The organism is Gimesia algae (genome assembly GCF_007746795.1).
Taxonomy (GTDB): domain Bacteria; phylum Planctomycetota; class Planctomycetia; order Planctomycetales; family Planctomycetaceae; genus Gimesia; species Gimesia algae.
On record NZ_CP036343.1, the window covers coordinates 6,502,713 to 6,618,055 of the forward strand.

A 115,343-nucleotide genomic window follows, 5' to 3' on the forward strand; every position below is an offset into this window, starting at 1 on the left:
TGTCCAAAACTGTTTCCTGCCATATCCTGATTGTAGCGGGACTTCGGGGAAATTCATCCTTCCCGGCTGTCTTCAGAGTATGAATTCAGCGAGAAGGTAGGAATTGTTCCGAATATTCCCGCTTCAAACCTGCAGGAATCGGGGAGGCCCGCTAAAATACCCGGTCTAAACAGGGCTCCCAAATCCAACTCCTGTTTAAATGTATCGAACCAGCAGACTCGGCTTTTGACCAGAACAGAAAGATAGTTGACCGTGTCGACACAGCCACCCCAGCAATTTCAGACGCCTCCCGTTTCAGGCTGTATGATTCTGAGCCTTATGATTTTCATGGGCTGCATGCTGCCTCTGATCTTTGTCGATCTGGCTGAGACGGCCCTGCGAAATCTGCACCTCAGCCCACAGGCTGCTATCCTGGTTCTATTTGGGATGATCTTCGGCTCTCTGATTAACTTCCCCATCGCGAGGTATCCCCTCAATCGGGAAGTCAATGTTCCCGTATTTGAATCCCTGGCTGGAATGCAGTTGATGCCGAAAATGCAGCGTTTGCGACAGGAAGCAATTATTGCCGTAAATCTGGGTGGCTGCGTAATTCCGGTTTTACTGGCGATCTGGCTCTCTCGATTTATCATCGGGGGTGGCATCACTCCCATCCTGGTGACATGTGTCGGAATCTGCCTGAATACGGTGGTCTGTTATCGCACCTCACGGCTGGTTCCTGGAATGGGTATTGCGATGCCGGTCTTTATTCCGCCTCTGGTGTCGGTGATCGCAACGATCCTTGGCTTTGGGATCATCGGACCACTGACCGGCAATGCGGGCATGGATTATGAGGCATTGTATGCACCGATTGCTTTTGTGATCGGAATTTCCGGCCCGCTGATTGGAGCCGACCTGTTTCACTGGAATGACTTCAAAAAACTGGATTCCCCGTCGATCAGCATCGGTGGTGCGGGAACCTGGGATGGAATTGTGCTCTCGGGCATGATCGCAGCACTCATTGTTTGAGTGTGTCTGTTTTCAACAGGCTTTCCACCAAGGGGATCACATCCCGTTTGTAAGTGTATCCTTCCTTACCATACTCGCGACGTTCATTATCAAAGCGTTTTGCCAGTTTACCCTGCCGATCATAGACGTAGGTAGCAGGCATTGAGGCCAGATCCAGGGTGGGAAACAATTCTTCCGCAGGGACATTACTGATGATATTCGTCATTGAGGCCTTTTGTTCTGCGAGAAACTTTTCGACAGGCTTTCTATAATATTCGGGTGGATAATTCTTGCCCCCGAAGTAATCACAATTGAAGGAAACACAAAGCACTTCTTTCGGGTACAGTTTCTGTAAAGCGACAAGCTCCGGAAATTCACGCAGGCAGGGAGGACAGGATGTTGACCAGAGATCAACGACGACAATTTTCCCCTGATTGTCGGCAACCAGCTGCTCAACAAATCGCCAGTCAGCAATTTTCAGCGAGAGATTCTCAACAGAACCTGTGTTCACAGTGCCCGCCCCTTTTTGATCCAGCGTCTCAGGCTGGCAGCCCGAATGCAGAATGAAAAGTGTCGCAGTAATCAGCGCGTGCAGGATTCGCTTTTTTTGAAAAAAGATTGTGAATGTTTGTCGTAAATTAAACTTCATTCTCTTGGTACTCTGCCATAGAAAGCTTTACACTCTAGTCTATTCTCTTAGTTTACTATACCGTCTTGGAAACGAATAGATTAGAACAAACGACGTAACATTGAAGCAGGATTGTCTCTAAATACATCAATTGAATTCGATTTCCCAAAATTCGATTACCCAAAATGTGGTGAACGTTTCAGAACATCCGCGTCCATTTCTGAAGGAAAGTAGAACCTGTTGGTCTGGTGGCATTATCTATTACTGGCAGGCGTTGGCTGTATCGCTGGCATCCTGAATGTTCTGGCAGGCGGTGGTTCACTCATCCTGATGCCCGTCATGGTGTTTCTGGATATACCCGGTGCCGTCACCAATGGAACGGTCCGTATCGCTATTTTGGGTCAGAACCTGACTGCGATCGCTGGTTTTAAACAAAAGGGATTCTCCGATTACCGCCTTAGCCTGACCCTGGCACTGTGCGCGCTGCCGGGCACTGTCATTGGAGCTTTTTTAGGCACAAAACTCAGCAATGCCTGGTTTAATCGCGTTCTGGCAATTGTCATGCTGGGAGTTCTGGTGACAATGATTTTTGGTAATCGAAAAAAGAAAAAGCCGAAACAGAACGAGGAAGAAAACTCGACCGGTTCTGAGGGCCTTGAGAATCTTTCCGAAGGCACCGTTTCTGAAAAACCTGTGCCAGTCACCGCATATCTGCTTATGGTTCTGGCAGGCTTTTATGGCGGGTTTATTCAGGCGGGTGTCGGCTTTATCCTGATTGCAATTATCCATAATGTGATGAATATCGATTTATTACGAACGAACATGCATAAGGTGTTTATCGTAGCCCTTTATACGGTAGCAGCAATCGGAATCTTTGCATGGCAGGGTCAGGTTCTGTGGGGCACCGGACTGATTCTGATGATCGGGATGTCAGTGGGGGGGTGGATCGGATCTAACCTGGCAGTCAGAAAAGGGGATGCCTTCATCCGCATAGTTTTATATATTGCTCTTGTCTGCATGTCGATCAAGCTACTATTCATGTAACAGCAATCGTTCATTTGTAGATGATCCTCTTTTTCAGATCATAAAACGTAACGAATGACCATGAAACGGGTACTTATGTTGTGGCAACTGAAACAAACGCTAGTTTTTCTGTCCCTGCTGATCCTGGCGGGAGCGGTTTCTCTGACGAACAGCAAAGCAGAAGAAACTGAAAACAAAACCACATTTGAAGCCAAACGCTCATTTGAATATCTGAATAGAATCTGTCGCCTCAAGTCACGAATCAGTGGCTCTCCCGGCATGGCGGCTCAGCAGAAACTCATCCTGGACCATTTCAAGGAACTGAAAGCAAAAGTCCAGTTCCAGTCCTTTGATGCACCGCACCCCATTACCGGAAATCCGGTGCGGATGAACAACATGATAGTCAGCTGGAATCCAGAAGCCAAAAAACGCATCCTGCTGGCCTGCCACTATGACACCAGGCCATTTCCAGACCGCGATCGAAATCAACCACAGGGCTTATTCATCGGGGCAAACGATGGAGGAAGCGGTGTCGCCTTTCTGATGGAACTGGGAAATGTGATGTCGACACTGAAAGTCAGTCATGGCTACGGAGTCGATTTCGTATTCTTTGATGGTGAAGAGTTGGTCTACCGTCAGAATGACCCTTATTTTCTGGGTTCGAAATATTTTGCCCAGCAGTACAAAAATGAACCGCCTGAATTCGAATATGTATACGGGGTTCTGCTGGATATGATTGCCGACAGAAACATGGGAATCTACATGGAAAAAAACAGCCTGAAGTATGCACCTCAGTTAACGCGCAGCATCTGGGAAGCAGCCAGGAAAACCGGGGTGCGGGAGTTTATTCCTCAGGCCAAGTATGAAATCCGGGATGACCATCTCCCTCTGAATGAAATCGCCGGAATCCCCACATGCGATATTATCGATTTTGATTACCCGGTCTGGCATACGACGCGCGATATTCCCCGCTACTGTTCAGGAGCCAGTCTGGCAAAAGTAGGGACCGTACTTATCTACTGGCTGCAGAATCTACCTGAATGATCGAACCATTCCCATCTATCCGTTGCCTGATTCAGTAATTAACACCCACTTCGAAATGGAATCAAAGGCATGATTGATTCACTGCTCTTACATCGTGTGCAGTTCGCATTTACGGTCTCATTTCATTATCTGTTTCCCCAGTTAACCATGGGGCTGGCCCTCTTGATTTTCATCCTCAAATGTATGGGATTAAGAGGACATACCTGGGCCGATGCTGCAGCCAGATTCTGGTTAAAAATCTTTGGCCTCACATTTTTGATGGGTGTTGTCACAGGCATTCCACTGGAGTTTCAATTTGGGACCAACTGGGCACAGCTAGTAAAAATGACAGGTTCGATCCTGGGACAAACTCTGGCAATGGAAGGGATCTTTGCTTTTTTCCTCGAATCAACGTTTCTTTATCTCCTCATTTTTGGAGAAAAGAAAATGGGGAAACGTACGCATTGCCTGGTTTCCTTCCTGTTACTGGCAGGCACATGGCTCAGTGGCTATTTCATCATTTGCACGAACGCATTCATGCAACATCCGGTAGGTTACCGAATCGGAGAGGATGGCGTGTATCAGTTGACTAGTATCTGGGCATTACTCAGCAATCCCTGGGCGCTCAAACAATATCTGCATACGATGACAGGCGCCGTCATTACCGGCTGTTTCACGATGGCATCGATTGCCGCCTTTCATCTGCTGAAACAGCAGCATCAGGACATCTCCCGCCGCTATCTGTCTGTTGCGGTCCTGGTCGGTTTTCCCGCCAGTATGATCGCAGCCATGCCTACCGGTGACTGGGAAGCCAAACAGGTGCAGCAGCATCAGCCTGTCAAATTCGCAGCGATGGAAGGTCACTTTCATACAGAGGATGGGGCCGGCCTGATTATTCTCGGCCAACCCAACCTCCAGGAAATGAAAATTGATAACCCAATCATCATTCCCAAAGCACTCTCCTTTCTGACCCACGCCAGCTGGGATGCACGGGTGAAAGGGTTAACCGAATACGATCGTGATCTCTGGCCTGACAACATTGAACTGTTGTATTTTTCCTATCACATCATGGCGGGTCTGGGTACGCTGTTTATCGCGCTGATGGGGGTCAGTCTGCTGCTCGTGTGGAAAGGAAAACTACACACCAACCGCTTCATCCTCTGGCTGCTGATGCTTTCCCTGCCCTTCCCATTTATTGCGAATACCGCCGGCTGGTTTACAACAGAAATCGGGCGTCAACCCTGGTTGATTTATGGTTTGATGAAGACGGCTGATGGCGCATCGAAAAATATTTCACAGGGGAATGTCATGTTTACTCTGCTTGGATTTATGGGACTTTATCTGTTGCTGTCCGTTTTATATTTCTTTCTGGCAACACGCATCATCGGCCAGGGACCTGAACTCATCAATCCACCAGAAACCAAAGCCGAGGGAGCATAATAATATGGAAACCGTCTGGTTGGTCCTGCTGGTTTTGATGATTGCGACTTACATTGTCCTCGATGGTTTTGATCTGGGGGTAGGAGTCCTGCATTTGCTGATTGCCCGCGATCGCGCGGAGCAGAAACAGATTCTGCAGTCGATCGCTCCTGTCTGGGATGGGAATGAAGTCTGGCTGATTGCCGCTGGTGGCACGATGATGATGGCATTTCCCGGATTTCTCAGCGCCATGTTCAGCGGATTTTATCTGCCTTTAACCATGGTTGTCTGGCTGCTGATTTTCAGGGCGATCAGTATCGAGTTACCCCATTATCTCTCAGATTCCCTCTGGATTCATTTCTGGAATCTGATGCTGTTCATTTCCAGTGGACTAATGATCATAATCCTGGGGGCGGCCATGGCCAATATTTATCGAGGCGTCCCACTGGATGCGAATGGCACTTTCTTTGAACCCTTATGGACGAATTTTCGCATCGGACCGCAGACGGGTATTCTAGACTGGTACACAATCCTGAGTGGTGTGACCTCTGCGATGTTCCTCCTCCACCACGGTGCGCTCTGGCTGACGGCAAAAACGGACGGAAGAGTCCAGGAACAATCGCGTCAGGCAGCTGTGTGGCTCTGGCTCGGTTCGATCGGCCTGACCATTATCGTTTTTATTGCCAGCTGGTTGGTACAACCCCTCGCCCGAGTCAGTTTTTCAGACAGTTCCTGGAAAATCATCCTGCCATTGACGGCGGCCCTTTCGCTGATTGCATCGGGTTATCTCCGCTGGAAAAATAAAAACATGCTGGCATTTCTGAGTTCGGGACTGTTTATTTACCTCGTAATTTTCACAGGTGCCGCCGCCATCTATCCAAATATCCTGCCTGGCTTAAACCCCGACTATCATCTGACGATCTACAATACTTCGCCTGGACCGGAAAAACTAACGACGACGTTGTACTGGTGGGTTCCCGGTATTCTGCTGGTAGGCGTTTATTTCACCATTCTGTTTCGGTCCCTGCCTGCCGTAATTTCTGCTAACTCAGATGAAGAACATTAGACTGTGTCCCGTTTTACTATAGCGTCTCCAGGTCTATTTGAACCGAGTGTATTAGATTGAGAGGTGTTATGGTTAAATGTGATGCGCTCTCGGGCCGGCGTCTGTTGAGTGTTGAGAAAAAGCACCATACCCGACCATTCATATCTGTATCCCCCAATATGAAGGATTTCTGGAAATGTAAAGAAACCGCTCTGTTCCTGCCTCTTATTCCGTCTGCAAAATAAATTCCATCACACACGTTTCATCTGAAACTGAATTTGTTAGACTGAAAATGAGAGGACTCGAAGTTTGAAATGTTAACATTTCAACAGACAAAGGGATTCCCCCCACCATCACTCAAGGACGCAGTAATAGTGACAGATACGATCCCAGGCATAATCGTTGGTACACTTCTTGTGCTATTTGGAGCAGGGCTGATCCAATTGCATCGTACCTCCTGGTTCCATCGACAGCATGACGATGAACTGGCGGACGATGATTACCAGTTTTTCTCTAAACAGTACCGGCGACGGATGCAAACCTCGAGCCTGCTGATTGTAATCGGCTTTCTGATTGTGATCGGTGATTCACCCTATATGCCCTGGAAAACCTCTCCCGGATTATTCGCAGCGTATTGGGGAGGGATCCTGCTGATCGCATTCTGGGTGATCCTGAGTGCGATCAGTGATATGAGTGCCTCCCGCATTCGATCAACACACCTGATTTCACGCGTTCACAATCAACAGCGACTGCTGGAAAAAGAACTTTTGGAACTGCGTAAGAACCATCAGAAGTCAGTGGACGAGGATTCGTCGTCCGACCAGGAGAATTGATGCCTCTTAAAGACAGGGAGTTCAGGAGGCCACACGTGCTTTCTGCACCAGTGATTCAGAGGGTAATCTCTCGTATCCGAACATCTCGAATGCTTTCTGCCAGCGTTCGTAGATTTTTTTCTCCTGTGCGGCATCCATTTCGTATTTGTTTTTCTTGTAGGATTTCTGATCCTTCAAATACGGCTGCATATTCTCTTCAAGCCCTTCAAAGCCGGAGAGATTCAGACGTTCGTAAACTTTTCTGAGCTCGCCTACCGGATCTTCTTCCAGGTCTTCAAACCGGACTTCATGCAACTGGCCTTCGGGTACAGTTTGTCGATCACGCTCATAAACATTCAGGTGATTGACATAAATATTCGACATGTCCTCTTCCAGCTTCTCCATGTCCACTGGAGCAAAACCGTTATCACCAAACATTGTTTTCCGCAGGTGCAATGTCGAATTATAAACTTTATAGGGATCCCGATAAATATAAACAAACCGCGCATCGGGGAACATTTCCAGCAGGAACGGTATCCGGAAAGTATGTGTTGGTGACTTCAACAGAATATGTTTGTTGGCACCGGCTTTAAAAGTCAGCTTCTTCATGAAATACAGAAACGTCTTTTTCCAGATTGACGTTTCCCGGGGAGTCAACTGATCCAGTTCATAAAAACGGTCATAGACTTCCGGCTGATCGCTGAAACTGATCGCCAGGTAAGGTGACATTAAATGCAGCAGCAAGAGTGAAGTCTCATCTTCCTGAGGCAGATCCCAGGTGACCGGCATATTATCCATGGGTCGCTGCTTGGGAAGTAAATGTTTCACGATGTGTTTCAGAACTGGCTCAGTCAATAGAAAATGGGAGGGAAACAGCATCGCTCCCATATTCGGATAAATGAACTGATCGTCCTTAGACATCAGATTATGTAGCAATGTCGTCCCACTGCGCCAGTGGCCGATGATAAATACCGGTGGTTCCAGCGGCGTCTTATTGACTTTGCGGCTGTAGATCAGATTTTCCAGCATCGCAAAAAAAGAATTGGATATACTCACAACGGCCGAAGAGACCAGTCGCCCCAATCCTGACCAGCGAACCTTGGGACCCATTCTCATCAGTTTGATAAAATTTGTGAATCCGATTCCAGACCAGACACAAAAAGGGCCTTGAGTCGATCCACTCTTCTTTTCCTGAGGTTTGGTCATCTGGGGAGACTGTCCTGCTTTTATCAACACACTACATAGCCCGGCTGGCAAACGAATGCCCGTTTCAGCATGGTTGATTCGTTCAACACTGCTGGAAGGTCAAGATTATACTCGATTTGTCTGAGATTGTCTTCGGGCAGGCAGAGTAGAATAGCGGCTATGGGTTTGTTTTTCTACCACAATATCCAAATTTGAACTGATCCGAATCACCGGACCTATCATGAATTTATTTCGGCATCCCGTGTAGTCAGACTTCGATGAACTCTTTCTGGTTCAACTGGATTACTAAATAGAATGAGCCTGACACCGCAAAAGACACGCATTCTTACCCCGTTTAAATTAACTGTTTACCCCCAGTTACACAATTGACATCCGAAAAATTGTTTTATTCCAGGATTACACTCATTCGAGATAGTGGAACATTGTATCCATGACTCAATCTGGAGATCGGGGGAGTTTATCTCTAATCCAGCAAACGACATATCTGCAGAAAATCAGACTTTAAAGATGAGTAAAGCTTTTGATATAAAGGAAATGCCTGATTGTAGACATTTTTGTCTTTTGAATTGACGCTGGCACTTTCCTGAACCCGAATCGTCGCTGAACAGGCTTCTACAACATCTTTGTAGGCACCAGTCCCAGCAGCAGCGAGTAACGCAACTCCGTACGCTGGGCCCTCTTCGGCGTTGATGGTCACGACTTTTTGTCCGTAAATATCCGCCTGAATCTGGCGCCAGAACGGACTCCGGGCACCACCGCCGGACAGCCGGATCTCTCTTACAGGAATATTCAGCTCTTTAATAATCTCCAGGGAATCGCGCATGGCGTAAGTTGCACCTTCGATCACCGCCCGGCTCAAATGGGATCGCCCGTGCCTTAAACTCAGGCCAATCCAGGCCGCTCGTGCATAAGGATCTGCATGCGGTGTTCGCTCTCCCGTCAGATAAGGCAGGAAGAACAATCCTTCGCTACCTGCGGGCGCTTCTGCTGCCTGGGCGGTAATCAGTTGATAGGGATCTACTTTCTGCTTCTTAGCGACAGCGACCTGTTGTTCACAGAGTTGATCGCGATACCACTGCAGGCTCCCCCCGGCGGATAATACCACTCCCATCACATGCCATTTATCACGCACGGCATGGCAGAATGTATGTACGCGGCCCTCGGGGTCGATCTGCACTTCATCACTGTGCGCGAAGACCACACCACTGGTACCCATGGTGGCAGAGATCACACCTCTTTTCACAATCCCGTTTCCGATTGCTCCCGCTGCCTGATCGCCGCCTCCCCCCACGACCGCTACCCCGGCAGTCAGTCCCAGCAGACGCGCCGACTCTGCAGTTACATGCCCGCTGACATCCTCTGATTCATAAACTTCCGGCAATAACGATTCGTCCAGTTCCAGTTTACTCAACAAAGAACGGCTCCACTTTCGCTGCTTGACATTTAGCAATAATGTACCAGAAGCATCGCTGACTTCGGTGGCGAATTCCCCGGTCAGGCGAAAACGAATGTAGTCCTTCGGTAAAAGCACCTGAACAGTTTTGCCAAAATTCTTGGGTTCATGATTTCGCAACCAGAGAATTTTGGGAGCCGTAAAACCGGTCAATGCTGGGTTAGCTACCATACCGATCAGTTTTTTTCGACCACCGGCCCGTTGCTCAATCTCGGCACACTCCGCGGCTGTCCTTTGATCGTTCCAGAGTAAAGCGGGGCGAATGACTTCGTGCTTTTTATTGAGAAACACACTGCCATGCATCTGCCCGCTCAATCCAATGCCTTTGACATCGGCTGGTTTGATGTTGCCCGTTTTCAAGACTTTGCGAACACTCTTGATCGTTGCCTGCCACCAGTCTTCCGGATCCTGTTCTGACCAGCCGGGATGCGGGCTATACAAGGGATACTCAACAGTAGCAGAAGATAGAATCGTTCCATCTTCCTGCATTGCCAGCGTTTTGGTTCCACTGGTCCCGACATCAACTCCCAGAAAAACTGCCATGCCTCAGGTCCTTCTCTCAAAGTCAGTTACTCAATTGCAGCAAACAGAAACCAGACAGGAATTCAGACCTGATACTTACTCAGGGCAGACACAACCAATCGGCTGGATTTCAGAGAGTTTACGCACCCAGATGTTTCGAAACTGAGTATCATTTCTATGAAACTGGAGTTGAATCGGCAGCTTTTCTTCGTGAACCGTATAGAAAGGTGGCTGATGATAGTAAGTTGCCCCCTGTAATTCGGTATGGTTCTGGACGACCACTCCATTTTGAATGACTGTTACATATGCAGGCTTTACCAGCTGTCCGTATTCGTTAAAACGAGGCGCGGTAAAAATGATATCATAGGTCTGCCATTCACCCGGTTTACGGCAGGCATTCACCAGGGGGGGATACTGCTTGTAGATGGAACCTGCCTGGCCATCGAAGTACGTTTTATTTTCGTAAGAGTCCAAAATCTGAACTTCATACTTTCCCATCAGAAAGACACCACTGTTGCCACGTCCCTGACCTTTCCCTTCCACCTTCTTAGGAGTCGCCCATTCGATATGCAGCTGGCAGTCTCCGAATGACTGTTTGGTTTCGATATCTTTTTTAGTAGTAATCGCATACCCGTCTTTGATTTTCCACTGATCGCCGTCTTTCCATTTGTCCAGATTCTTTCCGTCAAACAGGACGATTGCATCGGAAGGGGGCTGATGGGGAGGTGTCTGTACGACTTCGGGTTCTTTCCAGATCAAACCGTTTTTATATTCTTCAACCAGATTCCCATAGGTGTGATAAGCAGTTCCCAGAAATACCGTGATCACCAGAACCCGAAATGCTTTATGTAAACCTGTCACATCGTTCTCCCGTTTTATAATTATGCTCGAATTTAAATAAGAATTGAGAAAGTTGATTTAACAGCAACCCCACTGAAGAATCAATAATCGAGGCTGGCGCCCCCTTCGGCTTCAATGGCCTGTCCTGTCAGAAAACTGGAATCTTCGGTGGCGAGAAATAGCGCCAGTTTCCCCATTTCTTCGATCGTCCCCATACGTTTGAAGACCTGCAGATCGGCAACCGTTTTCAGTGCATTCTCAGCATCTGGTAAAGTCGCTGCCCAGTCACGCATGAGTGGAGTGTCGATATTGCTCGGCAGGATCGCATTCACGCGCACTCCAGCTTCTCCCAGTTCAATCGCCAGTGACTTGGTAAAACTGACCTGCGCCCCTTTAGTCGAGCAGTAGGCAGTCGAATGATGCTGTCCTAGAACAGCCGTCATTGATGACATGTTTATGATTGTCCCTTTGGTTTTTCGCAGATGGGGCAGGGCATATTTAGCGCCGGCAAACGTACTCAGGAAATTGACTCGCATCAACTGTTCCATTTCCTCAATACTGGTTTCTTCCAGAGACATCGCAGGGGGATGCACGCCGGCATTATTGATGATGCAGTCCAGTCTACCGAACTGTTCCACTACCAGGTCGATCGCCGAGCGAATCTGTTCATGCTCGCCAACATCACATTGTACGAACATTGCTTTGCCCGGGCCTGTTTCATTGAGTTTACGTGCCAGATCCTGTCCGGCATGTAACCCTCGTGCGAGAATCGCTACCTGGCCCCCCTCTGCACAAAATACACGTGAGCAGCCTTCACCGATGCCTTTGCTACCGCCGGTGACAATCACGACTCGATCTTGAAATCTCATATTTCCCTCTACCGAATTGTCTTGCAGGATCAAACCTGGAACAGATTGCAGAAACGTTCCTGGTCGTCATTTACGGTAACAATTAACGGGAGGGAATTCCAATCCAACGCAGTTTTGAATTGAGGGTGTACGACTAAATAAATGAGCTTTATTTTTTCTGTATTCTGATTGTAACGATATTAGAATGATGCCTGTTCAGAACCAATACGTAAGATTTCAGGTAACTCTGCCAGATTCAAATTACCACCACTGAGGACGGCAACCACTTTCTTACCTGCAAATCGCGCTGGATTTTTCAAGACTGCCGCCAGTGCTGCCGCACCGGCACCTTCTGCCAGATTGTGGGTCTGTTTTAAAATGTGATAGGCGGCAATCCGCATCTCATTTTCACTGACCAAGAGAAAATCATCCAGGACAGACTGCATTATTTCCTGCGTGAATTCCGCGCCGGCACGAGTCGCGACTCCTTCTGCCCAGGTCGATGCGGTCGGTGTCGTTATTGCAGTTCCCCCTTTCCAGGAGAGTTGATTCGCGGGTGCATTTTCAGCCTGTACACCGATGATCTCTGTCTGAGGGCGCATGGACCGGGCCACAATTCCCGTGCCACAGACGCCGCTCCCCATACCGACAGGGACCAGAATCACATCCGGATTGGGAAGCGTATCGAATATTTCCAGCCCCTGTGTTCCGACGCCGGCAATCAGCTTTGGTTCATTGGCAGAATGAACATAGCGCCGCTTACCGTCTACCAGTTGCTCTTCGAGATACTGCTTGGCTTCATTGAAATCTTCCCCCGCTTCAATGATCTCTGCGCCCAGCAAACGTATTGCTTCGACTTTATCCGGATTATTATTTCGAGGAACGACGATCGTACACTTCACTCCATATTTCCGCGCCGCAAATGCCAGTGACTGCCCATGGTTACCTGTTGAGCAGCCCATGATTCCCGCCCGCCGTTCTTCATCTGAAAGTGTACTTACCAGATAGATGCCACCACGCACTTTAAATGCGCCCACAGGTTGATGATTCTCATGCTTCAAAAAAAGCTTCGCGCCAGTCAGCCGACTCAATCCCGGCCATTCAATGAGCGGTGTCGGGGGTAAAATACTGTGAACGCAAGACAGGGCATGCTGGATATCTTGATAAGTCGGGGCTTGCATGGTAATTACCTGAAATTGAAGTTTGAATAGAAGAACGATTCACGAAAACAGTGACACATTCCTGCCTTTGAAGTTCGTTAGCTGAGGCGACATTGTCAAGTTTAGAAATACCCGATTTCAAGTTCTACCCGGATCGAGTCTTCTTGCATCTGCTCTATACGCCTGCTATGATTTTAACTGAGACTGCTGTTGCTGAAGCGAAAATCAGCCAGCATTGATGAGCCTGCCTGCTGAACTTTGGGAGTTCAGCTACCGTTAACACCAAGCGTTACGGACCGGTATCACCAAACAGTTTTCAACGCGTTTGATGTGCCAGGAATTCCGGGTAGAAACAGTTCCCCGGCACTTCTCACGTGTCCTCAACTGAGGGCGACTTTCCATGCCTTGGGTAATACTGCAATCACTGCGAATCTGCTGCTTTGCCATTTTGTATCTGGTCATTCCACTCGAAGCGGTTGCAGGGGCAGTCGATTTTAATCGTGACATCAGACCGATACTCTCCCGAAACTGTTTTCACTGTCACGGCCCAGATGCCACTCATCGCGAAGCAGACTTGCGACTTGACATGGAACAGGGACTGAAATCAACAACAGATGAAACAGCGCTGATTTACCCTGGTCAACCGAATCATAGTCCCCTGTTCGAGCGAGTTTCCAGCAAAGATCCCGACCTGGTTATGCCTCCGGCTGACTCCGGAAAATCGTTGAAACCAGTTGAAATCAAACTGATCAGCCAATGGATTGCTGAAGGTGCTCCCTGGTCTCAACACTGGTCATACGCAAAACCACAAACTGTAAAAACTCCGACCGTCAAAGTTCAGAGTTGGCCCGTCAACTGGATCGATAATTTTGTCCTGTCACGACTGGAATCAGAAAACCTGAAGCCGGCCGAGGAAGCAGATAAAATCACGCTCATCCGCCGACTGAGTTTCGATTTGACAGGACTGCCTCCCACCGCAGTCGAAGTAAAACGCTTTGTCGATGATACTAATCCCGATGCCTATGAAAAACTCGTGGATCGACTGCTGGCCTCTCCCCACTATGGAGAGCGGATGGCGATATACTGGCTGGATCTGGTCCGCTTTGCCGATACGGTCGGTTACCACGGAGATCAGGACCACAACATCTCTCCCTACCGGGATTACGTGATAGAAGCCTTCAATCAAAACCTGCCCTATGATCAGTTTGTCAGGGAACAACTGGCGGGTGATTTATTACCGGAAGCAACTCTGCAGCAGAAAATCGCGACCGGTTACAATCGCGTACTACAGACTTCGCATGAAGGGGGCGTCCAACGCAAGGAATATCTGGCAATCTATGCCGCCGACCGGATCCGCAATTTTTCGGGTGTTTTCATGGGTGCCACGATGGGCTGTTGCCAGTGCCACGATCACAAATACGATCCTTATACCATCAAAGACTTCTATTCGATGGTCGCATTCTTTGCTGATATCGATGAAGACCAACACTTAATCCGGGGCTCGAATCTTATTCCCACTGTTCGGAAACCGGAAATCTTTCTTTACACTGACCAGGAAAAGAAGCAGATTGCTCAACTTGATTCGAGTATTAAAACAGTGGAAGTGTCATTGAAATCGACAGAACAAAAGCAGGAAAAACAGCAACTCAAACAGGAACTGGAGAAGCTGAAAAAGTCGCGTGCGGCCATTGATCGCGGTGCGTTAAAAACGATGATCACCGTTTCAATTAAGCCCCGGGAAATACGAGTTCTCCCTCGGGGCAACTGGCTGGACGAAACAGGTCCGGTGGTACAGCCGGCGATCCCGGAATTCCTGGGAACACTCGAAAGCGATCAGGAACGACTGAGTCGACTGGATCTGGCAAACTGGCTCTCCGACAAGCAAGGCTACGGGCCTCTGATGGCGCGTGTCATGGCGAACCGCTTCTGGTATCTCTTTTTTGGTCGTGGAATTGCTCCTGTCCTGGATGATTTTGGCGGGCAGGGTGGCCCCCCGCATTATCCCGAACTGCTCGATCAGCTGGCAATCAAATTGATCGATGACCAGTGGGATATGAAGCAGATGGTCAAGTTTCTTGTGATGAGTCGTGCATATCGTCAGTCCTCGATTGAATCGACCGAACAACGGGCGGCAGACCCCTTTAATCACTGGCTCAATCGACAGACACGATTTCGGCTGCCTGCGGAAATGATTCGCGATAATGCACTCGCCGTAAGCGGGTTACTGGTGAAAGAGATTGGCGGGCCCAGCGTCAAACCTTATCAACCCGCAGGCTACTACCGTCATCTGAATTTTCCTAAACGGAAATACGTCGCAGATACAGATGAAAATCAATGGAGGCGCGGGCTGTATGTGCATTGGCAGCGGCAATTCCTGCATCCCATGCTCCAGGCATTTGATGCCCCGAGTCGTGAAGAGTGTACGGCTCAACGTCCCCGTTCCAATACACCGATTGCGGCGATGACATTACTCAACGACCCGACTTTTGTAGAAGCATCTCGCAAATTCGCTGAAGATGTAATCCGTAACGGCGGAACATCGGATTCTGAAAAAATTTCCTATGCCTTCTCAAATGCAACCTCTCGCCAACCAGAGAAAATGGAGGTGGATGTTTTACTGACGTTATTGAATTCCAATCGAGCAATATTTTCCGCGAAACCCAAGTCCGCTGATTTATTGACTCATACTGGACTGGCTAAGACAAACTCAAAACTGGATGCGACTGAATTGGCAGCCTGGACTGAAATCACACGGGCACTGTTAAATCTGAATGAAGTTGTGACGAGGAACTGAGAATATGCTGAACTGGAATCAAATTCAAACCGGTTTGAATCGTCGTACATTCCTGAATAATACCGGCGTCGGACTGGGAGCCGCTGCGCTGGGAAGCCTGCTGAATGGTGAGAATCTGTCCGCAGCAAAAAAACAAACCGCGGCGGGCGGTCTCCCGGGATTGCCGCATATTGCCCCCAAAGCAAAACGGGTTATTTTTCTCTGTATGGCCGGTGGCCCCACACATCTGGAAACCTTCGACTATAAACCCAAACTGGCGGAAATGGATGGAAAACCGTTCCCTGTAAGTTTTACCCAAGGTCAGCCAATCGCACAGTTGCAGGGAAAAGAACTGAAATGCCAGGGCCCATTAACCAAATTTCGTAAGTATGGACGCAATGGCCAGGAGATCAGTGATTTCCTTCCCTGGACGGCTAAGATCGCTGATGAGATCTGCATTATCCGCTCGATGGTGACCGAGCAGATCAATCATGACCCGGCCCACACCTTTTTGAATACGGGAACGGTAATCAGCGGTCGCCCCTCAATGGGTTCCTGGATCACCTACGGGCTGGGTAGCGAAACGGAAGAACTTCCAGGTTTCGTGGTGCTCACCAGTGTTGGTGGGCGGAATCCTCAGCCGATTGCATCGCGACAATGGGGCACCGGGTTCCTCCCCAGTCGCTATCAGGGCGTCCAGTTCAACTCGACCGGTGATCCCGTTAATTACCTCAAAAATCCGGCAGGCATCAGCAATAGCCAACAGAAGCAACTCATTGAAACCGTCCAGAAACTCGATCAGATTCGCAATGAACGTGTCACCAATCCGGAAATCGATACCCGAATCGCCGCCTATGAAATGGCGTTCAAGATGCAGACGTCGGTTCCCGAACTGATGGATCTTTCCGGGGAAACCAGGCAGACATTGGAAATGTATGGTGCTGAACCCGGTTCAGGCAGCTATGCGAATAACTGCCTGCTGGCACGGCGGTTGGCGGAACGGGGTTCGCGATTTATTCACCTCTATCATCGTGGCTGGGACCATCACGGAGACCTGGTTCGCTACATGAATACCTGTTGTGGATTAACCGATAAACCTACCTGGGCGTTAATTAATGACCTCAAACAACGGGGAATGCTTGATGAAACCCTCGTGATCTGGGGAGGAGAGTTCGGCAGAACTCCCATGTTCCAGGGCAAAGGAGGCGCAGGCCGTGACCACCATATTAAAGGCTTTTCCATGTGGATGGCCGGGGGTGGAATAAAAGGGGGAATTACCTATGGCGAAACCGATGAACTGGGCTATAATTCAGTAGAGAACATTGTACACGTACGTGATTTGCACGCGACGATGCTGCATTTGCTGGGAATTAACCATCATCAATTCAGCGTCGAATTTCAAGGCCTGGATACCAGGCTCACGGGTGTCGAAGAAGCACACGTCATCGATCAAATACTAACGTAGCATGGCACTAGAAGTCCCTGAGAAGCGCCCCGATGACTTTCATCGGGGCGCTTTCTTTTCTGCTGTCACAGGAACTGGTTCAGGCGAAAGCAGTTACACTTTCAGGTCTTCAACAGACTGCTGCAGATCAGCCTGGTATTTCTGCCTGACTGGCTCGATGATTTCGGCGAGAAATGCATCCACCTGCTCGGGAGCCCGACCAATATATTTACGGGCATCGAGTGCACTGTTCAGATCGCAGTCCTTGAAGGCGGGATCTTTCTGCAGGCGTTCAATCAGATCATTCTTGCCTCCGTGTACTTTGACTTGTGTTCCCGCCGCCTGACTGTGCACGCGAATCAGCTCATGCAGTTCCTGTCGATCGCCGCCCGCTTCTACACCGGCCATCAGAAACTCTTCGGTCGCCATAAACGGCAGCTCTTCATTCAAGTGTTTCTCAATGACTTTGGGATACACCACCATACCATCCACAATATTACGGTATAAAATCAGTACCGCATCAATAGCCAGAAATGACTGGGGCAAAGACAGACGACGGTTGGCACTATCATCGAGTGTCCGTTCCATCCATTGCGTTGCCGCTGTATCTTCTGCATTCGAAGTCAGGCTGATGGCAAACCGGGCCAGCGAACACATCCGCTCAGAGCGCATTGGATTACGTTTGTAAGCCATGGCCGAGGAACCGATCTGGTGTTTCTCAAACGGCTCTTCCAGTTCCTTACGGTTCTGAAGAAGGCGGACATCGTTTCCCGCTTTATGTGCCGACTGGCCAATACCACTCAAAGCTGACAGAACCTGCGCATCCACTTTTCGCGAGTAAGTCTGGCCGGTAACCGCATACCGCTCTGCAAAACCCATTTTCTCCGTGACACGTCGATCCAGTTCGTCGACTTTGGCATGATCGCCTTGAAACAGCTGCAGGAAAGTAGCCTGCGTTCCCGTTGTCCCTTTTACTCCGCGAAAACGAAGTTTTTCCAGTCGGTATTCGATTTCTTCGAGATCGAGAATCAGATCATAACACCAGAGGGTTGCCCGCTTTCCCACTGTCGTTGGCTGGGCGGGCTGCAGGTGGGTAAACCCCAGACAGGGTAAGTCATGATACTCCTGTGCAAAATTTGCCAGTTGATCAATGACCGAAACCAGTCGTTTGCGAACCTGTTCCAGGCTCTCGCGAATCATAATCAATTCGCTGTTATCAGTGACAAAACAGCTGGTTGCCCCAAGGTGAATAATTGCCTGGGCATCCGGACACCGTTCGCCATAAGTGTGGACGTGTGCCATCACATCATGACGACGTTTTTTTTCTTCTCTGGCAGCCACTTCAAAGTCAATGTCATCGACGGCTGCTCTTAATGATTCAACTTGAGCGGCTGTGACAGGCAGTCCCATTTCATGCTGCGATTCTGCCAGTGCCACCCACAGTCGCCGCCAGGTGGAATGCTTCTTCTGCGCAGACCAGATCTGGCTCATTTCCTGTGACGCATAACGACTAATCAACGGATTTTCATAAATAAGATGACTCAATTTCTTCTCTTTCTTCAGCACTACAGGTGAAATGCATTTCACCCAGATTCAATGACAGTACCTTTGATTGGAGGTACTAATTATCGGGAATGGGAACAACCTTCATGTTCTCAGCGACATGGATACCCATGGAAATCTGCTGGCCACTCCATTCCGAAATCACAATCCCGGCTTCTATATTTTTTTCTGTGACCCGTCCCACTGAGCCGATCTCCAGACCGGTGCGCGAGAGAAACCGCAAAAATTCCGGTTCCTGATCGGTGACCTGCACAATCCGCAGATTGACTCCGGTTGTACAAGCAGCCAGAGTCGTCAGATTGGGGTAGGCCCGCCGCATCTGACCGTCGATGGAAGGGATCGGATCACCGTGGGGGTCTGTCTCAGGAAATCCCAGGTACTCATCAATATGGTCTACCAGGAAATCGCTTACAGCGTGTTCCATATTTTCCGCTTCCGCGTGAATCTGGTCCCAGGTGAGTTTCAACGTCTGGAACAGAAACAATTCAATCAGTCGATGCCTTCGTAATACGCGTATGGCAGACTGTTTACCTGCATCAGTTAAACTGGCCCCTTCATACGGGCGATACTCTACCAGTTTAGACTGTTTCAGAGTTTTCAGCATACTGGTGACAGTGCCGGGAGCCACATTCATATACCGGGCTAATTCCCCCGTACTGATCCACTCTGAACCGGACTGCAAGCTGATCTGCAGAATCGCCTTCAGATAATTCTCGACGGTCAAACTAGTTACGTTCACGAGATTTCCTGCTTCTTCAGATAGACAACTCTGACCGGATCGGAGTTACCTCGAACACAAGGTGTATCGCCCCATATCAGGACAACACAATCAGCAAGCACATGCCTGCTTATCCTAGCAACATCGTAATTCACTTGGAATCAATACCACACTCGAAATCAACGGCATTTCGAGATAGCGAAGAGTTCCCTCCCCGTAGGGCGAGCTTACTCAAGTCATCATGAAATAAACACTTATTGATATTTATTTTATGATCATTGAATCATTCCTTTTTCCGAAAAACCGGCAGATTGAATCATGTTGAATGTTAGAATCTGCCGATTTTAATGATTATACGGTTTCCTCTCCTCCACTCACATTTTCTCTTTTCTATATATAATAGTCGTAAGGAAGGCCGGATGGATTGCTGGCGCCAGATTGGTATCAGATTGCTGATGGTGTTCCTGTTCACAGGAACATTTCAGGATGCTCGTGCGCAAACGGTTGTCCGCGAAATTGGCTTGACGCAAGAACAGTTCAGGCAAACGGCTGTTGTCGGGCTGCTGGGTGAATTCAATCGATGTGCCGCCTACGAACTTTCAAATCAGGAACTGCAACTCAATCAGATTGTCTCTGGCGCGGGCGGGTTGACCTCTGATTCCTCAGGCGTCATTCGCGTGATTCGAGGTGGTCGCAGCAGTCAGGATCTGTTCTTCAACACCGAAGTCGACTTTCCACTCATGCATGGCGATGTGCTGATTGCTCTAAAATCATCAGCGAACGCCATGAATGTCTCGTTCAGCACGCCGGCTCAGACTGCACAATTGCAGCAATCCTCTCACTCTGAATTAATTCAGATTGCCATCCTTAATCTGCTGGATCGTCCTGTTGTATTTGGGGTACGACCTGAAATGGCAGATCTGGCAGGCATCCTGAAATGCCTGCGACAACCTTTGGAGCAATACGCGAACCTGGCTGAGTCCATCAAAGTCATCCCCCCCTATCGCAGCCGGGGCGACTCCGATTTCAAGTCGAGAAAACTGACTTCCAGATTCTCCTCGGGAACCGTCATTGTCTTAAATTCTCCGCAGGTGCTGAACCTGTCTATGGTTCCCCCCTCCCTGCCAGCACCGCGTCGATTGCGGCCCTCACAAAATACAAATGCGAATCCCTTCTTAGAAACATCAGCCCCTGGAACTCTGGAAAAAAACGTTTCTCCAATGGGAGAATATACTCCCGAATTACAGAAGGTGACGCATCCGGAAGAAACCTCACTGCCAACTGAGGATTCTTCACTGAAAGTAGAAACAAATCCACTGCTGCTTAGAGGACCGATGCTGCAACAGACTGCCGCCAGTTTGGTTGAGGTTCCCAATCCGGGGAATTCTCATTCAGAGGATACAAATCCCGCCGCATCAAACGATACAACAGATGAGAAGACTCAACTGCTGGCTGACTCTTCTTCAGTTCCAGATTTAGACCTGAAAGCAGCTCCGGCACCTCCTGTGGAATCCATTGACAGTCGTTTCGATGAAGGCTTGTCAAAGTTTGAGGAGACAGACGAGTTATCTGAATCATCGTCATGGCCTCCAGGAACCGCTTATATTCTGCTTGCTGGAATTGCTGTTCTGCTCTGGAAATATCTGCACAAGAAACCACGTAATCAGCAGGTAAGTACTCGGCAGGAACAATCTGAACGCGATGAAAACGGCGCGATCATTACTCACTGGGAGAAGCTACCTCCGCTTCCGGAAAAATCTTTGCTGGAACAGATTCTCGAAAACCAGATTCCCGTGATTGATGAAACACCTCAAATACCAACTCAGGCATTCATTTATGGACGACATCAGTCACGTTCCCTGCGAGTCGACAAAGAAGAGCCGACTTTGAAAGGACCTCACTTCAACCAGAGGTCACGCCGTGATAAGAACACTCCGGATCAACAGGAATTTGCCAGCACGGGAACGGTCGTTGCTCCTGAGAAACCACCTGAAAATAAACGGAAGCCACCTGCTTTCCGCTTTGATCGCTCACATCAGGACTCCTCACAGTCTGGTATAGAAAAGCAGCCACCGACCGATACAACACGGCTGGGACATACCAGTCAGTCTGAGAAGAAAAAGCATTCCGGAATTCTTGACCGTGTGCTGCAGGCCGTACAGGGAGTATTACCTAAATGAGCAGCGCACTGCAGATCGACTCAACCTGTCTCAGGACTTTACAGAATGATTCGAGCCACAAACTGACACGACGTTCCATCGAAGCGTTGTATACGATCCTTGATGACAATAGTGAAAATCGGTCGATGCTGCTTAAAATTGGTGTCCCGTTTCTCAATTCCGAGGAAACACTGATTATCCCCGGTGGAAATGCCGCACAGATTTCACGTTTTTCAAATGTACCTCTCTATCCGCTGTTTACGAGTGGTGAGCTGGTATTAAACGATCCGGTCCACCGCCAGTTACTTTCTACGTTGATTCAGTCCATACTCCCCAAGGCAAGAACCAGTGGGGAATATTGTGCTTTCATTGGACCAGGCAATGATCCGCAGTCACCACTTAACAAGCTGACTTCTCAACTGATTGCACTGCAGGGATTCACTCCTTTTGCCACGACAATCACGCTGGCAGCGGGGCTGGCAGCGTTTCCTGCAGCAACTCACTTTTCCGGCTACGTGATCTACCTGGGACATTCGCATTCCGAAATAGGATTAGTCCACCAGAGTCGAGTCGTCGCCCGACATTCGGTACCATTTGGAAGTGAGTGGATGGACGAACAACTGGCACACACCTGGAAAATGTTCAAAATCGATTCTGAGGGGAAACAGCTGACTGACTCAAAACGGGCAAAAGAGAAACGCCTCAGTCCGCAAATCAGTCTGAGTCCTTATCTGTCACATCATTCTGTAGTCACATCCTGGTATGAATCACTGCTGGACAATCTGCTGGATGAATTTACGACTCAGCTGGAGGCACTTCAAACTTATATTGCCACACTGGAACTGTTACCTGTCGCCTGCCTGGGTGACCTCGCGCAGACTGCCGGCTTTAACGAACTGCTCAGACAGAATCTGGTGAATCACAAAATCCCGTTCAATCAAAACCAAATAAACCTGGTTCCGGATGAACAATCTACCATTTCCCGCGGCACACTTGTCGTCGCCGCAATGGAAGAGGAAGTCGCGACGCGGGCAGCTTAATTCTGCTGAACCAGTTCTGCGGTCAGTTGATCCACGAACCGCAGATAATCTACTTCAAGCGTCCGAATATTAGTCTTAAAGGCTTTCTTGAAGTCCTGCTCCCTGGCATCGGCAGAGTATTCCTCCAGGGGATCGCGTTCTGAGATCGATTTCAGATACCGGGCATAACGGGCAGGTTGAGTCTCCACCAGAAAAAACGTGAGTGCCCAGGCTTCCGCATAGGCATCCAGAGTCGAAGAACGAAACAGGGAATCCTCCCGGATAAAGGTTCGCAGTGACTCTTTCTCGCGGCGGGTACGTGAATAATTCACAAACCAGATCAGTCGACTCCGATTGACTCTGGAAAGCAAGCGGGTACTGCCTCCCGTGTGAGACCGCAGTTCATCTGACTCAAACGTGGTTGCCAGTCCCTCAACAACCCAGCGGGGATTCTCGCCAATCCGGGTATGCAGTCCGGTATTAAAGGCAACCTGATGGGTGGCTTCGTGAATCATTGTATCCCGTAAAGCTTCTGCCATGTTCTTACCGTTGGCGGAAACCCGCGCATAGCTCAACTGCGTTTCCCCCAGGCTCGGGTCAGAATCCTGAAGAGCGGTCGCAGCACTCTGATCGAAAAGAGCGGTTCGATTGGTATGCGGGTGATAGTACCCCAGTAAACCCTGGCCGGCACGCACACCTTCTTTTTTACAATAGTCGAAGAATTGTGCCTGGTCCGGAAAAATGACGGCGACCATCAAAAATTCTGGCGCCTTGATCTGATTACCACGTAAGGCAAAATAGTGTGAGAACGATTCATAGAGATCTTCAAAAACACCACCATACGCTTTGGCTTTGCCGCGCGGGGCACAGATCAGGTAATGTCGAGTCGAGATAATTTCGTATAACGGGCCGAACTCGTTCTGAAGTTGCAACTTCATTTTATTTAAGGGAAGCTTTTGAAATTCGGAGGCGACTCTTCGAAAAGACGTGACTTTCTTTAGAGAGACTTCCGACAACATCCCTGACTGATCCATCATCCAGCAGACATCAGCATTGTGTGCAATCGATTTACCCACGAACACCGTATCCTTGGTTTTCATCTCAATTAGTGTAGGTGGTTTTGCGCAGACCGACTCTGTTGTCAGCCAGAACAGACTGGCCCCCAGCAGGGAGAGTGGAATCAGACGCAGGCAGGTCAACATAGGGACGACCTCAATTCGTGTGGCGGGATCTCTGGTTATTGGAGAAGTTTGTCTCTATAGATAGTCTAACCGCCGTTTCAGAGTTGGGCTTCTGAAATCAGAAACGAAGTCCGATCCAGAGGTGGGGTAACAGGAAACACAGGGAAGATAACGGTTATAATCAATCGATTAATTAGTGAAGCGGAAACCTCGGGGTGTTTTTCTGTCACATTGGACAGCTACAATGTAAGCGAGAAGTATTTTTTTTCATGAATCCATTTTGAATCTGAACAGGATCTAATTGTGCCACGCCTGATGCTATACGCAGCAATCACGATACTGGTTCTGATGTGCGGTCATTTGAAAGTAGCTGGAGCTGAACCGAATCCCGTTCTTAAACAGGCAGAACTGAAACGTCAGGTGGAAACGCTGATCACTCAACTGGATGCCAACCAGCGATTGAAAAGAGAGCAGGCAGAGAACAAGCTGATCAGGTTGGGAAAGCCTGTACTCGCATTGCTACCTCCACCCGAACTTGTGCCGACCCCTTCGATACGGGAAGCGCTGGTACGTGTGAGACTCCAGATTGAAAAACAGGCAGCTCGAGATTCACTGCAGGCCTCACTGATTACTCTCAAAGGCAGTTACACCTTTAAAACAGTCCTGCAGCAAATTTCCAGTCAGTCCGGGAATCAGATCGATCTACAGAAACTAACTGCTGCCTTCCTGAATAAAAAAATCCAGGTTGAATTTGAAAAAACTCCCTTCTGGCAGGCCATTGATGAGCTGAGTCAAAAACTGTCCCTTGACTATCAGATCAATGGATCCAGCGACTCACTCCAGTTCCAGTTGAACTCTGAGGAGAGTTCAGCTGGTCCCACCAAGGATCAACGGGTCTATTACGATGGTTCATTCAGGATGACTGTTCTGAATCTCAGGAGCCGCCCTTTGAGAGGAAATTCGAGTAAAGATTTACTGGCTGTCAAATTTCATGTCGAGGTAGAGCCCCGCCTGCGACCTCTATTTCTCAGCTATGCGGCCAATGAGATTCATTGCAAAACCAGTCAATCAAAAAATCTCTCCCTATTTACCCCGCAGGCAAAACTGGAAATCCCCCTGGGAGAAGGGGGAAAGAACGTCAATTTCACGATGACCTGGATCCTCGACAGCGCGCAGAAGAATTCGCTGTTCGATATCCGGGGCGCTCTGCAAATGGAACTCGCGGCGGAAACACTGCCGATTTCGTTTGATACTCTAGATCAATCAGCGGGCGCCATTCGACGACGAGGAAATGTATCCGTTGAACTCGTCAATGTCGAGCAGAAAAAACGGCCCACCAGTCAGACACTCAATGTGAGGATCGCCCTGAGCTACGACTATGGTGGCCCTGCATTTGAATCTCACCGTACCTGGATCTATCACAACCGGGCATACCTGGAAAATCCAGCGGGCCAGAAGTTCTGGTTAAACGGTGCTTCGCATACAACGCTGGAAAGCGCGGGTAAAATTGGCGTTTCGTATCAGTTTACGGACCTGCCGCTGCAACAGAACAGATTTAGGTTCGTTTATCTCGCCCCCACATTGATTACCGCTGCCCCGATCAGGTTTCACTTCGAAAATCTCAAACTCCCGACGAACGCCGAGGAGAGTAAACCGTGATTTCAACGGTCTGATACTCAGGTCAGATTCCTTCTGCAAGCTGCTTTGCTTCAATCTGGACACGCTCCACCATCCCGAACAGTCCATTTTTGCGCTGAGAGCTCAGGTATTTATCCAACTGAAGCTGCGAAAAATACTGCCTGACATCTGTATTCAGAATTTCCTCTGGTGTTTTATCGTTATAGATTGCCAGCAGGACTGCAATCAATCCTTTGACAATCAGTGCGTCGCTGTCTGCATTGATATGCAGCACATTCTGGCCTTCTGTATTTTTCAGCTCAGTCGTCAGCCAGACCATACTCTGACATCCATGCACACGATTTGCTTCGGTCTTTTCAGACTCGGGCATGGCAGGAAGTTCAAATCCCAGATCGATCAGAAAGTCACAGCGTTCTTCCCAATCGTCAAGAAATTCAAACTCCTCTATCAATTCGTCAATGGTAATCATGTTCTGAGTTGTATCTGCTGTAGAGTTCTGTTTCGAGGACATATCAGTTTCAAATTTTATAGCAAATGATCGATTAGCAGAAGCCGGGCAGAATAAATACTGCGAAACCAGCTTTTATGTCTATTATAGTATTTCCAGGGGAGGTCTTGAAGGTTTTTCAATCAGAGTGCGGGCAATTTCAATCGAAGTATTTTCTGCAACCTTCAGTAGATACTGTTGGGATTCAAGCTCTTCTGTCAGCAATTCGGAAATATTGCCTGAATCAGATTTTTCACGAATTTCTGCATTCATGGGTATTTCACCTAAAAAGGGAATCTGCAGGTCTTTTCCCTTCTCCTGTGCTCCCCCGCGTCCAAAAATATCTCCCGACATATTTTCGACAATTCCCAGCACAGGAATTTTCACCTGCCGAAACATCTGGACGGCTTTGACAGCATCCAGTAAAGCCACCTTTTGAGGAGAACAGACTACTACGGCACCTGCCAGATCAATTAACTGAGACAGAGTGAGTGAGACATCTCCTGTGCCTGGTGGCATGTCAATAATCAGATAATCCAGTTCTCCCCACTCCGTATCCTGCAGGAATTGAGTAATCGCCTTATGCAGCATCGGCCCGCGCCAGATCACTGCCTGATCAGGTTCTACAAAGAATGCCATCGACATGACTTTGAGTCCCCTGGCTTCAACGGGAACAATGCGGGTTACTGCCTGCCCATCTTTATTATGAAACTCCTGAGCAACCGGCTTTTCACTGGTTCCCACCAGATGCGGAATACTGGGACCGTAGACGTCAGCATCAACCAGTCCGACCCGGGCCCCAAAATGTTGTAGTGCATAAGCCAGACTTGCTGCGACGGTGCTCTTGCCCACACCACCCTTGCCGGCGCCAACAGCAATGATATTTTTCACATTGAGCCCGATACGACCACCAGACTGCTTGCCGCGAATATTAACACTGTATTTGACGCTGACATCCTGACATTCAGGAAACGCCTGCTGGATCGTCGCTTGAATTAACTCCGACAGTTCTGACTCCTTCGGATACGAAGGAACCGGTAGTTCAACCTCAACTGAAACCCGGGACGAATCATCAGTTGTGACTGATTTCAAAAATCCGGACACAGACAGCGGTTTTTCAAATACGGGATCTACTACGGAAGAAAGACAACTCTTGAGATTCGCTTCATTCAATTCAGCATTCGCCATCAGCTTATTCTGCTTTCCTTGGATTTTATCTAGATCTGTTGAATGGATGGTCGGAACGCTTTGCTGCTCGTCTGATAATCTGACCCAACTCTCTGAAACGCCGACCGGGCTCGTATCAGGTTTTAAATGGATTGCTGATCAATCTGCAAGGGAGATGACTGCACTGGCCTCTGCAGATCAAAATGCCAGCGGCAGATCTTCGCAATTCGCTCTGGTTCCAGGCTTCCCAGCTGTAAATGAAAGACTCCCATTTCCCTCAAGGCCCATTCCAGATTCAACTTTGGTTCTTCTGAAAATATAATCACCGGAAAAGAACCACGAGATCCCATGAACCTTTGTAAAAACTGCAGGCAGACCTGCTTGCCAACACTTAAATCAAGAATGACCAGGAATTCTTCTGAATTTTCACGCAGGACGACCTGAAATAAATCGAGCTCAGCAGAAAACCCGCGAACCTGCCAGTCAACTTCACCTTCAAACTGCCATTGAAGCTCAGATACAATATGTGCCCGCTCCTCTAGAACAAACACTTTTTTCATTAATTCCCCATCGCATTGAACATAAGGTCAGATCAACTGCCGCAGTTATCCGCGGACTGCCAGTCTATGATATAATCGTATACGCCTCCGCTTTGATTACAACTCATATGCTGCCTCTGGATTCACTGGCTGAAGTATTTTTTCAGAATTCAATGAGCAGACTCTGAATCCTCGCAGACTCCAACAGGGAAAATATACAAATAAACACGCTCCTGTCGGCGAAATCGTGAATGAAACTCGACAACCCTCCACAGCACTTAAACCATGGCCGTCATAATCGATACAAGCGTATTTTCAGGACCCACTTTGAGTGGAGAGTGGACAATTTCGTGTTTCTCCAAGGACTCCCCGAGAAATCTGGCCGAAAAAATAAAACAGGTTTACCTTTTTAATTACGTGAGGCTTTGGACTCCCAGGTTGATCGGAAAACCTCATCTGAATCAACCATGATCGAGTACCTCACTACCGTCCACGAAGCGAATCCTTGGAGATTGCCTAAATGAAATTGTTAAGTTATGTTGCCGCTTTAGCGGTTGTTTGTTGTGCTGGTGTTAATGCTGAAGCTGCTGGCTTCCTGGGTAAAGGATGCTGTGCTCCTGCCCCTAAACCAACATGCTGTGCCCCAGCTCCTAAAACCTGCTGTGCTCCAGCTCCTAAGTGCTGTGCCCCAGCACCAAAGACTTGCTGTGCCCCAGCTCCTAAAACCTGCTGTGCTCCAGCTCCAAAGACCTGCTGTGCACCAGCTCCTCAGTCTTGCTGCAACTCATGTGATTCCTGCTGCGGTCACAAGAAGCTCTTCAGAGGATCTTTCCTGCGAGGATGTAAAGATCGTTGCGGTAAAATGTTCAACCGTTGCAAAGACCGTTGCTGCAAAGTAAAGGTTAAGTGCTGCAAAGTTAAGCGAAGCTGCTGTGCACCAGCACCAACCTGCTGTGCTCCAGCTCCTAAACCAACTTGCTGTGCTCCTTCTCCCAAGTCTTGCTGCAACTAGTCAGATTTGAGAGTTTCTGTAATCCCGGCACTACGGGATTGGCCTATCAGGTCCGAAGGGCAGCTTCAATAATCGTGAATGTCAAGTCCGAGGGATTTATTCCCTCGGACGGACTTCACCAGACAACTTGTTTTGAAGCTTAGTATTGAAGTTCAGAAATCTAAATGATCTGATCATTTGAGCGAACAACTGAGAATATTAAAAAATGGTGTCTCTCTTTTTGAGAAACATCATTTTTTTTATAGATAGTCCTTTCTGCGGGTTCACATCTTATCCTTCTACTTTAAATGTCGGTCGCAATTCTATAGACTCAGGAATCACCTGTTTTGAAATGATTCCTTCAACTCTCCAGCCAACATTAAAAATCAAATGAAAATCGAAGACCTCCTGAAACGTTTCCAATGGGAACAGATTCCCAATACCAATGGGCGGTTTACACTCAGTCAAGTAGAGCCTCCCAGGTCCATCACAGACCTGGTGGATTCCGCAGAGATTGAAATCAAACAGTATCCTTCCGCACATCATCAGGAACTGATCTTTGTCGTTGAACTCGAGGATGGTGGGCTGATCTCCTATCAGCGAAAAGATGCTTCATTTATCCATACTCTGAACTCGCAAAACATGTTCAAACGCAAGCAATGGGAACTCGGGATCATTTCTTACAGTCCTCGAGGAGTTCCTGACGACCCCAGCCAAGAGTCCTGATTTTCACAGTACCCCCGTCATTTCCCATGACACGCCGCATATGGACTGGCTGGGTTGATTTCGATAAAGAGATGATTTTTTAAAATATTTTGATGGCTTTTAAATAATTCTTGTCTAGGATGTTTGTGGGCAACCTCATTCTAAACCATTCTCATTTCGTTAATTAAGTCACTTAGTAAATACTTAGCGATGAGGAGTGCGGCGTGCCTAAAGCGATCTGGAATGAGGCGATTCTGGTAGATTCCGATGACACAGTAACAGTGGACGGAGACGTGTACTTTCCACTCGAATCTGTTAACAGTAATTTTCTTAAGAAGAGTTCTTCAACCTCGACCAGTCCTCAGAAAGGTAAAGCATTCTTCTACTATGTGGTGGTTGAGGATAAAGTCAATCGCGATGCCGCCTGGTACTATCTTGATCCGCAAATAGAGTATGGAGAGCTCAAAAACCGAATCGCCTTCTGGAAAGGTGTCGAACTCTACAAAGATTCCTGAAGGGACAGGCTGGTTTCTTTACGAACTATACCATCTGATCAGTTTCTTGTTGTCTTGAGAACGAGACAGATTTTTAACTCTGCTTCGAAAATGAGGTAACCCAAATACCGGTGAGTAGCCGTGATGATGATCGGCAATCGCCATCGCCTCATTCACGTCTTCCGGTTTCAAGTTGCTTCTATCTTCCCCCGCTGCAATCCAGCGTGCAATCCACAGGATCGCTGGAAACATTAACGCCAGATGATTAAATCCTTCCGCGAAGGGAATGTCATAGTAGGCAGCTCCCAGAAAATGCAGACCTTCGATTTTGACGCGATAATATCGGAAAAACAATTTCTCACTTTCCGCTGGTAAGCCACCAAAAGGCTGTTCTACCTGCGAAAATGCAACGGAATGAAACCGTTCCTGCAGACAGGGAATCTGCCCCTTTCCGATGGCAAATTTCAACGCAGATTGCAGTAATCCGATGCGTCGTCCCAGACCACGAGAGGATTCCGCATATGTATCTTTACGGGCATATTGGGCTGCCAGGAGACGAAACTGAATCCCTCCCAGTCGACTTGGTGCGATCGGATCCAACTCCAGATCGGCAGGTAATTCCTGCAGGGTTGCCTGAAAAATCAGTTCCAGAAACTCATCCAGTCGTTCACCCTGAATGGTCTCGAATCGAGAAGGTTCGATCAATTCCACAAAGCTGATCGCGCGCAGCAGACAAATTTGAAACGGTGTCTCTTTTGATTCAAAAAACTGATTTAATTTTGCAACGACTCTTAAAGTATCAGGCCAGCTCAGGGATTCCCGGGAATTCAACCGTGGCGCAGGAGGAGTCTTGCGACGTTTAGGGAGCACCTGATCTACAATCTTCCGAATGGCGGGCTCCTGCTGGTCAACCCGTTTACCCAGATTTGAAACGACAGAGGGGCAACTGAATCGCAGGCTGACAGCCACATCATTGCCCGCCGGATGAAATGCATACGGATAGACCTGACAAGCCAGAGGTTTGGCGGGTTCTCCGAACTTCGCGTGAATGCGACACAGCCCCTGCTCATTCAGAAAAACACAGGAACCATCCTCCTGGTGAGCCAGTCGATACCGCTTGCTCGTCGGCGACAGCCCCAGCTTTTCAAACACTGGCTTGCCCGCGGGGATCGATTTATCCAGATCCCAGCGCTGCTTTTCAATTCGTTCTTTTTCCTCAACTGTGATCTCGATCTCATGCTGTTTGCAGCAACCACCACAGTTATGGCAGTTCCAGTTCTGGATCACAGGCAGCTTCAAGCGGGGAGACGGCATACGTACTCTTTAGTCAGTGGCGGAATCTGTTCGGCGGAATCTGTTCAAATAATCTGTGGTTTATTGTAAAGATTACAAAAACCAAACGCAAAGTAAGCCGGGGAACTGATTTTCTTCCCAACTTTTCCAGAGGAAGAATCAGAATCGCAGTTTCGGTATAGACACATATTCAAGATTCCCTAAAATCCCGCTCGCTTACTGGAAACAAGAGCGTTTTTGTAGCTGTCTCCCCGCAGAGGCAATTCACTGCAATCCCCGCTGCAAGTGATACAGAAACTCCCGAATTCCTGTTTTCAGATAGCACCCCGTCCATAGATTTTTCCCTTATCTGCAGATGACCAGTCTCTTCCGGGAAAGTATTTGGAACTTTAAGGACCCTATCATGTCGACACGTTATTTTTTCAATATGAGCTGGTGCGCGCTTCTGAGCTGCGCTTTCACCGGATGCTATTCCCATCATCAGTATCCTTATGGTGGAACTTATCCTGGCCCTTATGGAGCTCCTGGTCCTTACGAAATGGCACCTGGAACCGTAATGCCCGGCAGCATGCCCCCTGGCAGTTATCCTGTGCAACCCGAACTCGGTCAGCCGGTTCCTCCACCACAGGGATCGCTCCCTTCTCCCAATTCACAAGCCTACAGTGACGCGTTTCCAGGAAATACGAATAACACCAACTACGATGGCGTCGATAACCAGTGGAAGCAGCCCGTGAACAGTAATCCCGGCGCAGCCACTCCCTTTGATGCAAATTCGACCGCTTCCGGACGAAATCTCAATCCCGGCAGCGGCATCAACAATAACCTTCCCGGTAACCAGACGGTCCCCAGCTATCAGGACCCCAACCAGATTCAACCCAATAATCAGCCATTAAATAACGAATTTCCCGGCAACAGTAACCCTGCTCCCAGCAACAACGCATTCCCGGGAGATTCAGGAGATACCTTCGAAAGTAATTCAACCCCGAAACCATCTGCAGGCACTTCAACTCAGATGAATGACCAGTTCGCCCCCAGCGGCGGCGATCAGTTTCAAAACAATCAACCCAGCCAGTTCGAACAACCTGATCAATTCCAGCAGCCCAAAGATGAATTTGAATCAAATCAAGGCTTCAGTGTTCCCAATCCCGTACAAAACCAGAACCCGGTTGAGCAGCAGAGTTTCGAGAGCAGCGACGATACTTTCGGCGCGAATCCCAAAAAATTCGAAGCCAATCCCATGCCCGCTGACGATACCTTTAATCAGAACTCCTTCGACAGCAGCCAGGAATTTCAACCTCCAACCAAACCATTTCCAGGTAACGACGGCGGCGATGATATCTTCGGACCAAATAACAGTTCGACGATGAAACCAGCAACTGGAAAAGTCAGTCATGCCGATCACCAGAGATCTGCTTCAGGACCTCAACTGGTCAGAGACGATTCCTTCATGCAGCCCGCTAAATTCCAACCTGCTTCATTTGATCTCCCCGCCGGCAGCAACCAGCAAGCTCCCTCCCCCTTTAATTATGATAAACAAAACTACCGCTGGTTACGGGGAATTATCGAATTTGATGAACAGGAAAAATCCTGGAACATCACCTACAATGCCACTCCCGAAAAATCCGATAAATTTGGCGGTAATATCGTACTCATCGATCAAGGTAAATTGAATCGCTTTACCAACGGCGATGTCGTACTCCTGGATGGCTCTATTGACGGCTCAAAACAGGACCGGATGGGAAAACCCTGTTATCGCATCTCAAAAGCACAACGACTCGTTCCCAAAAAATAAATCGGCGAAACTGACGAATCAGAATTCCCCTCCCGATGAAAAATATACAGCCCTGCTCACAGGGCTTTTTTTATTGGCTATGCGTGAAAACGCGTTTTTTTCTCTCTGCTGGTATTTTCACCTGTTAAAATCGCCAGTATCAAACCCGCTGATGGCAGACGAATCTGAAAATAATTCCGTAAAACACTTCCGGAGATTCAGTGAACTTGAAGTGTGAAACGCGCCAGTTCACGACAATAATTCGCCATAGTCTTGCCTGTTCCCCGTCTCAATTGACCTGCATTTCACCAATTTCGAGCAGCAAATTATTCGGGCAATCCTCAAGTATAACTGAACATCATCAGTTATAATCCACACATCCAAACTTCAGAATTGCCTCCCGCTGAATATCAGACCGAATGATTCCCGCTCAGATTGCTCACACAAGCATCACAGATTCTAACGCGCACCGCATTTAACCATAGCAGTTTGCAATCTATGGTCCTCGGTCCAAAGAGTCCTGGCGACGCCACAGTAAAACGGGGCACAGTCTAACGGAATGTCACCAGATCGTTTAGATGAACACGCAACAGTCTCAGTAAACACCCTCCGAACTTCACGAACGGATATCGTGTCTCAGACAGTAACAAAGCGTTGTTATGCCAAACGTTACTGCATTTCGCAGTATAACCGCTTTTACTCGCCTCCCTTTTCATTAGCTGAATTCGTGTTAAAATTCCTAATGAACAATCTCATTTATATTTTACAGTCTGAAGCAGGCAGCAATGGTCGCCAATCTCACATCCATTCGGGATGATTTCCCGATTCTGAATCAGAAGCTCCCCAACGGGCAGCCTCTCGTCTACCTCGACAGCGGCGCATCTGCACAGCGTCCCCGTTCTGTGATCAATAAAATCACGGAAGTCTATGAGCAGTATTATTCCAACGTGCACCGCGGCGTCCATCAGCTGGGCGACCGCGTCACTACCGAAATGGAAGCAGCCCGCACCCGGATCCAGTCTTTCATCGGTGCCGCAGCTCCTGAAGAAATCATTTTCACTTCAGGTACAACCATGTCGGTCAACCTGATCGCCCAGGCCTGGGGGCGCCATTTCCTTAAAGGCGGTGATGAGATCATCCTGAATGAAATGGAACACCATGCGAACTTCGTTCCCTGGCAGGCAATCGCCAGAGAACGCGGTGCCGTCCTCAAGTTCATCCAGCTGACACCCGATGGGCGCCTTGACCTCGATCACTATCAATGCCTGCTCTCCCCGAAAACAAAACTCGTAGCCGTCACAGGCATGTCGAACGTTTTAGGGACGATCAACCCCATCGCCGAAATGGCTCATAAGGCACATGAAGCCGGTGCACTGATTTTTGTCGACGGTGCACAAAGTGTTCCCCACCAACCGGTCGATGTCGTCAGTAGCGAGATCGACTTCCTCGCCTTTTCAGGCCACAAACTGTTTGGCCCCTCAGGTGTCGGTATCCTCTACGGCCGCAAATCACTTCTGGAAAATCTCCCCCCGTTCCTCTATGGTGGAAATATGATTTCGGAAGTGCATCTCGAGGAATCTCACTGGGCCAGTCTTCCCGCCCGCTTTGAAGCGGGAACTCCTGCGATCACCGATGCCATCGCCCTGGGAACCGCCGTTGAATATATTACAGAGCTGGGCTTTGACGCGATCCAGGAACAGGAGCACATCCTCGGCGAATACGCGCTGCAGCAACTGCGCGAAGTTCCCGGCTTGCAGATTTACGGGCCGCAGGAACTCATACAGCGGGGAACCATCTTCAGCTTTAACGTCGCAGGGGCGCATCCCGAAGACCTCGCCACGCTCCTGGACCGCAAGGGAATCGCTGTCCGGCACGGACATCACTGCACCATGCCCCTGCATCAGCATCTGGAGATTGCTGCCAGCGTGCGGGCCAGCCTGGCATTCTATAACACCACCGATGAAATTGACGCGCTGATCGATGCCCTCGACTTCGCCCGAAAGCGACTGCGCCTGACATAAGGATTTCAGACAGCAGGATTGCGGGCAGCTGATTTGAATCGTACGTCTACAAAAAAAGAAGCCGGCGTTTTTGCGCCGGCTTCTCTGAGTTTCTGAATGTCACCATTCTCTAGTCGAGACTAGATAGGTTTAACATTTTCTGCTCTTGGTCCTTTTTCGCCACGTCCTTCTGTGAAGGAGACGCGTTGCCCTTCGTAGAGCTGCTCAAATGACACACCTTCGAGGTTAGACGAGTGGAAGAACAAGTCTTTTCCACTTTCTGTGTCGATAAACCCAAATCCCTTTTGTGTCACTTTCTTAATTGTACCTTCAGCCATCTTCTTTTCCGATTCCTAAAAAATAAAAAATGCGGCGTCTCCCGAAACAACTGGTTCAGGTCGCTCAGCCGCAAGATTCGATTCTAACCGGCCCCGGTAATAAAACAAGCTGAGTGAACAATAATCTCCTGTTATGACACCATAGAGACAGCCAATTTTGAATAGAAATGCCTGTTTTCCAGCACTACAAGCCCAAAATAAATTTTTACAGTTTTACCGAAATCCTCAAATTTTCAGGAATTCCCGCCCGATTTTCGGGTAGCCACGTAAACTCTGCATCCCCCGCACTACAGGCGCTACCGACAGCCCACCTGAGCAGGCAGAATCAGCCCCTGATACCCCAATCACCTCAATCATTGCTCCAAGCTGATTCCGATAAACTCGGCCTACGCAGCAGTGATACTACTTGACAACTGTTCCAGATCGGCAGACGATAAGAGTAGTTTTCCGATTTCGAGTGTCACATCTTCATATCATAACCCAGAAAGCGAGTACTCATGATGGTTCCTCGCCCTGTTTCAGCCGTTTTTCGCACTCAGGCCGTCGGCCTGTTGACGCTGCTGTTAGCATTCACAATCACTATAAATCAGACAGCTGCCCAGAGACGCTCCACCCGTCTCCATGCCAATCCAGCCAATACCATTGAAGCTGCTGCCCTGGAATTTGCACTCAACGCGGAGGAAGTGACACAGTTGATCGGCAAAACAGCTGATATTACTGCTTCGAATGGGAAAGAAGAGCAGGGAGTTGAGATTACCCGCTTCCTGACAGGCCGCGACAAGAGCCAGATCAAATCCATCGAAGTCAAAGCTCCCAACGCAACTCGCAGCAAGCGACTGCTGGTCACGCGCCTGGATGAAATGAAGATTGACGACAAACTCTATCAGTTTCAATATCTCCCTTCCGTCAAAGCAGCCATGCTGGAAGATCTCAGCAAAAAAAATGCTGCGATCTCTGAAAAACTCAAAGCCTCCAACGAAGAGTTCTGGGAAGAGATCCCCGAAGAGGAACAACTGAAATATGTCAACGAATATAAAGAGTTTCTCGACAAAGTTGGCAAACACTACGCTTCCTTTAACATGAAATTATACGAAACCAGGTACTTCCTGTTTTATACCGACATGCCCGCCAATCAGGTTGCCCCCTACCTGGTTCAGCTCGACAAAATGAATGAACTGCTCGGCCAGTCATTCGGTTTCAAACCAGGTCATAACATCTGGCGCGGCAAAGCAGTCATCGTCGCCTTCATCGCCAAACAGGCGTTCCTGGAATTTGAACAGCAGTTTTACAACCGCACGGAAACCGGCAACGCGATCGGCCTCTGCCACTCGCATGGTGATGGAAAAGTCATTGTCTCCTGCTATCGCGGCAATGATCCCAACTTCTTCGGAGCCGTCCTCGTCCACGAAACCGCACACGGCTACATTCACCGCTATAAATCAACCGTCAACATCCCGACCTGGATCAACGAAGGTATCGCCGACTGGATCGCCATGATGGTCGTCCCCAGTTCCAGAGAAGTCCGCTTCCGCCAGGTGGAAGCAGCGAATCGCCTGAAACAGGTCCAGACGTTCGGCGGACAGTTCTTCAATAACGAGCGCCTCGACAGCTGGCAGTACGGCTCTGCCAGCGCGATCATTCAACTCATGCTCAAAGCCAGCCCGGAACAGTTCAAACTCTTCTTCAACGGCATCAAAGAAGGGCTCACCTGGCAGGACAGCCTGCAACGCGCCTACGGCTTAACCGTCGACCAACTCAGCCAGGCCTACGGCCGCACCATCGGCATCCCGGCTCTGACTCCGTAATCAAGTTTCCCAGGGAATTGTCATTTGGAAAACTGCCATGCTCCGTAGTTCCCGAAATCTGAGAAACGTCTTCATCATCTCCGGGCTTATTCTCTGTGTGGTCGCTTTCTGGTTCCTGAAGCCGAACAGCACCCGTCAACTACAGTCACGAATCGAAAACCTGGGTGGCACCACACGCCTGGATATTTATTGCGGCCACGAAGCAACCCCCATACCTCCCATGCTTTCTAATCTGGAACTGACATTTCGATTGAAAGAATTCTTCTTTCAGCCGTTTCATAAAATCATTTATGTACAACTCAGATTTTGTGAGATCGCTGACTCAGATCTGACGGTACTGGAAGAAATGAATCATGTCATCAGACTGGATCTGTCAGATTCCGATGCTTCAGATAAAACCATCGAATCGATCAGCCGCATGAGAAGCCTCAAGTACTTGGATATCAGTAATACCCAAATCACCCAGGCCGGAGTCGCACGACTGCTGCACCGCAATCCCTCTTTAACCATTGAAGGCTTCAATCCACGCGAGCAATATCTGTCCGAATCAATGGATCAGTTATTCAAAAAGATAGAAGAGGGAACACAGTCTGAGAATCCGAATCTGAAACCATTCGATAGCAAACTCGAACTCATCATTTGGTGAGTAGAACTCAACTTCGAAGAACCGTCTATGATTGCCCATAAAGAATTACCACTGAACGAAAAACCAAATATTGTTTCACAGTCAGGGTTGAGCGTTCGCACTTTGTGGCTGATTCTTTCCGTCAGTATTTTCTTACTGTTGATCCCGGAAGGTCTGCAACGCTGGCGTGCCATGAAACTGGCTGAAAAAGTAATCCAGCATGGGGGAGATATCAGAATTAAAAACAGCCTGCTGTCACACTTAGACTGGTGGAAGGTTTCACCCCAGACGCACGCTTTCTGGGGGAACATCTATAGTGTGTATACGCGTCCTTCCGGTAGCTTTCAGGTCGACGATGACTTTCTTCTGGAACTGGGAAATCTGCACTCCATTCAAAACCTCACATTAGGCAACCCCCACAATCCAACCATCATCACGGATCAGGGAGCTACATATTTAAAGCAACAGAAGCTGGGACACCTCGGTATTACAGGTGGATCCATTACAGACAAAGGCTTCAACGAACTGGCTGAGATGAATTCGCTACGAACCCTCGGACTGCATCACCTGGCAATCACAGGAAATCAACTCCCGCAGAACGCCTTCCCAAATCTGATAATGCTGGACTTGTCTGATACCAAGTTTACAAATCAGGGTTTGAAGAATCTGGCCCCCAATTCTAAACTGGTCTATTTGCATCTCGGCAACACGAATGTCAGCAGTGCAGGACTGCAGGAATTATCAAAGTTCCCGAATCTGCGTGCTCTTCGCCTGGGAAATCTGAAAATTAAAGCGGCAGCATTCGCCAAACTGGCGAATCTGAAGAGGCTCTATCAACTCGAACTGCAGGGAACCGCAGTCAATGATGCCGTAGCCCTGCAACTCTCCCAATTGGGTCAAATCACAGCACTGAGATTATACGAGTCCCAGGTAACAGACCAGGGTCTCCAGAATCTGGCAACAATGAAAAACCTGGAAACGTTGTTCCTGTCAGGAGCAAAGATCACCGATGCTGGCTTAAAAGTTCTGAGTCAACTTCCGAAACTGGATTATCTGGATCTGTCAGACACGCAAATCAGTGATGAGGGGCTGCGACAACTCAGCAAAATACCGGCACTCAGAATGCTTAACCTGTCAAACACCCGCGTCACCGATCAGGCAAAACAAATTCTCCTGCAGTTTCCAGCATTGGAATCCATTGAAGCATTCGATACCAGCATCTCCCCCGTCACCATCGAAGACATCCGCGATGCGGGGATTGACGTATCAAAATTTCATGCGGAAATAAGCCCATTATAGTCCATCACAAATGCTACAGGATACCCGCTCATGGAACCATCCGATCTGGATTCCCGTATCGTAACACTCAGAAACTACACAATCGTGGTGACCTTAGTCGGCCTGTTCCAGCTTTGTTTCATTCCAGCAGCCATTCACATTCAACCGTTGATGATGGAAGATGCCCTGCGGTTCGAACTGGAAGGCCTTGACTGCAAAACCGAAGCCATCCAGAGAATTGTGGCCTGGAAAGAACGCATTAAGGGCCCTGCGGTATTCATCCCCTTTCTGAACGGCCTGGTACTTCTCAGCATCTCTGCTGCGATTTTCTATCAAGTGTCCCAGATTAAAAGACAGCTGTAACGTTTCTCCCCGCTTTCCCGAAATCCGCATTCCCACATGATTTCGAATCACTTAAACTACGAACGTATTCGGTTTTCCTGATATTGCCACATCCCTTCAGAGAGTAATAATTCGATGTCGACCGCGGCTCCAAGTATTGATACCGAAGAAACGGATACCAAAAAAATTCGGGTCCTGGCAGCCGGCTTCATTGGCAATATTCTGGAATGGTATGACTTCGCCGTTTATGGATTTTTCGCACCCACCATCGGCAAGCTCTTCTTCCCGTCGGAAGATCCCCGGGTCTCACTGATTGCCGCCTTCGGTGCGTTCGCTGCCGGCTTTCTGATGCGACCAGTGGGCGCCGTGCTGTTCGGTCACATCGGCGATCGCATCGGTCGTAAGAAAGCGCTGACACTCTCCGTCATGATGATGGCGATTCCCACCATGCTCGTGGGCATCCTTCCCACACACGCTCAGATCGGTATGTACGCTGCCATCATGATGGTCCTGCTCCGTATGATTCAGGGCATTTCGGTCGGCGGAGAATATACCAGTTCGTTCGTCTTCCTCGTCGAGCACGCGCCTGCAGGACGGCGTGCCTTTTTTGGCTCATGGAGCATGATCGGTGCCACGTGTGGCATTCTGCTCGGCTCCGCCGTCGGTGCTTTGATTAATAGCTTTACGACCAGTGAACAACTGCTGGCATGGGGTTGGCGAATTCCGTTCCTGGCCGGCGTGCTGGTCGCCTTCGTCGGTTATTTCATCAGGCATGGCATCCCCGATCAGCCCATCGCTGAAGAACTGTCAGAACAGGAAGTCTATTCGCCTCTCAAACAGGCCTGGGGCAGCCATAAAACAGAACTGCTGCAGTCGGCTGGTCTGAATATGATGAACGCGGTCACCTTTTATACCGTCTTCATTTATCTTTCTACCTGGCTGGTAGAAGAAGTGGGCGAAACTCGCGCGGAAGCACTCGACATCAATACCATCAGCATGGCTGCTTTAACGGTGATGGTTCCGTTTGCAGCGATGCTCGCCGATAAATTGGGTCGCAAACCATTGCTGCTGATCGGCGCCGCCGGAGTGACGCTATTCTCTTATCCTCTGCTATGGCTGATGCACCACCATCATTACCAGATGATCCTCGCCGGACAGATCGGCTTTGCTGTTCTCGTCGCCTGTTTCGCCGGTGCCATCCCTGCGACGATTACCGAACTCTTCAAACGTGGCGTCCGCGTCAGCGCGGCCAGTGTGAGCTACAATATTCCCTTTGCCATCTTCGGAGGGACCGCCCCCATGGTCGCCGCCTGGCTCGTCCATTCGACCGGAAACCCGCTCTCCATCGCCTGGTACCTCTCCGGCATCGCCGCGATTTCCTTCTGTATCACCCTCACCATCAAAGAAACCCGCCACAATTCACTGGAGGAATGATCAATCCGATCACAGTACCGGTTCCCCGGTCTCTGCAGAGAATCTCATCTTCTGCCCCTTGTTGAGCAGCATGTTTTTACCCTGTTTTTCCTGCAACACAAATTTGTTCAACTGGCCTTCAAAATAATCTCTGCCCGCTTTGACGCATTCAAAGTGAGCGGCGATCGTCGCCGGATCCAGTGCGTAATCATAGAATGCGACTTCATCAATCACGCCACTAAATGGCTCGCGGCCTACGAATGATTCAAAATCGGAGGTAATCAGGTTACCAATCACTGCGGGGGTCGAACCACCGCTGATGATCATCGTGCCAACCGGAAATCGATGGCTCATTCGCAGCTTTCCATCAATATAAATAGCTTTCACTCCCGTCCAGCCATTATAAGTGGCAACGATATGATGTGGCTTGCCATCTCGCATTTCAGCCAAAGTGGGGCGTCCCTCTTTCCCGTCCAGGGGCATATCCAGTTCGCTGTAACCCATACCCGACAAAAACAGACCAAATGACAGACACGGACCTCCCTCCACTATAGGAATCTGAGAAATACCGGCTTTATTATCATTCTGAAAACTCAGTAACATCCGATAGCTGCCATCCTCTTTACGGAAGATTTCATCATAATCATAGGGTTTTTTAGCAGGTTGATGATCTGAAATCTGCCACTCAGAGATCACCATGGCTTCAATAGTCACCCCTGTCGAAACCGCATAATCACCGGTCCCCACCTCCTTGCCGCCCCCATTGCCCAGCAGCAGACTCGCATCAGGGTGATTGTTAAACCGTATTGCACCCCTGCCAATGATGCCTTCAACCCGCACTGCATTTTTACCGGCACGAATTGCTCCCATGCCTATCGCATCCTGTAATGACTCCGATTCTCTCTGATCGAAATTCCAGTAGAATCGAGGTAAACGTCCCCGGGGCTTCACTTCAACCTGACCATCCAGAACATGCACGTAAGTTTCAGACTCTTCGTTCACACTGACCTCGTATTCGGTTCCCCGATTGATCAGTTCCACACTGGGCGTTTCCAGTTTAAAAGGAGCTTTGCGATCAGAGCGATGTGTGAGCAACTTCCCGGAAAACAGTGTCCCCTGATCTTTGCCTTCCATACCGAACAGGGAGGGACTTGTCAGGGAAACATCGGCACCACCCGAAAAAGCAAAGTCCACGTTACCGGAAGTCACCTTAACAGTGCCCGGCTGGAAGTGATCTGTCATCACCGGATTCTTGCCCAGCAGTTCCCATTTCGCCTGAAGCGTCGACTGCACAACAGCGACTTCTGAGGGAGGTACGGCATTTTCATCAAAATAATATTGAGACCGATCCTGCACAACATCAGGCGCACCAGCCTTTTGAGGTGCACTCTGTAAGGAGAGAAACAGCCCGACCGCACACAGACAGACAAGCAGACTGAAGCCTGGTATAAGCAGAAACCGGGCAGGCACACGCCTTGGTTTCTGTGGAATCGTGGGAGCTTCTGCCTCAGCAGGCGGTAACTGTCCGGATTTTGCTGCACTCGCCAGCCCGATATGCAGAAACACGTAATTCAGATATTCGCGACGGTACTCGGGATGCTCCGTCAGCAACTGCTCCAGGGCTGCCAGCTCTACTTCAGTGATGATCCCCGAACATTGTGCGTCAGCCAGTTCCAGAATTTGCTCCGGCAGTATGGATTCAGATTTTTTCATGAAGTCATCTCACTGGAAAGACGGCGGTTGACACAATCAAATAATACTTTCCGGATTTTTTTGATTGTTTTGTAGATCGCATGAGAGGAACATTTCCAGCGGTCGGCGACTGTGGCCGCCGTCTCCCGATCTCCGTAATACGCGTCGATCAGATCACGTTCGCGCGGACTTAGCTTTTGCATACACTGGGTGAGCGCCAATTGACGCTGACTCTGTTCCTCCACCATACTCGAAACGTCCTCCGCCAGTTCCGTCACGAGGTTATCACTGAAGATCAGCCGTTTATTCTGATACTTCCGTCTGTATTTTCGCACCTGGTTGAATGCAATCCCGTTCGCCCAGTTCAGGAAACTGCGATCAGGATCATATCCCGAAAATTCTTTCCACAGTATCACACAGGTTTCCTGGAATATGTCTTCCGCAGCAGAGACATCCAGTACCATGGCGAGAATAAATCCATAGATTTTGCGGTCTTCCCGCGAGAACAGTCGAAAGAACTCTTCACTCATAACCGGATTGTCTAAATGCTTACTCATAACGAGGTAAAGTCTATCAGTCACAGAGAACGGAAGAAAACATTCAGGCGACAGAAATGCGCGCAGGAGCAGACCCGTGAAGCTGCCTTCTATAGTATGTGGCGCGCAGTCTGACCGATTGGTACTGGAAAATTATGAATTCCACATTTTTTTTTATAAAAAGCAGAAAGTTCTGGTACGAATCGGCCACTCAGCGCGCCATATACCTATTGAGGGCCTGCTGCGTTTTTACTGTTCTCCCTTCTGAAATGCAGTTCCGATGATTGTTATTTCCCTCATATCCAAGGAGTTCTGTTTTCTATTTCGATTTATTTTCATCTGATTCAACCCAAGGAGAACTTATGTTCGTCGCTCGCAAACATGACTATCGCATGCGTTCCGCGTTTACATTAATTGAATTGCTGGTCGTCATCGCCATTATAGCGATTTTGATCGCCCTGTTGCTGCCCGCAGTACAGCAGGCACGCGAAGCAGCCCGCCGCAGTACCTGTAAAAACAATTTAAAGCAACTGGGACTGGCGCTACATAATTATCACGAAACACATCGGCTGTTTCCCCCGGGAATGATATATCGAGTTGTAACGTCATCCTCACCATCAGGAAAACGAACTCCTTTCTGCCTGCATCTGCTGCCTTATATTGACAAGGCCAATGTATACAACCTGTACGATCATGACCAGAACTGGCATGCGACCGTGCATGATCCTCAACCAGCCGGCAACGGTGTGCGGCTGGTGCCGCTTCCTGTCTGGCAATGCCCTACCGATCGAGAAGCCATCTGGAATTCCAATCCGGATGGAAGTATTCGAGGAAACTATGGTGTCAACTGGGGGCAGGGCACATTTGGAACTCAAATCAAACCTGCGCCGTTCAAAAATGCATTCGGAGCTAAAATGCGGGATATCACCGATGGTTCCAGCAACACCCTGGCCATGCTGGAAATGCTGAAGCCAGCCACGGGTGCAGACGATTATCGAGCCTGGATCTGGAATGATGAACCGGAAAGTGTCGTCATGACACGCGTCGGTCCCAACAGTTCGGCTCCCGATCTGGTTACGCATTGTGTCTCAGAAGGACAGCGTCTCCCCTGCACTGGTTCCATCTCGGGAAATGATCGCAGCAATGCCTCACGCAGTCTGCATGTGGGGGGAGTTCATGCCTTGATGTGTGATGGTGCCGTCCGTTTCATTTCTGAAAATATTGATCTTAACACCTGGCAAAGTCTGAGCAGTATGAGTGGCGAAGAAGTGATCGGCGAATTTTAAACAATTCGCGCGGACTCACTTCCTGAACATCCATCATATATGACCTGCTTAAAGGAATCCAGGAGATTCCGAGAAGGGCTGACCAATGAAATTACAGACTTGTCTGATGTTGATATTATATAGTGCAGCTGTTATCGGGCTGGGAGGTTGTAACAACCAAAGCACATTCGAGCGAACCCAGGTGGAAGGCGTAGTGACTTTGAATGGCAACCCGGTGGAACAGGGGGTCATCACATTTATCCCTGCCGGCAAAGGGGCTTCTGCTGGAGCGAAAATTGAATCGGGAAAATTTGCCATTCCTAAGGAAACTGGCCCCAGCCCGGGAGAGTATAAAGTGGAAATTGATTCCAGTATTCCTACCGGCAAACAGATTCTGGATACCGATGGTGAAACAATGGTTACCGAATATGAAAACGGCATCCCTCCCCGCTTCAACAGGCAAACGGAACTGACAGTCACGCTCAAAGAGGGCAATAATCAACAGCTTTTCGATCTGGAAACCAAATAGAGAATCGCCTGCTCCACTCTGGCATCTCTCAATTTATCCCCTGGGACGCCCGACTCAGGTTAGTTTTTCCAATCAAACATACATTGAATGCCCCTATCGTTTATAATGAAAAAGTCAGAGCAGACACAGCTCACGTGTACGAGCTATTACTTCTCACTCCAGAGAGATAGAAAAAACAGATGATTGTTCTTCCTCCATTCTTTGTTTCCCGACTCTTTTGCCTGGCTCTCTTTCTGACAATTACTGTCTCAGCAACGCGCGCTGCACCTGATTTTAAAGAACAGGTCGCCCCGATCCTGCAGCAGCACTGCATTCGCTGTCATAACGACAGCACAAAGGATGGCGGTCTCTCGCTGGAAACTAAGCAGGGGGCACTGGCAGGCGGAGAAAATGGACGCATCCTGACCCCCGGCGTCGCGGAGGAAAGCCTACTCCTCGATTATGTCATCGGTCCCGAACCGGAAATGCCCAAAAAGGGGGAACCGCTCAACGAAACGGAAATTGGAATACTTCGCAACTGGATCAAAGCTGGTGCCGTCTGGCCTGCGGAGCATCGAATTCAGGAAGCCCAGCTCAATGACCATGACTGGTGGTCCTTTCGACCGTTATCACAACCGGCTCTGCCTGAGTTGCCCGACAAAGAACAAAAGCAGGTCCGCACCCCCGTCGACGCGTTCCTGCTGGCCCGTCTGCGTGAAAAGGGACTCACGTTTTCCCCACCCGCCGACCGCCGTACGCTGATCCGCCGTATCTATTTCGATCTGATCGGACTGCCTCCCACACCTGAAGAGATTGAACAGTTTGTCAATGATCCCGATCCTCGTGCCTATGAGTTACTCGTCGACCGACTGCTGGCTTCTCCCCGTTACGGGGAGCGCTGGGCGCGGCACTGGCTGGATGTGGTTCATTACGCGGACACACATGGCTACGACAAAGACAAACTCCGCGAGAATGCCTGGCCTTATCGCGATTATGTCATCCGTTCTCTGAATGAAGACAGACCTTATGCACAATTCATACAACAGCAATTGGCCGGTGATGTCCTCAGGCCCCACTCGCCTGACGGCGTACCTGCGACTGGATTCATTGTCGCAGGCCCTTTCGACTGGGTCGGCCAGATTGAAATCAACGAAAAACTGATCGAGAAAAAGATCACCCGCAATCTCGATCGCGACGACATGGTCGCCACCGTTATGAATAGCACGGTCAGTCTGACGGTCCAGTGCGCCCGCTGCCACAATCACAAGTTCGATCCAATTTCTCAGGAAGACTACTATGGCCTGCAGGCCGTCTTCGCCGGCATCGACCGGGCCGAGCGCAGCTATGACGGGGATCCCGAAACCGCCCGACGACGTAACAGTCTGCTGGCGGAACAGGCTCGCGCTCAGCAGCAACTTCAGGATCTCGACACACTGATCATAAAACGGGGTGGCACCGACCTGACGCGTCTCGAAGCAGAGCTCAAGCAGGCCATGAAAGCAAAGCAGGGGCAGGACGTTGAATATGGATATCACAGCCAGATTGATAAGTCAGATAAGACTCCCAAATGGGTGCAACTCAATTTCAAACAACCGTTGACCGTCGACAAAATCACTCTGATCCCCGCCTTCGACAACTACAACAACATCGGAGCCGGCTTCGGTTTTCCCCGACGCTTCAAACTGGAAATCTCGGAGACCAGTGACTTCAAGTCGCCAATCGTCATCGCCGATCATACACAACAGGATTTCCCCAACCCAAAATCCCGCCACATTGACATTGATCTCAAACCGCAGAAAATTCAATATCTGAGAATGACGGCGACCAAACTCGCCCCTCGCTCCAACGATTTCATCTTCGCTTTGGGGGAAATTCAGGTCCTCGCTCCGGGAGACCAGAATCTGGCCGGACAAGCACAGGTTACCTCGCTGGATTCCATTGAAATCACTCCGCGCTGGGCTCGCAAAAACCTGATCGATAACAAATATTATCAGAGCCTCGAATTCTATTCCGACCTGGCTAAACTGAAACAGAGACGGGATGACCTCCTGGCCAGCTTGTCGTCTGCGGAAGAAAAAAAGTCGCTACAAAACTGGTCCGGTAAAGTCAAATGGGCTCAGTCGCAGCTTGAGAAACTTCCCAAACCACAAAAAGTCTTTGCAGCGGCCACCGATTTCCCTGCGAAAGGAAATTTCCGACCGACGGCAGGCCAGCCGCGCCCCGTGTATCTCTTGAGCCGAGGCAATGAAAAAGCACCGATTCGGGAAGTCGCGGCTTCCGCCCCGAACCTGATCGACGGCCTCAACGGTGATTTGCATCTGGAAGATCCAGACAGCGAAGGGGCCCGCCGCCTGTCACTGGCGAACTGGATCATCAGCCCCCGCAACCCGCTCACCTGGCGCTCGATTGTGAATCGTGCCTGGCTCTATCATTTCGGTAAAGCGATCGTCGAGACGCCGAATGACTTTGGCAAAATGGGCGCCAAACCCACGCATCCCGAGCTGCTCGATTACCTGGCCAGCCGCTTCCGCGATGAAGGCCAGTCGCTCAAAGACCTCCATCGACTCATCGTCTTGAGCACCGCCTATCAACAGACATCGCGCAGCAATCCAAAAGGAGCCGAGATCGACGGCGATAACCGTCTGCTCTGGCGGATGAACCGTCGCAAACTGGAAGCAGAAGCCATCCGCGATTCCGTCCTGCAAATCAGCGGGAAGCTGAATCTCAATATGTATGGACCCGGTGATCGACTCTTTGTACTGGAGAAGCCGCAGCATTCCCCTCACTATCTCTATAAGAAATATGATCCAGCGAAAGCAGAAACGCATCGTCGCTCTATCTATCGCTTCATCGTTCGTTCGGTCCCCGATCCGTTTATGGAATCCCTGGATTGTGCGGACCCTTCACAGCTCACTCCTAAACGTATCGAAACCTTAACCGCACTCCAGGCTCTCTCTCTTTTGAATGACCAGTTTATGATCAGTATGTCCCTGTTTTTTGCAGAGAACATCGAGGCACAGTCAGCTGACTTGACGACGCAAATCAACCAGGCGTTTCAAACGGCGCTCGGTAGATCACCTGAGCCGGATGAACTGAAAATACTAAAGACCATCGGCGAGCAGCATGGACTGAAAAATGTCTGTCGTCTGGTTTTGAACAGCAACGAATTTATCTTTATCGATTAATCAAGCAGAAAGTGATCTTATGGATCGTCGAGAGTTTCTGATGTCAGCCGGCGGTGGCCTGGGGGGAATTGCCCTGGCTTCGCTGCTGCAAAACGATCAATTGCTGGCGCGCCCTCAGTCCAGCACTCAGACTCTGCATCACCCGCCAAAAGCAAAGCGGGTTGTCCAGCTTTATATGTCTGGTGCCGCCAGTCAGTGTGACACGTTCGACTTTAAACCCCAGTTGATCAAAGACAACGGCAACGACTGGGATCCCGGCGAACAGGTGCAACTCTTTCAGTCTTCACCAGGTAAAACCATGCAGGCTCCCTGGAAGTGGAAACAGTATGGTCAATCGGGGAAGTGGTTGAACGAATGCGTCGCACCCCTGGGAGACTGCGTGGACGATATGGCATTCATTCATAACATGGTCAGCAAGTCGAACGTGCACGGCCCGGCAACATTCATGCAGGCCACCGGATTCATTCTGCCCGGCTTTCCCGGCATGGGCGCCTGGATCAGTTACGGACTCGGCAGCATGACCGATAACCTGCCCACATTTGTCGTACTGCCCGACCCGCGTGGCTTTGCTCCTAACGGTGCTGCCAACTGGTCAGCTGGTTTTCTGCCCGCCAGTAATCAGGGGACAATGATCCGCCCGAATTCTAAAACTCCCATCTCCAATTTATTCCCCCCTGAGAATGACTTCATTTCCAGCCAGAGCGACCGTAACGTACTGGCTGCACTGAAACAGTTAAACAGGAAACATGAGCAGCAACGCGGCGGAGATTCGCGCCTGAATGCACGGATTCAATCCTATGAACTCGCCGCCAAAATGCAGTTACAGGCACCTGAAGTTCTCGACCTTTCAGGTGAAACGAAAAGTACGCTCCAGATGTACGGTCTGGATTCCGTCGATTTCGAAGTTCAGGAAGGCATCAGCGAAGCAGCAGAGATCGCGTATTTCGGCAGAAACTGTCTGGTCGCCCGCCGTATGCTGGAGCAGGGAGTCCGGTTCGTGCAGATCTGGTCCGGAGCAGACAATGGTCACCCCCGCCGCAACTGGGATTCGCACGAAGATATCAAACGCGATCACTGGCCTTTAGGGCGGGGCATGTCCATCGGAGCCGCCGCGTTAATTAAAGACCTCAAACAACGCGGCATGCTCGACGATACCATTATTCTCTGGACAACAGAATTTGGCAGAATGCCCTGCAGTCAAGGCAGTAAAGGTCGTGACCACAATCCGTTTGTCTTCAGCAACTGGCTGGCAGGGGGTGGTATCAAAGGGGGCACAACTTATGGTGAATCGGATCAATGGTCATTCAAACCCGCCGACCCTGCCAATCCCACGATGTGCTATGACGTGCACGCCACCATCCTGCATCAGTTGGGCATTGATCATGAAAAACTGACCTTTCGGCATAACGGCATTGATCGGCGTCTGACCGATGTTCACGGTCATGTGATCAAAGACATCCTTTCATAACAGGCCCGGGCAATCGCGATTGCTGCACTTCTCCCAGTCAACAAAAAACGAGTGACTGGTTCAGAACCAGCCACTCGCCTTTTACATTATTGACAGTGAAATAGGAGCTTCGAGATTATTCGAAGTTACCTTTCGTCAACTGAGCATCCAGCCAGGGACCGGAGAAGCACTCGGAAGGACGCAGTTCTACTGTACCATCTGTGTATCCTGATCCAGTACCGGAAGCTGGGAAACCAGGATTCAGGAAGCCATCTCCATTGAGGTCGACGATTGCTTTCACACTTCCATCAGCCATCAGGACGTTGCAAATCTTGTTTCGGCCACGACCGTGCCATGCAAACCAGTCACGTGAATCCTGTAACCACAGATTACCGTCAGCACCAGGAATACCAGTTCGGTTCGGGTCAGGTAGTTCAGCAGGTGTGGCGTTGACCACATTGGTACCAGCTGGCATCAGAGCGACTTTAGTTCCATCCCAAGTACCGGGACCATCATTGAATGACTCGGCCAGACGTTCGCCCTCATCGAGAAAACCGGGAATCGAGTCAGACAGAACAGCTTCGCCTACATCACCAGGAGCTCCACAACCCATGAAGGAAACAGCAGAAGAAGAAACGCGGGACGAATCCAGACGACGAATTGTCAATGGCCCCAGTGAACCACCAAACCCTTTCAGACCAGATGCAGTGACACCGGCATTAGTTTTTGCACCGGAACGTACCAGATACCAGCTGGATGCGTAGTTCGTTCCATATCCGTCTTCCAGCAGCTTGGCAACTTGAAGAAGTCGAGCTGCTGTTCCTTCAGTACCACTGGTCCAGGTGGCACAGATTCCTTCGCTTAAGCGAGCAACCGGTGCAGAGTCTTTGTTACTGGTGTTAGCAACACCAATCATGTCGTTCAGTTTTTCAGATCCCAGCAGAGTAGATGAGGGACACAGCATCTTCTGAGGAAGACCGGCACCACTGTTAACCATGTCGGCAACCCAGCCCCAGGTGTCAGGACATCCATCACGACGGAAGTCATAAGCACCAGTACAGTAACGACCACTGGGATCGGTGGAAGCAAAAGAGTGCATGGAAAGACCGAACTGACGCAAGTTGCTTTTGCACTGTGAAGACCGTGCAGATTCTCGCGCTGAGAAGACTGCTGGAATCAGCAGAGCGGCTAGTAAAGCGATGATCGAGATCACCACCAGAAGTTCAATCAGAGTAAAACCTGATCGTTTCGTGTTATGAGCACGTAATTTTTGCATTGTGTTTCCTGTTTTTTAAAAAGATGTTTGACAGTTACGCGAACAATGAAGGCTTAAAACATTTAAATTTGATTTTGAAAGAAACAGGCTATCCCCATCAGCTTGGCACTGAATGTATGAAACTAAACTGCTCCCCCCTCTTAATTCCTGTAGACTCACTCACTTCGAATTCGATTTGCAATTTGCATCTGAAAAACACTTTGCCGGCTGAATTTCTCAGATGGGCATACGGTATCGTGCTACTGTGAAGTTTTTTCTTCCCGTTAAGTTAAGAAGAGATGAATAATGCGTAGCAAAATTGATCAAAACGGGCCATTTGTTAACGTTTGATAAATATACAGTTAGGTTTCTGCAGGGAGCTTCATAAAAATGTGTTGTGTTTCAACCAGCTTCAGAGAGACAAAACTTGAATTTCCTTGATCAAAGTCCGTATAATTGCAGTTGAGATATCAGGAGTCTGGTTCAAAAGATCGGTTCCTAAGTCACCTGCTCAAAAAGTGTTAGAACCACAACGAGCTACCCCCACTTTGAGGAAAGTGGCGGACCGGTATTCACTCGTGTTTGATTTTGAGATTGAGAAATCATTCCGACACACAGAAAAACCGGGTTTGCAGCCTGCCTGACCTGACTTCATGTTTTGTCAAAGCCGCCTCGTTTTTTTCCTGTAACGGTTCTGATTTCTGATCTTTCTGTATAGACCGAAAGAGAAGCCAATGATCGCCCGAACGATCAGCCTGTTTGCAGTTTTCAATGTCGCTATCACATGCATTCTGTTTCAAAACGTGGATGCGGAAACGCCGTCTTCTGCTGATCAGAGTCTCGACTTTGCGACCGACATTCGTCCTTTACTTTCCGATGCCTGTTTCTCATGTCACGGCCCTGATCCGGAACATCGCGAAGCAGAACTCAGGCTCGATTTGAAAGAAGCAGTCTTTGCAAAGCACAATGGCCAGGCACTGATCGTACCGGGCAAACCCGCTGAGAGCCTGATCTATCAACGCATGACAGCCGCTGACGAAAGCGAACGCATGCCGCCCGTTGATACGGGAAAAATACTATCCAAATCTGACCTCGCAAAAATTCGAAAATGGATCGAAGACGGCGCTCCCTGGGCTTCGCACTGGGCTTTTCAAACACCAGTTAAACCAGCGCTTCCTGAAGTCAGGCAACCAGAATTGATTCAAAACCCGATTGATGCTTTCGTACTGGATAAACTGGAACAGCAACCACTGTCTTTCTCAGCACCCGCTGACCGAACGACGCTCCTGCGACGCTTGAGTCTGGACCTGATCGGCCTGCCCCCGCGCATCGAAGAGATTGATGCTTTCCTTGCAGACAAAAACTCTGATGCATACCAGAATCAGGTGGCACGTCTGCTTGCCTCACCCCATTACGGAGAACGCTGGGGAAGACTCTGGCTTGATGCGGCCCGCTATGCCGATTCCAACGGCTATGAAAAAGATGCGCCCCGCGAAGTCTGGCTCTATCGTGACTGGGTGATTGATGCCTTAAATCAGAATATGCCCTACGATCAGTTTGTTATAGAACAGATCGCCGGTGATCTGCTTCCGCAGGCAACACAAGATCAGAAAATTGCCACCGGTTTCATGCGCAATTCCATGCTCAATGAAGAAGGGGGCATCGACCCTGAAGAATTTCGCATGGCCGCCATGTTCGACCGTATGGACACCATTGGAAAAAGTGTTCTCGGTTTGACGCTGCAATGCAGCCAATGCCATACCCATAAATACGATCCGTTAACTCATGAAAATTATTATCAGATTTTTGCCTGTATTAATAACTCGTATGAGGCCAGTATGCGAGGTTATACAGACGAAGAACAGCAGCAGCGGGAAAAACTGTTAACCGAAATCAAGTCCCTCGAACAGTCGCTTAAAAACTCGGTGTCCGACTGGCCTCAACGTATGGCTGCATGGGAAAAACAGGTACAGCAGAACCAGCCGGTCTGGCATGTAATGAAACTGAAAAATATCGACAGTAATTCCCAGCGTTACTTTGAACAACCCGATCATTCCATGCTGGCACAAGGTTATGCGCCGTCCCGGTTCACTTCGAATTTTGAAGCCGAAGTCGATGCCGTCGATATCACCGCCATCCGACTTGAACTGTTAAACCACCCCAATCTACCGGCAGGAGGCCCCGGTCGCGCCACATCCGGTCTGTGTGCGTTAACCGACATCAAACTCACCGTTGAGAATGCAAAAGATCTTCAACAGAAATCCAACATCAAATTCACGGAAGCCACTGCCGATTTCAGTAATCCGCGTCTGCAATTGCAATATCCTTACGAAGACAAAAAAGGAGTCCGCGGCTTTACCGGGCCAGTCAGTTATGCGATTGACGGCGACAACTCGACAGCCTGGGGAATCGATGGCGGACCGGGACGACAGAACCAGCCCCATGAAGCAGTCTTTCGCGCTGAAAAACCATTCGGTTACCCACAGGGCAGTAAACTAAAAATCGGTCTCGTGCAAATGCATGGTGGCTGGAACAGTGACAACAATCAAACGATGAATCTCGGTCGCTTCCGCATATCATGGAGCAACAGTCAAAATGCGCAGGCGGATTTCCTTCCTGATCAGGTCAGAGAAATTCTGGCAATTCCCGATGCGGAACGCACACCCCGTCAGCAAGACGAAATCTTCAGCTACTGGCGGACGACGGTCCCTGAATGGAAAAAAGAAAATCAGCGAATTGAAGCAATCTGGAAACAGCATCCGGAAGGCACCACTCAGCTGGTTTATCAGGAACGTCCGCAGCCCCGTCAAACCCATCTGCTGGATCGTGGCGACTTCCTCAAACAAAAGCAGGTGGTGCAGCCAGGCGTGCCCGGTTTTCTGAACTCACTCCCGACAGATGTCCCTGTGGACCGCTTGACATTTGCCCGCTGGCTTGTCGATCGTGAATCACCGACAACGGCCCGCGCCATAGTAAACCGGGTGTGGCAGGCCTACTTCGGTCAGGGAATCGTCTCAACCAGTGAAGACCTGGGCTCTCAAGGAGCGGCGCCCACGCATCGAAAGCTGCTGGACTGGCTGGCAGTCTGGTTCATGGAGGAGGGCTGGGACCTGAAAAAACTACACACCCTGATTGTCACCTCCCGGACCTATCAACAGTCATCCCGCGTCAGTCCCGAATTGATTACGAAAGATCCGTATAACCGCCTGCTGGCACGGGGCCCGCGCTATCGCGTCGATGCGGAAATCGTCCGTGATATCGCCTTGCAGGCCAGTGGACTGCTGCATCCCGAAATCGGCGGCCCCTCTGTGTATCCGCCGGCTCCCGCCTTCCTGTTTGATAAACCGGCCAGTTATGGACCTAAAACATGGAATGTAAATGAAGACGCCGAACGTTACCGCCGCGCTATTTATACGTTCCGTTTCCGCTCGGTTCCCTACCCCATGCTCCAGGCATTTGATGCACCGAACGGTGATATTTCAACCGTGAAACGCACTCGCTCCAATACACCGCTGCAGGCTTTGACCACACTCAATGAAACCCTGTTCATGGAGTGTGCTGTTGGACTTGCAGAGACAATACTCTCATCCAAATCAGATTCTGATGAATCACGGATCGAAATGGCGTTCCGACGCTGTGTTTCTCGTTTTCCCGCTGCAGAAGAAAAACAGGTACTGACACGTTTCCTGAATAGACAGCGCGACTACTTCAACAAACATCCGGAAGAAGCAACACAGATTTCTGATCAGAAACAGGCCAAAGATTCTATCACGGATTTTGCTGCATGGGTCGCCTTATCTCGGGTGCTGCTCAATATGGATGAGACGATCACAAAAGAATAACCAACTATCGAATCAACGAGTGAACTTGAACAGGTGACACTGATGAAAAACTTAAATCACCCGGCACACCCCATTGCCCGCCGCTGGTTTCTAGAACAATGTGGAGTCGGTCTCGGCGCGATCGCCGTCAATCAACTGCTCCAGGAATCCGGTTATGCTGCCAGTTCAAAAGCTGATGAAGGTCAGAATCCACTGGCACCACATCAACCCCACCATCCTCCCAAGGCGAAAAATATCATTTTTCTGTTTATGGGCGGGGGGCCCAGCCACCTGGAACTGTTCGATAATAAACCAGTGCTGGGCAAGTTTGATGGCCAATTGCCACCCGAAGATCTGTTGAATGGATATCGTGCCGCGTTTATCAATCCGAATTCCAAATTCCTCGGACCTAAATTTAAATTTGCAAAGCATGGGGAATGTGGGGCAGAAGTTTCTGAAATCCTGCCTCATCTGGCAGAAGTCGTTGATGAAATCGCCATCGTAAAAAGCATGAAAACTGATGCCTTCAATCATGCCCCCGCCCAGATTCAGGCCCTCACCGGGTCCCAGTTATTCGGCAAACCCAGCCTGGGAGCCTGGACCATCTATGGCCTGGGTAGCGAATCGAAAAACCTACCCGGTTTTGTCGTCTTCAGTTCAGGAAACAAAGGCCCTAGTGGCGGCAGTTCCTGCTGGGGAAGTGGCTTTCTGCCTACCACGCATCAAGGTGTCATGTTCCGTGGGGGACAGGAACCGGTACTTTACCTGCAGAATCCTCCCGGAGTCTCTGCACAACTGCAACGTGATTCGCTGAATACAATCAAGGCTTTGAACCAGAATCACCTCGACCAGGTCGGCGACCCTGAGATTGCTACTCGGATCAATTCTTTTGAGATGGCATATCGCATGCAGTCCAGTGCCCCTGATGTCATGGACCTGGGTCAGGAAACCAAAGAAACACTCGCTCTGTATGGTGCAGAGCCAGGCAAAACCTCATTCGCAAATAATTGCCTGCTGGCACGCCGACTGGTGGAACGGGGGGTTCGATGCGTGCAGCTGTTTCATGAATCCTGGGATCAGCATGGCGGACTGGTGAGTGGATTAAAAAGTAACTGTAAAGCCACCGATCAGGCTTCTGCTGCTTTAATCAAAGACCTCAAGCAACGTGGTTTGTTACAGGACACACTTGTTGTCTGGGGGGGAGAATTCGGTCGCACACCCATGGTACAGGGGGGCAATGATGGTCGCGATCATCACCCCAATGCATTTACCATGTGGCTGGCCGGTGGCGGGATCAAAGGGGGAACCACCATTGGTGGTTCGGATGATTTCGGTTTCAATGTGATCGAAGATGAAGTCCCCGTCTACGATCTGCATGCCACGATATTACATCTGCTGGGACTGAATCCGGATCGACTCTCGTTCCGTTTCCAGGGATTGGATCAAAAACTGATCGGAGTCAATCCCGCGAAAATCGTCACAAAAATCCTGGCTTGATATAACAGAAAAACCCCTTGCCAAAACTGACAAGGGGTTTTCTGTTTTGATTCATTTGAACTCGGTTCAGGCAGCAATTTCCTGCTCGTAGAGTCGAGCTGGTGCATTGTTCAACCGGTTCAGATAACCGTTGTGCTGCTGATCGAACAGACGCTGCAATCCATCATCCAGCATCGGCATCGAAATGCTGAGTGACCGTCGAATTTTACGTGTATGCAATGACGTTTCGCCGTTCGCAAAACCCGTAGTGCGTTCATTGAGTACTGTCGCTCGAGGAAGTACCGGCACAGTCAGGCCGAATGTGACAGCCAGACGCTGCACAAATTCGATCGGGCTGATACGTTCGCCGCCAGCCACGTGGAAGGTCCCCGTCAATCGTTCCTGATAGGCGTGTTCGATGATCGCTGCCAGATCCGTTGCCAGCAAAGGTGTGGCATGCCGATAACAGTCCTGCTCGGAAAATGACCCGTTTTCCAGAGACTGCACCAGACTTTCAATCTGCCCCTGACCGTAAGCGGCAGGGGTCCAGCCAAACACATTGGTTCGAATAATCAGTGCGTTATCACACAGGCTGACTTCCCGTTCAACGGCACGCAGTACTTCTGCCTGCTGGCTTTCACACAGCCCCGAACATTCCTCTTCATGGAACATCCAGGGACCTGTAAATACAGCATCAGATGAAATATGCGTAAAGCGGGCTGAATGCAGCTCAGCGGCATTCACCCAGTTGCGCGCTGCGAGCACGGGATCCTTTGTTAAAAACTTCTCAGGATCGACATTCCAGGCGGAATTTGCGGCAACGCCACAATAGACTACCCAGTTAGGACGAACCATCGACAGCCAGTGCTCGGCTGATTCGACATCGTCTTCCTGATAAGTATGAGTTTCACATCCCTGGATGGAAACTGGTGAAGCTGAAGTTAATCCGACAACCCGATATCGACTGGATAAGCAGGTTGCAATATTTGCTCCGGCAACCGTATCAAGTCCAATAACCAGAACTGTTTCCACGCCGCGCCTCCATGCTTAGACGTTGTTGTTATATCAGTCAGTAAAAGTTTTGTTCGTTAAACTCTTGCTCAGAACAAAACTATTTGACATCTCAGTAGTTCTACGATAGTTGCACTCGCAAACCAATCCATTTGTTTCGCGAGGGGCGGATTATAGATGGCATTACTGATTTTCACCAACCCCAATTTTAAAGAGAAATTCATGGTGCCAGTTCCACCACTTTCTTGCATTTCAATTTGAGGGTTCAAGTGCAGAAAACGTTACCCCTTTCAAGAATCCAGTCGACATGCCTGACTCTTCCGGAAGGTAAATCCACCCCCATTTTGATTCCAACGAAAAAATCTTTTTTCAAAAAACAGATTGGAAATTGAAAAAAGATTAAAGGTTTGCCACATTTTTATTTCATTTCGTTCTTTCGTATTGACCTGATTTTGGAAAAGCAATATCTTCCCGCCTCACATTAGTGATCTCTGCGCCTGTTCTATAGGCTGGTCACTCACCTCCCACATTGATTACCCATCAATTGATTCACACATAACACTTCGATTTGATACTGCAGTGATTTCTTTCCGAGGAAACGAATTCACTCAGCCCCATACCATTTCTTATAAAGACTTTTGAAACCATGTCCGTCTCGCGTCATTTACCGGATTATCCGATCCTGCTGGCTGGAGTTTCGACTCCTGTCGTAAAAGGAATGCGCGAGATGGGACTCTCGGTAACAGAACTCCAGGACGATCTGACATATTTAACGGGATATCAGTCATCCCGCTGGAATCTGCTGCTGGTTGGATCTCAAAAATGCTTCAATGAACAGGAGTTGCAGACTCTCTCTCTCTGCAGGATCCCCATCATTGACCTGGCGGAATTCAATAACAAGACAGGCATTGGCCGCACGATTCCGGAAATGAGTAAAAAAGCCAACACCGGAGTCGAACAGTTCAACTCACAGTTTGCGGTTCAACTGAAAACGCGCATTCAACAGTCGGGAGGCGCCTGGATCCGTCTGGGAGATTATCCTTATCCCTACCAGGGTGTCATCTGCTATGCCGAATCCGCTCTCGGAAATGATTTTCGCGAATACTCAAATGTGATGAGTCCTTTAACTGTGTCGCTGGATTTGCTGCATTGCAAATCGGAAGCGGAATGGCAAACTGAATCAAATTCAGAAACTCAGAGAAAACTGCGTGTGGAATTGATCAGCAGATACCGTCAGGGATTGCCGGTTTCGTTATCGTCTGTTTCCTCGCGACTCGAAATGACTCAATTATTTCAAGACATTCACCTCGATCGGAAACAGATGCCTCTGGTCTGGGTAACTTCACTCGATACATTCTTTCGCTGGTGGAAACTGAGAAGTGAATTCTCAGTCAGTATCAACCGACTTTCCACCGGCTGGGAAACGATTATCTCCGGAAATTTTGAAGGCTTCAGCCCTGCGCTGCAGATCTGGAGAAGCCAGCATTCAGCCACGGTAGCTTTATACCGGGGAGTGAATGAAATCAGAGATGATGCAACCGCGTTCGCGAATAATCCCGAACGTCATCCCGGAGGATTTAGTGCACATTGGGCAGGAGTCTGTTCCAGCCTGATTCCATTTGACTTCAAAAATTTTGCAGCAGCAGCTGCTTCGTAAAAACTGATTTTCCCCATGAAAGCTTGATTTCAGCGATAGAATATTTCTCTCGCTATTTTGTAGAAGAAAAGGATTGAACTCATGAAACGTTTCGGAATTACGATGCTGGGTCTCGCGTTGATCGCACTGACAACAGGTTGCCAGTGTGGAAGATATGGCTCATGTGGCAGCTGTAATTACGGTCCCACAATGGCGCCCTTTAGTGGTGGCGGTGGTGGCTGTTCAACCGGTAACTGCGGTGTTGGTGCTCCTACTTATGCACCTCAGGGAGCATACAACACTTACGACACGTATCAGTCAACTGCAAGTGCTCCTGTGATTCAGGGAAGTGTACCAACGACTGCTTACGCACCATTGGATCCGCTGCCGATGTATTAACAGCCACCGGGAATTCACTACTCCCGGGCGCTCTATCAGCTCGGCCTGGTTCAGGCCGACAGGCAGGTGAAATTGCGCCCTGTATTGATCCGGGTCCGCGCGGAACAAAATACTGCAACAAACCGATTGTTCGCAGAGATATGGATTGTATCTACAGTTCAGCCTTGATATACAGGTACTAATGTTATCCATATTCCATGCTGCGCATGCCTTGCGGGTGGAGTGATGGTCTTTGGTTTCAAGAACTTCGTCTGTATATCATACCCCGCCGGGTATCTGTTATTATGCCTGCTTTGCAAATTATCAATTATCCGCATCCGGCACTCCGCTGGAAATCCAAACCCGTTAAAAGTATCACACCCCAGTTACGTGATATTGTGCGGAGCATGTTTGATCTCATGTACGAAGCACGTGGGATCGGCCTGGCTGCCAATCAGGTCGCGCTCCCCTACCGCCTGTTTGTGATCAATCTCACTTCGGACCCCAATGAACCAGAAGAAGAATTTGTGTTCATTAATCCGGAGATTACGAAACGCAAAGGGACCGCCGAAGGTGAAGAAGGCTGCTTGAGTCTACCTCAGGTTTATGGCGATGTGAAACGATCCGAAGAGATCACAGTTGAAGCTTACGATCTGGAAGGCCAGTTGTTTGAAATCACACTGGATGACCTCGCAGCGCGTGCCGTGCAACACGAACACGATCATATTGAAGGCATCATGTTTCCAGACCGCATGGTCGAGGCCAAACGCAATGAAATCGATGTTTTGATTGCCGACTTTGAAGCAGAATTTCGCCATAAACAAGAAGCGGGAGAGTACCCGTCTGATGAAGAAATTCGCAAACAACTGGCGCAACTCGAACAGCAACTGGGCTGAGAAAATCAACCTCCGCTCTAGCTGCAGATTGGAGAGTTTTCAGCTCTGATCTCAACAGTGGACCAGCCTGATTTTACCGGTTCAATTTCATATACAAAACGGTCGGCTATGAGGAGACACCGCAGTGGCATTAAAAGTGGTCATGATGGGAACCGGTACTTTCGCCCTCCCCGCCTTTCAGGCACTCATCGATTCGAAACATGACGTTCTGGGACTGTATACACAGCCTGATCGCACAGGTCGGGGACATCATCGACATAAAAATCCGATGAAAGAACTCGCGCTGGAACATGAGATCCCCGTTTTCCAGCCTGCGAAAATCAATACACCTGATTCACTGGAGGAACTCGGCCAGTTGAAAGCCGATGTCCTGCTCGTCGCCGCTTACGGGCAGATCCTCTCACAAAAGCTGCTGGATCTGCCTCGCCTGGGGGCATTTAATTTGCATGCCTCACTTCTGCCCGCCTATCGGGGGGCTGCCCCCATTCTCTATGCGATTCGCAATGGAGAGACGAAAACTGGTGTCTCCCTGTTTCGGATTGAACGCACTCTCGATTCCGGTCCTGTCGCAGCAATGGTCGAAACTCCCATCGCTCCGAAAGAAACGACCGGCATATTACAGGATCGACTGGCAGATCTGGCGGCCCCCCTGGCAATGAATGTGCTTGATCAAATTGAGCAGGGAACACTCGTCGAAACCCCGCAGGATCATTCCGCAGCCACATTCGCCCCCACACTCGACAAACAGGAAGGCGCCATCGACTGGGGTCAGTCCGCCGCGCAGATTGCCTGCCATGTACGGGCTATGCAACCCTGGCCCAGTCCGTTCTCGTTTCTGCTGCAACCTGGCCAGGCCCCCTTAAGATTACTGATTCTGGATGTCGAAAAACTCTCTTTAGAAATACAGGATTCGCTGGAAATCGAACCTCAATTGCTGAGTGCGACGCCAGGAACGGTTGTTATCAGTGACACAAAACGTGTTGTCATTCGCACAGGTGAGGGGCTGCTGGAACTCCATCAAATTCAGCCCCAGGGGAAACGCGCCATGGAAATCAGCCAGTTTTTGTGTGGTAAACAGATCAGACCCGGAGATGTCTTTGGTAACCCGCCCCCAGAAGGTGACTAACGTACATATATTTTATCTAAAACAGACAGTTCACTCTTGCTGCGTTTTAGGTATTCTGAGATGATTCCGCCCCTGAACTGAGGCGAAGCAGTTTTAAGAAACACAAGGAAGTGAATCAGATGCGCCGAATCATCGCGGCATTGATCTTCATGCTCATAGGAGCGGGAGGCATGTATGCTGCCTTTGAATATCATGTTGTCCAATCCAGGGAAGGCTGGCTCTTTATCCCCAAGTCTCAAGTGGGCCTGCAGGATACTTACGCCGACATCCGCAAATGGCAGGCGACCACCTGGAAGAGCCATCCGCAACTGGCGCAGTCGCTGATCCAGAATGGAAAAGGAAATCTCATTATCCAATCGGCGTCGAACGGTAGTATCTTCAACGGACTGTTTCAAAGTTCAGAGAAAAAACGCTCTGCTGCCCGGCAGGCGGCTCCTGATCATCGCTATAAATAATATCGTTTGACTTTATGTTAAACTTCTTTCAGTGCCTCATGAGATATAACAACCAATCGTGAAATCAGAAAACCCAGTCAGTCAGGACAAGACTTCAGACATGATGTCGCGAGTCACATTCAAAGCAGTTGCTTTGAATGTCTGTGTATTGTCTTGCCTGCTGCTTTCTCCCGGTTGTCACTCGGTTGCCAAAAATCAGACCGTCCATCTGCCCGCCCGGCACAGTGTCAGTGCAGAACAGCTGATCGTGCTCAGTGATTTTAAATTAGGTCAGGACCACGAACTCTTTCAGGACCTGATTAAACTGCGCGAAGATGTTGCTGCGACTCTGAATATTCCACTCAACAGCGAGCAGGTCACCGTTTATCTGTTTACGAACCAGGAAGAATACCGCAATTACCTGGACTTAACTTACCCGGGACTACCTCCGCGACGTGCTTACTTTGTTGGTACGCCCAAAGAACTCGCCGTCTATACATTCTGGGGCGATCGCATCCAGGAAGACCTGAGACATGAATTCACGCATGGCCTGTTACATGCCAGCCTGAAGACTGTCCCCCTCTGGCTTGATGAAGGGCTAGCCGAATATTTTGAAGTCGCCGGCAACACACCGGGGCAGGTCAATCGCGATCATGCTTCACGACTCTCCGCCGCGCTGAATAATGGCTGGAAACCTGACATGAAACGGCTGGAACAGCTGGAAAAAGTGTCGCAGATGCAGCGGGTCGACTACCAGGAAGCCTGGGCCTGGGTCCATTTCATGCTGAACAGTACTCCGGAAACCAAAGATACCCTGCTGGAATATCTGGCGGAACTGAAAAGCAACGAAAAACCGGAAGTCTTAAGTGCCCGGCTCCCCCGCAACATTCCCGGCGTCGATGAACGCTTTGTGAATTATGTGGCTTCCCTGAATACGTTTCCGACCAGATAGGCTCTGATCTGATTCCGATTTCCCATGCAGCACCGTCAGTTTCAGCGGGCTCTGGGTTGGGTGTCGCCCCCCCATCCGCTAAGATACAGCAGCAACTGCGTGCTTTGTGATTCTGCCCGACAGGATCTTCTCCCACTGTTAACCGGATCGATGTAATGCTGGCCCGACTGCGCCTTCTGCTGGAATTAGTTCGCTTCAGCCATACTATTTTTGCTCTCCCGTTTGCCCTCTTATCAGCGGTGCTGGCCTGGCGTGGTCAGCAGGTGCGCTGGCAGGAACTGGTGGGAATTCTGCTCTGTATGTTATTCGCCCGTTCTGCAGCCATGGCCTTTAATCGTCTCGTTGACCGTGAGATTGATGCGCAGAATCCCCGTACTCAAGGCCGCCATCTCCCCGCCGGCCTGATCAGTGTTCGCACCGTCACGATTTTTACGATCCTGACCTCGCTGGCATTTATCGCCTCAACACTCCTGTTTCTGCCCAATCGCTGGCCACTTTATCTTTCGATCCCTGTCCTGCTGTTTCTGCTGGGATATTCCTATGCAAAACGGTTCACCATCTTCTGTCATTACTGGCTCTCGACCGCGCTCATGCTCTCTCCCATCGCTGCCTGGATCGCCATTCGTGGCAGCCTGTCTCTGGAACCATTGCTGCTGGGAGCAGTCGTATTTTTCTGGGTCGGCGGGTTTGATATTATCTACGCATGTCAGGATGTTCATTTCGATCAGGAAACCAGACTGTCCAGTATCCCTTCCCGTTGGGGGATCAGAAAAGCGCTGCGATTTGCCATGTTCAGTCATTTCATGACGATCGCCTGCCTGTTCAGCCTCTGGTATGTCGCTGCTTTGGGAATCCCGTTTTTAATTGCAGTCATTGCTGTAGCAGGGCTCTTGATCTATGAACATCTGCTGGTGAATCCGGATGATCTGGGACGTGTCAATCTGGCCTTTTTTCACGTGAACGCTGTCATCAGTATTGGATTGTTCTTTGTGGGATTGATTGACGTCTGGCTCGCATAAGCGGCTCTAAAACGCAATAATAGAAACTAACTTCCATTGAGTGGTCTTCTCAGACCGCCAGGTACCCAATCTGATATCCCCACAGCGAAAAGAATCAACAGTCAGTCTGATGAATCTGAATCAAAACGAACAGGAACAGCTGGATCTCATTACCCGCAAAGTCGACGCGGGAGAACGCATCACCTTTGATGAAGGCGTTTTTCTGGATGAGAAAGTCGACATACTGACACTGGGTGATCTGGCTAATCGGATACGCGAACGCAAAAACGGCAACTTCGCGTTTTATAATACCAACATTCATTTGAATCCCACGAATGTCTGTGTGTATCGCTGCAAGTTCTGTGCGTTCCGCTCCGACTTGAAATCCCCCCGCGGCTACACCTTCACCGATGACATGATCCGCGAACGCGTACAGGAAGCACGCAGCACCGGCGCTACCGAAATTCACGTGGTCGGCGGTCTGCACCATCAGAAAAAATTCGAGTGGTACCTCGATGTCGTCCGTATCATCCACGAAGAATATCCTGAACTGCACATCAAAGCCTGGACTCCCGTGGAAATCAACTGGTTCAGTTTCATGACCAAAAAACCGGTGCGCTGGGTACTGGAACAGATGATGGAAGCAGGTCTCTCCAGTATGCCAGGTGGAGGCGCTGAAATCTTTCATCCCGAAGTTCGCGAGCAGATATGCGAACACAAGGCTGACGCTGAAAGCTGGTTCGAAATTCATCGCGAAGCACATAATCTCGGTCTCCGCAGTAATGCGACCATTCTGTATGGACATTATGAACAGGCGAAGCACCGTGTTGACCACCTCTGTCGCCTGCGGGACCAGCAGGACGAAACGGGGGGCTTTCAGACATTCATCCCGCTGGCATTCCACCCGGAAAACACGGGGATGTCAGAGATTATAAAACCGTCCGGACTGATGGACCTCAGGGTAATAGCCTTGTCCCGGATCATGCTCGATAACTTCGATCACATTAAAGCCTACTGGATCATGCTGGGTGAGAAGACGGCACAAACCGCTTTAAGCTTCGGGGCAGACGATCTGGATGGCACCGTCGTGCATGAACTGATCTACCATGATGCCGGCGCCAAAACACCCGAAGGACTGACGGTCGAACAGTTACACCGACTCATCGAAGAAGCAGGACGTATTCCTGTGGAACGCGATACTCTCTACAGACACATCGTCCGCGATGGTGCCAACTGGAGTGTCGGCGAACCAATCATGGCTTCCGCCGCATCCTGATTTACTTCAAAACGGGAGAATAAGCGACTCATGAGTGATTCTGCCCTTACTGATAACCTGCAGGTCCAGTCATTTGATCACATCACACTGGTGGTCAAAGACCTGGAGGCATCCCGCAAATTCTATGTCGACTTTCTCGGCATGGATCATGTTCCACGACCCGCGTTTACATTCGACGGACACTGGTTTCAGATTGGGAATCAGCAGATCCACCTGATCCTCGAACACGATCAGTCGGGCAGGGCAGGCAATGCCAATCCGGAGCAGAACACGCGAACTCACCATTTTGCTTTTCAAGTCGACGATGCAAAACAGGCATACGCGAAAGCAGTCGAGCAGGGGATTCCGATCGTCTCCCCCCCCAAATCCAGACCAGATGGAGCCACACAAACGTTTCTAAACGATCCGGATGGCCATATTATCGAACTCTGTTCGCTTTCCTGAGCTACTGAATATCGGCATTGTAGCGGTTTTATCGGTCTCGCCCTGCTCGCGGGAGGCATTCGAGACAGGACAGATACTCCAGTCAGAAAATCGACTGGAAATTACACCAGACAATACGCTATACTTAGGACAGCAGAGCTCACACGGGGTCTGATTTATATACTGAAAGTGCAGCTCAGACAGACATCCATAAATCATACAGCTTCAGCATGAGAAGAGAGGGACGGGGATCGCCATGGCGGATGCACCCAAAAAAATGATCATGGGCTCAATGGCCGTATCCGGAATCGTGGCATTACTCGCTCTGGCAGATATTGCCATCGGAATCCCCTTCCGGGGCAGCACCACGATGGACATTATGTTCCTCATTTCTGCTGGCCTGGTCCTGTTCCTCTGCTGGGATGCCTGGAAAGATCTGCGTTAATCTCGCGGATCCAGAATGTCTTCAATCTTCGCAGATTTTGTTTCTTTTGATGCAATATCTGCGGGCTTTACCGCTGCATTCAGTCCCGGGGACTGTCGGCCCTTTTTGGCTGCCAGTTGAATCGCCGCCCCCTGACCTACCGTCAATTCGGTCAGCTGCTCCAGTAAATTACGGATGATTTCTTCAGCAGACACTTTCTCCTGTAGCCAGAATTCCCGTTTCTGTCCCCAGGCTGCATCGCGAACTGCGAGTTGCTCTGCTTCAAACCGCAATTGTTCGCTGCGTTGACGCAGTTGCTCGTCACGTTCCGCCACCCATTCTGAAAGGTCCTGGCGTTCCTGGCGGAATTCATCCCGATGGCGATGAAAGAGTTCCTGGGAATGATCCAGTTCCTGACGTTCGACAGACATCGACTCACGCAACTGTCGATAGTGGGCAGCGAGTGCCTCCCTGGCTTTTTCCAGCCGCTCGCGGGCCGCTTCATCACCTTCCACCTGTGTCAATTGTGCCCAGCCTTCTTCCAAGGCCAGTCGCATTTCCAGCGTGCCGCGGTGTGTCTCTTCCACTTCTGCCCGCAGCGTATCCAGTCGTTCGCGCCTGCGTTCCAGGTTTTCTGCATGTAGAGCCAGCATGTCATGCTGCCGGCGCAGTTCTGCTTTCTGGGCATCCCGCTCTTTCTGCCAGACATCGTATTCACCTGACATTCTCTGCTTCTGATTCTGTTCGTAACGTTCGACAGAACGACGCAGCTCCGCATGCAGTGCACGTTCCTTGGCCAGAGATTGCTCGCGCTGCTGCAACAGATCACGAAAGCGATCCAGTTGCTTCATTCGCAGGATATGAATCCGCTCGTTCTGCTCATGCTGCTGCTGTTGAATCTGCTGCTGGCGCTGAAACTCATGTTGTTCTTTTTCAATCTGCTTTCGCAGACGCAGCAGGTGGTTTTCCTGAAATTTAATCCGGTTCTCGATCAATGTCCGCTTCTGATCAAACTCTTCCTCACGAGCGCCATACTCACGCTGCAAATCTTCCCGTTGAATTTTAAGCTGATGTTCAATCTGCTCGGAACTGATGACAAAGTCCCGCTTGCGAGACTCTAATGCTTCCAGTTCAGACTGTCGCCTGGAATCCCAGTCTGACTGTCGCGTTTTTAGTTCCAGTTCAAACTTTTCTTTTCTTGAAGTCAGTTCGGTTTCTACTTTCCGCACTGCTTCTTCATGAACTTCACGTTCCCGTTTCAGGTGGTTCAGCTCTGTCTGTTTGACACCCTGCCACTCAGCACGGGCATGTTCCAGTTCATTGCTCTGCTCAGACAGTGATTCGAGTACCTGCTCCCGAATCCGTTTCTGTTCGTTAATCAGATTCAGCCGCTCTCGCTCCAGCGATTCCCGCTGTTCCGCAAATTCCCGCAGGATCTGGTCCCGCATTTCTGCGCGTTCCTGCTCCAGTGAGTCCTGGGCTTCGAATACTTTTTCCTGCTCGCGCTGTACGGTTTTTGCCAGTTTTTCGCATTCCACTGCTTTGCGAATCAGTTCCGTTTCTTTTTCACGAACGCTGACTTCCCGTTCGTCGTACTGTTCCTCAATCTGCCCCACCCACATGCGGATTTTGCGACGCTCGTTGTCGATTTCATTCAGCTGACTGGTGAGTGTCTGTTCGCGGCGACTGATCTCAGCAAACTGGGACTTCAGGTAATTGGCGATTTCTCCCGCCTGGGATAACAGCTCGGCACCGGTTAAAGAAGCGCCTGCTTCAGTTGCTCCCTGGGTCTGAGTCTCTGATGCTTGTGCTGCATGCGACAGACTCTCTTCCAACGCTTGCTGTTTCTGATCACTAAAGTAAGAGTTCTCTTCCGAAATCCCTGGTTCAGTGAAAGAATGGGGCGCATCAGCGCGGAGTTCCACTCCGGGAGGACTACTTAGCGGATGTGAGTCGGCTGAGTCACTGGCAGGACGTTTTACGCCTGCAAACGGGGAAGCTGCCTGAGATTTCTGATCGGGCCTGGTTTCTTCGCTCATGCCGGGATTCCTTTCCCTGAAAAGCGTCTCGCGACGTTACTCGAATCGGGATCGAAGCTGAGGAATCCAATTCCTGAGAGCAACATTCAATCCGGAATAACGCAAATATACTTATGACAAAGAGGGCAGAGAAGGAGTAACTACAACTCCTCTGCCCACTCTAAATCTTGATCACACAACCTAAATCTTGATCACACAACTTATTAGACAAGTGGTTATAACTGGCTGTCCAGGGAAGCGGCAAAGCGTTCTTTAGGAGTGACGCCTACAAACTTTTCGACAACTTCACCATTCTTGTAAAGCATTACTGTGGGAATCGCATTGATACTACTGGCTGAAGCAATACCTGGATTCTCGTCTGTATTCAATTTACCAACGCGGACGCGGCCTGAATAATCACTGGCGATTTCCTCGATGGTGGGCATCATCATTTTGCAGGGACCGCACCAGGGAGCCCAGAAATCGACCAGGACAGGTTCAGATGCTTCCAGCACTTCAGACTGGAAGTTCGCATCAGTAAATTCCAAAACATTTTCAGCCATTACTGGTTGTCTCCGTTACAATTGGATTCGATATATACATTGAAAAAAGCAGAGAAAATCTCCTCGACTACCCTGCAATGACATCACTTTTTGGACTTGGGATCGCAATGTCCTATAATAATTCAAGCAATCAGCAGCATTTAGTCTGTCTGCGATTGTAGGGAATTATAGAGATCCTCTGTTTTGTGTCAATGCTCTCTCCCGGCAGCTGGAGGCCAAAACCTCTTGTCAAATAAGGAATTACGCTCCGCATCCCAACTGACTGGGATTTAATTTTAACCTCGACAAATCGTCGGGCTCTCGACAAAATAGGTTCTGCAGGCAAATGCCATAATACTGTTATATTAAAGAACTTAAAGAAGTGGAACCCTGGGAGCAGAATATGCTGTCTTACATCCGAATTCCGGGCATCATCATTTGTCTGGCGATCACCTCCCCGTGGACGGCTTTCGCGGACCAGAGAGAGGCAGACCCATTCAGACCATTCCCGGATCAGCTGGCCCCGTCACTCTTCAATGAAGTTCAGGACAAGGCCTTTGGCGGCGTTCTGGATGATGAAAAGGCACTCTATTACTACGTCCTCAAGCACTTGCGCGATACCAGCCTGGAAGATCAGAAACAGGCGGCCGCATTCAATCTGCAGCAGCGTCGTTCCGAAATTAAACTGTTCCGCGAGCATCCCGAACGGGAACTCCCCATTTTCCCTGATCTCTTTAAAAACAGCGATCGTTATAAAGGCCGGCTCGTCACTTTAACAGGTCGCGTCCGGAAATTGATCCATTACCCTGCTGCGGATGATAACCAGTATGGGATGAAAACACTCTATGAAGCCTGGCTGTTTACTGATGATTCACAACAAAACCCGACCGTCGTGATTTGCACGGAAGTTCCTCCCGCATTAAAAAACGGGCTGCCGGAAGGAACAGACGTCATTGATCACGTCACAGTCACAGGCTATCTGTTTAAAATGTACGTCTACAATGCGCAGGATACATCCCGCGTCGCCCCATTGATTCTGGCAAAACAACTCGAATGGAACCCCCGGACTACCGACGAACGGGGCAGCCGGTTGTTTTCACAAATTCTGGCCGGTACACTGATCGTCCTGATTGCTGGTGTCGCTATCGCCATGTGGAAAGCCAGTCAGCGCGACAAACAATTCCGCGAAAGGCGCCTTCAGAAAAATCCGGACCAGGTTGATTTCAACCAACTGGAAAAACCGACGGAAAAAACACAGCCGGAAAAAATAACACCGGATACCAAAACTTCTGAATCGAAACCCCAGGACGATTCAGGTACTTAACAGTCCCACTTCTTTTAGTATTTTTAAAGTATCGTTCTCTCAGTATGAATGTGGATCACACTCCCCGCTCTCCCTCGAATCGCCCCTTAAAACTGGCCGTCCTCATCTCGGGAGGCGGTACGACTCTCACCAATTTCCTGGAAAAGCGTGCCGCCGGTGAACTCGACATTGAAGTCCCACTGGTCATCGCCAGCCGACCGGACTGCGGAGGGGTCGCTAAAGCAAAGGCAGCCGGTCTGCGTTGTGAAGTCGTTCGCCGCCGTGACTTTAATGACATCAGCGAATTCAGTACGACCATCTTTGGTCTCTGTCGAGAAGTCGGTGCCGATCTGGTCACGCTGGCCGGTTATCTTTCCCTGATTCATATTCCGGAAGACTATCAACACCGCGTTATGAATATCCACCCGGCTCTCATCCCCGCTTTCTGCGGGCACGGTTTTTACGGTCACAAAGTACATGAAGCGGTCGTGGCGCGGGGCGTGAAGATCAGTGGTTGTACAGTTCACTTCGCCGATAATGAGTATGATCACGGCCCGATTATCGGCCAAAAGACGGTCCCCGTCTCAGGAACCGACACACCAGACCAGGTCGCCGCCAATGTATTCCAGGCGGAATGCGAACTCTATCCCGAGATGATTCGTCTGTTCGCTGCCGGCAAAATCAAAGTCGTCGAGAGGCGGACCATCATTCAGGATTGAAGGCACGTCGAATCTAAAGCTTCTGACTGCCAGGCGGCGGATTGAGTGGCGTGCTGGAGTTGGGCGGAATCGGTTCGTCCGTATTCATGACCTTATCGTACAGATGGGGAGGCAGCACACGCATCACCGTAAACAGCCCTTTCACTCCTTTGAACCAGCCTTCCCGCATTCCCTGAACTTCACGACGTCCATTGATCTTCCGCATGTCTTCTGTGGTCATCGGCATCGAATAATCATCAAAAGGGAGTTCCTCACCCTCTGGAAGCACTTTCATATCCGACATGCCTTTCATCATCTGCGGATAACCGGGAACCTTAAATCCAGGGTCATCTTTTTTCTGACGAATGATCGGCCCGACCTGTGAAACCATATGATTCATCATGTGATGAAACATGTGACAATGCAGTACCCAGTCACCGGGATTGTTCGCGATCAGTTCCACATCCCGCGACTGCGCCACACCCACGATTACTGTATTTCCTGGAATCCAGGCCGACTCTGGAATTCGCCCCCCCTCCGTTCCCGTCACCCAGAAAGTATGCCCGTGCAAATGCATCGGATGCTGATGCAGCGTACTGAAGTTCAGAAAGCGAATCCGAATCCGCTCACCCAGTTTACAGACCAGGGGAGTGGTATAGGGACCACAACGACCATTGATCGTGAGAAAATTCCAGTCCATCGACATCGTATTGGGAATATGAGCATTGGGCAGCATGGCAAACTGCTGAGTCATCAATACGAAATCACGGTCGACGGTCGGCTCATAGGCGACTTTGGGATGAATAATAAAGGGCACTACCATGCCGATCGCTTCCTGCATTGCCACATGCGGATGCAGAAAATAGCTGCCTTCCTGATGCACATCATATTCATACACAAACGTATGGCCCGGCTTGACCAGATCCTGAGTCACGGCCGGTATCCCGTCAAAACTGATCGGAAGTTCCAGACCGTGTGAATGCAGGGTGGTCGGCTCGGGCAGATCGTTACGAAACACGATTCGGATTCGCTCCCCCTGATACATTTCCAGAACCGGCCCGGGAAACTGGCCGTTAAACCCATAAGCGTCCATCCAGATTCCCGGCAGCACTTCCCGTCGGACCGGCATCGCGTGCAGATGGAATTCGCGCGCTCCGTTCACGATTTTACCCCAGGTCGTTTTCAGATCCGGTGCGATCACATTCACGGGTGCCTGTCCCGCTTCCCTCAATCCAGGCACCAGCTTTCCCCGGTCCGTAGGGCTGCCAATCGGTCCTCCCAGCCCCGGATGCATGCGCGGAAAGGCTTCGCCTTCTGCTCGACTGTTACCGGTATCCGCAGATTCTGCTGCTTTGGCCATAGTTGCACTCGTAGCAAACAAACCGGCTGTCGCTGCTGCACCATGCTTCAGAAAATCCCGACGATCGTTGGGTGAACCCATTGGTAGACCTTTCCTTGATTTCAGTTTCTGCGTTTCGGGAATCGTGCTTTGCTTAACGCGGTTTCGGTACCGCATCGATGTGCCCGCCGGACATCGGAGCTGACGGAACTTCCAGCCCCCCCGTCAGCAACATACCTCGAATCGCAATCTCACTTTCATGATACTGTAACTGGCTCATGATGTACTCTGCCTGCAGATCGTAATAGATCTTTTGAGCCATCAGCACTTCGGGCCAGGGGGCACGCCTGCGCTTATAACTTTCATGCAGCAGATCATATGCCTCTTTTGCTTTAGGCAGCATTTCACTCCGGTAGGTTTCCACATGCTGCCGCGCCGTTCGATAATCTCGGTACTTATCTGACAGCTTGCTCATTAATGATAATTCGAGACGCTTTACATTGGCACGCGACTGATTCAAATCAGCCAGCGCCTGATCAACGGTCCCCTGATTGCGGTCAAATACAGGCAGAGGCAGACCGGCGGTGACTCCCGCAACATTGTTATTGGTCTCAAAATTGTGACCGAAGTCCACATTCACCAGAATGTTCGGAATCGGCTGGACACGTTCACGTTCCACGGTAATCTCATCGTGCTGCACCCGTTCCCAGGCAGCTACGATCTCCGGACTGTTTTCCAGAAGTTGATGCATGGCTGAACTCCAGTCATACACTTCAGTCGCTGGTTCCAGCGACCCCTTGAGTGTGGTACACTGCAGCTCTGGGGTTCCCACCATCGCGACCAGATCGCGCCACTCCTGTTCCAGGTTATTTTCTGCCGCCATTTTCTTCAGCCGTGCTCGATGCAGGTCGATCTCTGCCTGTAACAGCCCTGCCTGATTGGTCTGCCCCAGGTTGAGCATCTCTTTGTGAGTCTGCAGATTATCCTGTGCGTTCGACAGCAACTGATTGTGAACCGACAGCATCTGCTGTGCAGCCAGAGTACGATAGAAGTGAACGCGTACGTCGTTAAGCACCCGAGTATACTGCGCCGACAGATTTGTTTCGGCAATACAGATCTGCTGCGTCCACTTGGCCCGACTCAGTTTCAATTTGCCTCCGGTAACAAATTCCTGCGAGACAAAAGCCCCCTGTAACTCTCCTGCCGTTCCATCAATACCAATCTGATCGCTGGCATAACCGACCACCGGGTTCGGGTAGAGCCCTGCCTGATACGCAGCACCTCGAGAGGCTTCAACCTGAGCAGCAGATTGAATTAAAGTGGGATTATTTGCCTGAGCCAGTGTCTCCAAATCACTTAAAGACAAAGACGTTTGCTGATGAGACTCGGAGGTACCCGAAACGGGAAACAGGGGGATATCGTATTCGGCAAATGGAAGTTCTTCCGTCTGCTCGTGTGCAACCAGAATTGTTTCAGAAGCCTTTGAGGCAGCAAGTTCTGAAGACTCATCCGTTTTGACTTTGACCGGACAGGGATCCTGAAATGCAATTGATACAGGCTTCGACTCCCCCAGATCGCTGATCTGTCGCTCGGGGCTGGAAGCACACCCACTGATCAATACGGTGAGTAACCCGATAGTGACGGGAAAACCGGTTTTCATCCTGCCCTCCATGCATGGCCAACCTGCACACCATCCTGGCGCGCACAAATACTGTTTCTTAAAACTTCATCGGAAAGAAATGCGTTCTGCTCTGCCAGCAATCGCATGAAAATGCAGGCCGACATTCAGATCAACGGCAATAATCCGGGTATTCCGAACAAATGACATTTTCGGAACCGGTTCACTCCAGGTGCTACGAAAAGATGGCATCCTGGGTTTTTCCGGATTTGATGCAGGCCTGCCTTGGAAACAAGACAGATACTCTGGGAAGACTTTAATGAATTCCGCCCTAAAGTGAATATTCCCTTTAGGTAAGATGAAGTCTTTAGGAAAATCCAAAACAACTGACAGTTTTTGATTGTTTTTGAAAGTTTCTGATGGTATTTTGGATATATTGATTGATAGCCAGCGCTTTGTGAGGCATATTCTACAGGGAACTATATCGTCTCAGGAGGAGTTTGCATGTCAATGTTGCTTGACGAAAGACGGGAAAGCATATTAAAGATAGTAGAAAACAAGGGTTTTGTCTCCCTTGTGGATTTGATGGATTCTGTGGGCGCTTCCGAATCTACCATTCGAAGGGATTTGGAGTATCTTGACGGAATCGGTCAGATCAGGCGGACCCGCGGTGGGGCTGCTTATAGTGGAGAATCTTTAGCCACTTTTGAAGACAGGTCCTTTATGTCATCCAGGCAAAAAAGGCAGGTTGCTCAAGCAGTGGCTAACATGATCTCTCCGGGAGAGGCAGTGCTGATGGATGGAGGCACAACCACTCTGGAAGTCGCCCGTCAACTGGCGGGCAAACAGTTACAGGTCGTCACTAATTCATTGCCGATCGCTAATCTGCTGGTCAATCAGCCACAGATTGACCTGATGCTGATCGGGGGATTCCTGTTTCCCAAAACAGGGGTCGCATTAGGGAAGACCGCTGTGGAATCACTGAAAAGTGTCCATGTCCGGCGATTGATTATCAGCGTCGGGGGAATCACAGAAGACGGACTTTATAACAGCAACATGTTGTTAGTTGAAACAGAACAGCAAATGTTTGAAGCAGCAGAAGAAGTGATTGTGGTTACAGACAGTACCAAATTCGGGCACTCGGCTCTCGCTTATCTGTGTCCACTGGACAGGGTCGACCACATCGTCGTGGATGACGGCATTACCGAAGAGTGGAAAGACGTCATTCGCGAAGCAGGCATCGAACTCACAGTCGTCGAGACATAATTCATCCCATTCTGAAGCCTATACAAATTCAAAAATTGAGATCTGATATTATGACACAACTTACCAATTCCATCTCACGCTCGCAGGTAGAACAACTGGTTCGTCAGGCTTTGTCACAGCAAACAGGAGGGGCGGCATCCACACCACAGACTGCTCCCAACCCGCTGGTCGTCAATATCTCAGCCCGGCATATTCATCTTTCGCAGGAGCATCTGGAAATTCTGTTCGGCAAAGGTGCCCAGTTGGAAGTTCAGAAAGACCTGTACCAGGATGGGTACTTCGCAGCGACACAGACGGTCGCCGTCGTTGGTCCCCGCCGCCGCATGATTCCGAATGTGCGTGTCCTGGGTCCGTGCCGTGGTGATACTCAAGTTGAACTCGCTTTTACCGACACCATCTCGCTGGGACTCGATGTTCCTATTCGCATCAGTGGCGACCTCAAAGGCACCCCCGGCTGTGTGCTGATGGGCCCCAAAGGCGTCGTTGAACTGGAATTTGGTGTGATCCGTGCCGCCCGTCACGTGCACATGTCGCCTGCCGACTGTGCATACTATGATTGCTCCAACGGCGATAACTTACATCTGCGAATTGAATCAAAAGGTTGCACGACTGTCCTGGAAGACGTTGTCGTCCGGGAAAACCCCGAAGTCAAACTCGAAGTCCATATCGACACCGATGAAGGCAACGCCGTCGACCTCGACCATGCCACTTTAGTGAAACTCTTTGTGCCTGAAGGCTGCAAATGCAAACACAGCTGATCTGGTATAGATCGGCCACAGATACATCTGCGAACTTCAACAGATGATATCTTTGATACCTGTCGCAGAACCTGATTTCCGATTCTGCAGAAACAACGAACTGTTTTTTTTCTTAACACTCTCTAAAAGGAGAACTGACTCATGGCGAAAGCAATGGAAGCCTTGGGAATGGTGGAAACAAAAGGGCTGATCAGCCTGATTGAAGCCGCCGATGCAATGTTGAAAGCGGCCAACGTACAGATGATTGGCTGGGAAAAAGTTGGTAGTGGCCTGGTCACAGGTTTTGTCGTCGGTGATGTTGCAGCTGTGAAAGCAGCCGTTGACGCCGGTGCTGCAGCTGCCAGCAAAGTTGGAGAAGTCGTGAGCGTTCAGGTTATCCCACGTCCACACGAAGAACTCGCCAGCGTACTGCCCAAGACTGCTGCCAAGAAATCATAATCGGGTTATGAACATTGACGGCTGACATTCCTGAAACTGATCGTAATGACGATGAACATAACCAGTTAACGTTCAACTGGTATGCAGCTAAAGGTAATGCAGCTCAACCCATCACAACTAAAAAAATCGAGGACAAAATGAGTTCTGAAGCCATTGGTTTAATTGAAACAAAAGGTCTGGTTGCTCAAATCGAAGCTTCCGACGCCATGCTGAAAGCTGCCAACGTGACTCTGGTTGACCAGATCCAGATTGGTGGTGCCTACATCACAACCGTAATTCAGGGAGATATCGGATCAGTTCGCGCAGCGGTTGACGCTGGTGCTGCTGCCGCTTCTCAAATCGGAGAACTGGTTGGCGCTCATGTGATCGCACGCCCCTCCGCTGGCCTGATGTCAAACTTTATCTAAAAGAGGCACTGTTGTTCTTCCCGCTGCTCAGCGTGTGAGCAACGGGGAAATGGAAGTCGAAACACCAGTCTTTTAAGTCACAGAATGGATTCCTGCAATGAAAGTACTTGTTGCCAATTTAGGTTCCACCAGTTTCAAATATCGCCTGTTCGATATGCCCGCCGAAGTGCAGCTTGCTCGCGGGGGCATCGATCGAATTGGTGAGGAACAGAGTCATTGTTTCGTCGAAATTGGTTCGCATGGGGAAGAGCACGAACAGAACGTGCCTGATCATGCGGCTGCCGTCAACTTATGTCTGTCGCAATTGACCAACTCTGAATGGGGTTGTCTTGATTCTGCAGAGGAAGTGGCCGGCATTGGTTTCAAAGCTGTCTTTGCCGGAAACTTAAGTGGCATACGACTGGTTGATGAAGCGTTGCTGACCAAAATGGAGGCGCTGGCAGATATTGCACCTGCTCATAACCCTCCGTATGCCCGGGCCATGCGACAACTGCGTCAGGCTTTTCCTGAAATCCCGCTGGTTGCCGCATTGGAAACCGCCTTCCATGAAACCATCCCTGCTGAAAATCGTGCTTATGCCATTCCCCATGAATGGCAGGAAGAATACGAAGTCCAGCGCTGGGGCTTTCATGGCGCCAGCCACCGGTATATCGGCTCTCGTATGGCCGAGCTCACTGGTAAGGACGATCTGAAGGTTATTTCCTGCCACCTGGGAGGCAGTAGCTCTTTATGTGCCATCGAGGGTGGAGTCTCCAAAGCCAACAGTCTGGGAATGAGCCCTCAGTCAGGATTGCCTCACAATAACCGTGTGGGTGATTTTGATCCGTTTGCTCTACCGGTTCTGATCAAGGCCACCGGAAAATCCCTGGCGGAACTTCTGGAAGACCTGTCGAGCAAAGGAGGCCTGCTGGGCATGAGTGGATTGAGTGGCGATTGTCGCGATCTGGAAGAAGCGGCTGCCAAAGGACATAAACGGGCACAGCTTGCTCTGAGCGTGTTTCACTCAGCCATCCGTCAATACCTGGGAGCTTACATGACGGTACTGGGAGGCGTAGATGCGATTGTTTTCACGGGTGGAATCGGTGAGAACAGTGTCAGCTTAAGAGAAAAAGTCTGCAGCAACCTGGAATGGGCGGGAATTCACCTGGATTCTGAAAAGAACAAATCAGCCTCCAATGAGGCACAGATCCAGGCGGACAACAGCAAAGTACAAATCTGGGTTGTGCCTACGAATGAGGAGATTGTAGTAGGCAGGCAGACCGTCGAAGTCATCGAAGGGCGTTCGTAACGCCTGGAGAATACAGTTATCCCTTAGAGGATTTTACAGGAGTTGGTTCGATGTTTATAGGACGCATAACCGGCAGTGTTGTTTCGTCTCAGAAAGTCGAAACAATGATCGGTCAGAAACTGCTCATTGTCGAACCGTTGCGCGTCAACGAAAAAGACCAGAGTGACCTGACTCCCACCGGACGCTCGTTTATCGTCGTCGATACAGTGGGAGCAGGGCAGGGCGAAGTCGTATTGTGTGTGCAGGGCTCATCGGCCCGTTTCACACCTGAGACCAAAACACTTCCCATCGACGCGGCCATCATCGGCATTGTCGATCAGGTTCACATTGGCCCTAAAGAAATATTTAACTCGAAGGATTGAATTTCGTTCAGTTCCGGAAGCACAGCATGACACGAGAATTGCCACAAATCACTCTTCAACAGCGACAGATGATGATGAATGTCATCTGGCTCGCATTGATCATGGGTGTGGTGACATTCGGTATTATTGTGACTTTTATCGGACTGAAGGAAGAACCGGGGAATGGATTACCATTCATTACATATCTGGGAATGGGCCTCGCGGCACTGATGCTGGTGCTGCGAATGATTATTCCCAACATGATTGCCCGGAATCAGTTTACACAGGCAATGCAGGAAGCGAGAGAAGAGGGGATTCAGGATGAAGAACAGATGCTGGGAACATTTTATCAGATCTTTATGGTGCGAATGATTATCGGGCTGGCGCTACTGGAAGGGGCCGCCATGATCAATCTTGTTGCTGTAATGGTTGAAAACCAGAAACTGGCTTTCATCCCGGTAGCGATCCTGCTGCTGGTCATGATTGCTTCAATGCCCACGAAATCAAAACTGGACGGATGGATTCGCAACCAGATGGAAAACTATAACCTGGAACACCAAAACTGAATTTTACAGACTGAGTCAACAGCATTGAGCTTTAGAGTTCAATGACAGAAAACTCGGGGAGAAATAAATTATGCAGGCGACTGAAGAAGCCATTCGTAGTGTCGTACAGGAAGTGTTATCACAACTTCATAACAAAGGCGGCTATGGTTCCGCTTCCGCTGCCACTCAAACGGACGGCGACTGGGGTGTATTCCGCAGTGTGGACCAGGCCGTCGCTGCAGCCACCGCAGGACAGAAGCAACTGTTGAACGCCACACTGGCTGATCGGGCCAAGGCGCTGGAAATCGTCCGGCAGATCTGCTCCAGCCAGGCTGATGAACTTGGTCGTATGGAAATGGAAGAGACCAAAATCGGTCGGCTGGATCATAAGATCGAAAAGCTGCATCTGATCAAAGGCATTCCCGGGATGGAATTCATGAAGACCGAAGCCGTCTCAGGTGATTACGGTATCGGTTTAACAGAGTATGCACCCTTTGGGGTCATCGGTGCCATCACTCCGGTCACACACTCTCTGCCCACGTTGGCGTGCAACTTCATCAATATGGTCGCTTCCGGAAATACGCTGGTTGTCAACCCTCACCCGGGCGGAGCTAAAGTTGCCTGCGAAGGGGTACGCCGCTTTAATAAAGCCATTTATCAGGCCACTGGTCTGCAGAACCTGGTCACAATCGTCGAGACTCCTACTCTGGAAACGGCAGACCAGATCTTCAATCATCGTGGCGTTCCTCTGTTGTGTGTCACCGGTGGTCCTGGTGTTGCCCGCGCTGCACTCGCTGCCAAGAAGCGTGCGATTGTCGCAGGCCCGGGAAATCCACCAGTCGTCGTAGATGAAACCGCGGACATTGACAATGCTGCCCAGTCAATCATTGCAGGAGCCGCCTATGACAACAACCTGTTATGCATCGGTGAAAAGGAAGTCTTTGCCGTTGAAAGCATTTTCAACGAACTGATGTCTGCCATGGGACGGCACGGCGGATACCAGTTAAATGATCAGCAGGTCGCACAACTGACGGCCCTGGCATTCTCCCCTCCCACAGAACCAGGTGGACACGCTGTCCTCAACCGTGATCTGGTTGGTAAAGATGCTGCGGTCCTCGCCGGTCTGATCGGCGTCAGCGTGCCTCCGGGAACGCAGTTGCTGTATGGTGAAACCGACACGAACAATCCATTCGTGCCGGAAGAACAGATGATGCCGTTCGTACCATTCGTCCGCTGCCGCAACGCAGATCACGGCATCGAACTGGCCAAAGAATTCGAACACGGATTCCGTCACACCAGCCTGATCCATTCACGCAATATTGAAACAATCACAAAAATGGGACGCATTATGGATACCACTCTGTTCGTGCAGAATGGTCCCTGTGGTGCCGCTCTGGGGAACGGTGGAGAAGGATATGCTTCATTCAGCATCGCTACTCCGACTGGTGAAGGAGTCACCAACCCCATGACATTCACACGTTTCCGTCGTTCCACCACCGTGGGACACTTACGGGTTATTTAATTTAAACAATCAAGCGAAACATCGCTGCAGGAATGAATTTCAAATGTTGACAGGACAGGTCATAGGACGAGCAACCGCGACGGCAAAACATCCCAGTCTTGCCGGCTGGCGCTTATTGCTGGTCCAGACTCTGGACATCAAAGGCAACGCAGATGGATTTCCGGAACTGGTCATTGACCGCCTGGGCTGTGGTAAAGGGGATATTGTCCTGCTGACTTCCGACGGTGCAGCCGTCCGAGACATGGTGGGAGCCAACAACACTCCCATTCGCTGGGCCACAATGGGCGTCATTGATCGCGAATAATCAAATATAAAATAAGAGTGAATTACCGAGTCATGCAGTTTTCTGAAGAATTAGTCAATCAGGTCGTCGCCAATGTACTGTCGACCCTCTCCCGTCAGGGACAGGTCGCGCAGCACACTGGTACTGCCTCGTCTGAGACTTCAGTGGTGTTCACAGAAAAAGTCATTACGGCAGATCTACTGGCAGCAAAGATCAAGGGACAGGCAGCCGTCGGCATTGTCGCAGGAGCCATCCTGACACCTACTGCGAAAGATTATATACGACAGAATCAGATCAGCGTGCATCGTGCTTCGACAGTCGCTGCTTCAACAAAGCAGGGAACGAAGTGGCGGGCGATTGTGCTCACACACTCATCGGCTGTTGAAAATGCTTTAACTGATATCGAACAACATACTGGCTCACGCTGGTCACAGGAATTAAGTACATCACTGGATCATGCTGTGCAGGATGCGATCAGCAGCCTGTGTCGTGCCGATGCTTCAGGAATCGTTCTGTTTGCTTCCGCGGCAGAAAAAGCAGCCTGCCTGGCAAATCGAAACCTCAAAGTCCGTGCGGCAGCAGTACAGGATGTCAATCATTTAAGAGAGGTGATCTCGCAGATGAGTCCGAACTTGATTTGCGTGAATCCGAAACAGAAATCGTTTATCGAACTGAGAAACCTGATCAAAACATTCGTCAAAGCAGGCCTTCCTCAGGAAAACTAGCCTGCTGAAAGTACAGAATTATGAAAATCGCAGAAGTCATCGGAAAAGTGACCTTGTCTCGCAAGCACCCCAGTCTGGATGGTGCCCGCTGGCTGGTCGCGATTCCTTTGAAGAGTGATGAACTGAATTCAAAAAAGAAGAAAAAAACGGAACCTTTTATCATTTACGATGAGTTGGGTGCCTCACCTGGCTGCCAGATCGCAGTCAGTGAAGGAGCAGAAGCAGCCGCTCCCTTTCATCCTGATGTGAAACCGATTGACGCTTATGTGTCAGCCATTCTCGATCAGGTTGAAGTTTACTGAGACAAGATTGAAACAAAATCCCCTCACTGAAATCACAAATTTTATTTAACGTTTGGAGCTAAAACCATGTCAAATCAATGGAACAGTGGAATTCACGATCGGAAGCTGAAAGAAGAAATCTGCGAAATCGGACGTCGCGTCTACAACAAGGGATTCGCAGCAGCCAATGACGGTAACATTTCCATTCGCGTCGGCGAAAACGAAGTGCTCTGCTCTCCTACCATGATCTGCAAAGGCTTCATGAAACCAGATGACATCTGTGCCGTCGACCTCGACGGAAACCAGATCGCCGGTACCCGTAAACGCACCAGCGAAATCCTGTTACATCTGGCGATCATGAAAGAACGCCCGGACGTTAAAGCCGTTGTGCACTGCCACCCCCCCCATGCGACTGCCTTCGCTGTCGCCCGCGAGCCGATCCCTCAGTGTGTTCTGCCTGAAGTGGAAGTCTTCATGGGTGAAGTTCCGATGGCGCCTTATGAAACACCGGGCGGACAGAAGTTCGCTGACACAGTTGTGCCATTCCTCAAAGGGGGCACGAACACAATCATCCTGACCGGGCACGGCACCGTGACCTTTGGAAAATCACTGGAAGACGCGTACTGGAAAACAGAAATCCTGGATGCCTACTGCAATATCCTGCTGCTTTCCAAACAACTGGGCCGCGTCACTTACTTCACCGAAAATGAAACGCGTGAACTGCTCGACCTGAAGAAAAAACTCGGATTTGATGATCCTCGTTTCCATGTAGAAGACTGTGACCTGTGTGGTAACAGCGCATTCCGTGACGGTTATACTGAAGGAATTCCTCAGCAGAAGTCCTTCGAACCCGCTCCCAGCTATCCCGGGTACCTGTCGAAACCATCTACGCAGGCAACACCCTCCGCGTCTAACAATGGCAGCTCTGATCAGTTGATCAAAGCGATTACCGATCAGGTTATGTCGGCCCTGGGTAAATAATCCCTGTATTCTCATTTTATATAACAAGCATCACATCGTCATATAGAAAAGATTTGATTATGAATGTCAGTATTATCGGTGGTGGCGGGCTCGTGGGCTCCTGTGCCGCCTTTGCATTACAGGCCGGAGGCATCGTCCGGGAAATCGCTCTGGTAGACGTGAATCAGGATCTGGTCGAAGGCCAGGCTTTAGACCTGCTGCATGGCAGTTCTTTAACCGCCGATCAGAAAATCTACGCTGGTGGCACCGAACTCGTGAAAGACAGCGACGTGATCGTGATCACCGCCGGTCTGCGACGTAAACCGGAGGAAAGCCGTCTCGATCTGATCAACCGGAACGTGGCCCTGTTCAAAAACATTCTGGAAGATGTAAAGCGTGTCGGAACCAAACCGGGCGCGATTGTGTTTGTCGTCTCCAATCCGGTGGACGTGTTGACCTACCTGGCAATGAAAGAACTCGGACTGCCTCCGCAACAGGTAATTGGTCTGGGTACTGTTCTGGATACGACCCGTCTCCGCAGCATGCTGGCTGCCCGCCTGGACGTGCCCCCGACTCAGGTTTCGACACTGATTCTGGGTGAGCATGGCGACAGCATGGTTCCCATCTGGTCAGCCGCTCAGATTGGTGGTCTGCCACTCGAAAAGTTCCCCGGCTGTAACCCCAGTCTGATTGCCGAAGTCGAAAAGAAGACTCGCGGCAGCGGAGCCGAAGTCATCAAGAAAAAAGGGGGAGCCGGTTTTGCGGTCGGCGTAAGTATCGCGGATGTCGTACATTGTATCGCCCTTGATCAGCGTCGGATCCTCCCTGTCTCTTCACTGCAGAATGGTGCCTTCGGATTGCGGGATGTCTGTATTTCCGTTCCGACCGTCATGGGACGATCTGGTGTGATGAAACACCTGGAAATCGAACTCTGGCCGAAAGAACAGTTGGCACTCACTCAGTCCGGAAAAGTACTGCGGGAAACCGTTGATAAAGTGCTGGGCTGAACCTGATCCAGAAATGACATCTTGAGTATTGTTGTGTTCAGTTTAGTTGCGTTTTGTATTGAAATGATTGTCTGATGGAAAAATCACTCGACAGGAAACTACAGTCGATTCACGCGGACCCCAGTGGTTCCAAAGAGTTTATTATCGCGGATGCGAAAGATGCCGACATGGCGTTTGGAATTGGTGCCCCTGGCTTGTCACCTGAACGACATGACCAGGAACTCAAGTACAAAACACTGTCGGAATACCGGGATCAGATCCGGGAAGTAATCCAGCAGGAAGTAGTCGACATCGTTCTGATGTCGGCCAGTACCAGCGAGAAACTGACGATTGACGAACGCCTGTTCGACAACTCTCCGATCACTCCCGCTGCCCGTGCCAACGACACGACCGACGTGCATGTGCCTCGTGGTGGTAAAATTCATCTGTCACCTGCGAAACCATTTCGCTCTGCCAGCCTGGATCACATTCAGTGTGGCCACCTCGACTGCGCTCCGGAAGAACGCGCCTATGGTGCTGACCTGGGTCTTTACTCAGTAACCTTTAATAACAATCTGGAAGAAGACCTGGCAACCCTCGAACGCTACAAAGAATTCCGGGAAGAAGCCGAACGCAAAAAGTTCCGCCATTTCCTGGAAATTTTCGATCCGAATATCAGTACTGCAATCGCTGCCGACCTCGCACCCGGATTTATCAATGACCTGATTGCTCGCACCCTGGCTGGCGTTGCGATGACAGGCCGTCCCACATTCCTGAAAATGGTCTATCATGGTCCCCAGGCAATGGAAGAACTGGTCGCTTACGATCCACATCTGATCGTAGGAATTTTAGGTGGTTCAGCGGGAACCACTCTGGACGCCTTTCAGCTGATCTACGATGCCCGCAAATACGGTGGTCGCGTGGCGCTGTTTGGACGTAAGATCAATCAGGCCGAGCATCAACTGGCTTTTATTCAATTCCTGCGTTATCTGGTTGAAGACAAAATACAGCCGGTGGAAGCGGTTAAAGCCTATCATGGCGTGCTGCAGGAACTGGGCATCAAACCCACACGTGAACTGGACGTCGATTTGACTTATCAGACCGCTGTCATGAGTTATGGGGGAGAAGACGGAAAGACCTTCAGCTTCCCTGCACAGAAATCAGACACTAAATCCGCTGCCAGCAGTTCAAAATCCGCAACAACGAACAAATCGGCTGGGAACGGCAAGGGCTCTCCCGACTTCGCATCCATGAGCTCAGCAGAGAAGCTGGCCTTTCATCAGGCGCGACTGAACCGCATGTTTGGTGAATAAGACCTGCTGCTGTGTGTTGAGACATCATATCGAGGGGCTTAGAATACAAGACATGTTATTCCAGCTCGCTCTTATTTTGTCAGCACAAGGTTCAGTCGTTTGAGTCGTTCTTCAAAGAAGAAAACACGGTCCTCCCTACCGGAAACCGTAAAACCCACTGGTACACCTGTATTTGCTGGCACAATCCTCGTCATTGCCATCGGCTTAACGTGGATCTTCTGGTATGGCCTCTGGTCAGGCGGGGGATTGATCGGTGGTGACCTTTATACCTACTTCTTTCCCCAAAAGACGTTCTTCGCAGAACGTCTGCAGGCAGGTGAATTTCCGCTCTGGAATTCCAACATCGGACACGGCGTTCCCCTGGTGGCGGAAAGTCAGACCGGTGCCTTCTACCCGTTCAACTACTTCGCCTACCGGTTTCTTCCCGTCAATACTGCCTACAACTTCGTCCAGATTTTGCATTACATTCTGGCGTTCGTGTTTACCGGCATGTATGTGAAACGTCTGGGCTATTCACTGGTCGCCGCCCTGTTTGCCGGACTGGTCTATACTTACGGCTGGTTTCCCTCGCGGATCTGCCTGGAATGGGCCATCATTGGTGGTGCCTGGCTGCCATTGACGCTGTGGTGCGTCGAATCATTCTTCCAGACCCGCTACTGGCGGTATGCGATATTACTTAGTTTTGCTTTGACAATGCAAATTCTCCCTGGCCACTTCAACCTGGCATTTCTCACACAATTGATGCTGGTCGTCTACATTCCCGCTCGTATCTGGTTCAGCCGCGATGAAACGACTGACGCACTCAAACCATATCGCAGACGAACCATCATACTACTGCTACTGGCTTTTATTTCCACCTATGCACTCTCGGCAGTTCAGCTCGCACCGACCTGGGAATTAAAACAACTCAGTCAGCGGGCAGAAGTGGGTGAACGCTCGCATCAACCCGGATATGGTCACATCCCGGTCTGGTATCTCTCGCAGGTGGTTGCCCCCTGGGCCTGGTATCCCTATGAAGTAAATCTGGACGCCGGGCTGGCACCAGGAGGTGATGCAACCAATCAGGTCGAAGCGCATCTGTATTTCGGCATCGCCTCGGTTCTTTTGCTGATATACGGGACATGGAGTGGTGCCTGGACGCGTGACCGCAGGCTGATCCTGCTGGCGGTCATTGGATTCCTGGCACTGCTGTATACGCCGGGCTGGTTACTCCCCATAACAAAACATTTGCCTGGCTTCAGCTTCTTCACCGGCCCTGGTCGCTATGGCATCCTGACCACGTTCGCAGTCGCAGTCATTGCCGGCGTCTGCCTGGAACGACTGACAGCAAACTGGAATCGGAATCTGCAGCTGCTGGTAGTCGCTCTCGTCTGTCTGTTTACCGCAGCTGATTTCTGGGTCGTCAGTCGCTATGTCACCTACGCCGCTATCGTTCCCGATCCGCCAATTAACCATGTCGATCAGAGTGGACTCAAGAAGATTGTCACAGAGTACGGGAAACCGGTCCGCCTGTTTGCACCAGGCGCCAATTTACCAACTCTGCTGGGTGTCTCATCCACTCCCGTTTACCTGGGAATTGGGCCCGAACAGTATTTCGACCCAAAATTGACAATGCCCGAGCCGCTGCCTTTCAAGGAACCTGCGACACCCGAGCAGATTGAATGGCTTCGCAAAGCAGGCGTGACGCACATCCTCAGCCAGCATCCCCTCGACTTGAATCACTGGCCGGTGAAGCCGATCTGGAGGGATTTCGACGCGGTGATTAACCCCGCCTGGGGCCGCTTCGATGAACCTGTTTACTTTTATGAACTTCAGGGTTCGCGGGGCCGCCTCGCCTGGACTCATCCAGAGGCAAACCAAAATGCCACAATTACAGGTTATCGTGCGAATGAAATTAAAATAGAGGCAGAGACTCCGACCGATGATACACTGATCTTAACCGACCTGCTGTATCCTGGCTGGAAAGTCTATGTAGATGGTCAACCTGCTGAAGCAGAATTGATCGAAGGCGTGTACCGCGGCGTGAAACTGTCAGCGGGTAAACATGAAGTGGTCTGGGCGTATCAGTCCGGCTGGTTTCTGATCGGGGCAATTGTCAGCTGCATCACACTACTGACTTTATTAACGATTGCCCACTTCCGGTTCTGGCATCCGATTCTGTTTCAAATGAAACAGAGGACCATGGAAGTGCAGCCTGATATCCCTGTCAGCGAGATTACGAAGAAGAAGAAATGAATTCCACGTTGGAACCAGTCCCTTCGAAGCGGTGACTGTCGGAATAATTTTCTTCATCGTCTTCGTCGTCTACACTTTCCAGCTCATCGCTGGGCAGCATTTCATTCGCGCTCACGTTGTGGCCACTGTCTGATATGGCGACCGGGAACTGCTGGGAAATATCCACGTCTTTGGTTGGCTTTTTGAAGTGCTGGACCGAAGGTGCCTTAGTAGGCGTACTATCTGTCTCGGGCTGACTGTCTGTCTGTTCTTTTTTCTTATGGAAATCGGCGCCTATATTTTCCAGATGATAGGCGACATTTCCGATCTTCAGCTCATCATTCAATTTGAGCCAGGCCTGCTGGTCAATTTTCTTGCCATTTACATAAACACCATTCATGCTGCCCAGATCACGTACGACGGGACGGTCATTGACAATGGCGAGACAACAATGCTTGCGTGAGATTTTAGGGCTGTCATTGATCACGATATCACAGTCGGGATGACGTCCGACGAGAATGATCGCCTTGTCAAGTACGATCGGGCGACCTTGATTCACGGGGACTAAGCAGACTGCCATAGAAGACTCCAGTCAGAAACGTTAGCAAACTTAATGAATTGTTATTATACGAGTCATCCAGATCCAAGTAAAAGAAAAAAGGCCCGAGCCGAACAGGAGACGGTGAATTCCTCCTGTTACCCCATATAACTCATACGCGTACTTAAAATGTTAATTACTGATAAATATCGACTATTTATAGATATACACTCAATCAAGACCTGCTGTTTCTCACACATTTGGGTCATTCCACGCACTGATCCAAACTCAAAATCGTCCCAATTCGACCTGGACACTCCCATTTGCAATAAGCACAACCCCCATAACCGTACCGGCATACACAATGCTATTGTGTCTATCAACAGATTTTACAGTAAGAATACAGATAGTGTACCGGCTACTTCGTCTGCACCCGACAATTCGGTAATGCCCCCTGAAACTCCTTTAGACGGGCTGGGGGTATTTCGAGATGCTTCAGTGAGAGCAGGTGCAAGTGCTTCATTGATTTCAATTTGTCCAGCACAGCAGCGGTGACCTGAGTACGGCTCAGATCCAAGTACTTCAATTGAGTGAGTTTGGCCAATTCAGAAACACCCGAATCCGTAATTTGTGTATTATCAAGTTCCAGTCGTTCCAGATGAGTGAGCGAGGTGATCTCTTTTAAACCGGCATCCGAAATACTGCTTCCTGTCAACTCCAGCCAGACAAGATTCGATAATGGGGAAATTGCTTTTAAACGAGCATCTGTTAACTCAAGCCAGTTGATGACCAGTTTCCTCAAGTCCTGAATTTTTTGAATGATCGCCAGACTGGAATCGAGTTCTTTCGAATTATCTTTTCTGCTGCGAGGATCAAATTCACCCAGAATCTGATTAAATCGAACGACGCCAATTACCCGCCGATGTCCCAGGCTGATATACTCTACCGCGGCACCAGTATCTCGGAGTTGCATGGCGTATTTCTGATCTGCAGACGAGATCTCGAAGACACAATTGACTTTGCATTGAGGACACCGGATTTCAAACTGCTTAACCCCTTCTGCAGTTACATTGGTACCATTTAAACTCAAGCTCATCATTACTCGTAGTGATTCGAGATCTTTCACTCCTTTGTCTGTGATATAAGTTTCATTCAGATTTAAAGTTCGCAGGGTCGTCATTTTATTAAGAATAGGTGTCCCTCCGTCTGTGATGGTTGTTCCACTCAAACTGAGTATGTTCAGCCGTGGTAGTTTGACTAGCTGCTCCAACCCTTGATCAGCGACCTTGGTTTGATCCAGATTAAGGCTCCGTAAATTTTTCAACGATGTAAGCTGCGCCATACCATCGCTGTAAATTCGATTGGAGCTCAGATCCAGGCCGCGCAGATTGACGAATCCTGACAGGTTTTTCAGTCCGTTTTCCGTGATGTAATTTTGGGACAGTGAAAGTATTTCCAGATGAGTCATATCTTTTAAGGAGACAAGCTCATCATCAGAAATCCCTGCGTCTTTGAGCTGTAAATGTCTCAATTTTTTTAACACAGCCAGCAATTTCAGCCCATCCGGTGTCAGCTTCACACCGTTCAATTTCAGGACCTGCAAGCCAGCGATACCTGATAAATGCCTGAGGCCCGCTTCTGTCAGGTTTGGACTTTGAATCTCCAGACCATATAAATTTAGATTTTTTAATTCTTTGAGAAACCCCAGTTGTACATCAATCGGTTCCAGGCTGGGGTTTGTTCCCAGTGGATCATATATACGAACAGTCAGAAGTTCTGGTGTTCCTGATTGTTGCTGACGAACCAGCATCGCACCTTGTTTCTTCAGTTTTTCCGTGAGTGCCAGCACATCCTGTGATCGGGGAACCGAGGCCATAACCTGGCAGTCTGGTGACTGTTTTCGAAAAGATTCGACTCCAACACTGGTCACACCAGTCCCATGCAAATTGAGTTCCGTTAGTTTGATCAGCTTCGAATTAAAATGTGCGAGGCCGACATCTGTAACTTTTGTACCTTTCAAATTCAGTCGCTTCAGATTAAAAATCGATTTGAGTGTCTCCAACCCCTGATCATCGACGCGGGTGGCTGTCAGGTTCAGACTGTAAAGGTGCTTTAAGTCCTTGAGAGCTTTGAGCCCCTCATTCGAAACATCAGTATCTTCCAAATCGAGAGTTTTTAATGCTGTCATCTTTTGCAATGCAGACATCCCGGCGTCAGTAATTTTGGTTTTCCTGAGTCCCAGTGAATTCAAACCGGTCAGATTGCCCAACGCTACCAGTCCAGTATCATCGATGGATGTAAAACCGAGGTTCAGTGAAGTGAGTCCCGTGAGCGTTGCCAAATGCGTGACGGCATCTCCTTCAAAGTGCGATTGGGTCAGTTTCAGATTCTTTAATTGTGGCAGACCGTTCAAATGGTCTAGGCTGGATGCCTGGAGGGAATTCATTGACAAATCCAGATTCCGTAACTGAGGCAGTTTTTTCAGCTCTCTCAATCCCGTCCCCGATATCTGATTTTTATAAAGATTGAGAGTTTCTAACCGCGAAGTCGCTGCCAGATGAACAAACCCTGCATCTGTCAGACTGGTGTTTCCCAGGTTTAATGACTTCAATTGAGGAAAGTTTTTCAGAGCAGCCAGCCCGGTATCGGTAATATCGGTCCTGCTGAGATCCAGTTGCTGTAAGTGATGGAGCCCGGTCAAAGTCTCCAGCCCTTTGTCCTTAATCGCTGCACCTGACAGGTGCAGACTTTCGAGTTCTGACAATTCTGCAAGGTGGACCATTCCCTGATCAGTCACGTTTGTCCTATTGAGCTGCAGTTTCTTCAACTGCGGAATATCTTTCAGAGAACGCAACTCGCGGTCAGTAATCTGATTTCCATACAAGTGAACTGCGGTGGTATATTGCGATGTGAGTTTACGGTTTTCAAAAACCCGGGATTTATGAACGTGTGCCCCCAGTGCTTTTAAAGCAGCAATTGCCTGTTGCTCCTGCATAGAGGTACCAGCACGACCTCCGGTGACCACTTTACAATCAGGTAGAACAGTATTGAATCGTTGCATCCCCGCTGAAGTAATTCCGGTACCGATCAAATCGAGCCGCTTCAATTTTTTGAGTTGAGTGAGGTGCTCCAGCCCGGCATCCCCGATATTTGTTCTCGCCAGGTTCAGACTGGTCAAATGCTTGAGCCCTGAGAGATGAGCCAGACCGGCATCGGTGATAGGGCTCTGCATCACCGTCAGTGACTTCAAGCCGGTCAGGTCTTTGAGATTTTCGAGCCCCTGATCACTGACAATGGTGTTATTGATCGATAGCGACTGCAAACTGCTCCGGTCTTTCAGGCAGGCCAGACTGGCATTGTTTACCTGTCGACCAGAAAGGGTGATTTTCGCTACGACGCGATATTCTTTGCGTGGCCGATATTGAACGAATCCACCTAATTTTTTTATCTCTGCTACCAATTTCAGGTCATCTGGCGAGACAGGACGATCAAAGTCTATTTTACAACCTGGCATTTCCATCTGCAGTTTTGCCACAGCCGCATTACTGACCGAAGTCAGACTCAGATCAAGGTATTCCAGTTTCTTTAAGCCATATAAGTGTATCAGCCCGGCATCATTGATCTCTGTTTCATACAGATTCAAAGAGTTCAACTGCTTGAGATCTTTCAGGTAGATCAGACCCGCACCGGTTATTTTGGTCGAATTGAGCCACAAACTTTGGAGATTGGTCAATTCTTTAAAATGGACCAGAGCCGCGTCGGTCAGGGCTGCATTACGAATATAAATATGCCTTAAAGCAGGAAATTGCTTCAGGTGCGCCAGCCCGTTATCAGTTAAAGGAGATCGCACCAGATGCAGTTTCTGAAGTTGATTAAAACCCTGAAGGTGCTTTAAACCATCTCCGGTTACCTTGGAACCGTAAAAGGCCAAGTCCTGGATCGTGTCAAAATCTTTCAAATATTTGAGATCATCATCGTCGATTTCCGAACTCGAAAAGAAGACCGATTTAACCGCCGAATCCGGGCCTGCCTGCAGGTATTTGATGTCTCCACGTAACTGCCTGATGAGTTGAATCGTCTGCTCTTTTGATAGGTCACCATTTTCTGAAGGGGGAGCAGCACAAATCAGTGTGCCATAGAATGACAGGCTTAAAAGTAGAAAAGTCAGAGAAGAAATTCGCATTCTCATAAGACCCTTTCGGGAGAAACAGACGGGCAACACACTATTGCATCAATGGATACGACTATAACCCTGTATGGATAAGGTTTCAAATTCAGAAAGACAATCACTGCAGAAACTCACCTGAATTTGCAGGGAAATCTACACTCCAAACTCACGTAGACTTAGTATTCTGCACTCGCTACCATTCTCTCAGTTGACACTAATGTATACACACGGCCATATTCAAAGTTCATGTAAGCATTGATCCTTTGCTGATACTTAGAACCTGAAGAAAGAAACTAAAATGAAGACACAACTGATTTCTATCGCGATGATCGTATTTTCTGCTGTTAGTTTGAACTGTGAAAATTTGGCGACTGCCAGTGATGAAGATCAGAAAGCGGTAAAAGCAGCTACTCAGCAATTCTACTCTGCACTCAATGAACTGTTTACCGGTGAAGTGGAACCCATGAAAAAATTATGGTCGCACCAGGATGATATCACTTTCATGGGACCAGATGGCAGCTTTCTGCGTGGTTGGAAACCGATTGCAGCCGAATGGGAAAAAACGGGTTCCATGAAACTGGGTGGTAAAGTTGAAGCGGCAGAAATTCACATCACTGTCGGGCAGGAGCTGGCTATTGTCAGTAACTATGAAATCGGACATAATATTGGGGCAGACGGTAAAGTAGAGAAAGTCAAAATCCGCGCGACGAGTCTGTTTCGCAAAGAAAATGGAAAGTGGAAAATGATCGGGCACCACACCGACCTGCTTCCCTTCCTGTCAAAGCCATCCACAGATTAAAGCAGTTGTCGTGCTTTGATATCCAGGTAGCGGCTGATAAGGTTGACCGACAGGTTCTCCGGCAACGTGTCGAGTACGAGTAACCCGGATTTCTGCAACGCGGCGATTTGTGTCGCCTGGGAAGACACAATTTCAGCCGCGGCGGCGATCTGAAATGCTTCCCGGTCCGTTTCCGGTATTGAGTTCATTCGATTCTCGAGGGGCACGTTTCGTAAAAACGCGGACAATACCAGATGCGGCCAGCGCATCATTCGCAGGGCTTTTCCCAGGTATTCCAGATGAACTTCATCCAGTGCATGCGTCAGTACAACGACCAATGAGCGTTTACGATAACGCAGTTGCAGCTGTTCAGACATCAGTTGATAATCGGAAGCCTCATAGATCGGTTCCAGGTCATAAACCTGACGGATCAGTTTCTGAATCGAACCGGCACCACGAATAGGAGGGACCCAGCATTCCACCTTATTGGAACAAGCCATCAGTGAAACGGTATCCCCCTGCCTGAGCGCGACATAGCTCAACAAAATCGCAGCGTTCAGGGCCCGGTCAAAGTGCGTGACCCCTTCGTCGGCATTACACATCGAACGACCACAGTCGAGAAGAAATATGATGTTTTGATTTTTTTCAACTACGTATTCACGACTGATTAACTCCTGGTGCCGAGACGTCGCTTTCCAGTCAATGCTGCGAAATTCGTCCCCTCGTCGATACTCACGCAGTCGATCGAAATCGGTTCCCCGCCCCCGCAAACGTGACATTTTGATTCCGGCTTCGGCCAGACGATTGCGGCGCGCCAGCAGTTCAACGCCACGCACCGATTGAATGTCAGGATAAATCCGGATTTCCTGATGGATGTCCCGCTCGTCGTAGACAGTCCAGAGCCCGAACCGACTCTTCATCTGTAAAAACACGCGGCGAAAACGATTCTTCCCGCGATGGTGCGGCTCAACATGATAGATACTGTATTGATGCTTATTGGGAAAGAGTTCGATGTCGAAGGGAAGATTTGTGTACTGACAGGGCATGGGCGGCTCATCATGCACATGAATCTTGAGCGGGACAGTACCCCGATTATTAAACCAGAGCTTGACGCTGTTCGAAGTGCCGACACTCAATACATCCTTCACTTCCCGATCTACTTCAATCAGAAGCAGCGAGGGTGTCAGCACCAGGTCAATCAGAGCGAATAAAAAGACCAGCAGACAGATCAAAATACCCACCTGGCCCCATTCCGGCCAGATCGTCCCCAAGGCAAAGGGAACCATGGCCGCAGCGAACAGAGACAACAATGAAAGACGGGGCATCATTGGCGGGGAGCCTCAACGCTTTCCAGGATATCCCGAATGACCTCATCGACTTTCATGCCTTCAATTTCCGCTTCCGGGTGTAACCGAATCCGATGACGCAGAATTGGCAGTGACAGTTCTTTCACATCATCGGGGACAACAAAGTCACGTCCGTTACAGGCAGCCAGTACGCGCGATCCAATCAGAAGATTCACACTGGCGCGGGGACTGGCCCCGACTTCGATGGTATGCCAGCTTCGGGTCCGCGAAACTATGGATGTGATGTACTGAATGATGGATGGTTCTACAATAATTTCAGACGTCCGCTGCTGAATCGCCAGAATGGTTTCCGTGTTCAGCACAGGCTCGATTCCGAAACTGTTCAGATTCCGGTTGTCTTTCCCGGCAGCGTATAGATCAAGAATTGCATTCTCCTGATCCTGAGTGGGATAATCAACAAGTAACTTGAACATGAAGCGGTCCAGCTGCGCTTCCGGCAGCGGATAAGTCCCTTCCTGCTCCAGAGGGTTTTGAGTCGCAATCGTGAGAAAAGGTCTTTGCAGCGGGTAAGTTTTCCCGTCAACAGACACCTGTCGTTCCTGCATTGCTTCCAGTAGTGCGGACTGCGTTTTAGCGGGCGCCCGGTTCACTTCATCTGCCAATAACAGGTTTGTAAACAACGGGCCCTGATTAAAGGTAAATTTCTGCTCGTGCATGTCGTACACGGAGTGTCCGGTAATATCAGAAGGCATCAGGTCAGGCGTAAACTGGATCCGACAAAATTCACTGGAAAGCACATGACTGAGCGCATTAACCAGCAGCGTCTTACCCAGGCCTGGAACGCCTTCAATCAAGACATTCCCTTCACAAAATAATGCAATCAGCACCCCTTCCACCAGATCTTCCTGCCCCATGAGCACTTTACCCACTTCAGCCATTGACCGCTGGTAGTAATCTTCAATTTGTGAAACATCCATGAATGAACCGTCACCCCGATTGTCTGTCTGAAGTAAGTAAACTCAAATGTGATCTGGGATCACTCTTCGGGAACTGATGTTCCCTGTGACGTTTATTCTAAATCGAATCCGGTTCATATTTCGAGCATCCGGGTCGAGAACTGCGATGTTTTTTCAAATTGTCTGTCACGAATCGGCAGCAGGTCATAAAAAAAGGCCCCCATCAATAATGGAGGCCTTTTTTCAATAGTATGATCACGAATCGCAGGATTAAGCGAATTCCGGGCGACGTCGCCCCAGTTGTTCTTTCAGGCGGTTGACGATGCTCGAATGCATCTGACTGACGCGAGATTCTGACAGACCCAGCGTACTGCCGATCTCTTTCATAGTCAGTTCTTCATAATAATACAGGATAATTATCAGACGCTCATTCCGATTCAGACCCTTGGTTACCAGACGCATCAGATCCCGTTTCTGGATGCTTTTGGTTGGATCTTCACCTTTAGCGTCTTCGAGGATATCCACTTCCCGAACGTCTTTATAACTGTCAGTTTCGTACCATTTTTTATTCAGACTCACCAGGCCTACCGCATTGGCCTCATTCTTGAGTTTATCAAATTCTTTACGGGACAATTGCATTTTCCGGGCAATTTCTTCGTCCGCCGGGGGGCGACCAAATTCCGCTTCGGCTGATTTGCGGGCTGCTTCCAGTTTACTGGCTTTACTGCGAACCAGGCGAGGTACCCAGTCCATGGTGCGCAATTCATCCAGCATGGCTCCACGAATACGAGGAACACAGTATGTCTCGAATTTGACTCCCCGCTCCAGATCAAATGCATTAATTGCATCCATCAGCCCAAATACACCAGCCGAAATCAGGTCGTTCAGATCTACCCCTTCGGGTAGCTTGGCCCAGACTCGTTCTGCATTGTAACGGACCAATGCGACGTATTGCTCTATGAGCGTATTACGCAAGGCCTGGTTGGATTGATCCTGCTTGAACACCTTCCAGATTTCTGCGATTTCTTCACTGGCTTTGATGGCCATTTACTCCTCCGTGATCAACTTACAGTCGTTTCATTTGGATAAAATGATGATTACGATGACTGCTAAAACGTTTTATATTTAAGCAAGATTATTTTTCCATTTTTCAAAACTTGCCCGTGCTGATTCTTCAACCACACGAGCGGCAACTTCTCCGAACACCAGACCAAGGCCAAAAAATATGACTGCAGCGATAAGTGAGGATTGAGTCGCGCCAATGAAATCAGCATGAGAGATGATCCCTCTCACTGATTCAGTCGCAAAAGCGATTAGCGATAATCGAAATGCATAATGCAGAGCCACAGATGATTCCCGGATCGAGTTTGGAAAACGTTCGAGAGCAATTTCACTTCACTCCGAAGAGACCTTCGCTCGTCTATCCTTAAATATCGGCGTCCTGCTTCAGAATATTTAACCTTTCTCCTACAATTTAATTAACCGTTAAATACTAACATTTAAATTTTTCCTGATGCGTAACGCGATCCTCGAGGTGAGCCCCTAAGTCAGGGAAATACCAACAGTTGAAGAACGCGACCACAGACTTGCATCTGCAGTCACAGCGAAAATATTAATTGTCAAGGGATTTAGTAGTGATGTGACTCAGGTAAGGGATCGAACAGGAAACGAGAGAGAGAGAGATGAGAGAATGTTTCCCGTGATTTCAATCCTTTTACATGAGAGTTATGCGGCTTCACCCAGCAAACGCTGCCAAAGTCGCGGAAAGTAAGACTCTTGTTTGTTTTGTTGTTCGGTACTCTGATGTCGTTCCAACAGATCATGAGCCAGGCGAAAAATGGATTCCGCAGCAGGACAATGCGGGTGGCTCAATAAAAATGGCTCCCGATCATAAACTGATTGAACGACATGCATGTCATGGGGGATCTGCCCAGCCTGTGTTAAATCGGTGTGCAAAAACAGTTCCGTTGTTTTCTTAAGTTGCTGGAAGACTTTATCAGCCTGATCGTCTGACGTACATTGATTGATCAGAGCCTGAATTTCCAGCGATTGTATTGTTGAAAGTGATTTGATTGTCGCATAGGCGTCAGCGATCGCCGTGGGTTCGGGAGTGGTGACTACCAGAACATCGTCGGCCGTCGTGACGAACTGCCGGATACTGCGATGGATCCCCGTACCATTATCCAGAATCAGAAAATCGTGAGTGGCCTCGAGTTCCTGCATCTGTCCCAGCACATCTTTCCGGACCGCCTCCGAGCAGTCTGCCAGATCCGTCAGTCCGCTGGCTCCCGTGACAACACTGACTCCCAGCGGACCTTCCAGTTGAATTTCTTTTAAAGAACGGGCACCGCTGACAACATGTGATAAATTCCAGTATCCATTCAGACGACATAACAGATCAATATTGCCTAACGCAAGATTCACATCAATCAGGCAGACTGAAGCCCCGGACTGCGCCAGTGCCAAAGCCAGGTTGAGCGACAACACCGACTTGCCGACCCCTCCTTTTCCACTGCAGACTGCCAGTGTCCTGCAATGAGAGGACTTATCCTTCTCAATGATGCCAGGTTGTTTCTGTTCCATCAGCCCGCGCAGAACCTTTGCCTGATCCCCCCGCGAAGTCACAGTCGACTGTGACTCGGGAAGATTGACAGGAGGAACTGCTTCCACCTGCTTCAAGTTCCACTCATTGACGGCTGGAGCCATCGCGGATTCCTTTTCTCTGGATCTCGTTTGTGACGAAAATAATCAACGCAATTATGTAATGTGACAGCGAATGATGTAATACGACTTTTTAACGCAGCTGATCCTCACCCAGTATCAGTCGTGCCATGCGTGCGGCATTGGCCGGCTCGATATCATCGGGGACATCCTGGCCCGTTGTCAGGTAGCGAACAGGTAGTTTTACATTTTGACTTAACGTCAACAGACTGCCCATCACAGGAGCTTCATCCAGTTTGGTCAGAATCATGGAGGTCGGGCGTGCCACCTGGAACCGCTGGGCAATCGCTTCGAGTGTTTTTACACTCGACGTCATACTCATGACCAGTGAAACTTCATCAATGGGTACTTCGCAAAACAGGCTTTCAAGTTCCTGAATTTTCAGATCATCACTGGGACTGCGACCAGCGGTATCAATCAACACCAGATCCAGCCCGACCATCTCATCAAGTGCCTGCTGCATTTCTTTCGGCGTACTGACGACCTTCATCGGAAGATCGATAATTTCAGCATAGGTCCGCAACTGTTCGACGGCGGCAATGCGATAGGTATCGACAGTTACCAGTCCCATTTTGATATTATCACGCAGGCGGAAATTGGCAGCCAGCTTTGCGATGGTTGTTGTTTTGCCAACTCCTGTAGGGCCCACCAGTGCTACCACTTTACGTTGTCCGGGAACAGGTCGAATTGGCACAGAGCAGTCTAACTGAGATTCAATCAATGCTGCGAGCAGAGCTTTGCTGGCAACAGAATCTTTCAGCTGTTCAGGACTTGCATGCTCTTTCAGTTTGGCTATCAGATCGTGGGCAATGCTTTCGTCCACTTCCGCGTCGATCAGATCGGTATAGATATGAAACAGTTCTGAAGGCACATCAGTAGATCGATGAGAGCGGGTACGTCGATCCAGAGACTCCAGCATCTCCTGAATCGCATTCAATTTCTCGGTAAATTCTTCTGTTGGATCAAAATGTTTTGGGGGGGGAGGTACTTCACGAGGCGCTGCTTCTTCAAAACGCTGGCGGAATCGTGGTTGTTCCGCCGGCTGAGAGTACGCTGCTTCACGACGAGGTGTTGTTTCGCGTCGGGCGGGCGACTTTTCCCGAAGTCCTTTCTGCGGTTGAGATACTGTTTCTCGATCACGATTTTCCGGTTGCAGATTGGAAGCCCGGTGTCTTAATACTGAGCCAGCACTGGTGGAACGTTTTTGATTCTGCAATGCTGCCGGTGTCCGTGTTTCGATTCCCAGACCCGCTGTAATCTCAAATTCTTCCTGAGTTCTTGACCAGGGCAACAGGCTTTTACGACCCGGAATCTGACGCGTCTGCAGGATGACGGCTTCACTGCCCATCTCCTCTCGTACCAGCGTCAGTGCTTCCTGCATGGAAGCCGCTTTAAATGTTCGAACATCTGACATGATTGATGTTTCCTCTATTTTATTCCGTTGAGTTCGTTTTTATTTATATTTAATTGATGTTGATAATCAGGAAAACGGTTTATGCAGCTCCTGCCGCAACCTCTTTTTTCAACCGACCGGCTGAGATCTGTCCGATCGCCTCCACATCAGTATCACGGGTAATTTCATTAAGACTCAGTACGATTAACCGGGGAATCATAGGTGACGTAATCTGTTTCAATCCAGCCCTGATCTGGGGATTGCATAATACTATCGGATGTCCGCCTGCTTCGACCAGAGGTTCGATCTGATCTGCGATGGCCTGTGTAATGACTTCACCTGTCTGGGGTGCCAGCTTGATGACAAGACCATGTTCGTTGTAATCAATCCCTGACATCAGCACGTCTTCCAGCTCCGGATCGAGCGTGACCACTCTTAACAGTCGCTTACTGTCCCGATACTGCTGACAGATGGCACGCGCCAGCCCATTGCGAACATACTCCGTCAGAATCATGGGCTCCTTGGTCCGATCGGCATAATCGCCGAGGGATTGCAGAATGGTTTCCAGGTCGCGGATCGGCACCCGTTCGCGAAGCAGATTGGAAAGCACATGCTGAACCTGGGAAATTTTCAAGACGTCGGGAATCAGTTCTTCAACCACTTTCGGGGAAGACTCTTTCAGATTTTCAATCAGAGCATGCACCTGTTCCCGGGTCAGTAGTTCGCTACTGTGTTCGCGTACGACTTCGGTCAGGTGGGTAATCACGACAGCTGAAGGTTCTACCACGTTATAACCCATCAGTTCCGCACGTTCTTTCTGTCCCAGTTCAATCCACTTGGCAGGACGACCGAATGCGGGTTCCACTGTATCAATGCCCGGAATATCACCATTGGTCGCTCCGGTATCGATGGCCAGTAAGCCATCAGGATAGATCCCACCCCAAGCAACGGCAACATCGCGGATCTTAATCTGATAATCGCGCTGTCCCAGTCGGATGTTATCGCGGATACGAACCTTGGGAAGAATGATTCCCAGTTCCTGGGCAATCTTGTGTCGGATGCGGGTCACGCGGTCAAGGAGATCACCGCCGGTCGCGGGATCAGCCAGTCTCAACAGTCCGACGCCCAGTTCCAGTTCCAGAGGATCGACAAACAGATGGTCTTCCGGTTTTGGCTCCGGCTGACTTTGCGTCTGCTGTTGTGTCTCTGCTTTTTGTTTCTTGACTTCAACGGCCTGGAGACCTTTTCGCCGCATCATACCAGTCACGACACAGCCGATCGCTAAAGCCAGCATCGGTCCAGCGGGTAGTCCGGTAAATGCCAGGGCAAACAGAAAGGTCGCTGCCAGAAACAGTGCTTCAGGATGGCTCGAGAACTGCTTGACTACGTCGCCTGGCAGATTACTGTCGACTGAGGTACGAGTGACAATCAAGCCAGCGGCCAGTGAAATCAGGAAGCCGGGAACCTGTGTGACCAGTCCATCACCGATCGTTAATGTTGTAAATACGGTGGCGGCTCTTGAGAGCTCCATGCCATGATCGACCATCCCGACATACAATCCCCCGACGACATTGATCAGGGTGATGATGATACTGGCAATCGAATCGCCGCGGACAAACTTACTGGCACCATCCATGGAACCGTAGAAGTCCGCCTGCTCAGTAATTTCACTGCGGCGGGATTTGGCTTCGTCCGAGCTGATTAACCCTGCATTCAGATCGGCGTCAATGGCCATCTGCTTACCGGGCATACTGTCTAATGCGAAACGGGCAGCGACTTCACTGATACGGGTCGCACCTTTCGTAATCACCATAAACTGAATCGTGACCAGGATCACAAAGATGATCAGCCCCACGACCAGCTGACCGCCGGCGACGAACTGACCAAAAGCTTCAATGACACCCCCGGCCGCTGCCGTTCCATCGGCGGCACCACGCGTTAAAATCAAACGTGTGGACGCCACGTTAAGCACCAGTCGGGCCAATGTAGTACCCAGCAGAATCGCGGGAAATACGCTGAATTCCAACGGGCGTTTGACATAAATCGTTGTCATCAAAATCACTACGGATACGGTGATATTGCAGGACAACAGAAAGTCCATCACGAACGGAGGCAATGGCGCAATGATAACCAGGACTGAACTCACTATGACTAGTGGAAAAATCAGTCCGGTGTTGCGCATGATCGATCCGGATAGACCGGTATTGGACTCCGGTGGCATCCATGCCTCCGTGATTACAGGGTAAATGGTAATTAAGACGTGGGAGTAACAGAAATGAAGTGAAGTGATTTGTTAAGATTTAGAGATGTGTGAGAGAGAGGCGAGTGATAATGAAATCTGTAAATTCTGTCCAGAGGATTTCTTCATAATTCACTCAAGTTTTTATCAGCTTCAGCCGAACCCCTCGTTTCAGGCCAGCATTTTCTTCACAAGATGCGCTTCTTCAACCCCCGTTAAGCGGAAATCGAGACCCTGGTAAAAATAGGAAAGCTCATGATGATCGATTCCCAGCAGATGTAAAACTGTCGCATGAAAATCGCGGACATGAATCGTGTCATTTACCGTATAGTATCCCAATTCATCAGTTTCTCCTATTGTGACACCAGATTTGGAGCCACCTCCCGCAACCCACATTGTGAAGGCATCAATATGGTGATCGCGTCCGATGAGATCCCGTGGTTCTCCCTGAGGAGTCCGACCGAATTCACCTCCCCAGATTACCAGAGTATCCTCTAATAGACCGCGCTGTTTCAGATCTTTCACCAATGCAGATGACGCACGATCCGTTTCCAGACAACGGGCATCCAGGGACTCTTCCAGGTCAGTGCCTTTATTCCCATGATGGTCCCAATCCGTATGATAGAGTTGAACAAAGCGGCACCCTTTTTCGATCAATCTCCGCGCCAGCAAACAGTTACGGGCATAAGAGGGAGTCGCAGGATCGACACCATATAAGTCCAGTGTATCCTTTGTCTCACCAGCAAGATCCATTAACTCTGGAGCACTGGACTGCATCCGATATGCCATTTCGTATGCGGAGATGCGTGTCGATATCTCGGGATCTCTGGTTTTCTCCAGACGCAACGCATTCAACTGATTGACCGTTTCAATAAATTCTGACTGCCGTTTCGCATCAATTCCTGACGGGTTTGATAAATTGAGGATCGGGTCGGCACCATTTAAAAATGGCACCCCCTGGTAGGTTGTCGGTAGAAATCCACTGCCCCACAACGGAGCACCACCGCGCGGACCGCGGGGACCAGACTGCAGTACGACAAAGCCAGGCAGGTTCTGAGATTCGCTGCCGATCCCATACGTCACCCAGGCCCCCATACTGGGACGTCCAAACTGTTGTGTACCGGTATTCATAAACAGTTTAGCGGGACCATGATTGAACACATCCGTTTTCATACTTTTCAGAACGGTGATGTCATCCGCAATACTCGCCAGATGCGGCACCACATCAGAGAGTTCCGTACCTGATTCGCCATATTTTTTGAATTTGCGTCGGGTGCCCAGTAACTTCGCGTCTTTTTTCAGAAATGCGAACTGCTTACCTTCGACATAAGACTCCGGAATCACCTGGCCTTCCAGTTCCTGCAACTTAGGCTTATAGTCGAACATTTCCAGCTGACTGGGTCCTCCCGCCATGAACATGTAAATGACATTTTTGGCTTTGGGAGGGTGATGCGTTTTCCCGAGTGTGGAAGTCGCAGCCTGCGCCTGTTGTTCCGACTGCATCAAAGTCGCCAGGCCGATAGCTCCTGCTCCAACGGCGCAGTTTTCAAAAAAATGGCGTCGTGTCAGATCTTGCAAACCCAAATTGTTTAAACTCATTTGTCTCTCCCTGAATGCTACTTTTATTTATGTGAGCAACATTCATTGCGAAGAAGTTGTTATTCCCGTGTGATGAATTCATCCAGGTTCATTAACACGCGTGCGACAGCCGTCCAACTGGCAGCTTCTGATACTTCGATCTCTTCGGGCAAATCGCTGGCAGCAACCTGCTTCGCCTGGTGTGGTGACTTTTTGAACCATGTTCTCTGTTCATGCAGGTATTGTGTCAAAACTTCCAGTTCGTGGTCTGCGGGTGACCGGGACAGACAGATTTGAAATGCCTGTCTCAATCGTCCCTCATCATAATCAGGGCCTTCCTGCAGAATCCGCAGTGCTAAACCCTGAATGAGCTCAAACAGGGACTCGTCATTCGCGAGTGTTAAAGCCTGTAATGGTGTATTTGACCGAACGCGGCGGGTACACGTTGTATTACTGTTGGGAGCATCAAAGGTCGGCAGCATCGGATAAGGGCTTGAACGCCAGAAATACGTATACATGCCTCGGCGAAAGCGATTAGTGCCCTGCTCTTCAGGCCAGTTTTTCTTGTTCTGTGTCAGAACATAGATGCCCTCTGGTTGAGGAGGATAAACACTCGGACCACCAATGGTTCGCGTCAGTAGTCCACTACTGGCCAGAAACAGATCGCGAATAGACTCGGCTTCAATGCGATAGCGGTTCTGACGTGAGAGCAATAGATTGCGGGGATCCTGCTCCTGATTTTCCAGCCTGAAGTCGGAGGTCTGTCTATAAGTAGCGGAAGTAACAATCAGCCTATGAAGCTGTTTTACATCCCAGTTCAGGCGCATGAATTCCGACGCCAGCCAGTCTAGCAGTCGGGGATGAGTCGGTGATGTACCTTGGGTGCCAAAATCATTTTCGGTCTCCACAATGCCCCTGCCGAAAAAGCGTTGCCAGTAGCGGTTAACGGTCACCCGTGCCGTGAGAGGCTGTTCCGGACTGGTGAGCCAACTGGCGAAATCCAAGCGTGTCGGAGTTTTCACTTCTTCAGGAAATGGAGGTAATACCGCGGGGACATCCGGGCTGACAGGTGCCCCGGGTGCCAGAAAATTCCCTCGCAACAGGATGAACGTTTCGCGCGGCTTCGGCAACTCCTTCATGACCATTGTTGTGACAATGCCTTTATTGAGTTTCGTCTGCTCTGCTTTCAGTTTCGTCAGCCTCTGATTTAGTCCAGCCCACTGAGGATCTGACTGATGAAACGCCTGTGTGATCGTTGCCTTCTGTTTTGCATCCCGTTTTTCTTCTGGTAACTTTAAAATGGCAAGCACGGCAGGGTCGACATTGAACACTCCCGGATCGACCAGGGTCGCAGACAACCTAAACCGTCCCACATTGTATTTCGCATTGCGCGTCTGTGATAAGGTCACCCGCAATTTCATCGGGTCGGAGTACTGTAAAGGCGTTTTCAATGAAAACAAGACCCTGCGATTCACATTCATATTCCCCTTAGACACATTAATGGCCCAGCCAGTTTTCAGATCACCATCTATAAGATAAGACGCCGGAAATTTATTCTGTGAATGATCTGCCGTGGCTTGAACCAGTTTCACTGGTTCAAAATCCGTCCAGCGATTTTCTGTTTTTTTTGCCACTTCGACGATCACTTCGTCCAGCACAAAGTTACCGTTGCCAGCCCAGCCAGGCCCCATTTTGGGCAGACTTTCATGGGTGAGGACTTCGAGCCTCAGTCCTTTCATCCCCGGTGGGATATTTTCCGCTTCGACCTGGTAGACATCGTTGTCAGGGATTTTTCCACCGACTAATAATGACTGGTCGTCCAGCGTGGTCAGGGACGCTCCGTTTTCGGAAACCATGCCCTGGGGTTTGAGCACAGTCCACTGTTTTTCTGAATCTTTCAAATTCTGTTGAACCGTCGTTTGCCACGATTCGAATTCCGGAGCAAGCGTCTTTTCCCGCTCTGTCAATTGTTTCGTATTTACAGCAATCTGCTGCTTGAGTTCGGCTTGCCTTGTTTTCTGCACTTTTGTGGGTAACGCGAGAGTCGGTGGGGCGCTGTTCACATCAGCCGTACTGTTAAAGATCGCATACAGCTGATAGAAATCCCGTTGTGTCAGGGGATCGTATTTATGCTTGTGGCATTGCGCACATCCAACGGTCAGCCCCAGAAAGGCGGCTCCGGTTGTATTCACCCGGTCCACTACGGCTTCCACGCGAAACTGCTCGGGGTTCGTTCCCCCTTCCTGGTTGATCAGTGTGTTTCGATGAAAGCCGGTCGCGATCAATTGCGCGGTGGTAGGCTGCGGTAGCAAATCCCCGGCTAACTGTTCTGTGACAAACTGATTGAAGGGCATATTGTCGTTGATGGCATTGATCACCCAGTCTCGATATTTCCAGATCGAACGCGGGCCATCAATCGTAAAACCATTTGAGTCTGCATAACGGGCCACATCCAGCCAGTGCCTGGCCCAGCGTTCTCCATAATGAGGAGACGCCAGCAGTCGATCGACGAGCCGTTCATAGGCCCCCGATTCGGAATCAGCCAAAAACTCCTGTACCTGTTCAACGGTAGGAGGCAGGCCTGTTAAATCAAGGCTTAACCTGCGAATCAGTGTATTCCGGTCAGCTTCCGCTGAAGGAGTCAGTTTGTTTTGTGTCAGCTGCTTGAGGATAAAGGCATCAATCGGATTTCTAATCCAGTCCTGCTGCGGGACAACAGGAACGGTGGAACGCTGTATGGGTTGAAAGGCCCAGTGCTCCGATGAGACTTGTGCCTGCTTCAACACGGACTCGGATTCTGGTATGTGGGCCCCCTGCTCAATCCACGTTCCGATCAGATTGATCTCCTGTGGTTTCAAGGCAGGCAGGTCGTGCGGCATTTGGGGGATTTTGCCTTGTCCCGAGAGGCTTTGAAACAGCGGGCTTTCGGCCTTTTTCCCCGGAACGACGGCTGGCCCGCGGTCTCCCCCTTTGAGAAGGTTAGCCCCATAATCCAGGCGCAACCCCGATTCTTCAGCATCCTGGGAATGACAGTCGTAACAATACTGCTTTAAGAGAGGGCGAATCTGTGTTACGAAATCAATGGCGACCTTACTGTCCGCCTTGTCCTCTGCCAAACCGGATTGCACCATGACTGAGGTGATCAAAACAGCGGCTGTCACATGTCTTAACAAATTCCGCATGGGAAAACCCGAAATATGAGAAGGTGAACCGCGTTTCTGTGATACAGGATCAAATCCGTTCCCACTCAGGAATACGAAACAGAATGCGGGGTCGCTGGAGAAGCAGGCAGGTCGCTTGTTAATTGAGTCTATTACAGAACACCGCTGCAACATCTTCCAAACGAGCAGAGATTTACTTCATCTGGAAGAATAGAGACTCTAAGCCCGGTAACAGACTCTCATTCAGGTTACCAACGGAGCCGGTAGATTGCAAGTTTTTGTTGAATGTACAGCTCTGTTTTCACCCGGCGAATTCCCCATTCCCCACTGGAATCGTTTTAGATTCACTCACCTTCAATTCGTAGTGATGTCAGTTTGATGCGTTCACGATTGGTGATAAAGCAGAGAAAGCATTCCTTTCCCGACTGGAGTGCAGGTTGGGCACAGGTCAGCACCCGTCGTCTGCCGATACTGACCACAAACCGATTCCCGGTTCCCACCAGACGTACAGGCACCGCTTCCGGTTTTGTGCGGGTCAGATCTAACTTGATCTGCTTCAATTCCTGACTGGTATCCGCAACGGATTCGGAAATACTGACCGCATCATTTTGAAAATGGATCACACTGGAAACGAGAATCTGATCTGGCTGCTCAGGATTTCTAGTCAGTAACTGCAGTTCGAAGTCAGGAAACTCTTTCTCAACCTGCACACGAAAACTGACACTGATTTTCTGGTAAGGCCTGTTAAAAGTCGCTACCGAAATCTGATCCACTGCAGACTCCATACCCTCTTCTGTGAACTGCCAGCCCTGACTTTTCCAGAACAGTTTGTAAAAAGGGTTTTGCCAGCTGGTTGATTCCAGCTCACCTTCCTTTACGGTATTCAGATCCGGTAACAAAGGTTTTTTAAAGGCAGTCTGAGTCAGAACAAGATCAGCTGAAGATGCAGACACAACGGGATCTGGCTGTAAATCTGCAGGCTCTGCCTCAGCTACTGACTGGAACCGTACACCATCAACGGCAGGCTCTGCATTCAGATTACCAGTTTTAGAAACTGACAGCTCCATCTGACGACTCTGAATCCAGTAAATCAGAAGTGCAGAAACCAGCGCAATACAGACAAACAGCATCACACCGGACCGGATTCGTATTCGTTTTAGATTTGTCTCTGATTCCTCAGATATCATTGAATCTATCCATCAATCCCTGTCATTACGTGTCCAGACTTCTGGCACAATTTTTGAAATCGTTCCCCCAATGCCTGCTCCAGATAAAATGTATCGATTCCATACAGATCTTTTAAAGACCGAAACTGGTGTATTAACTCTCGAAATTCCCTCATTGGCAGTCGGGGCTGTCTTTTGACAGCGCGAATCAGCAGGTTTTTGGGAGTATGCTCCGTCTCAATGAATTCGATAACCTGAGTGCGATAACCGCAAATTTCCAGTACCAGTGCCCGCAAGGCATCCGTCACCAGTGACGCTGTTTTCTCTTTTAGAATCCCATGTTTCAGTAAACCTGCCTGTGGCACACTGCTGATCTGTTGATAAATTTCATGCTGACAGCAGGGAACAGCCATAATGACATCCGTATCAGCAAGTACAGCTGCCGCAATCGCTGCATCGGTGGCAGTATCACAGGCATGCAGTGAAATGGAGAGATCACATTTTTTTGAACCGAACTGAAAGCGGGAAATATCTCCGGTATTGAAAGTCAGACCATCACATTTCAAATCATCAGCGATCTGCTGACAGTGAGTTACAACTGACTGCTTTAAATCGAGTCCAGTGATGTTGACTCGGCGCTTCAGGATTTCGGTAAATAAGTAATGGGTGGCAAACGTGAGATAACTTTTACCACAACCAAAATCAACGATATTGAGCTCGCCACTCCCTGACAGTGATGGCACAATCTCATTAATGAATTCCATGTATCGGTTTATCTGTCGAAATTTGCGATATTGAACTGATTTCACCTTTCCGGCGTGAGTCATCACACCAATCGCTTCCAGAAAATCGCAGGGGACACCTTCCGGTATCAGATATTGTTTCGTACGGTTGTGCGTTACGATTTCCGGTTGTTCTGCTTTCGTCGGGGCATGTTTTTTCATCGAAACATTGCCCTGTTTTGATTTGCGAAAATGATAGTCAGCCTTTTGCGTAAAAAGATAGCCCTCTTGAAAATGCTCCAACCAGAGTTCCATGATACGCTGAAAACTCTCCTCGCGAGGCAGATTCTCATGGACTTCCTGTCTGCCCCGCAGAAGGGCAAACTGATAATGAGGCTTCTCTTTGATAACCAGAGGTCTCAAAGTCACTTTTTTTAATGTCGAAACCTGCTTTTCCACCGGTTTACATAACAGCAGCTGGATACAGTCCCCATTTTCCAAAGTCTGCATGACAACATCAGGTAAAGCGAGTTCAGAATGTGATGGATCTGGATTCATCAATTGAAATCTGGTCCTGTGTTTTTGTTTGAGGGATCCGTTTAAGATAGATCGACTGTGACATACCTGTCAGTACAGGGATTGCTACTATCTGGAAACCTGTTACCAGCAGATAGCTCAGGTTACTCATATGCAAGGGAAGAATTGTCAGATACTTACCAAATAATAACTGTAACATCAGTATAGATACGATAAAAGCTGAAGCCGGTAATCGCAATAGAAACTGCCTGTTTCCACGTGATGATAACTCAAAACAGAGCAGACTGAATGCGGCCAGAAAACCCAGAGCCACCACCTGCTGCCAGCCCAGATAAACTCCCACCAGAATCAACAGCCAGGAAGTTCGGGGCGGAAACGGACTCGCCGATTGTGGCTTGAATAAAACCGGCCAACAGAACAGGACCCCTACAATGACCCCATATAACAGACCCCAGACCAGCGTCTTGATGGTCTCAATTTCGACCCCTATATGTAGCGTCCCGTAATAGTAAAGTTCGTTAAGCAGTACTGCCGTACTTGATACTTCAGACTGAGTAGAAATTAAAGCAGGAACCGGATGTAATTCGGGAATGAATGCGCCGGCCCCGAGACCGATGATAAAGCACCAGATCAACAGTCGGCGGGGAATGCTCTGACCATCATATTGGATGTAGGCTGATGCCAGCAGAACAATAAACAGATAACTGTAATAGACATCCAGGGCAATCAGATCCCAGGTCCGACCTTCCAGGATCTGATAGCTGCCCCCAAAACGGTTGGGAGGCCGGTATGGTAGAAACTGTCCTCCGGAATGGACTAGCACTATATATAAGAGGAGAAAGAACAAACCGGTCAGCGCCTCAACGATCGGATACCGTACCGAAATCGGCGTCTGACATGTTCGACATTTACCTCGCAACAGAAGCCAGCCCAGAATCGGAAGATTATCTCTTGTCTGGATCGGCGTCTCGCAGACCGGACAGCGTGACTTGGGTTTGGAAATATTCAATCCCAACGGCATCCGATAAATGACTACATTTAAAAAACTGCCAATCACAGAACCCATCACGAAACACCAGAGGGCAGTAAACACCTCCAGAACCCACAAGTGCGAACTTGAGGAAAACTCTAACATCAGTTGCATGGTTCAGGGTCTATCTATGGTTCCATTTGTTTCATGATTAATTACGCCGCCAGCGGAACGTTTCACACCATCTTTTACATAAAAACCTTCCAGGTCTGTTCTCTGGAGATTCGGATGCAGTTGACTTTACTCAAAAAGAATTCAATCCAGGATTTTGCAGAATTCCCCTAGTTCAATTCGTGCGAAGTCGCCGGAATCGGAGAATGAGTATTTCACCTCAAAACATCATAATTAGATCCAAAACAAAAATACATATACCATTTTACGTAACTGGTACCCCAAATTTAACAAAGTCGGATCAGATGCCGCTTTCTCCAAAACCCCGGTCAACAGATTGAATTACATCTACCGATAATTCATGTATCTCCAGATATAAATATAAACGAACTATGACTACTTCGGATACGAATTAACTCTCTCAAATAGAATCTATTGTCCAAAATCCGAATAAGCTCACTGACAACAATTTCTGAGTCATTTACCAACCTCAGACTTAAAACGGCTGTTGAAAGTCTCTATTTTCAGCACCGCTTTTAAAAAAATTGTTCCCATACATCAGACCGAGATACCACCTGGAAGTATGCATGGAATTTCCCCGCCTCACGGATATTTCCTGCCCCGTTTAGAATACAAATTGTAGATTTGGAAAGCACACAGCAATGAATTCAAGGATGCAACCCCACCTTTGGATTAAATGTTCAACTTTAATTGTATTCACCACGATTTCTCAGATTGCCTGTGATCTTCAGGGTGCCTCTGGACCTCAGTTACTGGTCCCCGATCTTAAATCTGCCCCGAATGGAATTAGACAGGTCACAACGATTCCTGAGGACATGGAAGCCCCGGTGGTCGCCCGCAAACCTGACTTCAGTATAGAAGCCCAGAAACCGGAACTTCTGGCTGATGATCCCTCGGAAAAAAAAGCTGGCTCTGTCCCGGAACCCAAACCATTTCCGGGTATCGCCAGCAAGTCTTCACCAGAGATGAAAAAACCAGAGCCTCCGAAAGCACCACCTGTTCCAGAAATTGTTGACCCGCTGGACAAACTGGTAGACGAAGCGATTGAAGTCTCACACCGCAGAATGCTTTCCACCAATGTACACACACCCTGGCAGATTGCACATGGGATTCTCGCGCTTCGCTGGGAATACACACTCTACCAAAATAACAAACGCATTCGTGCCATTGACTGGATTTCAACTGGCCCCAGTTTCCGTGGACGCCCCTGGTTCATTACCACTCCCCATGGTGGCAAGGGACATCCTTTTACAGAGCCTTATGCGTTTGAAGGTCACCCGAATCAATTCCTTGCCTTTTACGCCATGGCTGGAATTCCAATCGACCATCAATTCAAAACAGGCGAAAAAACAATCTCGATCGCCGATATGATCAGTAACGCCAAGGCGGAAGTAAATACAAATGAAGAGATCACCTGGACTCTGTGGGCATTTTCCCGCTATCTCCCCTGGGATACAGAATGGGTGAGTGACCGACAGGAAGAGTGGAGTATGGAGAAACTGGTACGGGCGCAGATGCAGTCTGAACCGACCAAATCAGCCTGCGGTGGTACTCACGGCCTGTTCGCGACTGCCAGTGCCGTCAACTGCTACCTCAAAGACCAGAAACAACTGAGGGGAACCTGGCTGGAAGCCAGCATGCGGGTTCGTCAGTACGCTGAATACGCCCGTTCGATGCAGAACCGTGACGGCTCATTTTCTTCAAAATATTTTGAAGGCCCTGAGTACGCCAGTGATGTGAATAAACGTGTCTCAACTACTGGTCACACGCTGGAATTCATCATGGAAGCATTGCCGCAGAACCGCCTGGATGAGCAATGGGTCCGCAGCGCTGTTTACCGGATTGCGACCGATCTGATTGAGTATAAAAGTCAGCCGCTGGAACCGGGTGGCATGTATCACGCAATTGACTCACTGGTCATTTACCGTGAACGGACCCGACCTGATTACGCAAAATACCTGGAAGAACTGGCTAAGCACAAAGACTTTGAGAAACCGGAACCCTCGGACCAGATCATCGGTTACTCAAAGCGATTTCTGCAGCAGCAAAATGCTGCTCAGTACAATCATCAGCCACAGTACCGGCAGAACAACAGTTCAAACGAAGATACATCACGGCAGGCACGTCGTCGTGGCCTCTTCTCACGGTACAAATAGCCCCTGCTCACTCGTCGAATTTATTCAGTCCGTTCAGACTGGGAACCTTCTGAAGTTTCTTTGATATTTCGAACAGAGGGGACCCAGGTCCGCTGATCATCAGCCGCTTCCTTGATCGATTCCAGAGTCGGTGGCTGATTCGTACCATAATCAGTATGGCTCGATTTTTTTCGCGGACGAGGTCGATACTCGTAGGGATCTGCATCCTGTTTCTTCCAGAAGTGCCACAGTTTGAGCTTCTCCTGCTGGGATTCCGGGGGTTTATCACGCAGCAGCCAGAGTGTTAACAGCAATACAGTAATGACACCAATGGCAACCATCATGGGTCTGCCCGGTGGTTCGCCACTCGTAACAACGACGAAGATACAAGCAAATAATCCGCCAGTGAGTGTGAATACAGTTGCCAGCCAGGCCGCTGCCTGATCTCCTGAACCACGAGGGGATTGACCTGCAGTCATAATCTGGTTCTCCGATGTGCTCCCAAAATGCGACAGGATCTTCCATTCCTGACGTCTCGATCACATCAGGAACTACCTTCAGCTTAACAGATTTATTGTGCGATCCTAATCATTTTTTGGAGTCACTCAGAATATGAAATTAAGATAATGCCCGCAGGAAGATATCCAGATACAGAACAAATATCATCAGTCCCAGAACAAAGATCATCCCGACATAAGTAGCAGCTGTCAGAACTTTTTCGTTGGGTCGCTTGCGGGTGATGCCTTCCCAACAGAGGAACACCATGTGCCCACCATCCAGCACGGGAATCGGCAGGAAGTTCAATACAGCAAGGTTCACACTCAGAAAACCCAGAAACAGCAGCAGTTGCGCGTAACCATCATGGGCCACTTCATAGGCGACTTTGGCAATCGTCACTGGTCCACTCAATTCCATTGGGGAGACACGTCCGGTTATCAGACTTCTCAGAGTCAGATAGATGTCTTTCGCAGAATTTGTTGTGTACTGCACTCCCATTCCCAGCGCCTGGCCCATGCTGTCAGCCTTCTGAATTTCACGCAGTGACTGCAAGCGGATACCCCGGACAGGTAGCGACCATTGATCATCTGGTTTCTGTTTGGGATTGACCCATGGATTGAGTTTTTCCTCGACGATCTTACCATTCTGACTGAATGTCAGTTCGACAGGCCAACCGGGGCGAACCTGCATCTCCCAGAACGCATTCGCCCAGTTCTTGTTTTTATCATCGAATTCGTATGTGACCTCTGGAATCGGGTCCCAGTCGGCTGCAGTCTCATTATCCGGATAGATAATTTTGATCTTCTTGATCAAAGCATTTGGTTTGATACCCGCTTTCTCAGCCGGACTCCCTTCTTCGACTTTGAGTACTGTAGGAATCAGATGAAAGGCAACCCCCAGTGAACCCACTGCCAGAGGAGTATTGGAAAAGACAGGATGTTCCAGCCAGGCGGGGTTGTCTAGTGGAACGACATTGAGATTGACCTCAGTCGGCTGAGCACCATCCTGCTCACGATTGACAACAATCGGAATGGTTTCACCAGCACGACCCGAAAAATAGTTAGGCAGACGCAGAGGATTCAAAGCCTTTCCAACATCCTGACCATCGATATGAGTAATCTTATCACCGACTTTTAATCCTGCTCGATCAGCCGGAGAACCTTTTTGAATCGATTCAATCGGGCCAATCTCCATCCAGAGCCCTAAAGTTCGAAATGGATTGTTCTTCACTTCGATCTCTACAATCTCTGTATCGGGTGTTCCTTCACGAACAACACCCGTCTTTAAAGTCTCACTGCTTTTTGCTGCGTAGGTCCGCTGCAGTTGTGCATAATTCTCAATGGTTTCACCATTGATTGTTTTGATCGTATCACCCTGCGAAAAAGGAGGCTCAGCTTTGGCTGCTGCGGTCCCTTTACTGGTGATCCGCTCATTCGAATCCTGATAAACGGGAATCTGCAGACTCTGTGCCGGCAGCAGTCCAATTTGCGGCCGGGTACCTGTCTGATCCGGCGTCACTTTGACCTCGAACTTTTCGCCGTTCAGATGCGTTCCTTCCATCGTGATATCTCCATCACTGAAGGCGGAACTGCGAATAATGTCCATAAAGGATGTTGTCTCGTTGCCATTGATTTTGTGAATCACATCACCAGGCTGAATGCCAGACTCCCACGCGGGCATTCCCGGCACTGCGGTCCCAACGATACAAGGCGTCGATGCGACGCCCAGTCGGAATGCAAATGCAAAGAACAGCATGCCAGTAATAATATTCATGATCACGCCCGCAGAAATAATCCCCATTCTCTGATAAACGGGTTTGGCCGAATAGGAGCGGGGATCGAGGGCAATTTCTTCGCTGCTTAGCTGGCTGGGATCGACATCGTCCTGACCCAGCATTTTCACATAACCGCCGAACGGAATAATGGACAGCGCATACTCCGTCTCGCCGTATTTGAAGCTGTAGATGATCGGGCCGAAGCCGATACTGAATCGCTCCACTTTCACATTACACCATTTGGCGACAGCAAAGTGCCCCAGCTCGTGGAAAAAAATTACCAGCCCCAACCCGAGGGCTACCATGGCAATATTGGCAATTTTTCCGGTAAGAGTCCCTAACAATAAACTGGTCAGCACTACTTCCACTTTTTTATCTCCTTGCGAGCCCAGTCATCCAGCAGAAACAGTTCTTCCAGACTCGGATTGGGATCGAATTGATGTGATTCTAATACTTGTTGACAGGAAGTCGCGATATCGCAGAAACGCAATTCACCCGACAAAAATCGTTCTACTGCAGCTTCATTGGCTGCGTTTAATACCGCACCGCATGTCCCCCCCTGCTCTGCCACTTCGTATCCAAGTTGCAACGCGGGGAACGCTTCCAGATCAGGTGGTTCAAAGGTTAGCTCAAATGACCGACTCCAGTCCATCGGAGTATTCAGGCCTTTTTTCCTATCAGGATACGTAAGTGCGTACTGAATGGGAAGCCTCATATCAGGTGGCGAGAGCTGCGCGATGACCGAACCATCCACAAATTCCACCATCGAATGCACAATGGACTGGGGATGTACGACAACAGAGATCTGATCGGAAGTCAGGTTGAATAACCATTTTGCTTCAATAATCTCCAACGCCTTATTCATCATCGTCGCCGAATCGATCGTGATTTTCGGCCCCATCTCCCAGGTGGGGTGAGCCAATGCTTTTTCCGGCGTCACATCTTTCAACTCAGACTGGCTGAAACCTCGAAAAGGTCCGCCACTGGCAGTGAGAATGATCTGTTTGACTTCCTGAGACTTTCCTGCCTGCAAGGCCTGAAATATTGCATTATGTTCACTGTCGACGGGAAGCAGTGTCGCGTGATTCCGCGCAGCCAGATCCATAATTAATGGCCCGGCGACGACTAAGGTCTCTTTATTGGCGATTCCCACTGTTTTTCCAGCTTCAATGGCCGCCCAGGCCCCTTTCAGTCCAGCTGCTCCCACAATCCCACAAATGACGACGTCGACGTCCTCGGATGAAGCCACGCGTTCAATCTGATCGTCGCCAAACAGAACTTCTGTCTCCACAGCAAAGCGGCTGCGACAGACAGTTGACTCCAGCTGTGAATTACTTAAAACAGCCCAGCGAGGGTGAAACTGCTGTGTCTGTTCAGCCAGCTGTTCCCAGCTGTTATGTGCTGTAATCGCAGTCAACTCCATTTCCTGTGGATGGGCGGCGATTACTTCGAGAGTACTGGTACCAATCGAACCCGTAGACCCGAGAACGGCTATTCGCTTCATTCGACCCTGTTTTTTCATCCTCAGTCGGTATAATTGACTGTTGTATTGATTCTTGAGGAGAGCGGAAAAAAGACATTGTCTGGTACTGTTTTTTTGTCCTAACCACCAACGAATCCGCATTTTAGGCGTAATAATTAAACATGGCAAGGGGCATTCACTCCGCAAAAGAGCCTTTTCACAAGCGTTTCAATCAAGAACCCGCATTTCTCGGAATACGTTTGATTGACCCCTCTGCTGAAACGGCATACATTAGCCTTAAAGATACGATGCATTCTGTGTTAAGATCCCTTCTTCTCTGAAATGATCTTTCACTGAGGGCTTAACCAACTGACCTTATGTTCCGTGTGTTTTAATGACTGGATTTCAGCAATACACACGCCTGCAAAAAAGATAAATCTCCATGGCAAACCCGGATCCGAACCGAAAAGATCTTCCCCCCCCTCCCGAGCGCGCTCCCAAAGGTGATGGCAAACGTCCCGAACCCAAAGGTCCGAAGAGCAACGCGATCTGGTATCTAGTTGTGGGTGGTTTGATCCTGGTCATCACACTCTCAGTCATCTCTAACAATAAACGGGGAGAGAAACTCAAGTTTGGGGATTTTGTCAAAGGTCTGGAAGATGGCAAATATAATAAAACCAACGTCCACGAGCTGAAGTTTGGAACGGATTACATCGTATTCCAGGATCAACCCAAACAGGAAGGGGCTGATAAAGGGA

At 49.5% G+C, this 115,343-nt stretch carries 97 protein-coding genes (2 of these 97 cut by a window edge); 56 read left to right on the top strand and 41 right to left on the bottom strand.

The window, feature by feature from the left end; all coding sequences use genetic code 11:
* Positions 1–23: the beginning of a chorismate synthase gene (gene aroC, locus Pan161_RS24395; protein WP_145231347.1), read on the bottom strand. 1,126 nt of this gene lie to the left of the window's left edge; 23 of the gene's 1,149 nt are visible here — the first part of the coding sequence; its start codon is at positions 21–23; its stop codon lies off the left edge, out of view.
* Positions 24–252: 229 nt separating this feature from the next.
* Here aroC and Pan161_RS24400 point away from each other — a divergent pair, with 229 nt between their 5' ends.
* Positions 253–1,005 (top strand): DUF1614 domain-containing protein, encoded by a 753-nt coding sequence (locus Pan161_RS24400; protein ID WP_145231348.1) that lies wholly within the window; start codon positions 253–255, stop codon positions 1,003–1,005.
* On the opposite strand, the gene Pan161_RS24405 is transcribed toward Pan161_RS24400, so the two are convergent.
* Positions 995–1,633 carry a TlpA disulfide reductase family protein gene (locus Pan161_RS24405; RefSeq protein ID WP_145231349.1) on the bottom strand — a complete coding sequence of 213 codons (639 nt, stop codon included), beginning with the start codon at positions 1,631–1,633 and terminating at the stop codon, positions 995–997. The two genes, Pan161_RS24400 and Pan161_RS24405, sit on opposite strands and share 11 nt — an antisense overlap.
* Positions 1,634–1,852: 219 nt before the next feature.
* Between Pan161_RS24405 and Pan161_RS24410 the strand changes: the two genes are divergently transcribed.
* The 5 genes from Pan161_RS24410 to Pan161_RS24430 all read left to right on the top strand — a co-directional run bounded on the left by Pan161_RS24410 (position 1,853) and on the right by Pan161_RS24430 (position 6,955).
* On the top strand, positions 1,853–2,656 hold the full coding sequence (locus Pan161_RS24410) for a sulfite exporter TauE/SafE family protein (protein ID WP_145231350.1): 804 nt from the start codon (positions 1,853–1,855) through the stop codon (positions 2,654–2,656).
* Positions 2,657–2,716: 60 nt separating this feature from the next.
* Entirely contained in the window at positions 2,717–3,679 is a 963-nt protein-coding gene (locus Pan161_RS24415; RefSeq protein WP_232103465.1) for a M28 family peptidase, read from the top strand.
* 69 nt (positions 3,680–3,748) lie between these two features.
* Positions 3,749–5,098 (top strand): cytochrome ubiquinol oxidase subunit I, encoded by a 1,350-nt coding sequence (locus Pan161_RS24420; RefSeq protein WP_145231351.1) that lies wholly within the window; start codon positions 3,749–3,751, stop codon positions 5,096–5,098.
* A 4-nt stretch (positions 5,099–5,102) separates the two neighbouring features.
* Positions 5,103–6,143 carry a cytochrome d ubiquinol oxidase subunit II gene (gene cydB, locus Pan161_RS24425; RefSeq protein WP_145231352.1) on the top strand — a complete coding sequence of 347 codons (1,041 nt, stop codon included), beginning with the start codon at positions 5,103–5,105 and terminating at the stop codon, positions 6,141–6,143.
* Between the two features lie 353 nt (positions 6,144–6,496).
* On the top strand, positions 6,497–6,955 hold the full coding sequence (locus Pan161_RS24430; protein ID WP_145231353.1) for a hypothetical protein: 459 nt from the start codon (positions 6,497–6,499) through the stop codon (positions 6,953–6,955).
* Positions 6,956–6,976: 21 nt separating this feature from the next.
* On the opposite strand, the gene Pan161_RS24435 is transcribed toward Pan161_RS24430, so the two are convergent.
* From Pan161_RS24435 to Pan161_RS24455, 5 genes are all read right to left on the bottom strand, one after another.
* Positions 6,977–8,140, bottom strand: a complete 1,164-nt coding sequence (locus Pan161_RS24435; RefSeq protein ID WP_145231354.1) for a sulfotransferase family protein — start codon at positions 8,138–8,140, stop codon at positions 6,977–6,979.
* A gap of 463 nt (positions 8,141–8,603) precedes the next feature.
* The gene (gene xylB, locus Pan161_RS24440) at positions 8,604–10,136 is read right to left on the bottom strand and encodes a xylulokinase (RefSeq protein ID WP_145231355.1); all 1,533 of its coding nucleotides are present in this window, start codon (positions 10,134–10,136) and stop codon (positions 8,604–8,606) included.
* Between the two features lie 75 nt (positions 10,137–10,211).
* A complete protein-coding gene (locus Pan161_RS24445) occupies positions 10,212–10,976 on the bottom strand; it encodes a 3-keto-disaccharide hydrolase (RefSeq protein WP_145231356.1) in 765 nt (254 codons plus the stop codon).
* Between the two features lie 80 nt (positions 10,977–11,056).
* Positions 11,057–11,824 (bottom strand): SDR family oxidoreductase, encoded by a 768-nt coding sequence (locus Pan161_RS24450; RefSeq protein ID WP_145231357.1) that lies wholly within the window; start codon positions 11,822–11,824, stop codon positions 11,057–11,059.
* Positions 11,825–12,003: 179 nt separating this feature from the next.
* On the bottom strand, positions 12,004–12,984 hold the full coding sequence (locus Pan161_RS24455) for a threonine ammonia-lyase (RefSeq protein ID WP_145231358.1): 981 nt from the start codon (positions 12,982–12,984) through the stop codon (positions 12,004–12,006).
* A 379-nt stretch (positions 12,985–13,363) separates the two neighbouring features.
* Here Pan161_RS24455 and Pan161_RS24460 point away from each other — a divergent pair, with 379 nt between their 5' ends.
* Both Pan161_RS24460 and Pan161_RS24465 read left to right on the top strand, forming a co-directional pair.
* Positions 13,364–15,757, top strand: a complete 2,394-nt coding sequence (locus Pan161_RS24460; protein ID WP_197995500.1) for a PSD1 and planctomycete cytochrome C domain-containing protein — start codon at positions 13,364–13,366, stop codon at positions 15,755–15,757.
* Between the two features lie 4 nt (positions 15,758–15,761).
* Positions 15,762–17,201 carry a DUF1501 domain-containing protein gene (locus Pan161_RS24465; RefSeq protein WP_145231359.1) on the top strand — a complete coding sequence of 480 codons (1,440 nt, stop codon included), beginning with the start codon at positions 15,762–15,764 and terminating at the stop codon, positions 17,199–17,201.
* A 93-nt stretch (positions 17,202–17,294) separates the two neighbouring features.
* On the opposite strand, the gene purB is transcribed toward Pan161_RS24465, so the two are convergent.
* Together purB and Pan161_RS24475 are read right to left on the bottom strand one after the other, a co-directional pair.
* The gene (purB, locus tag Pan161_RS24470) at positions 17,295–18,725 is read right to left on the bottom strand and encodes an adenylosuccinate lyase (protein WP_145231360.1); all 1,431 of its coding nucleotides are present in this window, start codon (positions 18,723–18,725) and stop codon (positions 17,295–17,297) included.
* A gap of 76 nt (positions 18,726–18,801) precedes the next feature.
* Positions 18,802–19,482 (bottom strand): metal-dependent transcriptional regulator, encoded by a 681-nt coding sequence (locus tag Pan161_RS24475; protein WP_232103467.1) that lies wholly within the window; start codon positions 19,480–19,482, stop codon positions 18,802–18,804.
* Positions 19,483–19,880: 398 nt separating this feature from the next.
* Between Pan161_RS24475 and Pan161_RS24480 the strand changes: the two genes are divergently transcribed.
* Together Pan161_RS24480 and Pan161_RS24485 are read left to right on the top strand one after the other, a co-directional pair.
* Positions 19,881–21,641: a hypothetical protein gene (locus Pan161_RS24480; RefSeq protein ID WP_145231361.1), complete on the top strand. Its 1,761-nt coding sequence runs from the start codon at positions 19,881–19,883 to the stop codon at positions 21,639–21,641.
* Positions 21,638–22,660: a disk-shape morphogenesis protein volactin gene (locus Pan161_RS24485; RefSeq protein WP_145231362.1), complete on the top strand. Its 1,023-nt coding sequence runs from the start codon at positions 21,638–21,640 to the stop codon at positions 22,658–22,660. Before Pan161_RS24480 ends, Pan161_RS24485 begins: the two co-directional genes overlap by 4 nt.
* On the opposite strand, the gene Pan161_RS24490 is transcribed toward Pan161_RS24485, so the two are convergent.
* Positions 22,657–23,841, bottom strand: coding sequence for a DUF1570 domain-containing protein (locus tag Pan161_RS24490; protein WP_145231363.1), 1,185 nt, complete (start codon positions 23,839–23,841; stop codon positions 22,657–22,659). The genes Pan161_RS24485 and Pan161_RS24490 overlap by 4 nt on opposite strands.
* Before the next feature lie 282 nt (positions 23,842–24,123).
* Here Pan161_RS24490 and Pan161_RS24495 point away from each other — a divergent pair, with 282 nt between their 5' ends.
* Entirely contained in the window at positions 24,124–25,479 is a 1,356-nt protein-coding gene (locus Pan161_RS24495; protein ID WP_145231364.1) for a hypothetical protein, read from the top strand.
* Between the two features lie 22 nt (positions 25,480–25,501).
* Here Pan161_RS24495 and Pan161_RS24500 read toward each other — a convergent pair whose 3' ends face one another.
* The 3 genes from Pan161_RS24500 to Pan161_RS24510 all read right to left on the bottom strand — a co-directional run bounded on the left by Pan161_RS24500 (position 25,502) and on the right by Pan161_RS24510 (position 27,672).
* Positions 25,502–25,969: a SufE family protein gene (locus Pan161_RS24500; RefSeq protein WP_145231365.1), complete on the bottom strand. Its 468-nt coding sequence runs from the start codon at positions 25,967–25,969 to the stop codon at positions 25,502–25,504.
* A gap of 81 nt (positions 25,970–26,050) precedes the next feature.
* Positions 26,051–27,133 carry an Mrp/NBP35 family ATP-binding protein gene (locus Pan161_RS24505; RefSeq protein ID WP_145231366.1) on the bottom strand — a complete coding sequence of 361 codons (1,083 nt, stop codon included), beginning with the start codon at positions 27,131–27,133 and terminating at the stop codon, positions 26,051–26,053.
* 122 nt (positions 27,134–27,255) lie between these two features.
* Positions 27,256–27,672, bottom strand: coding sequence for a hypothetical protein (locus tag Pan161_RS24510; protein ID WP_145231367.1), 417 nt, complete (start codon positions 27,670–27,672; stop codon positions 27,256–27,258).
* A gap of 1,360 nt (positions 27,673–29,032) precedes the next feature.
* Here Pan161_RS24510 and Pan161_RS24520 point away from each other — a divergent pair.
* Entirely contained in the window at positions 29,033–29,368 is a 336-nt protein-coding gene (locus tag Pan161_RS24520) for a hypothetical protein (RefSeq protein ID WP_145231369.1), read from the top strand.
* Positions 29,369–29,571: 203 nt separating this feature from the next.
* Complete coding sequence (locus Pan161_RS24525; RefSeq protein ID WP_145231370.1) at positions 29,572–29,862, top strand: DUF427 domain-containing protein; 291 nt, start codon at positions 29,572–29,574, stop codon at positions 29,860–29,862.
* An 18-nt stretch (positions 29,863–29,880) separates the two neighbouring features.
* Here Pan161_RS24525 and Pan161_RS24530 read toward each other — a convergent pair whose 3' ends face one another.
* Entirely contained in the window at positions 29,881–31,155 is a 1,275-nt protein-coding gene (locus Pan161_RS24530) for a YkgJ family cysteine cluster protein (protein ID WP_145231371.1), read from the bottom strand.
* 382 nt (positions 31,156–31,537) lie between these two features.
* On the opposite strand from Pan161_RS24530, the gene Pan161_RS24535 reads away from it, so the two are divergent.
* Entirely contained in the window at positions 31,538–32,926 is a 1,389-nt protein-coding gene (locus Pan161_RS24535) for a hypothetical protein (protein ID WP_145231372.1), read from the top strand.
* Positions 32,927–33,690: 764 nt separating this feature from the next.
* Positions 33,691–34,926: an aminotransferase class V-fold PLP-dependent enzyme gene (locus Pan161_RS24540; protein ID WP_145231373.1), complete on the top strand. Its 1,236-nt coding sequence runs from the start codon at positions 33,691–33,693 to the stop codon at positions 34,924–34,926.
* Positions 34,927–35,045: 119 nt separating this feature from the next.
* Here the strand turns inward: Pan161_RS24540 and Pan161_RS24545 are convergent, their stop codons facing one another.
* The gene (locus Pan161_RS24545; protein ID WP_002647116.1) at positions 35,046–35,243 is read right to left on the bottom strand and encodes a cold-shock protein; all 198 of its coding nucleotides are present in this window, start codon (positions 35,241–35,243) and stop codon (positions 35,046–35,048) included.
* 497 nt (positions 35,244–35,740) lie between these two features.
* Here Pan161_RS24545 and Pan161_RS24550 point away from each other — a divergent pair, with 497 nt between their 5' ends.
* The 5 genes from Pan161_RS24550 to Pan161_RS24570 all read left to right on the top strand — a co-directional run bounded on the left by Pan161_RS24550 (position 35,741) and on the right by Pan161_RS24570 (position 40,727).
* Complete coding sequence (locus Pan161_RS24550; RefSeq protein ID WP_145231374.1) at positions 35,741–37,048, top strand: hypothetical protein; 1,308 nt, start codon at positions 35,741–35,743, stop codon at positions 37,046–37,048.
* Between the two features lie 37 nt (positions 37,049–37,085).
* Entirely contained in the window at positions 37,086–37,694 is a 609-nt protein-coding gene (locus Pan161_RS24555; protein WP_145231375.1) for a hypothetical protein, read from the top strand.
* A gap of 27 nt (positions 37,695–37,721) precedes the next feature.
* Positions 37,722–38,972, top strand: a complete 1,251-nt coding sequence (locus tag Pan161_RS24560; RefSeq protein WP_145231376.1) for a leucine-rich repeat domain-containing protein — start codon at positions 37,722–37,724, stop codon at positions 38,970–38,972.
* A 30-nt stretch (positions 38,973–39,002) separates the two neighbouring features.
* Positions 39,003–39,314: a hypothetical protein gene (locus Pan161_RS24565; protein ID WP_145231377.1), complete on the top strand. Its 312-nt coding sequence runs from the start codon at positions 39,003–39,005 to the stop codon at positions 39,312–39,314.
* A 114-nt stretch (positions 39,315–39,428) separates the two neighbouring features.
* On the top strand, positions 39,429–40,727 hold the full coding sequence (locus tag Pan161_RS24570; RefSeq protein WP_145231378.1) for an MFS transporter: 1,299 nt from the start codon (positions 39,429–39,431) through the stop codon (positions 40,725–40,727).
* 9 nt (positions 40,728–40,736) lie between these two features.
* On the opposite strand, the gene Pan161_RS24575 is transcribed toward Pan161_RS24570, so the two are convergent.
* Positions 40,737–42,419, bottom strand: coding sequence for a LamG-like jellyroll fold domain-containing protein (locus Pan161_RS24575; protein ID WP_145231379.1), 1,683 nt, complete (start codon positions 42,417–42,419; stop codon positions 40,737–40,739).
* Positions 42,416–42,955: a sigma-70 family RNA polymerase sigma factor gene (locus Pan161_RS24580; protein WP_145231380.1), complete on the bottom strand. Its 540-nt coding sequence runs from the start codon at positions 42,953–42,955 to the stop codon at positions 42,416–42,418. The genes Pan161_RS24575 and Pan161_RS24580 overlap by 4 nt, the downstream gene beginning before the upstream one ends.
* Before the next feature lie 341 nt (positions 42,956–43,296).
* Here Pan161_RS24580 and Pan161_RS24585 point away from each other — a divergent pair, with 341 nt between their 5' ends.
* From Pan161_RS24585 to Pan161_RS24600, 4 genes are all read left to right on the top strand, one after another.
* On the top strand, positions 43,297–44,220 hold the full coding sequence (locus tag Pan161_RS24585; RefSeq protein WP_145231381.1) for a DUF1559 domain-containing protein: 924 nt from the start codon (positions 43,297–43,299) through the stop codon (positions 44,218–44,220).
* An 85-nt stretch (positions 44,221–44,305) separates the two neighbouring features.
* Complete coding sequence (locus Pan161_RS24590) at positions 44,306–44,728, top strand: hypothetical protein (protein WP_145231382.1); 423 nt, start codon at positions 44,306–44,308, stop codon at positions 44,726–44,728.
* 179 nt (positions 44,729–44,907) lie between these two features.
* Positions 44,908–47,892: a PSD1 and planctomycete cytochrome C domain-containing protein gene (locus tag Pan161_RS24595; RefSeq protein ID WP_145231383.1), complete on the top strand. Its 2,985-nt coding sequence runs from the start codon at positions 44,908–44,910 to the stop codon at positions 47,890–47,892.
* A 19-nt stretch (positions 47,893–47,911) separates the two neighbouring features.
* Positions 47,912–49,360, top strand: coding sequence for a DUF1501 domain-containing protein (locus Pan161_RS24600; RefSeq protein ID WP_145231384.1), 1,449 nt, complete (start codon positions 47,912–47,914; stop codon positions 49,358–49,360).
* Between the two features lie 115 nt (positions 49,361–49,475).
* Here the strand turns inward: Pan161_RS24600 and Pan161_RS24605 are convergent, their stop codons facing one another.
* Entirely contained in the window at positions 49,476–50,615 is a 1,140-nt protein-coding gene (locus Pan161_RS24605) for a DUF1559 family PulG-like putative transporter (protein WP_145231385.1), read from the bottom strand.
* Positions 50,616–51,328: 713 nt separating this feature from the next.
* Here Pan161_RS24605 and Pan161_RS24610 point away from each other — a divergent pair.
* Positions 51,329–54,436 (top strand): PSD1 and planctomycete cytochrome C domain-containing protein, encoded by a 3,108-nt coding sequence (locus Pan161_RS24610; protein WP_145231386.1) that lies wholly within the window; start codon positions 51,329–51,331, stop codon positions 54,434–54,436.
* A 42-nt stretch (positions 54,437–54,478) separates the two neighbouring features.
* Positions 54,479–55,912, top strand: coding sequence for a DUF1501 domain-containing protein (locus tag Pan161_RS24615; RefSeq protein WP_145231387.1), 1,434 nt, complete (start codon positions 54,479–54,481; stop codon positions 55,910–55,912).
* Between the two features lie 66 nt (positions 55,913–55,978).
* Here Pan161_RS24615 and Pan161_RS24620 read toward each other — a convergent pair whose 3' ends face one another.
* A complete protein-coding gene (locus Pan161_RS24620) occupies positions 55,979–56,923 on the bottom strand; it encodes a sugar nucleotide-binding protein (protein ID WP_145231388.1) in 945 nt (314 codons plus the stop codon).
* 625 nt (positions 56,924–57,548) lie between these two features.
* On the opposite strand from Pan161_RS24620, the gene Pan161_RS24625 reads away from it, so the two are divergent.
* From Pan161_RS24625 to Pan161_RS24670, 10 genes are all read left to right on the top strand, one after another.
* A complete protein-coding gene (locus Pan161_RS24625; RefSeq protein ID WP_145231389.1) occupies positions 57,549–58,559 on the top strand; it encodes a hypothetical protein in 1,011 nt (336 codons plus the stop codon).
* 81 nt (positions 58,560–58,640) lie between these two features.
* Positions 58,641–58,937 carry a hypothetical protein gene (locus Pan161_RS24630; protein WP_002647097.1) on the top strand — a complete coding sequence of 99 codons (297 nt, stop codon included), beginning with the start codon at positions 58,641–58,643 and terminating at the stop codon, positions 58,935–58,937.
* Between the two features lie 284 nt (positions 58,938–59,221).
* Positions 59,222–59,812: a peptide deformylase gene (def, locus tag Pan161_RS24635; protein ID WP_145231390.1), complete on the top strand. Its 591-nt coding sequence runs from the start codon at positions 59,222–59,224 to the stop codon at positions 59,810–59,812.
* A 124-nt stretch (positions 59,813–59,936) separates the two neighbouring features.
* The gene (gene fmt / locus Pan161_RS24640) at positions 59,937–60,938 is read left to right on the top strand and encodes a methionyl-tRNA formyltransferase (RefSeq protein ID WP_145231391.1); all 1,002 of its coding nucleotides are present in this window, start codon (positions 59,937–59,939) and stop codon (positions 60,936–60,938) included.
* 119 nt (positions 60,939–61,057) lie between these two features.
* Positions 61,058–61,393 carry a hypothetical protein gene (locus tag Pan161_RS24645; protein ID WP_145231392.1) on the top strand — a complete coding sequence of 112 codons (336 nt, stop codon included), beginning with the start codon at positions 61,058–61,060 and terminating at the stop codon, positions 61,391–61,393.
* Between the two features lie 100 nt (positions 61,394–61,493).
* Complete coding sequence (locus tag Pan161_RS24650; protein WP_232103470.1) at positions 61,494–62,324, top strand: DUF1570 domain-containing protein; 831 nt, start codon at positions 61,494–61,496, stop codon at positions 62,322–62,324.
* Between the two features lie 155 nt (positions 62,325–62,479).
* Positions 62,480–63,343 carry a UbiA-like polyprenyltransferase gene (locus Pan161_RS24655; protein ID WP_145231394.1) on the top strand — a complete coding sequence of 288 codons (864 nt, stop codon included), beginning with the start codon at positions 62,480–62,482 and terminating at the stop codon, positions 63,341–63,343.
* Positions 63,344–63,452: 109 nt separating this feature from the next.
* Positions 63,453–64,598, top strand: a complete 1,146-nt coding sequence (gene mqnE / locus Pan161_RS24660; protein ID WP_145231395.1) for an aminofutalosine synthase MqnE — start codon at positions 63,453–63,455, stop codon at positions 64,596–64,598.
* Positions 64,599–64,628: 30 nt separating this feature from the next.
* Positions 64,629–65,042 carry a VOC family protein gene (locus Pan161_RS24665; protein WP_145231396.1) on the top strand — a complete coding sequence of 138 codons (414 nt, stop codon included), beginning with the start codon at positions 64,629–64,631 and terminating at the stop codon, positions 65,040–65,042.
* 235 nt (positions 65,043–65,277) lie between these two features.
* On the top strand, positions 65,278–65,466 hold the full coding sequence (locus Pan161_RS24670; protein ID WP_145231397.1) for a hypothetical protein: 189 nt from the start codon (positions 65,278–65,280) through the stop codon (positions 65,464–65,466).
* Here Pan161_RS24670 and Pan161_RS24675 read toward each other — a convergent pair.
* Both Pan161_RS24675 and trxA read right to left on the bottom strand, forming a co-directional pair.
* Positions 65,463–67,484, bottom strand: coding sequence for a coiled-coil domain-containing protein (locus Pan161_RS24675; protein WP_145231398.1), 2,022 nt, complete (start codon positions 67,482–67,484; stop codon positions 65,463–65,465). The two genes, Pan161_RS24670 and Pan161_RS24675, sit on opposite strands and share 4 nt — an antisense overlap.
* A 215-nt stretch (positions 67,485–67,699) precedes the next feature.
* On the bottom strand, positions 67,700–68,026 hold the full coding sequence (gene trxA / locus Pan161_RS24680) for a thioredoxin (protein WP_002647087.1): 327 nt from the start codon (positions 68,024–68,026) through the stop codon (positions 67,700–67,702).
* Between the two features lie 382 nt (positions 68,027–68,408).
* Here trxA and Pan161_RS24685 point away from each other — a divergent pair, with 382 nt between their 5' ends.
* Both Pan161_RS24685 and purN read left to right on the top strand, forming a co-directional pair.
* Entirely contained in the window at positions 68,409–69,329 is a 921-nt protein-coding gene (locus Pan161_RS24685) for a hypothetical protein (protein ID WP_145231399.1), read from the top strand.
* A 44-nt stretch (positions 69,330–69,373) separates the two neighbouring features.
* Entirely contained in the window at positions 69,374–70,027 is a 654-nt protein-coding gene (purN, locus tag Pan161_RS24690) for a phosphoribosylglycinamide formyltransferase (RefSeq protein ID WP_145231400.1), read from the top strand.
* A gap of 13 nt (positions 70,028–70,040) precedes the next feature.
* Here the strand turns inward: purN and Pan161_RS24695 are convergent, their stop codons facing one another.
* From Pan161_RS24695 to Pan161_RS30730, 3 genes are all read right to left on the bottom strand, one after another.
* Entirely contained in the window at positions 70,041–71,447 is a 1,407-nt protein-coding gene (locus Pan161_RS24695; protein WP_145231401.1) for a multicopper oxidase domain-containing protein, read from the bottom strand.
* Between the two features lie 52 nt (positions 71,448–71,499).
* Entirely contained in the window at positions 71,500–73,005 is a 1,506-nt protein-coding gene (locus tag Pan161_RS24700; RefSeq protein WP_197995501.1) for a TolC family protein, read from the bottom strand.
* A 66-nt stretch (positions 73,006–73,071) separates the two neighbouring features.
* Positions 73,072–73,215 (bottom strand): hypothetical protein, encoded by a 144-nt coding sequence (locus Pan161_RS30730; protein ID WP_197995502.1) that lies wholly within the window; start codon positions 73,213–73,215, stop codon positions 73,072–73,074.
* 252 nt (positions 73,216–73,467) lie between these two features.
* Here Pan161_RS30730 and Pan161_RS24705 point away from each other — a divergent pair, with 252 nt between their 5' ends.
* The 15 genes from Pan161_RS24705 (at position 73,468) to Pan161_RS24775 (ending at position 86,311) form a co-directional block, all read left to right on the top strand.
* Positions 73,468–74,229: a DeoR/GlpR family DNA-binding transcription regulator gene (locus tag Pan161_RS24705; RefSeq protein WP_232103472.1), complete on the top strand. Its 762-nt coding sequence runs from the start codon at positions 73,468–73,470 to the stop codon at positions 74,227–74,229.
* Positions 74,230–74,279: 50 nt separating this feature from the next.
* Complete coding sequence (pduL, locus tag Pan161_RS24710) at positions 74,280–74,987, top strand: phosphate propanoyltransferase (RefSeq protein WP_145231403.1); 708 nt, start codon at positions 74,280–74,282, stop codon at positions 74,985–74,987.
* Positions 74,988–75,128: 141 nt separating this feature from the next.
* On the top strand, positions 75,129–75,425 hold the full coding sequence (locus tag Pan161_RS24715; RefSeq protein ID WP_002647079.1) for a BMC domain-containing protein: 297 nt from the start codon (positions 75,129–75,131) through the stop codon (positions 75,423–75,425).
* 137 nt (positions 75,426–75,562) lie between these two features.
* Complete coding sequence (locus tag Pan161_RS24720; RefSeq protein WP_145232884.1) at positions 75,563–75,832, top strand: BMC domain-containing protein; 270 nt, start codon at positions 75,563–75,565, stop codon at positions 75,830–75,832.
* A gap of 97 nt (positions 75,833–75,929) precedes the next feature.
* Positions 75,930–77,120 carry an acetate/propionate family kinase gene (locus Pan161_RS24725; RefSeq protein ID WP_145231404.1) on the top strand — a complete coding sequence of 397 codons (1,191 nt, stop codon included), beginning with the start codon at positions 75,930–75,932 and terminating at the stop codon, positions 77,118–77,120.
* A gap of 50 nt (positions 77,121–77,170) precedes the next feature.
* The gene (locus Pan161_RS24730; RefSeq protein WP_145231405.1) at positions 77,171–77,482 is read left to right on the top strand and encodes a EutN/CcmL family microcompartment protein; all 312 of its coding nucleotides are present in this window, start codon (positions 77,171–77,173) and stop codon (positions 77,480–77,482) included.
* Positions 77,483–77,508: 26 nt separating this feature from the next.
* Positions 77,509–78,027, top strand: a complete 519-nt coding sequence (locus Pan161_RS24735) for a hypothetical protein (RefSeq protein ID WP_145231406.1) — start codon at positions 77,509–77,511, stop codon at positions 78,025–78,027.
* Between the two features lie 70 nt (positions 78,028–78,097).
* Positions 78,098–79,528 (top strand): aldehyde dehydrogenase EutE, encoded by a 1,431-nt coding sequence (locus Pan161_RS24740; RefSeq protein ID WP_145231407.1) that lies wholly within the window; start codon positions 78,098–78,100, stop codon positions 79,526–79,528.
* A gap of 43 nt (positions 79,529–79,571) precedes the next feature.
* Complete coding sequence (locus Pan161_RS24745; protein WP_145231408.1) at positions 79,572–79,832, top strand: EutN/CcmL family microcompartment protein; 261 nt, start codon at positions 79,572–79,574, stop codon at positions 79,830–79,832.
* Between the two features lie 32 nt (positions 79,833–79,864).
* Positions 79,865–80,536 carry a hypothetical protein gene (locus tag Pan161_RS24750; RefSeq protein WP_145231409.1) on the top strand — a complete coding sequence of 224 codons (672 nt, stop codon included), beginning with the start codon at positions 79,865–79,867 and terminating at the stop codon, positions 80,534–80,536.
* A 20-nt stretch (positions 80,537–80,556) separates the two neighbouring features.
* Positions 80,557–80,838 carry a EutN/CcmL family microcompartment protein gene (locus tag Pan161_RS24755; protein WP_145231410.1) on the top strand — a complete coding sequence of 94 codons (282 nt, stop codon included), beginning with the start codon at positions 80,557–80,559 and terminating at the stop codon, positions 80,836–80,838.
* A gap of 66 nt (positions 80,839–80,904) precedes the next feature.
* Complete coding sequence (locus Pan161_RS24760) at positions 80,905–81,798, top strand: class II aldolase/adducin family protein (RefSeq protein WP_145231411.1); 894 nt, start codon at positions 80,905–80,907, stop codon at positions 81,796–81,798.
* 59 nt (positions 81,799–81,857) lie between these two features.
* Positions 81,858–82,784 carry a malate dehydrogenase gene (locus tag Pan161_RS24765; protein ID WP_145231412.1) on the top strand — a complete coding sequence of 309 codons (927 nt, stop codon included), beginning with the start codon at positions 81,858–81,860 and terminating at the stop codon, positions 82,782–82,784.
* Between the two features lie 74 nt (positions 82,785–82,858).
* Positions 82,859–84,076 carry a beta/alpha barrel domain-containing protein gene (locus Pan161_RS24770; protein WP_145231413.1) on the top strand — a complete coding sequence of 406 codons (1,218 nt, stop codon included), beginning with the start codon at positions 82,859–82,861 and terminating at the stop codon, positions 84,074–84,076.
* A gap of 99 nt (positions 84,077–84,175) precedes the next feature.
* The gene (locus Pan161_RS24775) at positions 84,176–86,311 is read left to right on the top strand and encodes a YfhO family protein (RefSeq protein ID WP_145231414.1); all 2,136 of its coding nucleotides are present in this window, start codon (positions 84,176–84,178) and stop codon (positions 86,309–86,311) included.
* Here the strand turns inward: Pan161_RS24775 and Pan161_RS24780 are convergent.
* Positions 86,292–86,870 (bottom strand): FHA domain-containing protein, encoded by a 579-nt coding sequence (locus Pan161_RS24780; RefSeq protein ID WP_145231415.1) that lies wholly within the window; start codon positions 86,868–86,870, stop codon positions 86,292–86,294. The two genes, Pan161_RS24775 and Pan161_RS24780, sit on opposite strands and share 20 nt — an antisense overlap.
* Positions 86,871–87,246: 376 nt before the next feature.
* A complete protein-coding gene (locus tag Pan161_RS24785; protein WP_197995503.1) occupies positions 87,247–91,011 on the bottom strand; it encodes a hypothetical protein in 3,765 nt (1,254 codons plus the stop codon).
* Positions 91,012–91,294: 283 nt separating this feature from the next.
* Between Pan161_RS24785 and Pan161_RS24790 the strand changes: the two genes are divergently transcribed.
* The gene (locus tag Pan161_RS24790; RefSeq protein ID WP_145231417.1) at positions 91,295–91,795 is read left to right on the top strand and encodes a YybH family protein; all 501 of its coding nucleotides are present in this window, start codon (positions 91,295–91,297) and stop codon (positions 91,793–91,795) included.
* Here the strand turns inward: Pan161_RS24790 and Pan161_RS24795 are convergent.
* The 12 genes from Pan161_RS24795 to Pan161_RS24850 all read right to left on the bottom strand — a co-directional run bounded on the left by Pan161_RS24795 (position 91,792) and on the right by Pan161_RS24850 (position 108,620).
* Complete coding sequence (locus tag Pan161_RS24795) at positions 91,792–93,102, bottom strand: DUF58 domain-containing protein (RefSeq protein WP_145231418.1); 1,311 nt, start codon at positions 93,100–93,102, stop codon at positions 91,792–91,794. The genes Pan161_RS24790 and Pan161_RS24795 overlap by 4 nt on opposite strands.
* Entirely contained in the window at positions 93,099–94,058 is a 960-nt protein-coding gene (locus Pan161_RS24800; RefSeq protein WP_145231419.1) for an AAA family ATPase, read from the bottom strand. Before Pan161_RS24800 ends, Pan161_RS24795 begins: the two co-directional genes overlap by 4 nt.
* A 249-nt stretch (positions 94,059–94,307) precedes the next feature.
* Positions 94,308–95,084: a FliA/WhiG family RNA polymerase sigma factor gene (locus tag Pan161_RS24805; protein WP_145231420.1), complete on the bottom strand. Its 777-nt coding sequence runs from the start codon at positions 95,082–95,084 to the stop codon at positions 94,308–94,310.
* A 78-nt stretch (positions 95,085–95,162) separates the two neighbouring features.
* Positions 95,163–95,384 (bottom strand): hypothetical protein, encoded by a 222-nt coding sequence (locus Pan161_RS24810; RefSeq protein ID WP_145231421.1) that lies wholly within the window; start codon positions 95,382–95,384, stop codon positions 95,163–95,165.
* Positions 95,385–95,762: 378 nt separating this feature from the next.
* A complete protein-coding gene (locus Pan161_RS24815) occupies positions 95,763–96,743 on the bottom strand; it encodes a P-loop NTPase (RefSeq protein WP_145231422.1) in 981 nt (326 codons plus the stop codon).
* 88 nt (positions 96,744–96,831) lie between these two features.
* Positions 96,832–98,172 carry a flagellar biosynthesis protein FlhF gene (flhF, locus tag Pan161_RS24820; protein WP_145231423.1) on the bottom strand — a complete coding sequence of 447 codons (1,341 nt, stop codon included), beginning with the start codon at positions 98,170–98,172 and terminating at the stop codon, positions 96,832–96,834.
* Between the two features lie 79 nt (positions 98,173–98,251).
* A complete protein-coding gene (gene flhA / locus Pan161_RS24825; RefSeq protein WP_232103474.1) occupies positions 98,252–100,372 on the bottom strand; it encodes a flagellar biosynthesis protein FlhA in 2,121 nt (706 codons plus the stop codon).
* A gap of 189 nt (positions 100,373–100,561) precedes the next feature.
* On the bottom strand, positions 100,562–101,989 hold the full coding sequence (locus tag Pan161_RS24830; protein WP_145231424.1) for a DUF1501 domain-containing protein: 1,428 nt from the start codon (positions 101,987–101,989) through the stop codon (positions 100,562–100,564).
* Positions 101,990–102,048: 59 nt separating this feature from the next.
* Positions 102,049–105,150, bottom strand: a complete 3,102-nt coding sequence (locus Pan161_RS24835; protein WP_197995504.1) for a PSD1 and planctomycete cytochrome C domain-containing protein — start codon at positions 105,148–105,150, stop codon at positions 102,049–102,051.
* A gap of 323 nt (positions 105,151–105,473) precedes the next feature.
* Positions 105,474–106,316: a hypothetical protein gene (locus tag Pan161_RS24840; RefSeq protein WP_145231426.1), complete on the bottom strand. Its 843-nt coding sequence runs from the start codon at positions 106,314–106,316 to the stop codon at positions 105,474–105,476.
* 5 nt (positions 106,317–106,321) lie between these two features.
* Positions 106,322–107,575 carry a class I SAM-dependent methyltransferase gene (locus Pan161_RS24845; RefSeq protein WP_145231427.1) on the bottom strand — a complete coding sequence of 418 codons (1,254 nt, stop codon included), beginning with the start codon at positions 107,573–107,575 and terminating at the stop codon, positions 106,322–106,324.
* A complete protein-coding gene (locus tag Pan161_RS24850; RefSeq protein ID WP_197995505.1) occupies positions 107,550–108,620 on the bottom strand; it encodes a prepilin peptidase in 1,071 nt (356 codons plus the stop codon). The genes Pan161_RS24845 and Pan161_RS24850 overlap by 26 nt, the downstream gene beginning before the upstream one ends.
* A 749-nt stretch (positions 108,621–109,369) precedes the next feature.
* On the opposite strand from Pan161_RS24850, the gene Pan161_RS24855 reads away from it, so the two are divergent.
* Complete coding sequence (locus Pan161_RS24855) at positions 109,370–110,872, top strand: hypothetical protein (RefSeq protein ID WP_145231428.1); 1,503 nt, start codon at positions 109,370–109,372, stop codon at positions 110,870–110,872.
* 20 nt (positions 110,873–110,892) lie between these two features.
* On the opposite strand, the gene Pan161_RS24860 is transcribed toward Pan161_RS24855, so the two are convergent.
* The 3 genes from Pan161_RS24860 to Pan161_RS24870 all read right to left on the bottom strand — a co-directional run bounded on the left by Pan161_RS24860 (position 110,893) and on the right by Pan161_RS24870 (position 114,627).
* Positions 110,893–111,330 carry a hypothetical protein gene (locus Pan161_RS24860; RefSeq protein WP_145231429.1) on the bottom strand — a complete coding sequence of 146 codons (438 nt, stop codon included), beginning with the start codon at positions 111,328–111,330 and terminating at the stop codon, positions 110,893–110,895.
* 139 nt (positions 111,331–111,469) lie between these two features.
* The gene (rseP, locus tag Pan161_RS24865) at positions 111,470–113,491 is read right to left on the bottom strand and encodes an RIP metalloprotease RseP (RefSeq protein WP_145231430.1); all 2,022 of its coding nucleotides are present in this window, start codon (positions 113,489–113,491) and stop codon (positions 111,470–111,472) included.
* Positions 113,482–114,627: a 1-deoxy-D-xylulose-5-phosphate reductoisomerase gene (locus tag Pan161_RS24870; RefSeq protein WP_232103475.1), complete on the bottom strand. Its 1,146-nt coding sequence runs from the start codon at positions 114,625–114,627 to the stop codon at positions 113,482–113,484. Before Pan161_RS24870 ends, rseP begins: the two co-directional genes overlap by 10 nt.
* Positions 114,628–115,027: 400 nt before the next feature.
* Here Pan161_RS24870 and ftsH point away from each other — a divergent pair, with 400 nt between their 5' ends.
* Positions 115,028–115,343 carry the 5' portion of an ATP-dependent zinc metalloprotease FtsH gene (ftsH, locus tag Pan161_RS24875; protein WP_145231432.1) on the top strand. The gene runs 1,742 nt beyond the window's last position, so 316 of the gene's 2,058 nt are visible here — the first part of the coding sequence; the start codon lies at positions 115,028–115,030; the stop codon falls past the right edge of the window.

Bases quoted from the DNA above. Each gene is read 5' to 3' on its own strand.
- Pan161_RS24800 (WP_145231419.1), bottom strand. From the start codon at position 94,058: ATGGATGTTTCACAAATTGAAGATTACTACCAGCGGTCAATGGCTGAA.
- Pan161_RS24695 (WP_145231401.1), bottom strand. From the start codon at position 71,447: ATGGGTTCACCCAACGATCGTCGGGATTTTCTGAAGCATGGTGCAGCA.
- Pan161_RS24520 (WP_145231369.1), top strand. From the start codon at position 29,033: ATGAAAATCGAAGACCTCCTGAAACGTTTCCAATGGGAACAGATTCCC.
- Pan161_RS24460 (WP_197995500.1), top strand. From the start codon at position 13,364: ATGCCTTGGGTAATACTGCAATCACTGCGAATCTGCTGCTTTGCCATT.
- Pan161_RS24560 (WP_145231376.1), top strand. From the start codon at position 37,722: ATGATTGCCCATAAAGAATTACCACTGAACGAAAAACCAAATATTGTT.
- Pan161_RS24625 (WP_145231389.1), top strand. From the start codon at position 57,549: ATGTCCGTCTCGCGTCATTTACCGGATTATCCGATCCTGCTGGCTGGA.
- Pan161_RS24715 (WP_002647079.1), top strand. From the start codon at position 75,129: ATGGCGAAAGCAATGGAAGCCTTGGGAATGGTGGAAACAAAAGGGCTG.
- Pan161_RS24790 (WP_145231417.1), top strand. From the start codon at position 91,295: ATGAAGACACAACTGATTTCTATCGCGATGATCGTATTTTCTGCTGTT.
- Pan161_RS24840 (WP_145231426.1), bottom strand. From the start codon at position 106,316: ATGATATCTGAGGAATCAGAGACAAATCTAAAACGAATACGAATCCGG.
- Pan161_RS24805 (WP_145231420.1), bottom strand. From the start codon at position 95,084: ATGGCCATCAAAGCCAGTGAAGAAATCGCAGAAATCTGGAAGGTGTTC.
- Pan161_RS24550 (WP_145231374.1), top strand. From the start codon at position 35,741: ATGATGGTTCCTCGCCCTGTTTCAGCCGTTTTTCGCACTCAGGCCGTC.
- Pan161_RS24780 (WP_145231415.1), bottom strand. From the start codon at position 86,870: ATGGCAGTCTGCTTAGTCCCCGTGAATCAAGGTCGCCCGATCGTACTT.
- Pan161_RS24730 (WP_145231405.1), top strand. From the start codon at position 77,171: ATGTTTATAGGACGCATAACCGGCAGTGTTGTTTCGTCTCAGAAAGTC.
- Pan161_RS24545 (WP_002647116.1), bottom strand. From the start codon at position 35,243: ATGGCTGAAGGTACAATTAAGAAAGTGACACAAAAGGGATTTGGGTTT.
- cydB (WP_145231352.1), top strand. From the start codon at position 5,103: ATGGAAACCGTCTGGTTGGTCCTGCTGGTTTTGATGATTGCGACTTAC.
- Pan161_RS24760 (WP_145231411.1), top strand. From the start codon at position 80,905: ATGTCAAATCAATGGAACAGTGGAATTCACGATCGGAAGCTGAAAGAA.
- Pan161_RS24745 (WP_145231408.1), top strand. From the start codon at position 79,572: ATGTTGACAGGACAGGTCATAGGACGAGCAACCGCGACGGCAAAACAT.
- Pan161_RS24415 (WP_232103465.1), top strand. From the start codon at position 2,717: ATGAAACGGGTACTTATGTTGTGGCAACTGAAACAAACGCTAGTTTTT.
- flhA (WP_232103474.1), bottom strand. From the start codon at position 100,372: ATGCCACCGGAGTCCAATACCGGTCTATCCGGATCGATCATGCGCAAC.
- Pan161_RS24585 (WP_145231381.1), top strand. From the start codon at position 43,297: ATGTTCGTCGCTCGCAAACATGACTATCGCATGCGTTCCGCGTTTACA.
- Pan161_RS24670 (WP_145231397.1), top strand. From the start codon at position 65,278: ATGGCGGATGCACCCAAAAAAATGATCATGGGCTCAATGGCCGTATCC.
- Pan161_RS24615 (WP_145231387.1), top strand. From the start codon at position 54,479: ATGAAAAACTTAAATCACCCGGCACACCCCATTGCCCGCCGCTGGTTT.
- Pan161_RS24405 (WP_145231349.1), bottom strand. From the start codon at position 1,633: ATGAAGTTTAATTTACGACAAACATTCACAATCTTTTTTCAAAAAAAG.
- Pan161_RS30730 (WP_197995502.1), bottom strand. From the start codon at position 73,215: ATGCCATCTTTTCGTAGCACCTGGAGTGAACCGGTTCCGAAAATGTCA.
- Pan161_RS24450 (WP_145231357.1), bottom strand. From the start codon at position 11,824: ATGAGATTTCAAGATCGAGTCGTGATTGTCACCGGCGGTAGCAAAGGC.
- Pan161_RS24555 (WP_145231375.1), top strand. From the start codon at position 37,086: ATGCTCCGTAGTTCCCGAAATCTGAGAAACGTCTTCATCATCTCCGGG.
- Pan161_RS24590 (WP_145231382.1), top strand. From the start codon at position 44,306: ATGAAATTACAGACTTGTCTGATGTTGATATTATATAGTGCAGCTGTT.
- Pan161_RS24750 (WP_145231409.1), top strand. From the start codon at position 79,865: ATGCAGTTTTCTGAAGAATTAGTCAATCAGGTCGTCGCCAATGTACTG.
- Pan161_RS24815 (WP_145231422.1), bottom strand. From the start codon at position 96,743: ATGGCTCCAGCCGTCAATGAGTGGAACTTGAAGCAGGTGGAAGCAGTT.
- Pan161_RS24835 (WP_197995504.1), bottom strand. From the start codon at position 105,150: ATGCGGAATTTGTTAAGACATGTGACAGCCGCTGTTTTGATCACCTCA.
- Pan161_RS24530 (WP_145231371.1), bottom strand. From the start codon at position 31,155: ATGCCGTCTCCCCGCTTGAAGCTGCCTGTGATCCAGAACTGGAACTGC.
- Pan161_RS24860 (WP_145231429.1), bottom strand. From the start codon at position 111,330: ATGACTGCAGGTCAATCCCCTCGTGGTTCAGGAGATCAGGCAGCGGCC.
- mqnE (WP_145231395.1), top strand. From the start codon at position 63,453: ATGAATCTGAATCAAAACGAACAGGAACAGCTGGATCTCATTACCCGC.
- pduL (WP_145231403.1), top strand. From the start codon at position 74,280: ATGACACAACTTACCAATTCCATCTCACGCTCGCAGGTAGAACAACTG.
- Pan161_RS24725 (WP_145231404.1), top strand. From the start codon at position 75,930: ATGAAAGTACTTGTTGCCAATTTAGGTTCCACCAGTTTCAAATATCGC.
- Pan161_RS24685 (WP_145231399.1), top strand. From the start codon at position 68,409: ATGCTGTCTTACATCCGAATTCCGGGCATCATCATTTGTCTGGCGATC.
- Pan161_RS24465 (WP_145231359.1), top strand. From the start codon at position 15,762: ATGCTGAACTGGAATCAAATTCAAACCGGTTTGAATCGTCGTACATTC.
- Pan161_RS24630 (WP_002647097.1), top strand. From the start codon at position 58,641: ATGAAACGTTTCGGAATTACGATGCTGGGTCTCGCGTTGATCGCACTG.
- Pan161_RS24480 (WP_145231361.1), top strand. From the start codon at position 19,881: ATGGATTGCTGGCGCCAGATTGGTATCAGATTGCTGATGGTGTTCCTG.
- Pan161_RS24605 (WP_145231385.1), bottom strand. From the start codon at position 50,615: ATGCAAAAATTACGTGCTCATAACACGAAACGATCAGGTTTTACTCTG.
- Pan161_RS24485 (WP_145231362.1), top strand. From the start codon at position 21,638: ATGAGCAGCGCACTGCAGATCGACTCAACCTGTCTCAGGACTTTACAG.
- Pan161_RS24505 (WP_145231366.1), bottom strand. From the start codon at position 27,133: ATGGCGAATGCTGAATTGAATGAAGCGAATCTCAAGAGTTGTCTTTCT.
- Pan161_RS24740 (WP_145231407.1), top strand. From the start codon at position 78,098: ATGCAGGCGACTGAAGAAGCCATTCGTAGTGTCGTACAGGAAGTGTTA.
- Pan161_RS24755 (WP_145231410.1), top strand. From the start codon at position 80,557: ATGAAAATCGCAGAAGTCATCGGAAAAGTGACCTTGTCTCGCAAGCAC.
- Pan161_RS24510 (WP_145231367.1), bottom strand. From the start codon at position 27,672: ATGAAAAAAGTGTTTGTTCTAGAGGAGCGGGCACATATTGTATCTGAG.
- Pan161_RS24675 (WP_145231398.1), bottom strand. From the start codon at position 67,484: ATGAGCGAAGAAACCAGGCCCGATCAGAAATCTCAGGCAGCTTCCCCG.
- Pan161_RS24770 (WP_145231413.1), top strand. From the start codon at position 82,859: ATGGAAAAATCACTCGACAGGAAACTACAGTCGATTCACGCGGACCCC.
- Pan161_RS24570 (WP_145231378.1), top strand. From the start codon at position 39,429: ATGTCGACCGCGGCTCCAAGTATTGATACCGAAGAAACGGATACCAAA.
- Pan161_RS24785 (WP_197995503.1), bottom strand. From the start codon at position 91,011: ATGCGAATTTCTTCTCTGACTTTTCTACTTTTAAGCCTGTCATTCTAT.
- def (WP_145231390.1), top strand. From the start codon at position 59,222: ATGCCTGCTTTGCAAATTATCAATTATCCGCATCCGGCACTCCGCTGG.
- flhF (WP_145231423.1), bottom strand. From the start codon at position 98,172: ATGTCAGATGTTCGAACATTTAAAGCGGCTTCCATGCAGGAAGCACTG.
- Pan161_RS24595 (WP_145231383.1), top strand. From the start codon at position 44,908: ATGATTGTTCTTCCTCCATTCTTTGTTTCCCGACTCTTTTGCCTGGCT.
- Pan161_RS24435 (WP_145231354.1), bottom strand. From the start codon at position 8,140: ATGACCAAACCTCAGGAAAAGAAGAGTGGATCGACTCAAGGCCCTTTT.
- Pan161_RS24455 (WP_145231358.1), bottom strand. From the start codon at position 12,984: ATGCAAGCCCCGACTTATCAAGATATCCAGCATGCCCTGTCTTGCGTT.
- Pan161_RS24705 (WP_232103472.1), top strand. From the start codon at position 73,468: ATGTCAATGTTGCTTGACGAAAGACGGGAAAGCATATTAAAGATAGTA.
- Pan161_RS24420 (WP_145231351.1), top strand. From the start codon at position 3,749: ATGATTGATTCACTGCTCTTACATCGTGTGCAGTTCGCATTTACGGTC.
- trxA (WP_002647087.1), bottom strand. From the start codon at position 68,026: ATGGCTGAAAATGTTTTGGAATTTACTGATGCGAACTTCCAGTCTGAA.
- Pan161_RS24490 (WP_145231363.1), bottom strand. From the start codon at position 23,841: ATGTTGACCTGCCTGCGTCTGATTCCACTCTCCCTGCTGGGGGCCAGT.
- Pan161_RS24655 (WP_145231394.1), top strand. From the start codon at position 62,480: ATGCTGGCCCGACTGCGCCTTCTGCTGGAATTAGTTCGCTTCAGCCAT.
- Pan161_RS24645 (WP_145231392.1), top strand. From the start codon at position 61,058: ATGCGCCGAATCATCGCGGCATTGATCTTCATGCTCATAGGAGCGGGA.
- Pan161_RS24535 (WP_145231372.1), top strand. From the start codon at position 31,538: ATGTCGACACGTTATTTTTTCAATATGAGCTGGTGCGCGCTTCTGAGC.
- Pan161_RS24870 (WP_232103475.1), bottom strand. From the start codon at position 114,627: ATGAAGCGAATAGCCGTTCTCGGGTCTACGGGTTCGATTGGTACCAGT.
- Pan161_RS24735 (WP_145231406.1), top strand. From the start codon at position 77,509: ATGACACGAGAATTGCCACAAATCACTCTTCAACAGCGACAGATGATG.
- Pan161_RS24720 (WP_145232884.1), top strand. From the start codon at position 75,563: ATGAGTTCTGAAGCCATTGGTTTAATTGAAACAAAAGGTCTGGTTGCT.
- Pan161_RS24765 (WP_145231412.1), top strand. From the start codon at position 81,858: ATGAATGTCAGTATTATCGGTGGTGGCGGGCTCGTGGGCTCCTGTGCC.
- Pan161_RS24610 (WP_145231386.1), top strand. From the start codon at position 51,329: ATGATCGCCCGAACGATCAGCCTGTTTGCAGTTTTCAATGTCGCTATC.
- purN (WP_145231400.1), top strand. From the start codon at position 69,374: ATGAATGTGGATCACACTCCCCGCTCTCCCTCGAATCGCCCCTTAAAA.
- Pan161_RS24540 (WP_145231373.1), top strand. From the start codon at position 33,691: ATGGTCGCCAATCTCACATCCATTCGGGATGATTTCCCGATTCTGAAT.
- Pan161_RS24600 (WP_145231384.1), top strand. From the start codon at position 47,912: ATGGATCGTCGAGAGTTTCTGATGTCAGCCGGCGGTGGCCTGGGGGGA.
- Pan161_RS24650 (WP_232103470.1), top strand. From the start codon at position 61,494: ATGATGTCGCGAGTCACATTCAAAGCAGTTGCTTTGAATGTCTGTGTA.
- xylB (WP_145231355.1), bottom strand. From the start codon at position 10,136: ATGGCAGTTTTTCTGGGAGTTGATGTCGGGACCAGTGGAACCAAAACG.
- Pan161_RS24580 (WP_145231380.1), bottom strand. From the start codon at position 42,955: ATGAGTAAGCATTTAGACAATCCGGTTATGAGTGAAGAGTTCTTTCGA.
- Pan161_RS24700 (WP_197995501.1), bottom strand. From the start codon at position 73,005: ATGAAAACCGGTTTTCCCGTCACTATCGGGTTACTCACCGTATTGATC.
- Pan161_RS24665 (WP_145231396.1), top strand. From the start codon at position 64,629: ATGAGTGATTCTGCCCTTACTGATAACCTGCAGGTCCAGTCATTTGAT.
- Pan161_RS24500 (WP_145231365.1), bottom strand. From the start codon at position 25,969: ATGTCCTCGAAACAGAACTCTACAGCAGATACAACTCAGAACATGATT.
- Pan161_RS24565 (WP_145231377.1), top strand. From the start codon at position 39,003: ATGGAACCATCCGATCTGGATTCCCGTATCGTAACACTCAGAAACTAC.
- Pan161_RS24830 (WP_145231424.1), bottom strand. From the start codon at position 101,989: ATGAGTTTAAACAATTTGGGTTTGCAAGATCTGACACGACGCCATTTT.
- Pan161_RS24575 (WP_145231379.1), bottom strand. From the start codon at position 42,419: ATGAAAAAATCTGAATCCATACTGCCGGAGCAAATTCTGGAACTGGCT.
- Pan161_RS24855 (WP_145231428.1), top strand. From the start codon at position 109,370: ATGCAACCCCACCTTTGGATTAAATGTTCAACTTTAATTGTATTCACC.
- Pan161_RS24795 (WP_145231418.1), bottom strand. From the start codon at position 93,102: ATGATGCCCCGTCTTTCATTGTTGTCTCTGTTCGCTGCGGCCATGGTT.
- Pan161_RS24850 (WP_197995505.1), bottom strand. From the start codon at position 108,620: ATGGGTTCTGTGATTGGCAGTTTTTTAAATGTAGTCATTTATCGGATG.
- Pan161_RS24845 (WP_145231427.1), bottom strand. From the start codon at position 107,575: ATGAATCCAGATCCATCACATTCTGAACTCGCTTTACCTGATGTTGTC.